Raw genomic sequence first — 115,343 nt, forward strand, 5'->3', positions numbered from 1 at the left:
TGGTAATAACACGATAAATGGTGTTGCATATTCAATGGACAAAAATAGCGGCGCAATAAGAAATATTGATACAGTTGGAATAAAATTGATGTCAGCAAAATTTGCTTCAAAAACAACTCAAACCATTGTTAATGTAAGTAATGGTGGTTCAAGTGCTAGAGTTTACCTGTATGAAAAAGACAAGAACGGCTTGTGGCAAAAAACGTTGTCAACAACTGGGCATGTTGGTCGGAATGGTATCGGAACTACGCATGAAGGATTGAGTACAACTCCTATAGGAGCTTTTAGTCTTGGCTTGGCATTTGGTAAGTATCCAAAGGCGAAGCTTAATACTAGTCTTGCGTATCGTCAGATAGATGGTAATTCATACTGGATTGAAGATCCTAAGGATGCTCAATACAATACTTGGCAAGAACGCTCATGGGCAAACTATAAAAATGAGCATTTAATTGATTATACAAAGAAAGCACCAAATAATCAGTACGAGTATGCGATTGTGATTAACTATAATACAAAGCAAATTGTGCGGAATGCGGGTTCAGGTTTCTTTCTTCATGTTGACAATGGGATCAATACAGCTGGTTGTGTATCTGTTCCTATTGCGGTGATGGAGAAATTATTTACGAAGTTAGGTAATGGTGCATACATTGTAAATGTTAATGATATTAATCAGATAAAGAATTACTAGAGTGTGAAATAATTGAATAAAAAATCTAACTATTTTTTTGAAGGGCAGAATAACAAAATTAATGTAATTTTGTTATTCTGCTTTTTAAGTTGTTAGAAAATAAAAATAGAATTTTAGCGAGTATTGTTTGTTCATTCATGGAAACAAACGTTTTAAATTGACTTTTTTTAAAACAACCGTTACATTCAATATATTGGTATATATCATTTTTACTCGAACGAATATTGGAGGATACGGCAATGAAATTAGGATTTATTGGCGCGGGACACATGGCACAAGCAATTATTAATGGCTGGCTTGATTCAGGGAAAGTCAATGGACTTGATATTTTTATTCATAGTGCGCACCGTGAAAGTTACGGTCCTTATGCACAAAAAAAGGGACTAGTAGCAGTTGAAAGTAACAATGAAGTTGTTGAAAAAACAGATATTATTTTTATTGCAGTCAAACCATTGATTTTAGGCAGTGTGCTTGCAGAAATAAAAGATAAAGTGAAAGCACAAAAAAAAGTTATTGTTTCAATGGTTAGCGGTGTTTCTCTTGCTGAGATTCAAGAAGCATTGGGCAGTGATAAGGTTGAATTACTGCGAATAATGCCAAATGTTAACGTTGAGATTAACGAAGGAATAACTGCATTGGCAAAGAACGCGCATTTGACGTCGAAAAATTATCAGGTTTGTAGAGAACTTTTTGAAGCACTAGGTAAAACAAGTGAAGTGGCTGAGAAAGATTTCAGTACATTTGTTGCTCTCGGAGGCAGTTCGCCAGCATTTGTTTATTTCTTTATAGATTCGCTTGCTAGAGCGGGTGTTAAGTATGGCTTGTCAAAAAAACAGGCAACGGAAGTAGCAGCACAAGCAGTGGTAGGAAGTGCCAAAAAGGTATTGGCCACATCGCGAACACCATGGGAACTTGTAGATGAGGTTTCATCCCCAGGTGGGACCACGGTTGCGGGTTTGCTGGCAATGGAAGAAGCTGGATTTATGACATCAATCGTAAAGGCTGTAGATGCTACGATTGCAAAAGATCGGGAGAAATAAAAAGACAAGGAGCCAAGAAAATGCTAACGGTATTGAAACACGGAACGATTTATACAGGAAGTGAAAAAATAGCAGACGGATATCTGCGCTTCAGCGATAAAATTGAAGCAGTTGGCCCGATGAGTGAATATAAAGCATTTGCTGGTGATAGGGTATTTGATGCAACGGGTAAAATAATTGTACCTGGTTTTATTGATGTCCATAGTCACGGCGGGTATGGTTTTGACTCAATGGATGGGGATCCAGAACAGATTGATAAAATGGTTAATGCAATGGTGCATGAAGGGATAACAAGTTATTTTGCAACAACAATGACACAAGCCCCTGCTGCAATTGCTAAGGCAATGAGCGGAATAAAAAAGGCTGCTGAACGGAACCCAATTATTCAAGGAATTCACTTGGAGGGACCGTTTATTTCGCCTGTGTTTAAAGGAGCGCAACCGGAGAAATATATTCAAGCACCAGATGTTAAGTTATTTGATGAATGGAACGAATTAGCAGGACACTTAATTAGACTAGTAACCTATGCGCCGGAACATCAGGCAACAGCAGCTTTTGAGGATTATTGTTTAGAACATGGCATTGTGTTGTCAATTGGTCATAGCAACGCAAAACGCGAGGAATTACTTACATCTAGGGCAAGTCATGTAACACATTTATACAATGCACAACGGGAATTTAAACATCGACAGCCGGGAGTGACAGGACATGCCTTGCTAGAGGATAACATTTACTGTGAGTTGATCGCTGATGGATTTCATGTTGTACCGGATATGCTTCGCTTAGCTTACGAGTTGAAAGGACCAGAAAAAATTGAGCTTGTGACTGACTCGATGCGTGCTAAGGGGATGCCTGAAGGGGTCTCTGAATTAGGGGGACAAAAGGTAATTGTAAAAGACAAGCAAGCACGCCTAGAGACTGGAAACTTAGCTGGTTCTGTATTGAAATATCCAGATGCCTTCAGAAATATCATGAAATTTACTGGTTGTGGAATAGCGGAAGCAGTACTGATGTCCTCCGTCAATCAGGCACGTGAATTTGATTTAAAGAATAAGGGCAGTTTGGTTGTTGGTAAGGATGCTGATTTAAATCTTTTTGATGCTGACCTACATTTGGTTGAAACGTACAGCCTTGGAAGACATTATCAAAATTAATCTAACGATGGAGGAAAAAAATGACCTCACCTATATATATTCAAATTCATAATGACATCAAACGTTCAATTGAGTCCGGCAAATGGAAAATTGGAGATCGGATTCCTTCTGAGCGCGAGTTGGCAGTTGATTTTGGTGTGAGTCGAATGACTTTGCGTCAAGCGGTACAAACGCTTGTTGATGAAGGCATATTAGAACGGCATGTTGGGTCGGGGACCTATGTGGCACGCCAAAAAGTTCAAGAAAAAATGTCAGGTGTAACTAGTTTCACTGAGCTAACCAAGGCACAGGGCAAAACTCCTTCAAGTAAAACAATTTCTTATCATGTAGCCACACCATCTTTAAGTGAACTAGAAAAGCTTAAATTAGGTGAAAAAGAACTAGTTTTACGGATGGAGCGAATACGTTATGCGGATGAAACACCTATTTGTTTCGAAGTTGCGACAGTTCCACAGGAATTGGTAAAAAGTTATAACAAAGATCAAGTGACAAGCTCGCTTTACCATGTTCTTGAAGAAAGTGGGTATGCCATCGGTCATGCTGAGCAAACGGTCTCGGCGATGCTGGCTTCGGAAAAAATAGCAGACTATCTTGAGATCAGACGTGGGGATGCTATTTTACGTCTGCGTCAGATAACAAATTTATCTAATGGACAACCCTTTGAGTATGTCAGGACACAATATGCCGGTGCTCGCTTTGAGTTTTACTTGGAAAAATAGGATTTGTTAGAAAGTCAAAAAGCTTAAGATCTTGTCGTGGTGAAATCGGCTGGTCTTAAGCTTTTACTGTTTACCGGTGGAGAAATTTAACACGCAAAATCAGCAAAAGGTACTTAGCAAAGCAAGCATCCTGCCAAAACGACTGGGTTCTTGTAAGAGACGATAAAACCATTCTAAGTGATGCTTTTGCCAAAAAAGCGGGGCACGTTTAGTAACGCCAGCTAAGACATCGAAGCTGCCGCCAACACCCATCCAAAGAGCCTGTGAACTATTTCGATAATCATTAATGAAAAACTCTTGCTTCGGAAATCCCAGTGCTACGAAAACAAAATCTGGTGCTGTTTGTTGAATCTCATGTGTGATAATTTGTTCATCCTTGAAATACCCATCATGATAGCCAGCAATCACCAACTGAGGATAATTTTGTGTGACCTTAGCAATCAGTTTGGTGATTACTTCAGGTTTAGCACCCAAAAAATAAACTCGTTTCTGTTTTTCGTTTGCAAATTCTAGAAGGGCACTGAGTGTATCGAACCCTGTGACACGTTCTGGTAAAGGCTGATTCAGAAGTTTAGCGCCCTTGATTATGCCAATTCCATCTGCGATTGTGTAATCAGCGTTATTTAAAATAGCAGCATATCTTTTATTTTTACGCGCAAAGAGAACGATTTCTGGATTTGCAGTCACTATGAAACGATTTCGGTGTAAGCAGCTATCTTTTTTTAATTGTGTCAGTAGTTCTTGATTAGTTATTTTTGTAAAATTGATACCTAAAATATTTACACGTGGATATAGATGTGACATGTCGCTTTAACCTACCTTCAAAAGATTACACTCAGTATAACAGAAAAAATGACGATATTATGAAAAAGTGATAGAATGATGCAATAGTGTAAAAACGGCAACACTTACGCTGCGCGCCTAATTAAGTAACTCAGTTGACTGCTGAGAAGGAGAATAAAAATGTTAACGAATTACCCAGATGATAGTTATGCACTGCATACAGATGAGTATCAGTTGAATATGATACAAACATACTGGTTGCAGGGCATTGACCAGAAAAAAGCAGTTTTTGAAGTGTATTTTAGAAAATTACCTTTTAAAAATGGCTATGCAATATTTGCAGGGCTTGAACGTGTGATTGAATATATTTCAAATCTGCGTTTTTCTGAGTCAGATCTAGCTTATCTGAAAGAGACAGGAAATTTTTCAGAAGAATTCCTTACTTACCTGAGTGAGTTTAAATTTACGGCAACTATCCGATCAGCGATTGAGGGGGAGGTTGTATTCAACAATGAACCGATTCTGCAAGTTGAGGGACCTCTGGCAGACTGCCAATTAGTTGAAACGGCAATACTGAATATAATTAATTACCAGACTCTGATAGCGACAAAGGCTGCAAGAATTCGTTCAGTTGTTCATAATGATGCGATTATGGAATTTGGAACAAGACGTGCTCAAGAATTTGATGCTGCTATTTGGGGAACACGAGCAGCCTATATTGGCGGTTTTGATGCAACAAGCAATGTTCGTGCAAGCAAAATTTTTGGCATTCCTACAAGTGGAACGCACGCTCATGCATTAGTCCAGGCCTACCGCAGTGATTATGAAGCATTCAAAGCTTATGCAAAAACCCATAAAGATTGCGTGTTCCTTGTTGATACATACGATACGTTACGTAGTGGGGTGCCGAATGCAATCAAGATTGCGCGTGAATTCGGAGAAGAGATAAATTTTCTGGGTGTGAGAATTGACTCTGGAGATATGGCCTATATTTCGAAAAGAGTACGTGAACAATTGGATGAAGCAGGTTTTCCTGATGCGAAAATCTATGCTTCAAATGATCTTGATGAAAAAACAATTACTAACTTGAAAATGCAAGGTGCTAAGATTGATGTTTGGGGCGTTGGAACCAAACTTATCACAGCTTTTGATCAACCAGCTTTAGGTGCTGTTTACAAAATGGTCGCAATTGAGAATAAAAGCGGCGAATTAGAGGATACCATTAAACTTTCTAGCAACGCGGAAAAGGTTTCAACTCCTGGCAAAAAACAGGTTTGGCGCATTACTAAAAAGGAGGATGGAAAATCAGAAGGTGATTATATTGCTTTATGGAATGAAGATCCGCGAAAAGAGGAGTCTTTGTACATGTTTCATCCTCAATATGTTTATATTAATAAAAATGTGACGGATTTTGATGCCCGACCATTGCTACAAGATATTTTTAAGGACGGAAAATTGGTGTATCAACTGCCCTCATTAGTTGAAATTAAGCAATATGCGCATGAACGTTTGGATAGTTTATGGGAAGAATATAAGCGCGACCTTAATCCACAAGATTATCCAGTCGACCTCTCGCAGGAATGTTATGACAATAAAATGAAAATTATAAAAGAAATCCGTGAAGATATCGGAAAAAAAGCGTAAAATTAGATTGATGACAGATAATATTACATCTGCTTAATACGGATAGTCGGGGATACTACAAAAAGAGTATTTTAAGTGGTATACCTGTGCTATTAACAACACAAGGAGTGAATAAAATGCGACAATTGCAGCAGAAAATTATTGCAGATTTAAAAGTGAGTCCAAAAATTGAACCTCAACTAGAAATCAGGCGCAGCGTTGACTTTTTGAAGGAATATCTAAAAAAGAATTCGTTTCTAAAAACTCTTGTTCTTGGTATTTCAGGTGGACAGGATTCAACTCTTACGGGTAAATTATGTCAAATGGCTATCAGTGAATTGAGGTCTGAGACAAAAGATGAGGCGTATAAGTTTGTTGCTGTTCGATTGCCATATGGAAATCAGGAGGATGAGCAGGATGCAATGGATGCAATTGCATTTATGCAGGCTGATGAGACGGTTAGAATCAACATTAAAGCTGCAACTGACGCAACGGTTGCAAGTATTGAGGAAAATAACCTCAAGGTCAGTGACTTTAATAAGGGGAATATCAAAGCTCGGCAAAGAATGATTGCTCAATATGGTGTTGCTAGTGCTGTAAAGGGGGCGGTTGTTGGAACCGATCATGCTGCTGAGGCAGTAACGGGTTTCTATACAAAGTATGGTGACGGTGGGGCAGACATTACTCCCATTTGGCGCTTGGACAAACGCCAAGGCCGTTCCTTGTTGGAACTGCTTAAGGCACCCAAACATTTGTACAAAAAAACACCAACTGCTGATTTAGAAGATAATCGGCCGGCTTTACCCGATGAAGTAGCTCTTGGGGTAACCTATGATGATATTGATAATTATCTTGAAGGATACGAAGTGAACGAAGAAGCAGCTGCTAAAATTGAATCTTGGTACTTGCGAACTCAGCATAAGCGCCATTTGCCAATCACAGTTTTTGATAAGTTTTGGAAATAAGTCAGCAATTTAATTTTAGTATTGCTGTTTTAAGTAGGCCTGTCCATTATCGTGCTATAATGGACAGGTATTTTTCACGGATTGTTAGCACTATTATTATCGGATAGGTGGAAATCTCGAAAACTTTAAAGATAGGGGACATGTGCATAATGAATATTGAGATTGAAAAAAATGTTGCTCAAAAGGTAGGAATTTCTTTCAAAAATGTGCATGCAGCTTTGGAGCTTTTGCACGCAGGAGACACGGTTCCCTTTATCGCACGTTATCGTAAAGAACGAACAGGCAGTATGGATGAAGTTGTACTGCGGGATATTCAAAGCATCTACCAAGTCAATGAAAAGTTAGCTTCTTACAAACAAAAGGTCATGAATGCTATCGCTGACCAAGGTCAGATGACAGAGAATTTACAAAAACAAATAAAAAATGCAAAGACACTTCAAGTTGTCGAGGATCTGTATCTTCCTTTTAAAAAGAAACGAAAAACACGGGCAACAGCAGCAAAAGAAGCGGGACTAATACCATTTGCTGATTGGCTATTGACCTTTCCGCAGAACGGAATAAGTGAAAGGGCTGCAAATTTCATAAATCTTGAACAGCACATTTCGAATGTCGAAGACGTTATCGCAGGTGCTCAAGATATAATTGCAGAAACAGTCAGCGAAAACGCCGTTTTTAGAGCCTATATTCGAAAAACGATTAAAAAAACTGGTTCCTTGTTGGCGAGAAGAAAAAATGCTGCAAAAGATGAAAAAGGTATTTTTAGAGATTACTACGAGTTTGAAGAAACTATAACTAAGATACCGTCGTACCGTGTTTTGGCACTTGATCGCGGGGAAAAAGCAGGTGTTTTATCTTTAAAACTAAAAAGCGACGAAGAATACATCTTGCGTTATCTGCATTCACAGTTAATCTTGCAACAGACGGGTCCTGCAGTTGATCTAATAGTAACTGCATATACGGATGGTTTTAAAAGATTGATTAAACCAGCACTGGAGCGTGAAATACGTAATCAGTTGACGGAAAAGGCGCATGAACATGCAATTGAGGTTTTTGGAGATAATTTATACCACCTTCTAATGCAAGCACCTCTTAAAGGAAAAATAACGTTGGGATTTGATCCTGCGTATCGGACAGGATGCAAATTAGCAATTGTCGATCAAACCGGAAAGTTTGTTGCGAAGCAAGTAATTTATCCGCATGCTCGAAAAAAAGGCGAAGATGCATCAGGTACGCAAAAAAAGAAAGCTGCCATTGAATTTGAGAATTTGTTAGAAAAATATCAGGTTGAAATGATTGCAATTGGCAATGGAACAGCGAGTCGAGAGTCAGAACAGTTTGTTGCACAAATAATTCAAAACTGCGCACGTCAGATTTACTATGTGATTGTCAGTGAGGCTGGAGCTTCGGTTTACTCAGCTAGTCAAATTGCACGTTCAGAATTTCCTGACTTTAATGTTGAAGAACGTTCAGCTGTTAGCATCGCTCGTCGTTTGCAAGACCCGCTAGCAGAATTAATCAAAATTGATCCACAGGCAATCGGGGTTGGTCAGTATCAGCATGATCTGCCGCAAAGTAAGCTGCAAGAACGGCTAGCTAATGTTATTGAAACGGCAGTCAATCAAGTAGGAGTAGATCTGAACACTGCAAGTATCCAATTATTACAACATGTAGCAGGGCTGAATGCAGTAACTGCTACTAATATTGTAAAATATCGTAACGAGAATGGCGCTTTTACGAGAAGAGCGGAGCTGAAGAAGGTAAGCCGTTTGGGTCCGAAGGCTTATCAGCAAGCTGCAGGCTTTTTGCGTATCCCAGATGGTAGCAATATTTTAGATAACACCGATATTCATCCTGAAAGTTATGCATTGACACGGCACTTGCTAAATTATTTGGAAATCGACTTGGCAGATATTGGTACGCGGGAAAGTGTTAAAATTATCTCTGAACAAAACAGTGTTAGTTTGGCTGAAAGGCTGCAGGCAGGACGCGAAACGATTGCGGATATTTTAAAAAGCCTGCAAAAGCCAGGCAGAGATATGCGTGAAGAATTACCAGCACCGCTTTTGAGACAAGACGTATTGAAGATGGAAGATCTAAGCGAAGGAATGAAATTGCAGGGAACAGTACGCAATGTGGTCGATTTTGGAGCCTTTGTCGATATTGGGGTCAAGCAAGACGGACTGGTTCATATTTCAAAACTAACAGATAGGTTTATAAGCAAACCGCACGAAGTTGTTTCGGTGGGGGATATTGTCACTGTCTGGATTGAAAATATTGATCTTACACGGCAACGTATACAGTTGACAATGCTTGATCCCGAGAAGAGTAAAGTACGATGAGTGATGAACAGCTTCAACAATTAGTCGGCCAAATTTCTCGTGATGTATTTAAAAGTGATTTTAAACACCAGGCCTACTTTAACAAACGTCTAAGGACGACGGGTGGCCGTTACTTATTGTCTGATCATAATATTGAGATTAACCCTAAGATGTTGACAGAACATGATTTTAACACACTGGTAGGAGTCATCAAACACGAATTATGCCACTATCACCTTCATTTGAAAGGTCGGGGTTACCGGCACAGAGATCGTGCATTTAAACAATTACTGCAACAGGTTGAAGGTTCACGTTATGCTCCGCATTCAAGAAAGCCAAGAAAAAAGCTATGTTATCGTTGTTTAGAATGTGGACAAGAATATCTTCGTCTTCGAAAAATTGATACAAAGCGTTATGTCTGTTCGCGTTGTCAAGGACATTTGATTTTAATTAGAAAAGATAAATAAATGCTTGCCTGCTACAATATGTTTTGCTATAATGAATTCTGTTGTTGCGGGTATGGCGGAATTGGCAGACGCGTCAGACTAAGGATCTGGTGGGCCTTATAGCCCGTGATGGTTCGAATCCATTTACCCGCATTGAGTAAATAAGGGGGTGGGACAAAACTTATGTTTTGTTCCATCCCCTTATTATGCATAGCTGAAAATTTAATAGGACCGGATTTCTTTATACAGGGTAGTTCTGATAAAGGTTGAGAGGTGGACTAGTTAGTGAAAAAAGCAGTAAAAATAATAGCAAGTGCGCACTATGTTCCAGAGCATATTGTTACTAATGACGACTTGAGTCAGCTTATGGAAACTTCAGATGAATGGATTCAAACACATACAGGCATCAAAACCCGTCATTTTGCAATTGGAGAGAATACTTCGGACATGTGTGTGAAGGTTGCTGATAAATTATTGAGTGAAGCACAATTATCTGCCACAGATCTTGATTTGATCATTGTGGCAACAATAACTCCCGACTCATTAACGCCGTCGACGGCTGCCAGAGTCCAGCAAAAAGTTGGCGCTGCCAAAGCTTTTTCATTTGATGTCAGCGCAGCTTGTGCAGGCTTTGTTTTTGCTTTGAGCACAGCTGAGAAATTTATACGTAATGGCAATTATAAAAGGGCTTTGGTAATAGCTGCCGAAACTAATTCGAAAATGATGGATTTTAAAGATCGAACTTCGACCGTATTTTTTGGGGATGGTGCAGGGGGAGTTCTAATTGAGGGAAGCCAAGATTCAGCAGATGAAATGTTTATAGCGGAAAAATTAGAAACGCGAGCCGATGCGGAAGTGATTCATAGTGGACGAATTCCCCCGCTTGACCGAGTTGCAGCTGAAAATTATCCTAGTATAGATGCTTTTTATCAAGATGGACATGCTGTCTTTGACTTTGTCACGGCGGTTATTCCTGAACATATTGAAAAGCTGCTGCACTCAGCTTATTTAACTCCGCAAAATTTGGACTTGCTTATTCCGCATCAGGCTAATCTACGATTAATTGAAAGAATTGCGAAACAGTTGCGGCTGCCATTATCGAAATTTGTGACTAATATTGAAAATAATGGTAATACTTCATCAGCTGGAATCCCAATTGGTCTAGATATGGTACTTAAACAGCATGGACAGCATAAACTAGTTTTGCTTACAGGATTCGGCGCAGGTTTGGCTTATGGCAGTATTTTGCTAGATTTATCCCACTTTCGAAATGAGGGTTGAGGAGTTAAAAGAGCAGTCATAAAGTTTTGAATATTGCTCACTGTTTATCCAGTTTGTTATAGCAAAACAAAGACATGATAAAAGGCAAGTAGTGATTGAACACAAAAGCTGACTGCATGAGGAGAAATATACAAATTGTTTAAAGTAAGAGAGCGTGACATAAGTCGGGAAAATTTGAGTAATAACTCGAAATTACGAACGTAGACGGAGAATTTTGGCTTATGGAACACGTTTATACGGAATAAAAAGAGGGGCTGTGCCAAAAGTTAACTTTTGGCACAGCCCTAATTTTAGACTGTAGAAGAAATGTGATTCTATAATCAGTCTGTTGATATATGTTGTTTTAAAAATCACTTTACTTAGTGAAGCTAATATTGGAGAGGATTAATTAGTTGATTTCATCTAATTTTTTTAGGTGTTTTTCAGTAATAGCCTTAACTTTTTTTACGCGACGGATATATTTTTCTTGCGCTAAAAAGTCAGTTGTCATCCAGACTTTAACAATTTCTTCCGCAATAGCAGGACCTATTATTTTACCGCCTAAGCATAAGACATTGCTGTCATTGTGCTGACGTGCTAGTTTAGCACAAAATGGGTCCTGACAAACAACTGCATCAACACCGTAGACACGGTTAGCAATCATTGCACTGCCATAGCCCACACCGTCGATAAAAATCCCACGATCAGCTTTCTTTTTGGCAATTTCCAAAGCAGCTGGATAGACGAAGTCCGATAAGTCGACAGAATCAGTCGAGTAAGGGCCAAGATCTTTAACTTCATGTCCCATGGATTCTAGAAGGGGAATGATTTCTTTTTTTAATGCAACACCTGCGTGATCACTTGCTAGAACTATTTTCAAGAGGAACGCTCCCTTTATTTTAGTTTAATATTAGAGAATTGCTCGTTGTTTGGAATAAACAATGAGTATTCACGTTGTTCATTATACAATAAAAAATTAACATGTGAATTTATTTTGTGGTCATCAAGCGTGATTAATTAGAAAACAGAGAAATACACACAATTATGGCTTCTGGGTGAGATTTGATAAAAAATGCTTCAAAAGACACGAGTTCTAAGTCAGTCCTTTGAAGCTTGAAGCATTTTCTGTTAGTAGTGTCAGCCTAGTAACCGTTTGAGTAAGACGAAGTTGAATAAGCAGGCGTGTAAGTGCTGTTGTTTGAATAACTATTGCCATCAGAATAAGACGAACCATTATCGCTTCCATTGATTGTCGAGGATGAATCGTTGTCGGAATATGAACCTCCATTCGAAGAGTAAGTGTTGTTGGAATAATTCTCATTGACCTGTCCGTAAAACTCTTCAGTGGAAGGTTTTAAATTCAGTTCGGAGCGAATTCTATCGGAAACCTTTTGTTTTTCCTTAGCAGAAACGATCTGATATGAAACACCGCTAAGCATTGCATCTGAGCCTTGGAGAACATCAGATTTCATTGAATTTGCAGCCTCTTTATAATTTGTTTCGATTGTAATCATATCATCGTATGTCATATCTGTTTGCATATTATCTTCAATTGTTGCTAATATTTTTTTATAGTTGGCAAGTGAAGCCGAAGAAGCTGCTTTGCTTGCAATAGCTTTGATGATCTGCTTTTGCCGTTTCTGCCGACCATAATCACCTTCTGGATCACTGTAACGCATACGAGAGTACGCAAGGGCTTCTTGACCATTCAGTTTGACTGTTTTGCCTTTGGTTACATCCGCATAGCTGTACTTGAAAGTCAATTGTGGTGTAACTGTAACGCCTCCTAGAGCATCCACGACTTTACGCAAACCACCCATGTTGACTAGCAAGTAAAAGTCAATGGGAACATGCAGGGTGTTTTGAACAGTTTCAACAGCAGATTTAGTTCCACCAATGGTGTATGCTGAATTTATTTTGTCATATGAATTTTCACTGTCTTTTATTTTGACTTGTGTGTCTCTAGGAATGCTCGTCAATGTTGCACGCTTAGTCTGAGGATTAACTGTTGCAAGGATAATCGTATCAGTTCGTCCTTTGTCACTCCGCCCTAAGTCACCTGTATCTGTGCCCAGTAAAAGTACAGAAAAGGGTTTTTTGTCTTTAAGTACTTGAGAGACATTACGTGATTTTTTAATATTTGTCTGTTTAAAGGTTTTGCTGATAGTATCTTTTGCAACACCCAACATGTTATATGCATAAAAGGCTGTACCATAAAATAAAATAAGGATCAAACCTAGTAAAATAGTACATGTGAGGCGTCTTTTGCCGCGTGGACTTTTCTTTCGGTGTGAAGAACCATTGTTTCTGCGCATAGGCGTGTCAATTAGCTCCTCAGAATTTTTGTCATTATTATTCATAAAAAACTCCTTAAATTCGACATTATGTATGAGTGAATTATACTACTTAGTGGCGAAATTTGTGTAGTAAAAAAAATGCTTAACGGTAAATTAAATAATTAATGTTTTTTAGTTAGATGAAAAACTGTTGATTTATAGCTAGTCTTGTAATGCATGTTACAGAATTGTGATATACTTATGAATGTTTAGTATAAGAATAATGAGAAAGAGAAGTGAAGCTATGCAAGTTTTTGAACATAGTATATCTGGAGTTTTGATCATCTTAGTCATGATCGTTCTTGGGTATGTTTTGGCAGAGCGGAAATGGTTTGATGAAAAATCAACTAAATTGATTGCAAGGATTGTGACTCAGATTTCATTGCCTTGCTATATGATCTCAACAATAATGAGCAAATTTTCCGCAGGAGATTTAGCAAGAATGATACCAGATTTGCGCTTTCCTGTCATCTCTATGATGATTTTAATGGCAATTGCATTTGCCCTTGTGCGAATTTGCAAGATACGTGATAGCCATGCTGGATTGTTCTCATCCATGTTTTTTAACTCAAATACTGTTTTTGTAGGTCTGCCAATCAACCAAGCTCTTTTTGGAAGTGAAAGCATCCCATATGTCCTTATTTATTATATGGCGAACACAACAATTTTTTGGACACTTGGAACATATCTTATCCAGCGTGATGGTGGTCAGGAAATAAAATTTGATTTGAAAAAGACACTTGGAAAAATATTTTCACCACCCTTACTAGGTTTTATCGTGGGAGTTATCTTTGTATTGCTGGGTATAAGATTACCAGATTTTGTCAATTCTGATTTGGACTATATTGGCAGTCTGACTATTCCGTTGTCGATGATTTTTATTGGCATTTCGGTTTCACATGCCGGTTTAAATAAGCTAGCCTTAAAAAAAGACAACGTGCTGATTCTGCTAGGTCGTTTTGTTTGTGCACCAATTTTGATGTCTTTACTCGTTATCCCAGCAGATATGCCCTTAATAATGAAGCAGGTATTTATCTTACAGTCAGCCATGCCAGTTATGACTAACGCACCTGTTGTTGCAAATTTGTACAATGCTGATTCGGATTATGCAGCTGTCATGGTTACTGAAACCACACTTATTTCTTTAATTGTAGTACCAATTTTAATGGTTGTAACACAAAATATAGGATAGGGAGTATCGATCGTGAAAAGGACGATAGTTTATGTTTTAATATCAACCTTGATGTTTAGCTCGATGGAGATCGCCTTGAAAGTAGCGGGAGCAACTTTTAACCCGATTCAATTGAATTTAATTCGTTTTTTTATTGGGAGTTTAGTTTTACTTCCAATTGCCAACAAATCGCTTAAACAAAATAAGCGTACACTAACAAAACAAGATTGGCTTTTATTTTTAGTGACAGGTTTCTTGTGCGTCATTGTCAGTATGTCGTTATTCCAGCTTGCTGTAGTTTCGACAAAGGCCTCAACTGTCGCCGTATTATTCAGCTGTAATCCTGTTTTTGCATTGATCTTTGCTTTTCTGATTTTACATGAACGGCTTGGCCGAGCTAATCTGATTGCCGTAGTTATTTCAATTATTGGTCTCTTGATTATTATTGACCCAGCTCATTTATCGCGGCCTACTGGGATTGTTTTGGCTCTTTTATCGGCAGTTACATTTGGCTTTTACTCAATTGTATCACGCTATGGTTCTACGAAACGTGGCTTGAATGGGATAGTGATGACTTGTTATACATTTATTGCCGGAACAGCTGAGTTGTTAGTTATTTCTTGGTTGACACATATTCCAGCGGTTGCTCTTTGGTTGGGGAAGAGCAGTTCAATGTCAAGTTTTAAGAATTTGCCTATAATTCAAAATATCACATTTTCAGCACTTCCAATGCTTCTTTACTTAGGTGTTTGTGTAACCGGAGGCGGATTTGCATTTTATTTTTTGGCGATGGAAAGATCAAATGTTTCGACCGCTTCGCTTGTATTTTTCATTAAACCAGGTCTTGCGCCAATTCTAGCAGCTATCTTGATTGGTGAAAAAATTTCGGTGTTAACAATTATTGGGATTATAGTTATTTTAATCGGTTCCGTGGTTACCTTTATCGGTAATAAAGTCAAGGAAGAAAACATTGATGCAGCATCAAAATCTTAGTTCTGCAACGACCATCTGAGATGTGAAATATTTCCCGGGTTGCTATTGAAAAATAAATAGTAACCCGGGTTTTTGTATACAATTATTTGTTTTTTAGAGTATATCCGAATGACATAGTGGTAATCAAAACTGTTATAAGATGACTTTAAGGTTACACAAGTAATATTTAGGCGATGATTTAGAATAAAACGCTAAAAACGAGTTATATATAGCTAGTTATGGCGGGGATGAGCTAGCTTTGTAACTTTAGAAATAAAAATGTAATATTTGGGACCAAAATGGTACTTAATAAGGTATTTTGTAAATATAATGTAATGCTCTTTCCCCCAGCTTAATGATAATATTATAAGCGTGGTTATTTAAAAAAATATTAATAATATTAACGATCGGTAGAGGTGTATGGTTCATGGGGAAGAATAATTTAGTGAAAGTTACAACTGCGATAGCAGCAGCATTAGTTGTTTTCAGTTTAAAAACTGGAGTTTCAGCATCAGATACGGTTAGTAAAATAAGTGATGTGAACAGGAAAATTGATCAAACGCAGTCTTTAATTTCAGATAATCAGCAAAAATTGTCCAAGCTGCAGGAAAAACAAACAGCTGATGCTCAAGAAATTCAGTCTTTAACCAAAAATATTAATGCACGCAAAGATCATTTAGCTAAGCAGGCACGTTCAGCGCAGATAAATGATGCAGGTTCGATTATTCAATTTGTAACTGATTCAAACAATCTTAGTGATGCAGTTGACCGTGTTACGACAGTTGCAACTATGGTTCATGCTAACAACCAGACTCTCTCAGACCAAAAAAAAGATAAACTAAAGGTGGCTGCTGATAAAGAAAGCATTGACCTTGCAGAAGATCAACAGAAAAAGGTAAACGCAAAACTGCAATCAGATATGGCCGATTTAGCAGTTCAGAAGACAGAGCTACAAGTACGAAAAGCTAAAGAAGATGCTGATAAGAAAAATGCAGAAAATGCTTTGGCAGCAGCTAAAAAGGCAGCTACCACGGTTAAGACTACTAAGGATTCGACTGTTGCAGTTAAAGCCTTGGCAACAGCCAATAAAGCTGCAGATAAAGCTGCTTCAAATAAGCCAGAAAGCTTGAATGCTACAACTGTTTCCTCCAGTAACAATAACGGTAGTGTTGTGACAAAATTGGCAAATACAAATAGTACAGATACTAACAGTTCCACCGACAAGACCAATGACAGCAATGATGCTGTTAGCAGTTCATCCTCAAACAATGCACCAAGTACATCAAGTGTTGATACAGGTTCAGCAGTTTCAGCAGCGTTATCTTTGACAAGAATGGGTATCCCGTATGTTTGGGGCGGCAGTTCTCTTTCTGGAATGGATTGTTCAGGATTAACGGCCTTTGTTTATGGTAAATTTGGAGTTTCTTTACCACATAATACAGCAGCTCAAGAAGGTTATGTTTCCTACGAATCCGTTGCTCAGGCGCAACCAGGGGACTTGCTTTTCTGGGGTGCAAAGGGCAGCAGCTACCATGTAGCTATTTATATTGGCGGAGGCCAATATGTTCATGCTCCACAAACTGGACAAAATGTTAAGGTGGGCAGTATTTCGACATTCGCTCCATCTTTCGCAGGTCGCTTAAAATAAGAGCGTTGAATATTTTTAATTAAACAATAGTTTTAAAAAAGAATGAATATTAATAAGTCATGATATTTTAAACTTTAAATGTGAATTATATGAATATTGCAGCTTTTAAACATGAGCAATGTACATATAAGAAGAAAAGACAAATTATCAGAAGTACGTTAACATCGATTTAGATAATACAAGATGAAAACAGGAGTTTTGGTCAAAGCATCATTTTTGATCTATTCCCTGTTTTTTTATTTGCATCGCCAGCATTATGGTATTTTAAATGACGATCTGTGTGTCAATTGGATGCATATTTTTGCAATACATGCAGTGGCTTTTTGTTTGTGTCGGCTGATTGTTGCTTTTATGATGATCTAAAATTTGGTATGATAACTAGTAAACCTTATAAAAGAAAGGTCGAGCGACTTGGTTAAATTAGTATTATTGCGTCATGGTCAAAGTCAGGCTAATCAGACTAACACCTATACGGGGTGGACAGATTCATTGTTAACTAAAGAAGGAATGCGGCAAGCTGTAAAGGCTGGCAAGCTTCTTAATAATGAAAAAATATGGTTTTCAGCCGCCCATACTTCATCTTTGGTACGTGCAATCAAAACAGCTGATATCGTTTTAGAGATGATCAGGCAGTCAAGTATCCCAATGCGAAAGAGTTGGCGCTTAAATGAGCGTCATTATGGAGCATTGCGTGGTGTTAATAAAGAATTTTCGCGTCAATTATACGGAAAACATCAAGTTGCCTTGTGGCGGCGCAGTTACGATGCCATTCCTCCGCTGATGGATAGCCTGATTTTGAGCGACGCTACAATAGATATCCGAGCACCATTATTCCATTGGGAGAAAGCCTAAAAATGGCTTCAAGACGGATTGTACCTTACTGGCTTGATAATATTGCCCCACAGTTACTGCATGGCAAAAACCAATTGATTGTTGCACATGGCAGCACACTACGCGCTTTGATTAAGTATATTGAGGGTATCAGCGATGAAGAGATTGATGGAGTAGAGGTTGCTAATGCAGTGCCAATTATTTATGAACTAGATCATAAATTAAGGATTGTTACTAAGAAGACACTCTAAGTGAATCGATATTTTCTACGTAAAATAGACAAAAAAAGAACCTTTTGCTAAATTTCAGTAAATATTAGCAGAAGGTTCTTTTTGGAAACTGTTAATAAGAAGCAGTGCATTAATTAAGCAAGAGAACCCATTGGATCCCATGGAGCAAGCACTTTAGGATCTTCTTTTAAGACTTTTTGTAGATCCGCAGAAAGATATTTTTTATTTACGACGACTTGATAACAGAACTCATTCATCCAATCGTTGCTCATAACGAAGAAACCATTAGTACCGACTTTTTTACCCCATGAATTTTCAACTTTCCATTTGGTAGGTTTGTTATCAACTAAATCAACTCCTGTTAGTACCATTGCATGTGTCATCAAACTTTCACTGTAATCAAGGCGATCAGCTTTAGACATGGTGAGATCAACATCAAACAAGTCGTTTTTATGGTAAAGAGCAGTATCCATAATACCTTTTTGACGATCAGATTCCTGTCCGACATCGCAGCCGAACCATACACTTTCACCAGCCTTTAATTGCGCAATGGCAACTTGGCGGAATGTCTCCATATTGACATTTAGATGGCGTACTTGCCGCCCATCAACGACGTTTCCAAGCATCTCAACGGTGTACATGTGATTATAAGGCTTGTCTGCCGTAGGCCCATTGATGATTGATACATAATCGTCAAGATTCCAGCCGACATACTTCTCGAAGAAAGATTGAGGTGTCAAGTTACGATCAAGGTGATATTTCTTATCAGTATCGCGGTAAGCAAAATCAAACTTGGTCGGCGGTTCGCCAAAACTGTAGGCTAACATTCGATAGGATTCATCAAGCATTTGGGCCTTTGTTTCATCGATTTGTGCAGCAGATGCTTCTGTGGCAACTAACTTACGAAGTTTGACTGCATCTTTGCGTAGTTTTAGATTAAAAGTACTGTTGAATTCGTTAGATTTTGAAGAATTATAAGTTTCAGGCATTACGGACTGCGGCACGACACCATATTTTTGGATGATAGCCACGATCATATCCCACTGGCCTCCATCTTGCTGTGGTGTTGTCATCAACCAGCTGACTTTACGGTCAGAAGTTGGCAACGATGCAGTCTTAAGGACGTTTTCGTAGAAATAGTTTGCTTTTTCAAGCTTATCCCAGAAGTATGTGTAATTTTGAGATAACTCAAAGTCTTTAGGAACATTGAATTTATTTTTGATATCGTGGCGCATTGTATTTAATGCAGCAAACATCCAGCAACGCCCAGACTGCTTCTGATTTGCAACGTCGCCCGTATCCAAATCGATTGAAAAAACCGGGTTCATCTTAACTTCAGAATGATAATCTGCAGTAGTTGCTAAGATACCATTTTTTGTTACAGCGCGCTCAATCACTGCATAATCTTGACGCTTTTCTAATGATTTTTTGAATTTAGCTAGTTGTGTTGCATCAATAGCTTTAGTCAACAAAGTCACTCTCCCTTTTTTACAATAACAATATTATATGCTAAATAAGACTACGCGTAAACTGTATTACACTGTTGTTTCAGGTGGAACTAGCGAGCTTCTAAAATTTTTGGACCATCAGGGTATCCGACGATAACCGTATTAACTAAATCTAAAAAGAGTCCGTGTTCAACGACGCCAACCTGTGCGGACAGTTCAGCAGCCAGATCATGCGGATGTTCGATCATTTTCAGATGAAGGTCAATTATCAAGTTCCCAGAATCGGTATGTTTCAATTGACCATTATTGTCTAAGCGAAATGTCGGTGCATATCCTCTTTTAGAAAAAATAGAAAACAATTTCTTACTGCCATAGGGAATAACTTCAACCGGCAGTGGGAAAGAACCAAGCTTATCTGAAAGTTTACTCTGGTCAACAATCCAAAGGTTTCGGCGTGAATTTACGGCTACAATTTTTTCAAATAAAAGAGCTGCACCACCGCCTTTAATTCCTTGAAAATCAGCACTGATCTCGTCTGCACCATCAATAGTCAGGTCTATATTGTCAACTTCATCAACGGATTTGAGTGGAATATTTAAAGCTGATGCTTGTTTAGCGGTTACGGTTGAGGTTACGACGCCTGTTATATTAAGCTGCTCTTCTTGAACACGTCTTGCGAGTGCATCAACCATAAATTTGACGGTTGAACCTGTACCTAGACCAACTGTCATACCATCATTGACCCAAGTCGCGGCTTCTTCACCAACTAACTTTTTTAGTTCATCTTGACTCATTATTTTCACCTTCATGCATCTTTATTTTGGGAAGTTAATAGATCACTATATTCAGGATGGTGTTCAAAAAAGCTGCGCGTAAAAGGGCAAAGTGGCAGTACCTTGGAACCCTTAATGCGCACCTGTTGCAAAAAATCAGCAGTGATCTTGCCAGCTAGACCACGACCGCGATATTCTGGAGGAACCAGTGTGTGCTCAACAACATATGTCTGGTTGTCATCGATCAGTTTGAATCCAATGTGCGCACAGGGGTCTGTTGCATCTTCCATGTAGTAATTAAATGAATTACTTGTCCATTCCGAACGCATTTTCATCACCTCATTTTTTACTAAATTATAGCATAGCCCTGATTTATTCGATAGTTTGCGGTATATCTGGGGCAATTTTGATGGTAGAATTAGAATAATAGTAATTAGAGAAATGAGAGTGATAATTGTGATACGAGGGTTTGAGGTAGTTAGTAAATATTCTGGAGAAAAAATTATTCTTCCAAAAAGGGCAACTAAAAATGCTGCCGGTTATGATTTTTGCGCGGCAGAAGATTTTATTGTACCTAGTGTTTGGAAAAAGAACTTTGTTAAAATACTTTGGAGTAGGTTCCACCAGAAGAAGCTGACTGCTGCTGATTATGTGGAAGCACAAGAAGAATTGCGACCATTTCTTGTACCCACTGGAATTAAGGCCTACATGCAATCAAATGAGTTTCTTTTATTAGCTAATCGTTCGAGCAATCCCCTAAAACGCAGTCTGATTCTACCTAATGGTGTAGGAATCGTTGATGCTGACTACTACGACAACGAGAGCAATGAAGGAGAAATTTTTTTCCAACTCTTAAATTTCGGGTTAAAGGATCTTGTGATTAAAAAAGGCGAAAGAATTGGACAGGGAATATTTATGCCTTTTCTATTGGCAGAGAATGAGAAAGAACCATTGGCACAGCGTGAGGGTGGATTCGGTTCATCTGGAAAATAAAATTTCTTAAAGAATCATGTAGTTTTTAAATTATTCAAATACTTGTGCTACTATCATTCTAGATAGCCGTACTTGAAGGGAGAACATAGATTGGCAAAAGTAAAAACGCAATATGTCTGTCAAAATTGTGGTTATTCTTCCCCACGCTATCTGGGACGTTGCCCTAATTGCGGTTCTTGGAATACCTTGACAGAAGAATTAAAACAACCGCAGACCACTTCAAAAAAGGCTGCACGCGTTAGCTTTGATGGTTCACGTGTCAAACCACAGCTGTTAGACAGTGTTAACACCGAAGAGAGTCCCCGTGTTAAGACACAGCTTAACGAGCTGAATCGTGTTCTAGGTGGTGGAGTGGTCCCAGGCTCATTAGTTTTGATTGGTGGTGATCCTGGAATTGGCAAGTCTACCTTACTGCTACAGGTATCGGGGCAACTTGCAGCCACAGGGAACAAAGTTTTATACGTTTCGGGTGAAGAGAGTGCGATTCAGATTAAATTAAGAGCTGAGCGCCTCAATATCGGTGGAAAAGATTTCTATTTGTATCCTGAAACGGATATGGCAAGTATTCACCAGTATATTGATAAGATGAAGCCTGATTTTGTGGTGATAGATTCGGTTCAAACCATGCAGGAGGCAGATATGTCTTCAGCTATTGGCAGTGTCTCCCAGATAAGGGAAGTTACTGCAGAACTATTGCAGATAGCTAAGACAAACGGTGTCTCTATTTTTATTGTTGGGCATGTTACTAAGGGTGGAGCAATCGCTGGCCCCAAAATACTGGAACATATGGTCGATACGGTTCTCTATTTTGAAGGTGATTTGCACCATACGTATCGTATTTTGCGTGCCGTCAAAAACCGCTTTGGATCTACAAATGAGATAGGAATTTTTGAGATGAAAGAAGGCGGGTTGGCAGAGGTTGCTAATCCATCCGAGATCTTTTTGGAGGAGCGGCTAAGAGGTGCGACTGGTTCCGCAATCGTTGTTTCATTGGAGGGGACTCGACCTATTCTTGTGGAAGTACAGGCTTTAGTGACTCCAACCGCATTTGGAAATGCTAAACGGACAACAACAGGTCTGGATCATAACCGAGTTTCTTTGATTATGGCTGTCTTGGAAAAAAGGGCTGGGCTTTTGCTGCAGAACCAAGATGCATATCTGAAAGCTGCTGGCGGGGTTAAGTTAAATGAGCCTGCTATTGATCTGGCGATAGCAATCAGTATTGCCTCAAGCTACCGTGATCTAGAAACGAATCCGTCCGATTGCTTTATTGGTGAACTAGGTTTGACCGGTGAAATAAGACGGGTCAATCGTGTAGAACAGCGGGTCGCCGAAGCAGCTAAGTTGGGTTTTAAACGAGCAATCGTACCGAAAAATAATTTAACAGGTTGGACACCACCCCCACACATAGAAGTTGTGGGCGTAGCTACTTTAAGCGAAGCTTTGCGAGTCGTTTTTAAGTAAGCAGAGAAGGGAGTAATTTGATGCGAAGAAAAATGATAAGGCTTGTACTAACTATTTTGGGTGTTGGAGCTGGATACAGCTTTATGCCTTTTTTGTGGCTTATTATCGGAATTGAAGGGAATATCTGGGTAAATAATTTTGTAACCAACATTGTTATTGGAGTGCTGGTAATGTTTCTGGTTTCTTTATTCATTACGGACCCACTTGAAAAATTTATCCAACGGATGGAGAATCGGCTAGTACATCAAAGCCCTGATATTATTATCTCCACTAGTGTGTCGGTCATCGTTGGATTGATTATCGCGGTATTGATCTCTACTTTATTCTCGCATTCGCAATTATTTATTTTAAATACGATCATCCCGATAGTTTTGATGGTTATTTTAGGCTATTTAGGTTTTATTGTTGGGCGAAATCACCTTGTTGATTTTAAGAAGTTTTTATTTGCAAGGCGTAAGACTGAAAAACAGCAAGCTAGTAGCAACTCTAACGTCTTAGACAGGAAGGCGGGAGACAATTTTCACAGAGCAAAACTGCTTGACACTAATATCTTAATAGATGGGCGAATCTATGATTTGGTAAAAACCGGTTTTATAGAAGGAACACTGATAGTACCTAATTTTGTGCTCTACGAACTACAATATATAGCCGATTCAGCCGATAGCATTAAAAGAGTTAGGGGCCGCCGTGGATTGGATATTTTAAATAAACTGCGTGAAGAAAAAAAAGTTCCTGTAGAGATGTATGAAGGGGATTTTGAAGATGTACAGGAGGTCGACAGCAAGTTGATCAAGCTGGCGAAGTTGCTTGATGCAGTGATTGTGACTAATGATTACAATCTGAATAAAGTGAGCGAATTTCAAAATGTGCAGGTTTTAAATGTGAACGCTCTAGCTAAAGCTTTAAAACCACGTGTTGTCCCCGGTGAAAGAATGAACGTGACTGTTATAAAAAATGGAACCGAGCGTCAGCAAGGTGTAGCTTATCTTGACGATGGGACTATGATAGTAGTAGAGGACGGACGCTACTATATTAATAAACCACTTGAAGTTATCGTCACGAGTGCTCTGCAAACAGATGCAGGAAGGATGATTTTTGCTAAACCGGCGCATTCTGGACGTGAGCTTAGAGAAAAAAATTAGTTAAGAATATTACCCGCAGAGAGTTTATTTTTTTATTTTTTCATTGTAAAATCAATAAAGTATGGGTCGCTGCTTTGCGTGGCAGATTAAATCAGAAAAGAAAGAAGAGACATTAAACTTGGCAGAAGAAAAAATTCGTGTGCGTTACGCACCAAGTCCTACAGGCCATCTCCATATTGGAAATGCTCGGACGGCATTATTTAACTACTTATTTGCACGGCACAATAATGGTACTTTTGTAATCAGGATCGAGGATACAGATCTTAAGAGAAATATTGCTGATGGTGAGAAAAGTCAGTTAGAAAACCTGAAGTGGTTAGGAATGGATTGGGACGAAGGCCCTGATAAGCCGGGGGAAGTCGGGCCTTACCGTCAATCGGAGCGTAAGGAGATTTACCTCCCACTTATTCAAGAATTGCTGGACAAGGGTCTAGCATACAAGTCCTACATGACTGAAGAGGAATTAATCAAGCAAAGAGAAGAACAAAAAGCGCAGGGAGAGGCACCACGTTACGTTTACGAGTATGAAGGCATGACCCCTGAAGAAATCAAGGCTAAACAAGATGAAGCTGAGGCTGCTGGATTGAAACCAGTTGTCAGAATACATGTTCCTAAAGATCAGACATACAAATTTGATGATATCGTCAAGGGACCTATTAGCTTTGAGTCTAATACGATCGGCGGCGATTTTGTCATTCAGAAGCGGGATGGGATGCCAACATATAATTTTGCGGTTGTTGTTGATGATCATTTGATGAAGATTACGCATGTTTTGCGTGGAGATGATCATATTGCGAATACGCCTAAACAGTTGGTGGTGTACGAGGCGTTTGGTTGGGAACCACCAGTTTTTGGGCACATGACACTGATTATAAACACAGAAACAGGTAAGAAATTAAGTAAGCGCGATGAGAGTGTTTTACAGTTTATTGAACAATATCGCGAATTGGGCTATCTACCTGATGCAATGTTCAATTTTATTACTTTGCTTGGCTGGTCGCCGGTAGGAGAAAAGGAAATCTTCAATCGAAAAGAACTTATTAAAATGTTTGACCCTAAACGTTTAAGTCGGTCACCAGCTTCTTTTGATGGTAAAAAACTTGAATGGGTTAACAACCAGTACGTGAAAAATGCAAAGGAAGACAATATTGTTGATTCTTCACTTAAACAATTGATTAAAGCTGGCCGTATTTCGGAGAATCCTGATTCTAAAACGATTGAATGGGCTCGGAAATTAATCAGCATGTATAAGCAACAGATGTCGTATACGGGGCAGATCGTTGAACTGGCTGATGTTTTCTTTAATGAACCACCAGTCCTTGATGAGGCTGCTAAGAAGGAACTGGCAGATGATAGTGCTCCAACTGTCTTAAGGGAGTTTGCTGAAAGAGTCAATAAGTTGCCGATTTTTGATGCAACTGAAATTCAAAATACGATCTATAGCATTCAAAAAGACACAGGTATTAGGGGACGCAAATTGTATATGCCTATTAGGATTGCAACTACTAGGGAAACACACGGACCAGAATTAGCTGCCTCAATTGAATTATTAGGACGTAAAAAGGCATTAGAGCATCTAAAAAAGACTTTGGACGAAATGGACAAATAATTAGCTATGCATTTATGCTGATAATAAAAAGAGTCTGGGATGAGTTTAAATTGGTCCTAGACTCTTTTTATAATATATAATTAGAAAAAGGGGGCTAAAAAATGATTCAACTTTACAATACACTGACAAATAAGAAAGAAGAGTTTAAGCCGCTTGCACCCAAAACGCTGAACATGTATGTCTGTGGACCTACTGTGTATAACTATATTCATATTGGCAATGCACGAAGCGCAATTGTCTTTGATACCGTTAGGCGTTATTTTGAATTTCGTGGATATAAAGTTAATTATGTTTCTAATTTTACGGATGTCGATGATAAGATCATTCGTGCTGGTCACGAATTGAAGATGACTACTAGGCAAGTAGCAGATAAATTTATCAAAGCTTTTTATGAAGATACAGATGCGCTGAATATTGAAAGGGCAACTCACAATCCGCGTGTGGTAGATATGATGGATGATATTATTGATTTTGTGAGGGTCTTGGTTGAAAAAGACTATGCATATGAGGCACAAGGTGATGTATACTACAGGGCACGTAAGTTTAAAAATTATGGTAAGCTTTCAGGTCAGTCAGTGGATGAATTAGAACAGGGTGCAAGTGCGCGCATTAATTCTGCTGAGACGCAAAGAAAAGAAGACCCCTTGGATTTTGCACTTTGGAAAAAAGCGAAAGAAGGAGAAGTCTCTTGGGATTCGCCATGGGGAAAGGGACGACCAGGTTGGCATATTGAATGTTCTGTGATGGCAACTAAGATATTAGGAAACACGATTGATATTCATGCTGGTGGACAAGATCTTGAATTTCCACATCATGAGAATGAGATTGCTCAAAGTGAAGCAAAAACGGGACAAAAGTTTGCCAATTATTGGTTGCATAATGGTTTTGTGACGATTGGTGAAAAAGATGAAAAGATGAGCAAATCGCTAGGTAATTTTATCACAGTTCATGATTTATTGAAGAAAGTTGATCCGCAAGTTATTCGCTTTTTTATGGCTACGACACAGTATCGGCGTCCAATTCGTTACAGTCAAGCTAACCTCGACGAGGCACAGACAAATCTAGCTAAAATACAAACAGCTTTTGAGAATGCGTATTATCGCTTGAAAGATGCAGAGAAAGCTGAAATTGAACCAGAACTAAAAAAGAAGATAGCAGGATATCATGATGACTTCATCAAAGCCATGGATGATGATTTCAATGCTCAGAACGGAATAGCGGTCGTGTACGAACTTGCAAAGTATACTAATGTGTATAGTTCTCAGTTTAAAGTACATCAAAGTAGTATTGTGGCCCTGAATGCAGAATTGGAGAAATTGGTGGGGGTATTTGGTATCAGACTAAAGAAACCTATTTTGCATGATGATAGGATTGAAGGGCTGATCAAGGAGCGTAATGAGGCACGTGCAAATCATGATTTTGCAAGAAGCGATGAAATCAGAGATGAGTTAAAATCACAAGGAATAACTATTGAAGATACTCCTCAAGGAACAAGGTGGAAAAGATAATGGAAGAGCAGACCTATGAACAGATGAATGGGATTGCTTTGGCATATATGGGTGATGCCATTTACGAAGTTTATATAAGAAAACATTTATTGCAAAGCGGAATTACTAAACCGACGAAACTGCACCATAGAGCGACTCATTATGTTTCTGCTAAAGCACAAGCCTTTTTGATTGATAAAATGAATGAAAAAGAAATCATGACGGAGCATGAGGCAGAATATTTTCGTCGTGGACGTAATGCGAAAAGTCACACATCAGCGAAAAATACATCAGTGTTGACTTATCGAATATCAACTGGATTCGAAGCACTTTTTGGCTATCTTTTTTTGAGCGGTCAAACAGAGCGGCTCGATCGGCTGGCTGAATGGTGTATTGAAACTGTCGAAAAGGAGAAAAAATGAGCTTTAATAATAAAAATAGTGGTGATGCGGATGAAAAAAGCGAATTTGTAATTGGAAGGCATCCAGCACTTGAAACACTTAAGAATAACCAAGATATAAATAAAGTTTTCATTCAAGATCAGCTTAAAGCTGATGCGTTACTTGAAATTGCATCCATTGCAAGAAAGAAAAAAATTATAGTTAACAAAGTTCCTAAAAGTAAATTGGACTTGCTGGCGGATAATCAAAATCACCAAGGAGTAGTTGTCGCTGTAGCTGCTTATAAATATGAAACAGTAGAAGGCTTGCTTGCTCGTACTGAAGCTGAAAATAAAGATCCGTTTTTTCTGATTTTAGATAATATTGAAGATCCACATAATCTAGGTTCAATTATACGGACAGCTGACGCGGCAGGTGTTCAGGGAATAATAATTCCTAAGAGACGGGCAGTACAGTTGACTTCAACAGTAGCTAAAACTTCTACGGGAGCGATTGAACACGTCCCAGTTGCTCGAGTAACTAATCTAGTTCAGACAGTCAAATTACTAAAGAAGAAGGGAATTTGGATTTTTGGAACAGACATGCATGGCACTGATTTTCGAAAGTGGAATGCACAAGGAGCTGTGGCATTAATAATAGGAAATGAGGGTAAAGGAATTTCACCATTGCTTAAGAAAGAATGTGATGAGATGCTGACGATTCCTATGGTTGGACATGTTCAGAGCCTGAATGCTAGTGTGGCAGCTAGTCTATTGATTTATCAAGGATTTACATCAAGAGGAAACTAGAATGAAAAAAAATATTCTTATAGTTGATGCATATAATATGATCGGTAATTGGCCCCAGCTAGACAAGATGAAGAAGGCTGGTCGTCTTGAAGATGCACGCGATATGCTTTTGCATATTTTGTCTAATTTTAAGAAACAGCGTAGTTACCAGATAATAGTAGTCTTTGATGCAATGTATGTACCTGGATTAGCCAAAAGTTACGATAAGTATGGGCTGAAAATAGTGTGGACTGCCGAAGATGAAACAGCCGACAGTTATATTGAGTCACTGGCCGGCAAACTACAAAACCGTCTGACTCAGGTAACTGTAGCTACAAGTGATCAAGCGGAACAGTGGACCATCTTTTCCCAAGGTGCGATGCGGGTTCCGGCATGGGAATTATACCAAGATATTAAACGTGCGAAAAAAGAAGTAAAGCAGCAGACGCAAAAATACCAAGACGAAGCCTCTGTTAGAAGGCTGCCATGGGATGAACGGCAATTAAAACGATTAGCCGAGTTGCGTGATGAACTGGAACATGATGATCGAGATTGACAAGCTTTAAGTTAGCGTGATAGAGTTATGTCTGATAAAGACTAAGGAGTATTGAAGATGGCTCAAAAGAAGATTGCTTTAGCCTGTACTGTTTGCGGTTCGCGAAATTATACAATTGTCGCAAATCCAAACAGGGTTGAGCGTTTAACAGTGAAGAAGTTTTGCAAATATTGTAATAAGCACACAGTGCATAGTGAAACGAGATAGCAAGGTAATTTAACTTTCTTGAACGGAGGTAAGTGATAAGTGAAGTTTTTCAGAAGTGTCATTAAGACGATGAAAGAAACCAGATGGCCAACAAGAAAAGAGGCTGTGCAGGATACAACAACGGTTATTACGACTGCAATATTTTTTGCAGTTTTCTTTGCAATAGCTGATTATGCTGTGCAAGCTGTCATAAAACTACTAGTTTGAGTATTGTTTAAGATCATTTTATTAAGTGGGCATATTATTAATTTTTATGCTATACTATCTGTGTTGAGGAAACTTCGAGTATTCGAGGTTTTTTTATTTTGATTTTTGAAATTAGGAGGGAAAAAAGTGGCTGAATCATTTGAGAAGAATTGGTATGTTTTGCATACTTATTCTGGCTATGAAAATAAGGTAAAAGCGAATCTTGAATCAAGGGCACAATCAATGGGAATGGAAGATTACATTTTCAGAGTTGTTGTTCCTGAAGAAGAGGAGCATGAAACGACCAAAACAGGTAAAGATAAAGTAGAAAGCAAGAAGACCTTTCCAGGATATGTTCTGGTTGAGATGGTGATGACTGATCAATCTTGGTATGTCGCCCGTAACACACCTGGAGTTACCGGATTTGTTGGATCACACGGTGCAGGTAGTAAACCAGCTCCACTGCTTGGTGATGAGGTTGAACTGATTTTAAGACGTCTAGGGATGAGTTCGCGGCATGAGGATTTTGATGTAGAAGTTGGGGAATCTGTTAAAATCGTTGAAGGAGCCTTTTCTGGTTTAGTGGGTAAGATTACAGAAATCGATTCTGAGAAGATGAAATTACGCGTTGATATTGATATGTTTGGACGTGAAACTGCCACTGAGCTTAATTATGATCAGGTGGATAAGATAGTTTAAAAATGAAAAATAAACATTGCATCACTTTGTTATTTTTGTTGGGATGCGGTCTTTTTTTTAGTATAATACGGCGCTACAGGTTGTTAGCACGTCCTCATAAAAAAGACGTCAAGAAAGTTATTTTTAAAGAACCAGTTTTATTCATTCACGGCTATGCGGGCAACCGTTTTTCTTTTGGACTGATGATGAGACGATTTGAGGAAAAGGGCTGGGGCGTTAAATCAGCGGTTGTTAGAGTGGGTGTTAGCGGCAAAATTACAATAATAGGAGATCCTGCGGCTACAGGAGCCATGATTCAAGTTTTATTTGACGATAATCATGCATCTGTGGTCAAACAGACGCAATGGCTGAAAAAAATTTTGCAGAAACTAGCCCAAGATTTTGCGATCAAAAAGGTCGACATTATTGCTCATTCGATGGGGGCTGTCTCTGTTTTAAGTTACTTGACTAAGTACGGGAACGAAAAAGCGATGCCGTTAGTTGCAAAATTGGTAACACTGGGAGCACCATACAATGACACCGAGCCAGGGAAAAACTCTAAAGTGATTGAACAAAGTCCTCTATCCTCTCAAGGACCGCTGCAGCCATCTGCTATTTATCGTAAATTGAAAAGATGGCGTCACAGGATTTCAACGCAAACTCTGTTCTTAAATATTATTGGAGATATTGACAACGGCAAGTCCGATGGGACAGTTTCTGTTTCATCAGCTCGTTCGTTACGTTATCTGCTTGATAAACGAGTGTATAGTGAATTGATAATAAAGGGTAAAAGAGCAACTCATCGTAAATTGCATGAAAATCATGAAATTGACATGAAAATAAAAAAATTTTTAGTGGCAAGGTGACTTGCGATTTCTTTGAGTTCATGATATATTTTTAACGTATGTTTTGCATACAAGTAGTGGGAGGTCAAATTTAACTGACCATCCGTACCACGCACGGACTTTAAGGAGGTATGTACCGTGGCTAAAAAAGTAATTAATGTTGTTAAATTGCAAATTCCTGCAGGTAAGGCAACTCCAGCACCACCAGTTGGACCAGCTTTAGGTCAAGCGGGTATCAACATCATGGGATTCACGAAGGAATTTAACGCACGTACAGCTGATCAAGCTGGAATGCTTATCCCTGTTGTTATCACAGTTTTCGAGGACCGTTCATTTGAATTTGTAACGAAAACTCCGCCAGCTGCAGTTTTGTTGAAAAAAGCTGCTGGTGTAGAACATGGTTCCGGCGAACCTAACACAAACAAGGTTGCTACTGTTAAAAAAGCACAGGTTAAGGAAATCGCTGAAACAAAAATGCAAGATCTAAACGCTGCAGATGTTGAAGCTGCAATGCGCATGATTGAAGGAACTGCACGGAGCATGGGCTTTGTTGTAGAAGATTAATTCTTCTGCACACCAATGCTTCTCAGTCGGACACTCCACGAAAGTAGATGTGTCAAGTGGGAGGTATATCCGTTACACCACATATTGCAAGGAGGAAAAAACCAAATGGCTAAAAAGGGTAAAAAATATATTGAAGCTTCAAAACAAATTGAAGCAGGTAAGGCATATGGTGCTGAAGAAGCACTTGCCTTAGTTAAAAAAGTCGATTTTGCTAAGTTTGATGCAACAGTTGAAGTTGCTTACAACTTGAACTTAGATACAAAGCAAGCTGATCAACAATTACGTGGAGCCGTTGTTTTACCAAATGGAACTGGTAAAGAACAGACTGTTATTGTTTTTGCTAAGGGTCAAAAGGCTAAGGACGCTGAAGCTGCTGGTGCAGACGTTGTTGGTGATGATGATTTAGTTGAACGTATCCAATCGGGTTGGTTAGATTTTGATGTTGCAATTGCTACACCAGACATGATGGCTCAAGTGGGACGTTTAGGTCGAGTTTTAGGACCTAAGGGTTTGATGCCCAACCCTAAGACTGGTACTGTTACGATGGATGTTACAAAGGCTGTTAAAGAATCTAAAGCCGGTAAGGTAACATATCGGACAGATAAAGCTGGCAATGTACATGTTCCAATCGGAAAAGTTTCATTTGAAGAAAAAGCACTCGTTGAGAACTTTAACACAATTAAAGATGTAATTGTAAAAGCACGTCCTGCATCGGTTAAGGGACAGTATGTGAAACATGTCTCAGTTGCTTCAACATTTGGACCAAGTGTAACACTTGATGCAACTGCTCTTTAATTAAATTCTTAAACAAGCATTGACTTTAGCTGATTTACGTGTTAAATTGGTTAAGGTCAATTTTTTATTATGATTCTACCTAAGACTCAGGTGGCTTGCGCCTTAATAATACCTGCCGAGGAGTATAAGTATTTTTACTTAGAAACTTTCTCTATGTCTTGGTGGACGTAGGGCTTTTTTATTGTAAAATATCAAAGTTCTGACACAATGACTGGGAGGTGAATCAATTTGAGTAAAGAAGTTATTGCAAAAAAAGCAGCAGCTGTTGAAGAAGTTGTTGCTAAGTTTAACGAGGCTGTTTCATGTGTCGTTGTTGATTATCGAGGCTTAACTGTAGAGCAAGTTACTGAATTGCGTAAGCAATTACGTGAGGAAAATGTTGAACTTCGGGTTATCAAAAACACATATCTGAAACGTGCAGCTGACAAAGCAGGTTATGAAGGGTTAGATGAAACATTCTCTGGTCCTACTGCAGTTGCCTTCTCTAAGGAAGATGTAGTAGCACCTGCTCGTATCTTAGCCAAGTTTGCCAAAGACGCAGAAGCTTTGGAAATCAAGGGTGGTATGATCGAAGGCAAGGTTGCTTCATTGGAACAGATCAACGAACTTGCAAAATTACCAAGTCGCGAAGGATTGCTTTCAATGTTACTTTCTGTATTGCAAGCACCAGTTCGCAATGTTGCGTATGCTGTTAAAGCTGTTGCTGACAGCAAAGATGACGATGCAGCATAGTCCCAAAATAAAGACTGAAAATTTTTTACAAATGGAGGATTTTAAAAATGGCATTAGATACAGAAAAAATTATTGCTGATTTAAAAGAAGCAAGTATTCTTGAATTAAACGATTTAGTTAAAGCTATCGAAGACGAATTTGGTGTTTCAGCTGCTGCTCCAGTTGCTGCTGCCGGTGCTGCTGGTGGAGATGCTGCTGCAGAAAAAGATTCATTTGATGTCGAATTGACTGAATCTGGTGACCAAAAGATCAAGGCCATCAAAGCTGTTCGTGAGATTACAGGGCTTGGCTTAAAAGATGCTAAGGGCTTAGTTGACAATGTTCCTTCAGTTATCAAGGAAGGCGTTGCTAAGGACGAAGCTGAAGAGCTTAAGACAAAACTTGAAGCTGTTGGTGGAGTAGTTACTCTTAAATAGTCAAGTATAATAGGCTCAAAATTTATTCTCAAGTTTGAGAATAGTAATTTGAAAGGATGGTAAGGTTTTCTAACTTATCATCCTTTTTCTTTTCTAGTCTTTAAAGGTATTAAAACTTTTGCAAAAGTAAAGATTCTGGATAATAGCTTGAATTTTTCAGCTGGTGCAAGGATAATGAGCTGGTAAAGGAATGGTAACATTAATATTTGCTGTTATCGCTGGCACTAATTCTTAGAGGAGCGACAAATGGCAGCCGTTTTTGAACGTGAAGTGGGGGTTTTATGTTAAAAATATTAAACAGATTTAAATCTTTTGTGGAGCAAAAGTTAAGTATACTTAAACTGTTATTTTTCTTCTCAATTTTAATTTTTATCTTTTTTGAAATTGGAAGAATCTTTAAGGGAATTGACTGGTTTCAAGTCAAAAATAGTTTAGCAGAACAGTCAGTGACTTCTGTAGTTTTGATGTTGGGATTGGGATTTGTTTCCATTATTCCAATGTTGATCTATGATTTTGAGATTATCTCTTTTCTTCCGGGAAAATTTTCAAAGTCTTATGTTGTAAAAAGTGGATGGATCACCAATACTTTCACTAATATTGCTGGTTTTGGTGGTTTTTTGGGTGCAACATTGCGGGCCAACTTTTATAGCAAAAATGCTTCAAAAAAACAGGTGCTGTTTGCATTATCAAAGATTGCACTATTTTTACTGGCGGGCCTTTCAATTTATTGCTGGATAGCCTTAATCAGTATTTTTGGTTTAGGAATTGGTAGAACATTTGCACAATACTGGCTCTGGCTATTTGGTGGTGGTCTTTATTTCCCAATACTGCTGTTTGTGACGCGTATCAGAAACAGTTCTTTTTTCAGTGATTTAACGTTGAAAAAAGAGAGCATACTAGTTTTAGGATCTACTTTGGAATGGGGAGCAGCTGGTGGCTTTTTCTTATTTATTGGTTGGATCATGGGCGTCAATGTTCAGATAGTGGATGTCTTCCCGCTTTACGTTATTGCTTCAATTGTAGGGATTGTCTCAATGATGCCTGGTGGTTTGGGTTCATTTGATATTTTTATGCTAGTAGGATTGACGAATTTGGGTGTATTGAATGAGACTAGTGTTGTATGGCTTTTGTTTTTCCGTCTCTTTTATTACATAGTTCCATTCATTGTTGGGATCATTTTGTTTATCCACGATACAGGAAGAAAAATTAATGCTTTTCTTGATGGCATTCCACGCTCGCTTTTGAGTAAAGTTGCCCACTTTGTTTTGACAGTGTTTTTGTATACTTCAGGAATATTGATACTGCTTGAATCAACAGTTCCTAACTTTGCTTTTAGCAATTCTTTTTTTGTGAAGCTATATCCGTATACTTTTCTTTTTCTAAGCCAGATATCAAGTATGGTTTTTGCTTTTTTACTGATTGGAATGGCACGTGGTATTGAATCGAAGGTTAAACATGCATTTTGGCCGACTCTGATTCTGCTTTCAGTGGGAATCATTAATACCTTGTGGCGCAGTTTTTCAATTGGAATGACATGTTTTTTGGCATTTGTTATGTTGAATGTCGTTTTTTCGCGGAAAGAATTATACCGTAATCATTTTCAATATTCATTTGGAAAACTTTGTTTTGATGGGGTGCTTTTTGCGGGAGTTTTTGTATTGTACGCAATCGTAGGCGCAATTAATTCAACACAGTATACAATCCATCATGCTGTCCCTGATGCATTATTATTTCCATCAGAAAAGCTCTGGTTATCAGGTTTTGTTGGGCTGGTGCTTGCGGCAGTTGCTTTGTTGCTGATGTTTAGATATTTATCGGCTGCAGAAGATAAATTTTCGAAGATAGCAGTTTTTCCTGAGGAACGAGTCAAGCAGGTAATTACCAACTTTGGGGGAAATGAAACAAGTCATTTAGCTTTTTTACGTGATAAGAACATCTATTTTTATCAAAAAGATGGTGAAGATCAATTGTTCTTCATGTACCGTAAAAAGGCAAATAAGCTGATTATTATGGGTGAACCGATCGGCAATCCGGTTTATCTCAAACAGGCTATCCTGCAGTTAATGCGTGCTGCTGATAAAGAGGGATATCAATTAACTTTTTATGAAGTAAACAGTCAATTGACACTGATCCTACATGAGTTCGGATTTGATTTTATCAAAACCGGTGAAGAAGGCTACGTTAAATTGGCCGACTTTTCATTGTCTGGCAAGAAAAAAAGAGCGCAAAGAGCATTGATGAACAAATTTGAAAGGGAAGGTTATCAATTTTCATTTGAAAAGCCGCCTTTTTCAGCAGAACAGATGGCTGAATTCAAAAAAATTTCTGACAGCTGGCTCAATGGACAAAATGAGAAGGGGTTTTCGCTAGGCTTTTTTGATGAATACTATCTTAGTCAGTCACCTATGGCCGTTATTCGTGACTCTAAGCAACGTGCTGTTGCTTTTGCAAGTATCATGCCAACAGGAGGAAAGCGAGTCTTATCTGTCGATCTGATGAGGCATTCAAAAGAAGCCCCTTCTGGCATTATGGATAAGATTTTCATTAGTTTGTTCGAATATGGACAAAAACAAGGTTATGACTACTTTAATATGGGAATGGCTCCATTATCAAATGTTGGCCGCTCTGAGTACAGTTTTATTGAAGAACGTGCGGCTCATTTGATTTACGAATATGGATATCATTTTTATGGTTTTCAAGGATTGCGTTCCTATAAAAACAAATATGTGACAGAATGGCATTCTAAATATACAGCCTATCGTAAAAGAAGTTCGGTTCTTATAACGATGTTACAATTAGCTTCAGTTGTTAACCAGAAAAACATGAGCACTCAAAAAAGGAAAAGAACACTTTTGGTTGCTAATTTCTTTAATAATTGAAACGGGTTAGTTCGTATAATGCAAAATAAAACGTACTAAGATTAAACAGTACAAAGTCAGTAATTTTAGTGCTAACGTGAAATTACGAACATAGCAAGTGGCGACCTGCTATGAGTAATTCGAGTTAGACGGAGAATTTTGACTCATGGAACACGTTTATACGGAATAAAAAGAGGAGCTGTGCCAAAAGTTAACTTTTGGCACAGCTCCTCTTAGTTATTTAAGACAAACATATTTTGCAATTGAAAATGTTCATTCAATTTTGATTTACTGAACTACTTTGTTTGTACTTTTACGTTAATGCACAGATAGCTCCAGTTGATGCTGCTTAAGTAGTACTTGGTAATTACTTAAAATCATAATCAGAATCTGTCATTGGCTCGACATTACCAAGCAGGTAACCATTGCCAACTTGTGAAAAGAAATCATGGTTCGAAGTGGAAGTTGAGATTCCATTCATAACTACCGGATCAACATCATCAGCGGTATCAGGAAAAAGAGGTTCAAGTCCAAGATTCATCAGAGCCTTGTTAGCATTATAGCGTAAGAAAACTAGTACTTTGTCTGACCATCCAACGGCATCATATAATTGATGGGTATATTTTTCCTCATTAGCATAAAGATCATAAAGTAAGTCATAGATCCATTCTTTTAAACTTTCTTGTTCAGAATCAGTCAGTTTTTTAAAACCAATTTGAAATTTGTAGCCGATATATGTTCCGTGAACAGATTCATCCCGTAGAATAAGTTTGATTATTTCACCGACATTTGCTAGTTTATTATGTCCTAGCCAGTAAAGGGGAGTATAAAAGCCAGAATAGAATAGAAAGGTTTCTAGAAAAACAGATGCAACTTTTTTCTCAAGCGGCGTACCCTTATGATAGATATTATTTATTTTTTGAGCTTTGTACTGCAAATAAGTATTGCTGTGAGTCCATTTGAAGATTGCTTCAATTTCCTTAGTTGTGTTAAGGGTTGAAAAAATAGAAGAATAACTCTTAGCATGAACAGACTCCATGAACTGAATGTTGTTTAAGACAGCCCGTTCGTGCTGGGTACGTATGTCTTTCATCAATGCATCCATTCCATCCTGAGATTGTACAGTGTCCAATAATGTGAGTCCACCAAAAACATGCTCGACGACTTTCTTATTCTCGGCAGTGAATTTGCGCCAGTCTGAAAGGTCGTTGGAAAGAGGAATACGAGTATCTAGCCAGAATTGTTCAGTTAATTTTTCCCAAGTCGCTTTGTCAATCTGATCTTCAAGTTCGTTCCAATTAATTGCTTGATAGTAATCTTCCATAAAATACCGAGCCTCTCATTTTTAAATAACGCAACTTTCGCATTCGTTTGCGCCCACTTCAGTTTGATCATCTGTAAATGTGCGGATGTAGTAAATAGATTTTATTCCCTTATGATAAGCGTAGTTTCGCAGAATTGACAGGTCACGTGTTGTCATCTTATCCGTGTGGCCATCTTTCCATTCATATAGCCCTTCAGGAATCGTTGAGCGCAGGAAAAGCGTTAAGCTCATGCCCTGATCTACGTGCTGCTGTGCTTCAGCATAAATATCAATTATTTTGCGCATGTCAGTATCATAGGCCGATTGATAATAAGGTATTGTTTCGTTGGAAAGATAAGGCGCAGGATAATAGATCTTACCTATCTTTCTTTCTTGGCGTTCTTCAATCCGATTGATGATTGGATGGAGACTCGCTGTTGTGTCATTAATATACGAAATGGAGCCGTTAGGTGCAACAGCCAGACGGTTTTGATGATATAACCCATATTGATGAACCTCTTTTTTTAGTTCATCCCAGTCGGCTTTTGTTGGTATAAAAATCTCTTTGAAGATTTCTTTAACCTCAGATGTTTTAGGGGCGAAATCATTTTGCAAATATTTGTCGAAATAACTGCATCGTAGTATTTACTCTTTTCAAATCCAGCGAAGGTTTCCTGCCGTTCTCTAGCAATTTTGTTGGAAGCTTTTAAGGTCCAATAATTTAACAACATAAAATAAACATTTGTGAAGTCAAGTGATTCTTTGGAACCATAATATAGTTTATTTTTGGCAAGAAAGGCATGCAGCCCCATTGCGCCCAGTCCAATGGTATGTGCTAGTCTGTTACCATGTTGAATGGAAGGAACAACGTCAATGTCAGAGTGATCTGTTACAAAAGTCAAAGCGCGGACCATCGTTTCAACCGATTCTCCGAAATCCGGCGAGGCCATTAAATTGACAATATTAGTTGAGCCAAGATTACAACTAATATCCGTACCGAGTTTGTCGTAAGTCTGAGTGTTATTTAATGTAGATGGCTTTTGAACTTGAAGTATTTCAGAACATAAATTACTCATAATTATTTTGCCGTCAATTGGGTTTGCACGATTAACAGTATCAATGTTGATGATATAAGGATAGCCTGATTCCTGTTGCAACTTGCTGATCTCAGTTTCCAGCTCACGAGCGCTTATTTTTTTCTTAGGAATGCGCGTATCGGCTACTAAATTATCATATTCCTTGGTAATATCAACGTAAGAGAATGGAACTCCGTAGACACGTTCAACTCCCCATGGATCGAATAGATACATATCTTGATTATTGCGGACCAACTCATAGAATTTGTCTGGGACAAGAACACCTAATGAAAGTGTTTTGACACGAATTTTTTCATCAGCATTCTCTTTTTTAGCAGATAAAAATGAGACAATATCTGGGTGGAACACGTTCAGATAAACAACTCCTGCCCCTTGACGTTGCCCAAGCTGATTGGAATAAGAGAAACTGTCCTCAAGTAGTTTCATAACGGGAACAACACCTGAAGCAGCACCTTGGATATTCTTGATAGGGGCACCAGCACCGCGCAGATTGCTGAGTGTAATACCAACGCCGCCTCCGATACGAGAGAGTTGCAATGCGGAATTGATGCCGCGCCCAATTGAATTCATATCATCGGTTATTTGAATCAGAAAGCAAGAAACGAGTTCACCACGGCGCTTGCGACCGGCATTTAGGAAGCTGGGAGTCGCTGGCTGATAGCGTTGATGAATTATTTCATCAGCGAGAGATAAGGCGAGATTTTCATCTCCATTTGCAAAGAACAGGGCATTTGCTGCAACGCGATCAATGAAACTCTCCAAGTACAAAGTATTATCATTCGTTTTGAGAGCGTACTGAGCATAAAACTTATACGCTGCCATAAAGGTTTTGAATTCAAAATGTGCATTGTCCAAAAAGTGATAAAGCTTTTCAATAAAGCTAAAGTCATATTTTTCAATAAATTCACGTTCTAGATAATCATGTGTGATAAGGTAGTTAAAGCGTTCTTTAAGGGAAGGGAAAGTCATCATGTTAGGTACAACATTTTCTCGTAAAAATGCTTCCAGAGCTTCCTTATCTTTATTTAGAGGTATTTGACCGTCCACAGGAATATTAATTTCATTGTTCAGATCATAATAAGTAACTTGATTATTATCTATTTGCTTGAGAGACAATTTTTTCACCACTTTCTTGATTTGTTGATATTAATAAAACTCGATTGTTAAAAATAGAAGGCATAAATTAACGGAACATAGCAGCCACTTGAGCAAGCTCTGACACGAAAAGTCCCAAGCCGTGATTGCCAGTTCCGATAATGTGTACTAAGTTTTCTTGCTGAACAAGAAAGTTATCAATTAGTTTGCATAGGAGCCTATGCTTTTAATCCGAAACATCTAGCTGAAAAAGAGCACTAACATCTCAAACTAGAGTAATCTTTATGAATGAATTATTGCTGAGCACATCAAAATAAAGCTCTACTGTGCGATTAAAGTTTTCAGAAGATCGGGACGAAAACCATTAATGATTGGGGCGCTATTTTTTTCAATCACCGGAACAGAGCGAAAGCCCTTTTCTTGAAGGTAGTCGATATATTGTGGTTCTTTGGTAATATTGTGTTCTTCAAAAGCAATTTGATGTTCTTTTAAAAATTTTTTCGTCATTTTACACTGAATACAGTTATTTTTTGTGAAAATTTCCAAACTCATAGTTGGCACCCCTTCTTAATATATTGTATGCTAAGTATACAGCAACTTAGAAAATAATCAAGTATTAAAGCACTATATGTAGACTTGGACAAGATTGAAATCACGAGATATAGTATTTAAAAAAATCCACGAATGTAGACGGTTTACGCAGCGTCGTTTACTAAATCATAGAAGGTTGGCATTATTGATGACAAATTACTATTATTCTAAGAATCCAGACATTAAGCACGATGAACAAACATGGGATTTTGAATTACTAGGAAACAATTTTACGTTCGTAACTGATAATGGTGTTTTTTCGAAGAGGACAGTTGATTTTGGTTCAAGATTACTAATTGAAAATTTTAAAATCAATGAGCAAATCAAAGGCGACATCCTTGATGTTGGTTGCGGCTATGGTCCGATAGGTTTAAGCATTGCCAAGAAGTATCCACAATATCATGTTGATATGGTTGATGTAAATGAACTTGCACTTGCACTTGCACAAAAAAATGCACAAAAAAATAACGTGATCAATGTAAGCATTCAGACATCAGATATCTATCAACAGGTTAAGAAAAATGATTATGCGGTAATTATTTCTAACCCGCCGATTAGAGCAGGGAAAAAAGTGGTTCATCTTATCTTGGAGGAAGCGTACACGCATCTTCAAAAAAATGGTAAAATCATAATTGTAATTCAAAAAAAACAAGGTGCCCCTTCTGCTAAGAAGAAACTTGAAGAAGTTTTCGGAAATTGCACAGTTATTGCTAAGGAAAAAGGATATTTTATACTTGAGAGTACGAAAGAATCGTAAGCAGAAAGGCTGATATAATAGTGGACCTAAGTGAAAAAGAAAAAGAATATTTCATGAAAGAGGCCATTTATGAGGGAATTCAAGCTGAAAGAATTGGAGAGGTACCAATTGGTTGTGTGATTGTTCTGAATGGTAAGATAATTGGTCGGGGTCATAATTTGCGTGAACATAGTCAAAATGCAACGATGCATGCAGAATTGTTGGCTATTCAGGAGGCAAATGCGTTTGTTTCTAGCTGGAGATTGCCTGATGCACAGATGTTTGTGACCTTGGAACCCTGCCCCATGTGTAGTGGAGCGATTATTAATTCAAGGATCAGGAAGGTCTATTATGGGGCTCCGGACCCTAAAGCAGGAACAGCTGGAACATTAATGAACTTATTGACAGATAAAAGGTTTAATCATCAGGTAGAAGTTGAAAAAGATTTGATGAAAGAACAGTGTGCCAACTTGCTCAAGAGGTTCTTCAAACGAATTAGGAAGCAAAAAAAATTAAAAAAAAATCAGAGTAAAACTAGCAATTCGAAGAAAAAACGTGTATCATAATAAGTGCCGTAAGGCCTTGAGGCAATGTCGTCCTTGTGAATCGTGTCAGGTCTGGAAGGAAGCAGCACTAAACTTGGTTCGGCATGTGTCTTAAGTTAATATGATATCGAAACTCTCGATCAATGCGGTCGGGAGATTTTTTTGAATTAGTATATATTGCAGCAAAAATAATGATTTTATGAAAAGAGGAGTAGAGAATGGGGTATCAGGCTTTATATCGTGTTTGGAGACCACAGAAGTTTGAAGATCTTGTTGGGCAGCGAATGATCACACAGACGCTGAAAAATGCAATCTCCACTGGTCAAACTAGCCATGCTTACCTCTTTACTGGGCCACGTGGGACTGGTAAAACTTCTGCAGCTAAAATCTTTGCAAAGGCGATCAATTGTCATCACCAAGAGAATGGCGAGCCCTGTAATAAATGTGAAACTTGTCGCGCAATCACTGAAGGGCGATTGAATGATGTTATTGAAATTGATGCTGCTTCTAATAACAGTGTCGATGAAGTCCGTGATATTCGCGATAAAGTTAAATATGCGCCCACTCAGGCTGACTACAAAGTATATATTATTGATGAGGTACACATGCTTTCGACGGGGGCATTTAATGCATTATTAAAGACACTCGAAGAACCGCCTGCAAACGTTGTTTTCATTTTAGCAACAACGGAGCCGCATAAAATACCGGCAACTATTATCTCACGTACGCAGCGCTTTGATTTTCGCAGGATAGATATGCATGACATTTATGAGCGCATGGTCTATATCTTAGAACAAAAAGAGCTGAGATATGATGAAAAGGCCTTGAAGGTCATCGCTAAGGCTGCCGCTGGTGGAATGCGTGACGCTTTAAGTATCTTAGATCAGGTTCTTTCTTTTGGTGACAGTGAAGTTACGCTCGAAAATGCGCTGTTAGTTACAGGAAGTGTTACGCAAGAAAAGGTAATTAATTATTTACAAAGTATCTTTGCACACAAAACAGCGCAAGCACTTGAAGAGCTGCAACTGATCTTAGAAGAAGGAAAAGATGCAAATCGCTTTATTGAAGATATTATTGATTACTATCGAACTTTATTAATATTTAAAACAGCACCTGAAATTCTAAAGGATGAAGAAACGAGTGAACTAGGGGAAGATTTTAAAAGTTTGGCTGAAAAAGCAGATACTAAGATTTTGTATGAAGCGATTGATATTCTAAATCAACAACAACAAAGCATGCGCTTTTCGACCCATACCGATGTCTACCTAGAAGTTTTGACAGTAAAATTGGCACAACTTACCATGGAGAATAATACTGTGTCTGCTGGAACTACACAGAAGATTAAACGGTTGCAGGAACAGTTACAAGATCTTCAGAAACAGATTGAGGACTTGAAGGTACATGGTGTCTCTATAGTGAATACCAAAGCATCTGGAGCATCTCAAATCAAAGGAACAGGTCAAACAAAAGCACAGAAACGTAATGCTCCAAAAGTTGATTTAAAAAAAGTTTATCCAGTTTTAACTAATGCAACACGTGATAGTCTGGTACAATTAAAGGGTGTCTGGGGAGATCTGATGACAATGCTCTCCGTTACTCAAAGAGCAATGATGAATATTACACAGCCAGTGGCAGCCAGTGAAAATGGTGTGATTGTGAGTTTTAAGTATGATTTTCTCTGTCAGAAAGCAATGGGCGACAAAGAGCTTATTCAGGCGCTAGATGATGGTTTGGAACGATTGGTTGGCGAGAGAATGACAATGGTATTCATTACTCAGACGCAGTGGCCGCAAATGAGACAAAAATATCTTGTTGAACATAAAGAAAAACTGGAAAATGGTAGCAAAGAGAGTAAGCCAAAGACTGCCCCAATTAAAAAAGATACCATTGTGGAAGAAGCTAAAAAAATGTTTGGCGAAGATATAGTTGAAGTAAAAGAAGATTAGTTTAATGAAAGGGTGTTATATCTATGATGCGTGGAATGGGAAATATGCAAGGTATGATGAAGCAGATGCAGAAAATGCAAAAGAATATGAAGGCAGATCAAGAAAAACTGGACCAAACGATTTTTACTGGGAAATCAGCTGATGATGCGGTAGTCGTGAAGTTTACTGGAAAACGTGAAATGAAGGATATAGCAATTAGTTCTGAGGCAGTTGATCCCGATGATGTTGAGATGTTGCAAGATTTGGTCATTATGGCAGTTAATGATGCAATGCAACAAATTGAAGAAGAAACACAAAAAACAATGGGCAAATATACGCGCAATGTTCCAGGCTTTTAACAAGAGTTTAGTGAGAGAGGAATCTTAGAGATGCAGTATCCAGAACCAATTGCAAAATTGATTGATAGCTATATGAAGTTGCCTGGCATCGGTGAAAAGACGGCTATTCGCTTGGCTTTTTACACAATAAGTATGGATCAAGACGATGTGGTTGAGTTTGCGAAAGCACTTGTAGCAGCTAAGAAAAACCTTCATTATTGCAGCATTTGCGGCAATATAACGGAAAATGATCCTTGTACTATTTGTGCAGATAAAAGCCGTGATCAAACTAAGGTGATTGTTGTTGAGCAATCCAAAGATGTGATGACGCTAGAGAAAATGCGCGAGTATCATGGTTTGTACCACGTTTTGCATGGGGTTTTGTCACCGATTGAAGGCAAAGGACCGGAAGATATTAATATTTCTAGCTTATTGAAACGGCTTCAGAAAAATACCGAGCTTTCAGAAGTTATTATTGCAACTAATGCTACACCAGAAGGTGAAGCGACAGCAATGTACATTTCAAGGTTGGTCAAACCGGCTGATATCAAAGTTACGCGTTTGGCACACGGATTGGCTGTAGGCAGCGATATCGAGTATGCAGACGAGATGACTCTTTACAAAGCAATTGAAGGTCGGCAGGAAATTTAATAACGAAAAGGGGCTGACAGTTTTGTTTGGCCGAAAGAAAAAGAAACTCAGAGCGATTTATGATGAACTTTTATTAGAAACAATTGATCGTGCCGCGGCTGACTGGGAAAATGCGAAGCAAACACAGCAGGCCGTGAGAGAAGTTGATGATGAATTAATAGCACAAACTGAATTGGCAGGCGCTAAGTATGAATTCCTATACTTAGAGGCACGAAGACGAAAAGTAAGAGGGCATGTCCAAGCATCCATTATTGAGCGTTGATCCAATTCAAGGAGATGTACCGTTCTTAATATGATTTAAGTGTGCAAGGCTGATTGCGAAACGAATGTTTTGTCGATCGGCCTATAATTTTGCATTCGACCAAATTGTGTTTAATCTTCAAGGTTAGACACACTGGCGCTAGTAAAGTAAAATATACTATAATAAAGTTAGTGAGGTTATTTGAAGTGAAGGGAAAGTTTGTGACATTCGAGGGGCCAGACGGTTCTGGGAAAACAAGTGTATTGCAGTCTGTTATTGCTCATCTTGAAAAAGCGGGGATAGATTATTTAGAAACACGCGAACCAGGCGGCAATCGGATCGCTGAAGCAATCCGCAAAATTATTTTGGACAAAAACCTAACGGAAATGGATGCACGAACAGAAGCTTTGCTTTACGCAGCTGCGCGGAGACAACATTTGGTTGAAACAGTTTTCCCGGCCTTAAGGAAGGGTAAGCTAGTGTTAAGTGATCGTTACGTAGATAGTTCAATCGCCTATCAAGGAGCGGGACGCAGAATAGGTGAGGAAGCAGTCGCCCAAATGAATGATTTTGCGACAGGCGGTCTAGTACCTGACCTTACTTTATATTTTGATGTTGCTCCAGAAGTTGGACTGCAGCGGATAAAAAAACATCGCTCAAACGAAATTGATCGTTTAGATATAGAGCCCTTAGCTTTTCATGAAACAGTTCATAAAGCATATTTAAAGCTGGCACAACAGGAAAGTGAGCGGATCATAAAAATTGATGCTAACCAGCCCTTAGGGAATGTGATCAATGATGCGCTCAGCCAATTAAGTGATAAATTGCCAACTTTTTTCGTTAAAGATAGTTTCTAAATGGGGGAATAAGAATGAAAATGATTATTGCAATTGTCCAAGATAAGGATAGCAATCGTCTCAGCAATTTATTTATTGAAGCTAATATACGTGCGACAAAACTTTCTACAACGGGCGGTTTTTTAAAATCAGGGAATACGACCTTTATGATTGGAATTGAGGATGAACGTGTAGATGAGGTTTTAGATGTGATAAAGGATTCTTCACGTACAAGGCAGCAGTTCATGACTCCGCCTGTAAATCTAGATGCTACGATGGATTCGACTGCTTCATATCCGGTTGAAGTTCAAGTTGGTGGAGCGACAGTTTTTGTTTTGCCAATCGATTCATTCTTACAGTTTTAGGATGTGCTAGAAGATGGAACAAATAACAGCGGCTGAATTGCAACCTAAACTAACCAAACATTTTGCTAAATTGATTAATGAAGAGCATTTAGCGCACGCTTATATTTTTGCGGGCCCACAAGGGGTTGGAAAAAAAGAATTAGCTCTGTGGATTGCTGCAGGTCTGTACTGTCCACATATTAAAAATGGCGAACCATGTCTTAAGTGCACAGAATGCAAGCGAATTATGGAAGGAAATCAGCCTGATGTAGTTTTTATTGCTCCAGAAGGTTTATCTATCAAGGTGGAACAAATCCGCTTTTTGAAAGAAGAATTCAGCAAAAGCGGTGTTGAAAGCAACCGTAAATTTTTTATTATCCAAGATGCTGAAAAGATGACAACTGGGGCTGCCAATAGCCTATTGAAGTTTCTTGAAGAGCCAAGTGGCCAGGTAACAGCAGTTCTTCTGACAACGGCAGTTAATCAATTGCTGCCGACGGTTATTTCAAGATGTCAATTGCTTGAGCTTCCGGCTTTGACCAACTCACAGATGACAGCTAGACTTGAGGCAATGAAAATCCCCAAAGAAAAAGCTTTGGTGTTAGGAAGACTGACTGACAGTGTGCAATTAGCGCAAGAGTTGGCTCAGAATGCCAATTTTGAAGAATTATGCAAAAATGTTTGCCAATGGTATCTGCAAATTCTGCAAGGGGATTGGAGATGTTTTGTGGATGTTCAAGCAAAACTTTTGCCACTATTGTCTGGGAAAAAAGATGAGCAGCTTTTGCTAGACTTGATAGTCCTTTTAGCTAAAGATCTATTGCTGCTTCATTATTCGCAAAAGAAAATATCTTTTACGGCATTTAACGAAAAGTTTGTTAAAGCACTACAACCGTTTTCAACGCAAGAACTCGTCACAGCAACTGAATTAATACTAGGAACACGGAAAAGACTGGCGGTAAATGTTTCATTTCAAAACGTTATCGAAGCATTAACGCTTGAATTATGTCGATGTTATCACGGATAGATGAAGGTGATTTTTTGAATAAGCGAGAGTTATATGACAGTTTTGAGGATATGGGTTCCGAAACAGAGAAGATGCTTGCTAGAATTGAAAAAATAAAAAAAGAAATGATGCACGTAATTGAGAAAAACGCAGAACTAGAGATAGAAAATCAGCACCTCCGTGAACATTTAAAGGAATTAGAGACACAAAAGCAAAATGACGGGCAGGGTTTATCCAAATCACGGCAAAATTTGGAAAAACTTTATGAAGAAGGATTCCATGTTTGCAATGTTGACAATATGTATGGGACTAGGCGAATTAATGATGAGCTTGTGTTTTTTGTCAGGATGTTATATATGGGGAGAGACGTTAATGACTATAAAAGCTATGAGCAGTTTTCATCATTCAGGAGCTAAAGGGTCTTTATATTTGGTGCCAACTCCGATCGGCAATCTTGCTGATATAACTTTGCGTGCTCTTGATACACTAAAAAACGTTGATTTGATCGCAGCAGAAGATACACGTAACACGCAGAAATTGCTGAATCATTTTGAAATTAAAACACCTCAAATCAGTTTTCATGAACATAACACTAAAGAACGCATTCCACTACTTGTAAAAAAACTTTTAGATGGTCAGTCATTAGCACAAGTTAGTGATGCTGGTATGCCTTCAATCAGTGACCCTGGTCATGAATTGGTCGAAGCTTGTATAGAACAAGAGATAGCTGTCGTTCCATTACCAGGAGCAAATGCAGGTATTACTGCGTTAATCGCTGCGGGTCTGGCACCACAGCCTTTTATTTTTTATGGGTTTCTTGAACGCAAAAAAAACTTTGCGAGAAAATGAGTTAGAACATTTAAATAAACACACCGAGACTATGATTTTTTATGAAGCGCCGCACCGTTTAAAAAAGACGCTGCAAGCTATGCTTAAGGTGTTTGGCGAAGAGCGAAAAATTGTTTTGTGTCGTGAGCTTACTAAACGGTATGAGGAATTTTTGCGTGGCAATCTTGCAGAGGCTATAGAGTGGACTGAAACGCAAGAAGTACGTGGGGAGTTTTGCTTAATTGTTGCAGGAAGAGAAAAAGAGCTTGCAGATGAACAGCAAGATCCAACTGAAAGATTGCCTTTAGAGGAACAAGTCAAGCTGCTCCTTACGGATGGAACAATGAGAGTAAATGATGCAATCAAACTGGTAGCTAAGAAAAATAAATTGAAAAAGCAACTAGTGTATAAAGCGTACCATCATTTGGACTCAGAATAAAAGGGAAGGTGACTAGATGTCAGGGAAAAGATATTGTGAGAAACATAAAGTACGCTTTTATGAAACTGACTGTACGCGCAACGTAACAGTTGGGATGTTAGTGAACATCATGATGTTAGCCTCACAGGATCAAAGCAATGAGTTAGGAATAACGGTAAAAAAGGTCAATGAGCTGGGGTACGGTTGGGTTATTACACAGCATATGATTGATATTAAAAGATTGCCACAAATTTACGAGAGGATCAATGTCATAACAGAGGCGGCGAGTTACAATCGCTATTTTTGTTATCGCGATTTTTGGATCACGAGCGAGGATGGCGAAGAACTTGCAAAGATGCATAGTGTGTTTGTCCTGATGGATCAAAGTAAACGCAAGATAGCGCGTATTTTACCAGAATTGATTGATCCTTATGCCTCTGAATATACTAAAAAAATCGAACGCTTACCGGAACCTGAAAAAATAGTTGCAGACGAACAGGTGAGAATTAAGAAGTATCAAGTACGTTTTATGGATATCGACTCAAATCAGCATGTAAACAACGCACACTATTTTGATTGGATGATGGATGTGTTGCCGGCAGATTTTTTAATGTCACATTCTTTGAAAAAAATGAATATAAAATATAAGCAGGAAGTCCATTATGATGATAAAGTCAAAAGTAGTGTTCATATTGAGGAAGAAGAAGTTATCAAGACAGTTCATCAAATAAAAACTGAGCAAGCTTTATGCTGCACGGCTGAATGTGAATGGAAAACAAATCATTAATTGCAAAGTTAAGGCTAACTACTTTGTATCTAATGTGCTATAATAATGGCACGTAGTTTATACGTAAATTTCGGGGTAGGGGATAGAGCGTCAAGTGCCAAAGGGACGGAATGTGTCTTTTGGACGAAGAGTGATTGAAAATCTTCTCGCGGTTCTATCTCCGCATTCGCCGCATTTTTTTGTGGCAGCTCCAGCTGGGAGATGTCTGAGTGAATAATTTAGTTACAAAGCTGACGACAAGGGATATTACCTTGCTTGGCTTACTGATTGCAATGGATGTAGTAGTTGCAAGGTTTTTGTCTTTTGGGGTTTGGTCGGTTCGAGTCAGCCTGACGTTTGTGATTGTTTTTTTTATGGCTGTCTGGTTTGGACCGCTTGTCGGCGGAATCGCAGCAGCACTTGCTGACGTCGTCGGCACCCTACTACTAGGTGGCGGACTCGGGGGGTACTTTGCTGGTTTTACGCTGTCTGCTTTCTTAGGCGCTTTTGTTTATGGAATATTTTTCTATAACAAAGAAGTAACTTTTCTTCGTATTCTGGGTGCGGTGCTTATAAATGTGCTGTTTGTGGATGCCATACTGAATACTCTTTGGATTACATGGTTGTATGACACTTCCTTCATGTCTATTTTCCCCGTCCGCATTTTAAAGGAATTGTTGATGATTCCAATCCAGATTATTTTGTTGTCAATCGTGAGCAGAAACGCAGTGTTGAATACACTTAAAAATCATGTTAAGTTGAGATAAAAAGTAAAAACGAGGCCTAGGTGAGACACAAGTCGAGCTTATGCCTTTTATTTTATAAAAATAAAGATAGTTGTTCTACAAATAGGGTTTTGGGGTCGAATCTCAGAGTAACATTAGAATGTTAGCATCCATCCACATTCCTTTTTGTAAATGTGATAACATTGTTGATGGAATTTACGATTGAAGAATTGGAGCGATATAATACGATGAAAGTTTTGGCAATTGATACTTCAAATAAGCTTTAAGTGTTGCATTGCTTGAAGAGGGGCAGTTGGTAGCAACAACGACAACTAATATAGCTAAGAACCACAGCGTTACCTTAATGCCACTGATCGAGGAGCTTTTTAAGCGTGCAAATTGGCAGCCGCAAACAGTTGATCGAGTAGTTGTCGCACAAGGCCCAGGGTCATACACGGGATTGCGTATAGGCGTGACGACCGCGAAAACATTTGCATGTACTTTAAACAAAGAATTGGTTGGAGTTTCAAGCCTGGAAATTCTGGCGGGCGCCTTTGCCCACACTGAGCAACTGATAGTTCCACTCTTTGATGCACGCCGAAACAATGTTTTTGCGGGAGGTTATTCTAATAAAAATGGTAAGCTTGAACAGGTAATTGCAGATCAGCATACCAGTTAGATAATCTGTGTGACATATTGCAGCCATACTCCAAGATTATTTTTGTGGGAAAGGATTGTGTTCTTTTTAAGGATCAGTTGCTTAAAAAGATGGGGACTTCAAAAATTTCCTTTGCTCCACAGAGTTTTGCATATCCGCAGGCTCTTGTTTTGGGGCTGCTGGGTGAAAAAAAGCCGATTGCAGAAATTAACAGTTTTGTACCACATTACTTACGCTTGACGCAGGCAGAAACGCAATGGCTAAAAAATCATCGGGAGACTGATCATGAACCGTATGTTGAAAAAATTTAGTGCTTTACTACATGCTTTCTTGGCTGAAAATCCAAAACAGACAGAGTTTTCGTTTAAAAATAGGCATGTTTTAATAAATAAAAAATCTTTTTTGGTAAGTCGCGCGATTGTACCGGATATTCCAGAGCTGCTTAAGATGCAGGAAAAAGTCTATCCAAACGATAATTCATGGAATTTTGGAGTTTTTGAGGCAGAAATAAAAAATAAAAACAATAACTTGTACTTAATAATGCGGCATGAAGATCGTTTGGTGGCCTTTATTGGTGCTTTCTTCGATCGTAGGAAAAGGGATGTACATATTACAAATGTTGCTGTTACACCAATATTTCAGCGAAAAGGGCTGGGGCGGTATCTATTAGAAGTGATGATCGATTATGCTGATGAATTAAATTACCGCTCGCTCAGTTTAGAAGTCCGCCTGAGCAATAAAACGGCACAAGCATTATATAAATCGCTTGGTTTTACGAGTTACGGTTTAAAAAAAGAATATTATGTATCTAATCGGGAAGATGCTGTTGATATGAGATATGAATTTTCAAGAAAAGGGAACGGGAAGAATGAGTAAGCGAAGAGAACTGATTTTAGCTTTTGAATCGAGCTGTGATGAAACCAGTGTGGCAGTTATAGAAGACGGGTATAAAATTCTGTCGAATATTGTGGCAACTCAAATAAACAGTCATAAACGCTTCGGCGGTGTTGTTCCAGAGGTTGCCAGTCGACATCATATTGAACAGATTACGCTGTGCCTTGAGGACGCCTTATGTGAGGCAGGAGTAGACTATAAAGATTTAAGTGCTGTTGCGGTTACGTATGGACCAGGGCTTGTCGGAGCATTACTTGTTGGGGTTGCGGCTGCCAAAGTGGTGGCATTTACACATGGTCTACCTTTGATTCCAGTTAATCATATGGCTGGACACATCTATGCAGCTCGCTTTGTTGAACCAATTGTTTTTCCTGCACTGGCACTGCTTGTATCAGGGGGACATACAGAGCTAGTTTATATGGCAGAAACAAATAGTTATGAAATTATCGGTGAGACAAGAGATGACGCTGCCGGGGAAGCATATGACAAAGTAGGGCGTGTCTTAGGAATCAATTATCCGGCTGGAAAGGAAATAGATCGACTAGCACATTTGGGAAAAGATAATTTTAATTTTCCACGGGCAATGGTTGACGAAGACAACTTTGATTTCAGCTTTAGCGGGCTTAAGAGCTCCTTTATTAATACTGTACATCATGCTGATCAAATTGGAAAAAAACTTGATCACAAAGATTTGGCAGCAAGTTTCCAGCAAAGTGTAGTCGATGTTTTAGCACAAAAAACGGTTAGGGCATTACGAAAGTACCCTGTAAAGCAGCTAATTTTAGCGGGCGGAGTTGCGGCAAACAAAGGTTTGCGTGAAAGGATCGAAAATGAAATTGAACAATTCGATGATACTTCTCTATTAATGGCTCCATTGCAATTATGTGGTGATAATGCGGCTATGATTGGTGCGGCTGGTTACGTGGCTTGGAAAGCAGGGATTAAGGCGGATATGAGTTTGAATGCTGAACCAAGCCTTGAATTCGCCTGGCTAGATTAAATGTCTTTAAGTTTTTTGAACCAGTAGGAACGCTGACAGATCTGTTGTTTTTGAATAGGAACTATTCGTGGCAAAGTAAGAATTTAGTGGTGCCGATAGGCGTTACACTTTGAGCATTAATTGCAAATTATGAACTTGAGCTGATTTGTGCTAAGAGCAATCACGTGATTTGGCACGGAAGACTAATTATTGGAACATATTAATTTGTCTATTTCAATTTAAATAGGGGGAGCTGGGTTAAAAGTAAAATTTTAACCTAGCTCCTCTATTTATTTCGTATAAACCGTGTTTCGTAAGTCAAAATTCTACGGTTAACTTGTCTTTACTGACTTATGGCGCGTTACCTTTTTTTGAAAGTTATGCTCTAATTCTTGCACTGCCTCGTGTTGTTGTCTGTATTGATGTGCGTGAATTACACTTTAGCAGCTCGCATGTTAACAAGGTTCATTGCTTTAATTTAAGTAACCGATACGCTAGTTAGTACCCTTATTTTCCAAAGCTAAACTCTTTTCTTCCCATAGCTGTTCGGCCTGCTCCAATTGCTGTGTACACTCAGTTAGCTGGACCTGGAATTCCTGCATCTTGTCTGCATTGGAAAATATTTCTGGTTGTGACATTTTTGTTTCGATCGTTATTTTTTGGGTGCTTAGCTGTTCTATTACTTCCTCTAACTTGGCTATTTCACGCTTTAGTTTGCGTTCCTCTTTTTGTGCGGTTTTGCTAACTTTGTAATCACTTTTGGCAGATGAGGCAGCAGGAGAGACGTTGAGATTCTCCTCTTTCTTTTTTTCATTAGCGATGAGCTCCTGCTCTTCTTTTTTATCAATATAATAGTCATAATCGCCTAAGAATAATTTACTGCCAGCTTGGGATATTTCCAAAACACTAGTTGCAATTTTATTGATGAAGTAGCGATCATGCGACACAAAGAGAACAGTCCCGCTGAAGTTTAGAAGTGCATCTTCTAGAACTTCCTTGCTGTCGATATCTAAGTGGTTAGTAGGTTCATCAAAAATAAGAAAATTATGGTTGTTCATAGCCAATTTTGTTAGTAATAGACGTGCCTTTTCACCACCGGAAAGATTGTGAACGATTTTTTTAACATCATCCCCAGAAAAAAGAAAACTGCCCAGAACGGAACGAATATCTTTTTCTGGAATTAATGGGTGATCGTCCCAAATCTCACTTAAAACAGTCTTTGAACCATGAACATTTTTGAGTTCCTGATCATAATAACCAACATCGACATTTGTCCCGAAACGGCAATGCCCTTTAATAAAAGGTATTTTTCCGAGGATGCTTTTAAGCAGTGTTGATTTGCCGACCCCGTTCGGTCCGACGATTGCCATAATGTTATGCTTGCGCAAGTCGATATTTATTGGTTGCGAAATAATTTCGTTATCGTGTCCTATTGCAGCACTTTCAATTACAAGAACAATGTTGCCACTCTCTTCGTTGACTTTGAATTGAAAATGAGGACCTTTTTCATGGCCTTTGGGACGTTCTAGTCGTTCTATTTTTTCGAGTTGTTTACGTCTACTCTGAGCCCGCTTAGTTGTTGAGGCGCGCGCCAAGTTGCGATCAACAAAGTCCTCCAATTTGGCTATCTCAGCTTGTTGTTTTTCGTATTTTTTCCATTGTAGACGAATGCGATCTTCTTTTTCGCGGACATAATCTGAATAATTACCTTTGTATGATTGGATAGAGTGACGTGTTAATTCATAGACCTCTGTTGCAATTTTATCTAAGAAATACCGATCATGCGATACAATCAGCAATGCACCGCTATAAGATTGGAGGTAGCTTTCTAACCAGCTTAAAGTGTCAATATCCAGATGATTTGTTGGTTCGTCCAGAATTAAGAGATCACGTTTTTCTAAAAGCAACTTAGCCAAAGCCAAGCGAGTTTTTTGACCGCTGATAATGAAGCAATTTTTCTGTGATAGTCATTTTCAAAAAAATGAAAGCCATGTAAAACGGAGCGGATTTCGGATTCATAGCCATAACCATTTTTTTCTTTGAAAGTGTGCTGTATTTTATCATACTGCTTGAGCAAATTAGCATAAACCACTTGATCTATGTGAGCAGCACTGGCTGTTTGAGCAATTTTATTTTCTAATTTGTGCATTTGTTGTTCAGTACTTTGCAAATCAGCAAAGACAGTCAGCATTTCGTCATAGATGGTATTGGACGATTCGAGACCGGTATCTTGTGCGAGATAGCCAAGCGTAAGATTTTTCTTCTTTACAATCTTTCCCTCATCAGGTTTTTGTTGGTCAGTAATCATTTTGATAAGAGTAGATTTGCCAACACCATTGCGGCCGACTAGCGCAATGCGTGATTTTTCTTGGATAGTAAGGCTTACATTTTTAAAGAGAATATCTGCTCCAAAGTAACGAGCGACATGTTGAGCTTCAAGTAAAATCATATTTACACTTCCTAATCGATTAACATGTGTTTTTTAAATTTTGAAAACTGAAAGGTTAAATTATTGCAAGCGTATCTTTTTTAGTGTAGCATAACCATGTTAAAAAAGTGGTGTACGATTCTGTTCACATGAATAAACATTATGTTGTTCTCACCTTTCAGAGTCTATGTTACAATAATAACAAGTTTAACTTTAAATTGGAAAGGAGGATTATTATGGCAACTTCAAAAATACCGCATGCAACAGCCAAAAGGCTGCCAATTTATTATCGCTATCTTCATTTTCTATCAGATGCCGGTAAGCAACGTGTTTCTTCGACAGAATTAGCTGATGCTGTAAAAGTTGATTCAGCAACAATTCGGCGAGATTTTTCGTATTTTGGTGCTTTGGGCAAACGTGGCTATGGTTATGATGTTGAAAGCTTGCTTGCTTTTTTCAAAAAGACTCTTAACCAAGATAAGTTAACGAATGTTGCACTTGTTGGTGTAGGGAATCTAGGTCATGCCTTACTAAATTACAATTTTCATCAAAGCAATAATGTGCGTATTAGTGCAGCTTTTGATGTTAAAGAAGACATCACAGGCACCATTCAGAGCAGTGTTCCAGTCTATCACATGAATGATATGAAAGAACAATTGTCAGTGCAACAGATCGAAATCGTCATTTTGACGGTCCCTTCGAAGGTTGCGCAAGAGGTAACTAACGAAGTGGTTGAAGCCGGTGTTAAAGGAATTTTAAACTTTACGCCCCTGAGGATAACGGTCCCAGATACGGTACGTGTCCAGAATGTTGACTTAACAAATGAATTGCAAACTTTGATCTATTTCTTAGACAAGTTCGGTAAACAGGACGAAAATAAACTCGGATAATTCTTTACATATCGATCATGAATTATTGTCCAAGGGATCAGATGTGTTTCGTTAAGCTGCAATGATAATTTTTATAAGAACGAGTTAAGCTGTTTCTTCTACGGAAGAGGCGGCTTTTTTGTCTGCACACCAGCTGAAGATTCAAGCGCAACAGATATAGGTGGTTAACGAGACACTGAAATTAGAGCAGACTGGAAACAACAATGACCGTGTTCATTAAGACATGAGATAGCATGGATGCTCTGAGTCTACCTGTTTTAGTGTAAATATAGCAGAACGTCAGACCCATAACAGCGTATGTGATAAAGTGACCATCTTGGTGTGCAATGCTGAATAGGGTACTTGAGGTCAGAGCTGCTCCGATGGGGCCAATCAGTGTACTAAGATTTCCATAAAGAACTTTGCGGAAGACCAGCTCTTCCATGATAGGAGCCGCTAGAATAACAAAAATAATGTAATACGGATAATGTATGAGCACGTTCAGCGTTGCTGCTGTGTTTTGAGATTCGAGAGACTGATCAAATAAGTTTGTCTCAACTAAGAAGCTAAGCCGTTGAAGTAATAGAGCTGCGAATGTTCCAACGAGCCCCCAGCCGATTGCACCTCTTGCTGTTGTTTTATTAGGAGAAGACACCTGATTGTTGAAAGGGTACTTTTTATTATTAAAGAAGAGCATACACAACATGCCTAACAAACCACATAATGTAATTGCTGAGTAATAGATATTATTGTTCTTGAAAAATGCTAAAAAAATACTTGGAAGAGACATTGACAAAAGGTAGGTCAAGGTCAGTGATAAAGAATTGTTTTTTAAGTTCATATATATATACTCCGATCTAAAAACTAAAATTCAAAGCATAGTATAGCACATTCAACCAAATTAATTAGCACTTGGAGACAAAGAGTGATAAAAAGGTTGCAATTAAACTTGAAATTGATTATAGTAATAAATGTAGTTAGCACTCGCAAATGATGAGTGCTAAAGCATAACAATATTGGAGGGATATAAAGTGCTTAAGCCTTTAGGAGATCGCGTAGTTTTAGAAGTTCAAAAAGAGGAAGAACAAACTGTTGGTGGGATTGTTCTTGCAAGTAATGCGCAAGAAAAACCACAAACAGGTAAAATAGTCGTTGTTGGTGACGGGAAAGTCCTTGACAACGGTGAAAAATTAGCTCCATCAGTCAAAACTGGAGATACAGTTTTGTTTGATAAATATGCTGGCACGGAAGTCAAATATGAAGAAAAAGCATATTTGGTTGTCCATGAAAAAGATATTGTTGCTATCGTAGATTAATAGAAAGTAATCAAGTTCATATAAGAACTCGGAAAGTATTTTAATATGGGGTGAATTTTAATGGCAAAAGAAATTAAATTTTCAGAGGATGCACGTGCGAAAATGCTTGCTGGGGTTGATAAGCTAGCAGATACAGTTAAGTCAACTATCGGACCAAAGGGAAGAAATGTCGTTCTTGAACAATCGTATGGTTCCCCAACAATTACAAATGATGGTGTAACTATTGCAAAGTCAATTGAACTTGAAGACCATTTTGAGAATATGGGTGCAAAATTAGTTGCAGAAGTTGCTTCTAAAACTAACGATATTGCTGGTGATGGAACGACAACAGCGACTGTTCTAGCACAAGCAATCGTCAACGAAGGTATGAAGAATGTGACTGCGGGTGCAAATCCAGTTGGAATTCGCAGCGGGATTGAGATTGCTACAAAAAAAGCTGTTGAAGCTTTGCATGCTATGTCTCACAAAGTCGAATCAAAGAGCGATATTGCCCAAGTCGCAGCTATCTCTTCTGCCAATGAAGAAGTCGGCAAATTGATTGCTGATGCGATGGAAAAAGTTGGCAACGATGGGGTTATCACTATTGAAGAATCTAAGGGGATTGATACTTCACTTGATGTTGTTGAAGGGATGCAATTCGATCGCGGATATCTTTCACAATATATGGTAACTGATAATGACAAGATGGAGGCAGACCTTGATAATCCATACATCTTGATTACAGATAAGAAGATTTCAAATATTCAAGAGATTTTGAATTTGCTGCAATCAATAGTTGAACAAGGCCGTCCATTACTTGTCATTGCTGATGATGTAGATGGTGAAGCATTGCCAACTCTTGTACTGAATAAGATTCGAGGAACATTCAATGTTGTGGCCGTCAAGGCTCCGGGCTTTGGTGATCGTCGCAAGGAAATGTTGCAGGATATCGCAACATTGACTGGTGCGACTGTGATTACTGATGACCTTGGTTTACAGCTCAAGGACACGAAGATTGAGCAATTAGGTTCTGCAGGTAAGGTCACAGTTACAAAAGATAAGACAACGATTGTTGAAGGCGCTGGGGATAAGTCATTGATTGCTGAAAGAGTTGAAACAATCAAGAAGCAAATCAGTGAGACTACTTCTGACTTTGATCGTGAAAAATTGCAAGAAAGGTTAGCTAAGCTTGCAGGCGGGGTTGCAGTTGTTAAGGTCGGTGCTGCAACTGAAACTGAACTTAAGGAACGCAAGTACCGGATCGAAGATGCTCTGAACGCTACGCGTGCCGCAGTTGAAGAAGGTTTTGTACCAGGTGGTGGTACAGCATTGATTGATGTTATCGATAAGGTTGCAGCAATTAAGGCTGATGGTGATGTTCAAACTGGTGTCAATATTGTTAGACGTGCATTGGAAGAACCAGTTCGCCAAATAGCTGAAAATGCTGGCCTTGAAGGTTCTGTGATTGTTGAAAAGCTGAAGGAACAAAAAGAAGGCGTTGGTTACAATGCCGCAACTAATGATTGGGTTGATATGGTTGAAGCAGGTATCGTTGATCCAACTAAGGTGACACGTTCAGCTTTGCAAAACGCGGCTAGTGTATCTGCATTGTTGCTGACCACAGAAGCCGTTGTGGCAGATCAGCCAGCTCCTGAATCTGCAGCACCAGCGGCACCAGCAGCACCAGGTGCCGGCATGGGCGGAATGATGTAAATATAGTTTTTCACTTTGAACTAATTGAGTTAGATGGGGATGGACCAAAGGATGTCTTTGGCCCATCTCTTTTTTTATCTTGCGTCCTCTGAATAACTATTCACTCATTGTGTCAGTTTTTTTTCGTTTAGGTGTGAATTAAGCATAATTAAATTTTGACTGTATTCGTAATTGGCTCGTATGCTCAAATACCTTTAGTTATTGGTGATTTTCCTTTACTTGATGTGTTATGTATCTTTAAAAAAGAGCTCTTTATATTAAAAAATGATGCATCTGCATGTAAAATGTGATAGATTAATTGGATGATGTGTGCATACAATTTGAACTAAACCAAATGGCAAGTTCCTTTTTTTATATTTAAAATGGACACGGCTTTTTTTGAAGTTTATGTCGACATATCATTTATTATCAAACGGGTGTAGAATAAACTTACTTGATTTTAAAAATTAGTTTTTAGTAAGGATATAAAAGGGGTAAGGAAAAATGTGGCGTTATTTAAAACGGCTTCTGATAGGAAAACCGTTGAAGACAACTGATGAAGGCGGGCAGTCATTGACGAAGTTTAAAGCATTGGCATTGCTCTCATCAGATGCATTATCGTCAGTTGCGTATGGGACTGAACAAATCACAGCTGTCTTGGTGGTTTTATCTGCAGCGGCTACTTGGTATGCGATCCCAGCTGCCGGAATAGTTCTTGTCTTATTATTTGCAATTACGATGTCATATCGACAGATCATCCATGCTTATCCGTCAGGTGGCGGGGCATACATGGTTGCCACGAGAAATTGGGGAACGTCTATTGGTTTGGTTGCAGGTGGTTCGTTGCTGGTTGATTATATGTTAACAGTTGCTGTATCTGTAACGTCGGGGACTGAAGCTATTACTTCTGCAATACCAGTTTTAAGAGAACACAGCGTTGCAATTTCAATTATTATCGTGTTATTCATTATGACGCTCAACTTAAGAGGTATGCGTGAATCTGCGTCTTTTCTGACAATTCCGGTCTACTTGTTTATTATCTTATTGGTTTCGATGATCTGCTGGGGACTGTTTAATATAGCCACGGGCAAACTCAGTTATTCTGCGGCTGCCCCTGTAGGAAGTTTTGTTCCAGGAATGTCACTAGTACTTTTCCTAAAGGCTTTTTCTGCCGGCTCATCATCACTGACTGGTGTTGAAGCTATTAGTAATGCGGTTCCTAATTTCAAAAAACCGAAAAGAAAGAACGCTGCTAATACGTTGGCAATTATGGCAATTGTATTGGCTGGTTTCTTCGCAGGTGTAACTTTCTTAAGCTACTATTTGGGCATTATTCCTAATTCTAAGGAAACTGTTCTTTCGCAAATTGGGATGGCCGTTTTTGGACATGGTATATTCTATTATCTATTACAGTTGTCAACGGCGATGATCTTGGCTGTTGCTGCTAATACGGGATTCTCGGCTTTTCCTATTTTGGCATATAATCTTGCAAAAGATAAATTTATGCCGCATATGTATATGGACAAGGGTGATCGTTTAGCATACTCTAACGGGATCATTTCTTTAGCAGTTGGTGCGATCGTATTGATTTTGATCTTTCATGGGCAGACCAGCTTGTTGATTCCGCTGTATGCAGTTGGGGTATTTGTTCCGTTCACACTTTCACAGTCGGGAATGATTATTCATTGGCTGCGAGAGAGAGGAAGCAAGTGGATCCTGAATTTGATGTTCAATTTCTTAGGCGCATTCATTTCCTTAGCATTAGTTATCTTCTTATTCTGGCTGCATTTTGGAAATGTTTGGCCATATCTTGTTATTATGCCTGCGTTGATATATCTATTCTATAAGATCCATGATCACTATATTACTGTTGCTGCACAATTGAGATTGCGGCAAGAGGCAGACTTACATGAATATGATGGTTCAACTGTTGTTGTTTTAGTTAGTTCGGTAACACATGTGACTACAGGAGCAATTAATTATGCTCGCTCTATCGGAGATTACGTTATAGCAATGCACGTTTCTTTTGATACCAATCCTAAGAAAGAGCATGAAACTGCCAATGAATTTAAAGAGTCATTTCCTGATGTCCGTTTTGTTGACTTGCATTCTTCTTATCGATCTGTTGCATCGCCGGTTTTGCGTTTTTGCGATGTTATTGCAAAAAACTCGGCCAAGAAAAATTATACGACAACTGTTCTGGTACCACAGTTTGTGCCACGAAAACCATGGCAAAACATTCTGCATAACCAAACGAGTTTACGTTTGCGAGCGGTTTTGAATTCACGAGAGAATATTATTGTAGCAACTTACAGTTACCATTTAAAAAAATAATTTTTGATCCTGTAAATAAATTGATTTTGTATGCTGACATACTTATCAATTAAAAAAGAGCCCCCAAAGTTAGTTTTAATTCAGCTTTGGGGGCTCCTTACGTATAATTTTTATTGGGAAGTTATTTTGAAACTTGGATTTGAAGTATATTTTCAATAGAATGTTCTTGGAACATGTTTTCTAACTTGTCTTTACTTTTACTTTGATCGTCACGGATGGTGTATTCGAAAGCTTGTCCTTTTATTGTATATGAAGGAACTGGGGCAAAACGAGGCGTATCTCAAAAGTTAAATTTCACGTTAGTACTCAAATTTTAACGACTTATGTCACACTTACTTGTAGAATCGTAATTTTGTGGCATTAAATATTATGGGCGAGCATCTAGTCTATATTTTTTGCACAATAAATGAATTAAGTTTATTAATGTTTGCATAAATGGATGGGCATATATGCTATAATAGGCTTCAGCTAGTCCAAGAGCAATTTTTAATATTGATTATGAGTTCTTTTTTGGATGATTATAAAAGAAAGAGGACGGCATATGTATTTGATTATGGTATCTTTATTTGCGACGGCTTTGTTGTCTTTGATATTAACGCCGTTGATACGCAGACTGGCCTTTAAAGTGGGAGCCGTTGATAATCCCAATACGAGACGTGTTAATAAGATTCCGATGCCCACAATGGGTGGGCTGGCAATTTTTATTGCATTTAATGCTTCAAATTTTCTTCTGCTACGTAAACAATATCCGACAAATCAAGTTTGGATATTGTTTGTTGCTGAATGCGTAATCGTTGCAACAGGAATTATTGATGATATTTATGAATTAAAACCAAAACAAAAAATTATAGGAATTACTTTAGCAGCCTTGATCGTGTATTTCTTTGCACATGTCAGAATGACTACCTTGACTGTACCTTTCTTTGGAACTTTGAATTTGGGCTGGCTTAGCCTCCCAATCACAGTAATATGGATTTTGGCAATTACAAACGCGATTAACCTTATAGATGGTCTAGATGGTTTAGCGACGGGTGTTTCGATCATCGCTCTTTTTACGAGTGGCTTAACAGGTTTTTTCTTTTTGAATGTGACAAGCACCTTTGTCTCTATCATGATGTTTACGTTAGTGGCTGCATTGATTGGCTTTCTACCGTTTAACTTTCATCCTGCAAAGATTTATCTGGGAGATACAGGAGCTTTATTCATTGGTTTTATGATTTCCGTCTTTTCACTTTATGGCTTAAAAAATGCGACATTTATTACAATCGTTATCCCTGTAATTATTTTGGGTGTTCCCATAACCGATACTGTTTATGCGATTTTGCGAAGAGTTTTGAATAAGAAACCAATATCGCAGGCTGATAAACACCACCTGCATCACCGCTTGATGGAGATGGGGCTATCGCATACGCAAACAGTGTTGGTTATCTATGGGATTGCATTAATTTTTTCGTTTATTTCTTTATTGTATCCAATCTCAAATGTTGTTGGATCGATTTTGCTGACGGTTGCTACCTTGTTTGGCCTGGAATTGTTTGTTGAATCGATCGGTTTGGTTGGAAGCCAAAGACGACCATTATTGAAATGGATTGGAAGAGTAATGAAAAAAGAGAGCAGAATATCGACTCATTTGAGTAAAAAAAGCAAAAAAAAAGATAAGGACCAATGAAAATTGCTTTTTCAAGGCACATTATACCTTTTTTTGTTCCTGTCAAATTTGCTTGTTCAACATGGAAGTATGATATAAGTTGACTAAATTTTAGTATTGACTCGAAACTGCTACCGAAATTTTGACTTAGGGAGTACGTTTAGACAAAGTAAACAATAATCTAATAATTAGTTCTGAAGTTAAACGTCGAGAAATTAACTTCAGGGCTTTTTTTACAATAAAAGTGAGGTCAAGGCCAGTCAACTATAATCTCATGGAACACGTTTATACGGAATAAAAAGAGGGGCTGTGCCAAAAGTTAACTTTTGGCACAGCTCCTTACTATTTGTTATACATATTATCATGTTGCGGTGGTTTTCTGGTTTAAGAACTAACTAGTCATAATCAACCTCAACATAACGTTCAGGACCTTCTTTGAAGGTGACACGCGCATTCAGAAAATCAATCACACTTTCTTTAAAAGCTATTGTTTCTGTGGAAGCGACAGAGACTTGTAGAGTAACTACTGCAGCAAAGTCTGCTTTTATGAGAGTGATGTTATTTTGTTCCAAAAAAATCTTTAAACGGTTATGCTGCGAATAACTGACTTCAAGATAAATAATTTTTTGAAGAACACATTTGACTATACCAATAGCGGTAATCGTAGATACTGTTGACTGGGTGTAGGCACGAATCAGGCCACCGGTTCCTAGTTTGATTCCTCCGAAGAACCGGGTTACTACAGCAGTAACATCTTTTAGGTCATTCTTTTTCAAGACTTCAAGGATAGGCACACCAGCTGTTCCTGAGGGCTCCCCATTATCACTTTCGCGTTGGATCTCGTTATGTTCACCAATAACATAAGCAAAACAATTGTGATTTGCTTTGGGATAGACAGCCTTTGTTTTAGCAATGAATGTCCGCGCCTCATCTTCATTTTTAGTGCGCGCAATGCTACATATGAAAACAGACTTCTTGATACTGATCTCAGAGTGTCCAGCTTTTTTTATAGTTAAATATGAATTGATCATTTAGTATAACACACCTCCAAATGCGTATTTTTTAATTAAGGGAAGGTGGCGATAACTGATGGACAAGAGTGAGGCATTCGGCAGATTATGCAGTGTTAAAAAAATTTTTTGCACCAAATGAACTTAGATGAAGGAAATATAATACCTGCGATTCAAGTTGAAACAGCAGATGTCATCTGCTATCGTTGCGGCCAAAAGACCACCAAAAAACGTGCAGCACTTCCCAATAATCAGTATTTCTGTCCTCAATGTATCATCATGGCAGAATCAGTACACTAGACATATTATACACTATACCTGAACCAAATAATTTTATTGTGACACCACAGCCTTTGACTTGGAAAGGAAAACTGTCTCCAGCTCAATTAAAATGTTCACAAAAATTAAAAAAGGTTATTCAGCAAAGAAGGGATCACCTCTTATGGGCTGTTACTGGTGCTGGGAAAACAGAAATGCTGTTTGAAGCCCTCGCATATGCAATTCAAAAAAAGCTGCGCGTGTGTTTAGCGACTCCACGTATTGATGTTTGTAATGAGCTGTTTCCACGGCTACAGATGGCTTTTAAAAACGTGGACATACTACTACTGCATGGAGGACAGCAGCAAAGGTATCGTTACACACAACTGATAGTATGTACTACTCACCAATTATTGAACTTTAGAGGGGCTTTCGATGTTTTAGTAATTGACGAAGCGGATGCTTTTCCTTTTGTAAATAATAAATTGTTACAACATGCGGTAGAAAACGCTCGTAAAAAAATAAGTTCTTTGATCTTGCTGACAGCTACACCAACTAGGAAGTTATTGAAAGAGACAAAAAAAGGAAAAATGACCTTCAGCTATTTACCACTGCGTTATCATGGCAATAGTCTTCCCTTGCCTAAAACTAGAATAACCTATGGATGGGAGGCAAAGTTAAAAAATAAAAAGCTACCATATCAAATGAAAAAAATTATTGAAAAATGGGTTAGAGAAAATTTTCCTTTTCTAATTTTCGTTCCGAAAATTTCATTGTTGAATTTGACTTATGAAGCTGTTAAAAAGATTTTGAATTCAAATATTCACGGGGCTGCTGTTCATGCTGCTGATCCTGAACGGCTTGAAAAAGTAGCAAAATTGCGAGAAGGTAAGCTGAGATTTCTAGTTACAACAACTATTCTTGAACGCGGAGTCACATTTCCAAACTTGAATGTGCTTGTATTAGGTGCTGAGGAACGTATTTTTAATAAAGCTGCGTTGGTACAAATTGCCGGTAGGGTTGGACGTAGTGCCCAACGACCAGATGGAGATGTTTTTTTCTTGTGCCAGACGACAACAAGGCAAATAACGGGAGCAGTCAAACAGATTACTTTTCTTAATAGAAGGGGGAGGCAACTGCAGAAATGGAAAAATGTCTAGTTTGTCAGCATATAATGCGTGAAGAGCTGAGTTTTTCGTGGCTTTTCTCTCTTAAAAAATTACAGGAAAAATATATTTGTGCGGCTTGTTATAAAAGTTTCGTTTTGATTCAGGATAAAAAGTGCTGTTGCGGCTGTGGACGGAGTCAAATGCAAGAAACGTTGTGTTATGATTGCATTCGTTGGAAGAAAAATGGACAAATGCCGCTTTTGAAGAACCGCGCTCTTTTTGTTTATAATGAAGCCATGCAGAACTTTATGGAAGAGTATAAATTTAAGGGTGATTATTATTGGCGCTTTATATTTCAAGATTTTTTTGAGAAAAGTATTAGTCGTTATTACAATAGCGCTTGGTTTTACGTTCCTATCCCAGTAGACAAACCGACTTTGACTGATAGGGGCTTTAATCAGGTGACAGGATTGTTGCGGAAGCTGCCTTACGAGGAAATACTGAAGATGAAGGAGCTTTCTGAAAGAACTAAGCAATCACATAAAAATCGCAGAGAAAGATTAGCGACTAAGCAACCATTTGAGTATACTGGCAACAAAAATATTGTCGGTAAAAAAATATTACTGCTTGACGATATTTACACAACAGGACGAACGCTTTACTATGCAAAAGAAATTTTAATAAAAGAGGGTGCACGAGAAGTCCGCTCATTTACCTTGGCACGCTGAAATTAGTATAATTTGGAAAGATATTGTTTGTTAAATACAACGTTTTCTTTTATAATGGAGATAGCATAGATGAGTGAGAACCAGTAGCACTTGTTGCGCATGAAAATGCGGTGCGTAGTTGTGAAAGGAGAGGTTTCATATGCTAAAGTATAATATTCGTGGAGAAAACATCGAGGTAACAGCTGCTATTCGAGAATATGTTCAGAAAAAATTGAATAAACTTGAAAAGTACTTCGAGGATACATCCAATTCGACAGCCCATGTAAATTTAAAAGTTTATTCAGACAAAACTTCAAAAGTTGAAGTTACTATCCCATTACCGTATCTGGTATTGCGGGCTGAAGAAACCTCACCTGATATGTATGCTAGTGTCGATCTGGTCACAGATAAACTGGAACGGCAAATTAGAAAATATAAAACAAAGATCAACAGAAAGTCACGTGAAAAGGGATTTAAAGAATTTCAATTTACCGATGCGGCAGACAACAATACCGACAATGAAGATAAAAAGTTTGATATTGTTCGTACAAAAAGAGTGTCTTTGAAACCGATGGATAGTGAAGAAGCGGTCTTGCAGATGGATATGCTTGGACACAACTTCTTTATTTATGAAGATGCAGAAACAAGTGGGATCGATATCGTTTACCGTCGCAAGGATGGCCGCTATGGTTTGATTGAGGCGAGCGAGAATTAAGTAACAGCAAACAGAGATAGTTTCACTGAATAGGTAAGTAATTGGTCTGAGAAGATATCTTGGCAGCCCGATACTTACTTATTTTTTTCGTTGTTTAATTGAGTTAGTTTAAAATATAGCTGCATGTTTAAAATCTAATTAAAAAATGCTAGAATAAAGAACGATACTAACTTTTAAACAACTGTTTGTTGTAATTGAGTGAAAATGAGCGTTTTTAGAAAGGAATTATGACATGGTTAATGTCCTTAAAAAATGGGTTGAGAGTGATAAAAGAGAAATTAAGCGATTAAGCAAAATTGCAGATAAAGTCGAGGCATATGCCGACGCTATGGCTGCGTTAAGTGATGAAGAGTTAAAAGCCAAAACACCAGAGTTAAAAAATCGTTACAAAGAAGGGGAAACGTTGGACGATTTGCTGCCAGAGGCTTTTGCGACTATTCGTGAGGCCGCAAAACGGGTACTGGGGCTTTATCCTTTCAGAGTGCAGATCTATGGTGGAATTGTGCTTCATGAAGGCAACATTGCCGAAATGAAAACTGGTGAAGGTAAAACACTGACAGCCACAATGCCTGTTTATTTAAATTCTTTGGCGGGTAAAGGGGTTCATGTAGTAACTGTTAATGAGTATTTAGCTTCTCGTGATGCAACTGAGATGGGCGAATTGTATACGTGGTTGGGCCTGAAGGTTGGCTTGAATGTTTCGAATAAGACACCAGATGAAAAACGAGAGGCTTACAATAGTGATATTACCTATTCGACAAATAGTGAGCTCGGTTTCGATTATTTGCGTGATAATATGGTCGTCTATCGTGAAGATATGGTGCAAAGACCGCTGAATTTTGTTATTGTCGATGAAGTAGACTCGATTTTAATTGATGAGGCGCGGACACCATTGATTATTTCAGGGCAGGCTGAAAAATCAACGACGCTTTATACACGTACAGATCGTTTTGCTAAAACTTTGACAGAAAAAAGCGACTATAAGATTGATTTGGAGTCTAAGACAGTTTCTTTGACAGAAGAAGGAATTCAGAAGGCCGAGAAATATTTTGGCCTTGAAAATCTTTATGATCCTGACAATACAGCATTAACGCATCATTTGGATAATGCTTTGAGGGCTAATTTCATCATGTTACGGGATAAGGATTACGTGGTTTCAGATGGCGAAGTTTTGATAGTTGACCAATTTACGGGACGTATTATGGAAGGTCGACGTTACTCAGATGGCCTGCATCAAGCGATAGAAGCAAAAGAGCATGTTGATATCCAGCAAGAGACAAAAACAATGGCGAATATTACGTACCAAAACTTCTTCCGGATGTATAGCAAAATTGCTGGAATGACAGGTACTGCCAAAACAGAGCAAGAAGAATTTCGTGAAATATACAATATGGAAGTAATTTCAATTCCAACTAATAAGCCTGTACTGCGTGAAGATCGCCCAGATTTGCTGTACCCGACTTTGAAGAGCAAATTCAAGGCGGTGGTAGAAGACATCAAGGAGAGACATGAAAAAGGCCAGCCCATTCTAGTCGGAACAGTGGCTGTTGAAACATCAGAACTGCTCGCACATTTACTTGATAAAGAAGGAATTCCGCATGCTGTTTTGAATGCTAAGAATCATGCTAAAGAAGCGGAAATCATTATGAATGCAGGGCAACGTGGTGCAGTTACGATAGCCACTAATATGGCTGGACGTGGAACTGATATCAAACTAGGGGCAGGAGTCAAAGAACTTGGCGGTCTTGCTGTTATTGGGACGGAACGCATGAATCTCGGCGAATTGATAATCAGCTGCGTGGTCGTTCTGGTCGTCAAGGAGATCCAGGTTTGACTCAATTTTATCTTTCATTAGAAGATGATTTGATGCTACGGTTTGGTTCAGAAAGAGTCAAGGCAATACTTGAGAAGTTTAAAGTTGATGATGACGATGTGCTTATTCAGAGTAAAATGATTTCGCGTCAGGTTGAAGCTGCCCAAAAACGAGTTGAAGGTAATAACTATGATACACGTAAACAGGTTTTGCAGTATGATGATGTTATGCGTGAACAACGTGAAGTCATCTATGCTCAAAGGCAGCAGGTAATAATGGAAGACAAAGCACTCAAACCTGTGATCATGCAGATGATTCGCCGTACGGTTGAACATTTTGTTCAAATTCATACCCAAAAAGAGCAAAAAGATTGGAATTTGCAAGCAATTTTAGACTTTGCCATTGCAGCAATGATCAATGAAGACAGTATTTCAATCAGTGATCTTGAAGGTAAGAAACCAGATGAAATCATTGATTATTTGATGGACCGCGCTGAAGCAAATTATGCACTCAAAGAAAAACAGCTTTATGATGCAAGTCAAATGCTGGAGTTTGAAAAAGTTGTTATTTTGCGGGTAGTTGATTCGAAATGGACGGATCATATTGATCAAATGGATCAACTGCGACAATCAATTGGCTTGCGTGGCTATGGGCAGTTAAATCCGTTAGTTGAGTACCAAACAGATGGTTTTAGAATGTTCGAACAAATGGTGGGAGACATTGAATATGATGTGACTCGCTTATTCTTAAAAGCTGAGATTCGGCAAGATGTTAAACGATAATATTAATGTTGAGTTGGCCAGGTTTTAGTATTAACTTGAATTGCGAACAAGGTTAATTTTTTGCCACGAGTAATTCATAGCAGGCGAAAAACATTGACTTATAAGACGCGTTTATACGAATTAACGAGGGGACTGGATCAAGAGTTAGCTTTTGACCTGCCCTCTTTTTTGGAGGAGAAAGTAAAATGGAACTTAGTGAATATAGGCATGAAATAAAAAAAATAGAAAAACAAGTCGCAGACTTTAGGGGGTCTCTTTGACTTAGATGATCTTAATGAACGGATTTCTGAGAATGAGATAAAGATGGCTGACCCTGATTTTTGGAACGACCAAGTCACAGCCCAACAGGTAATTGAAGCAAATAATGAACTGAAGGGGAAATTTGACAACTTTAATAACTTGGCAGAAGCTGCCGAAGAATTAGCAGTTCTACTTGAGCTTTTGCAGTCTGAGCCCAGTGACAAAGATCTATTGGAGGAGTTAGAACAAAAGTTAACAAAAACACAAAAAAAATTACAGAAATATCAACTTGAACTTTTGCTTAGTGGCAAATATGACCATAGCAATGCGATTGTTGAGATACATCCGGGTGCTGGTGGAACCGAATCACAAGATTGGGGGTCTATGCTGCTGCGAATGTATAGTCGCTGGGCCCAGCAGCATGGCTTTGAAGTTGAAACTATAGACTATCTTGCGGGTGATGAAGCAGGAATAAAAAGTGTCACTTTACTAGTCAAGGGGAATAATGCTTACGGATATCTGCGTAGTGAAAAAGGGGTGCATCGTTTAGTACGCATATCCCCCTTTGATGCGGCAGGCAGACGGCATACATCTTTTGCGTCAGTAAATATCATGCCAGAATTAGACGACAATGTCGATATTGAACTTCGACCCGAAGATATAAAAATGGAAGTCTTTAGATCAAGTGGAGCCGGTGGGCAACATATTAATAAAACTTCGTCTGCGGTGCGTCTGATTCATATACCGACTGGAATTGTTGTTTCAAGTCAAGCACAGCGGTCACAATTTCAAAATCGAGCTACCGCTGAAAGTATGTTGCGATCGAAATTATATCAGCTTAAATTGGAAGAGCAAGCGAAGAAAAAAGCAGAGATCCAAGGACAGCAATTAGATATTGGCTGGGGATCACAAATCCGCTCATATGTTTTTCATCCTTATTCGATGGTCAAAGATCATCGCACAGGTTATGAAACAGGAAATGTGCAAGCTGTAATGGACGGTGAGTTGGATGAGTTTATCAACTCTTATCTGCAATATAAACTTCAAGAAAAAAATCCTAGCTAAAAAATTGAAATTTATTTGTAATCTTTTTGAAATATTATGCCCCCTATAAATGATATAATACTTGGGTGTGTATCAGAAAATAAGGGGGAGCTTCCTTTTGATTGAGTTTAAACATGTCTTTAAAGAGTATGATAATAAGGTTATTGCGGCCAATGATCTTAACATTGTTATTGATCAAGGCGAATTTGTCTATGTTGTTGGGCCTAGTGGTGCGGGAAAATCAACTTTTATTAAAATGATGTATCGTGAAGAAGTACCAACATCTGGTCAGATAAAAATAAATGAATTTGAGCTTGAAAAAATCAAAAATAGGGAGGTCCCCTTTCTTAGGCGTGAATTGGGAGTAGTCTTTCAGGATTTTAAGTTGCTACCTAAACTGACCGTATTTGAAAATGTTGCTTATGCCCTACAGGTAATCGAAAAAGAACCGGTTGAGGTTAAGAAACGTGTCGAACATGTTTTGAGTTTAGTCGGTCTTGCTGATAAAGCGGATGTCTTCCCTAATGAGCTTTCGGGTGGCGAACAGCAGCGAATTGCGATTGCACGGGCAATTGCGAACGAACCTCGTATACTGATTGCTGATGAACCGACTGGGAACCTTGATCCCAAGACAGCTAATGATATTATGGAAATCATTGAACGTATCAACAAGCAGGGAACAACGATCGTCATGGCTACGCACAATAGTTCTATTGTAAACGAGCGTAAACACCGTGTGATCGAAATTGATGATGGAAGAGTCATTCGTGACCAAAAGAAAGGAGGCTACAAGGATGAAAGCAATAACCTTTAAGCGACATTTGGTAGAAAGTTGCAAGAGTTTGAAACGTAATGGCTGGATGTCGGTTGCTGCTTTTAGTGCAGTGACGGTAACACTGCTCCTTGTTGGCGTCTTGCTGTCGATCATAATGAACGTTAACAAAATTGCTTCTGATATTGAGAACGATGTGCAAGTCCGTGTGTTGATTGATCGTGGGACCTCACAGACACAGCAAGCGGCTTTGAGAAAAAAACTGGCGGGGCTTGATAGTGTTCGTAGTATAAAGTTCTCAAGCAAAGAACGGGAATTGAAAAATGTCGTTGGCAGTTATGGTGATGAATTTAAACTTTTTGGCGGTGATGATAATCCGTTGAACGATGTTTTTGTTGTTAAAACAAAAAACCCATCGCAAACAGTGGCTGTTGCTAAAAAGGCGCGTGGAATGAAGGATGTATATGATGCAAAGTATGGTGGTGCATCTGCTAAAAAGCTATTTAAGGTAGTGGGTGGAATCCAAAAATGGGGTACAGGTATTAGTTTGCTACTGCTTTTTGTTGCCGTGTTCTTGATATCAAATACGATAAAAATAACAATTTTATCACGGCGTAACGAAATTTCTATTATGCGTCTTGTTGGTGCAACCAATGGATTTATTCGATGGCCTTTCATTCTCGAAGGGGCATGGACAGGTCTATTTGGGGCGATATTGCCGATTATAGTTGTTGACATTGGCTACGTCTGGGTTCATGGAATACTTTCGGCTTCTTTGGCAAGTACGGATTATAGTTTGCTCTCGCCAGGAGTATTTTTGTTTCAGATAGATGCTTTGATGATCCTAATTGGTATTATTATTGGCGCTATTGGTTCGGGACTATCCATGCGGAAGTTTTTGAAAATTTAATAATTTTAAACATATCATTATCTCAATTGTCAATTTTGTGAATAATGGTATGTTTTTTTGCTTAATTTTGAGATTTTTGTACTTGAAGATATAAATTGCTATACTGTGATTAAGAGCTATCTTGGGAGGGTGAAACTTAGATGTGGATCTTCAAATTGCTTTTGCATTTTTTGATGCAACCAGCTTTATGGGTATGTATTTTAGTTACATTTGGTATGTACCAACACAGAATAAAAAATGAACGAAAACATTTTAGAATAGCAATTAACCGTGATTTTTACGAGGGAAGGCACCTTGTGAAGAATGGGCTTTTTTTAGGAGCAGTAGGTTCTGCGCTTACGCTTATTGTTGGACTAACTGTTCCTATGCAGTGGGCCGTAACATATGAGGTTTTGCTTTGTCTCGGGCTATTGCTGCTTCTTGTGGTTGATAGTGGGGTACTGGGGTTAATAATGAGTTTACCGCTTTTGTTTTTGTTTCAACAAACGGGACTTAGTAAACAATTTTTCTTCAAGGCAGTTGATATTGATGGCTGGCTGCTCTTGGATAGTGGCAGCTCAATTTTTGCCCTATGTGCCCTTTTTTTTCTATTCAGATACTTTATGTTGAGGCGTGTTGATCAATTTACTTTAACACCAAGCATACATAATGGGAAAAGAGGTCGCAGACTTATCCAGTACACATGGCACGAAGCAGCACTTGTCCCGTTACTTGTTCTGATTCCAGGCAATTTATTTCATAGCATGTTCAGTTTTTGGCCATTTCTGTCAATACATGGTCAAACTTTTGAATTGTTTATTCTGCCATTTGGGGTCACGGCTGCAGTTAAATTTTGGCGCCGTCCACTGCAAACGGCCATAAAAAAAGTACAACAGCAGACACTGTTTCTGGCAATCTGCAGTTTTGTTTTTGGAATTATTTCTTTTTTTTGGTCACAATTGACAATTGTCGGATTAATGATCCTGCTTTTTTTGGCTGGAGCACAGGTGTTTTCGCGCACAAAGAAAGAAAAGCGTGCCGGTCGTTGGTATGCGGAAACAAATAGCGGAGTGCGGGTCATTGCGATTCAGCCACATACGCCAGCTGCAAAAATGAACTTAAGTATAGGTGATGTGATTGTGTCTTGTAATGGTGTTAGTGTTGCAAACGAGAATGAGTTGTATGCAGCCTTGAAACTTGATTCGACTTATTGCCGTTTTAGGGTCCAAACTTATCAGGGAGATCTGAAATTAGCAGAAAGTGCTATTTTTGCAGATTCGCCGCATGAACTAGGTCTGATTATATTTCACTAATTTTGGAGGGAATGTCGTGAAGAAAGTATTAGTGGTGGATGATGAAAACGCAATTGTTACATTGTTGAAATATAACCTTGAGAAAGCCGGTTATCAGGTTGAAACGGCAATGGATGGAGAAACGGCTTTAAAAAAGGGAATTACACGGAGCTTTGATTTTATTTTGTTAGATCTGATGCTGCCGCAGATGGATGGCCTAGAAGTCACACGGCGTTTAAGACAGGAGAAAATAAAAACACCTATCATGATATTGACAGCTAAAGGAGAAGAGTATGACAAAGTGATCGGACTGGAATTAGGGGCAGATGATTACCTTACTAAACCTTTTTCACCTAGAGAAGTACTAGCGCGAATTAAAGCAATCGGCAGAAGAACTAGTGAAACCAGTCAAAAAAACAACCAAGATGAACAAACTGAAGATGAGGATGAACGGGTTAGCTTTGACAATATAATAGTTGATTTGACCAATTATACGGTAAAAAAAGATGATAGAAAGATAAAATTAACACCTAAAGAATTTGAATTGCTGGCGTACTTCATAAAAAGACAGCATCGGGTTTTGAGTAGGGAGAAATTATTAAATGGTGTTTGGGGATACGATTATGTTGGCCAAACGCGAATGGTAGACATGCATGTTAGTCATTTGCGTGAAAAAATTGAAAAAGATCCTAAAAATCCAAAGTATATCGAAACAGTCAGGGGTTTTGGTTATCGATTTGAAGGTGGAGACAATAAAGACTTTTAGAGTTTTAACAATAAACTTTTTAGTGAGCCTTGTTTGCTTGACAGTAATTTCATTTTTTTCCGGAGAATGGTATCACAAATCGGCTGCTATTCTTTTAGGGGATAAGCAGGTTCTGCCCTTAGTTTTGGGTTCGTTGTTTTTGGCGGGCATTTTGACCGCTATTCAGTCAGTAAACTATCGGCGTCAAAAAAATAAAATCAAGTTGTTAAGTGCAAAGTTGCATGATGTTATCAAAGGTGAAGAACCGGGGCATTTGCTGCTTGAACCGAGTGATCCATATTATGAACTGGCGCGAGCAATTAATGGCGTTCAAAGTATGCAGCGCGACATTTCGAAAGATTTTATAACACAACAGAGAGGGTACTTTTCGTTGATGGAATATTTGACTATCGGAGTGCTGGTCTTGGATCAAGATCAAAAAATATCTTTGAGCAACCATGCAATGAGTGAGTTGATGGGACGCGAGATGAACGTAAAAGGACAACTTTATGTAAATGAAGTACGGACCTATGAATTGAGCCGCCTGATTGAGAAGACTTTTCAGACACATCAGGATCAACACCAAGAGATTAAGATAGATGCGACTAACAAAAACGTAGATGCTCATGTCGTGTACGTTCCGGTTAGTTCGCGTCATTTTTTGGTGATGGCGCTGCTGTATGATATTACAGAACTAAAGGAAATCGAGCGGATGCAGATGGACTTCGTTGGCAATGTCAGTCATGAATTGAAGACGCCGATTACAGCAATTACAGGATTTATTGAAACACTTCTTCAGGGAGCAATGGATGATGAACAAACACGTGTGGAGTTTTTGAAAATTGTTTATCAAGAAAGTCTGAAACTAACTGAATTAGTAGAAGACATTTTGTCACTTGCCCGAATAGATTCTAAACCGCAGCTTAACATTATCCAGCTTGATCTGCGTGATTTCATTACAGACATTTTGACAACTTTTAAACCAGAATTGGAAAAGAAAACAATAAAAGTTCATCTTCAAATACCGGTGGGGTGTCGAGTCAATGTGGATAAGGGCAAATTGCAACATGTTATCAATAACCTTGTTCAAAACAGTATCAAGTATAACCATGTAGATGGTCAAATATGGATTGATGGCAAGATCAGAAAAGAAGATTGGTATTTGAGTATAAGGGATACTGGTTACGGTATCGCTAAAGATGAACAAGAACGAATCTTCGAACGGTTTTATCGAATTGATACTTCGCGTTCAAGGCAAAACGGTGGAACAGGTTTAGGCTTGTCAGTGGTAAAGGAATATGTAGAAGCTTTGGCTGGAAAAATCGAAGTAAAAAGCCAGGTCGGAGTGGGGTCTACATTTACAGTAACATTTCCGCTAGAAATAAAAGATAGATTGAGATAGGTAGGAGAGTATGTCCAGTAGAAAATTAAAATTGTTTTTTTTCGTACTGACTATGTTGACTCTTTTGACGGCTTGTCGTCCTTTAGTAAAGAGCTCACTTACGCTTGCTGGATCAACTGCATTTCAACCAATAGTTGAGATGGCGGCCGACAGCTACAACCAGCAGCATCCAGAAGCTGCCGTTAATGTTCAAGGCGGTGGTTCGGGGACTGGAATTAGTCAGGTAGAAGAAGGTGCAATTGATGTTGGGAATTCAGATGTGTTTGCTTCTGAACAAAAAGGTATCGAATCCACTAGATTGCAGGATCATCAGGTTGCTGTTACTGGAATTGCCCCAATTGTAAACCCGGAAGCAGGGGTCAAAGATGTGTCTCATAGTCAATTGGTAGCGATTTTTACGGGTAAAATAAGAAATTGGCAAAGTTTGGGCGGTAGAAATTTAAAAATCATTGTCATTAACCGTTCGATTGGAAGTGGTACACGCAAAAACTTTGAAAAATGGGGTTTGGACGGACAGAAAAGCATGGTTGCGCAAGAGCAAAGTTCGACGGGAACAGTACGGAAAATTGTTGCGGCAACTCCCGGAGCAATTTCTTACATTGCTTTCCCCTATATTAATGACAACATTCAGCCTTTGAGCATTGACGGGGTCGCGCCTTCAAGCAATAATGTTAGAAACAATAGATGGAAGATCTGGTCGTACGAACATATGTATACCCTTAAGAAAACCAATAAAAACACGCGTTCGTTTCTGAAATATATGATGTCTGATTATGTTCAAAGAAAGGTAATTCCACGTCTGGGATATATTTCTGTTTCGTCGATGAAGACTGGACGTTCTGCCAATGAGGGATTGGACAAAGAGCCAAAGAGGTGAGAAAGATATTGTTGAATTCTGTACAGACAGATTTAAAGAAACGATCTATAGCTAGTAAAAAGGAAAAAAGAGGCAAGTGTCTAACTTTTTTGTGTGTTGGCATAAGTGTTGTTATCATGGCTGCATTAATATTCCTTATTACATACAAGGGACTTCTTCTTTTTTTGCAAGATAAAGTTTCACTACCTGCTTTTTTGAGTGGGATAAAATGGGATCCGGAAAATGGGCATTTTGGTGCGCTAGCAATGATCTGCGGCTCTATTTTTGTGACTACTTTGGCTGTACTGCTGGCATTTCCATTTTCTTTTGGAACGGCCATTTTTATTTCTGAGATTAAACCTGCCAGAGGGAAAAAATATTTACGACTTGCAATTGAATTGCTGATAGGAATTCCAGCGGTCGTATATGGATTTGTCGGAATTTCGATTGTCGTTCCCTTACTGCGATTTATTTTTGGGGGAACGGGTTTTGGCTTGTTGGCTGGTGCAATTGTGCTGGCAATTATGGTACTGCCGACGATGTCGACTTTATGTGTTGATGCCTTTAAGAGCGTTCCCGAATCCTATCGCAAAACATCGCGTGCGTTGGGGGCTACACAATGGCAAACTTTACAAAGAATTGTTTTGCCAATTGCACTGCCGCAGATTATTGTCGCCGTTCTGTTTGCATTGGCCCAAGCATTTGGAGAAGCAATCGCAGTTCAAATGGTGCTTGGAAATGCAATTTTACTTCCTAAACATTTGATGAGTCCCGCAGCTACATTAACAAGTGTTATCACAAGCGGGATGGGTGACTCTATTAGAGGATCTGTTGAAAATGATGCTTTATGGTCTTTAGCGCTGTTACTGTTATTAATATCTTTACTATTTAATTTGGCTGCGCACTTTGCAATGAGAAGGAGGAGTTGAGATGATGAATGACAAGCTAAATCCACGCTTCGTTGATAAAACATTTAAGAGTATTGTATATGTAATCGTGGCAATAGTAATTATCTTTCTCTGTGCTTTGCTGGGTTATATTATAATAGGCGGGGTGCCATATCTATCATGGCATTTTTTAACAACCAGCTCTAATTATATTTATGCAGGCGGTGGTATAGGTATTCAGTTGTTTAATTCCATTTATTTAACATTCATTACCTTGTTGATTTCATTGCCGTTATCATTTGGTGCGGGGATCTGGTTGTCCGAGTATGCGCCGGATAATTGGTTGACCTTCATAATCAGACTTCACTTGAGGTTTTAAGCTCGCTGCCATCAATTGTTGTTGGTCTATTTGGATTTCTGCTATTTGTTATCAAGTTTCGCTTAGGTTTTTCGATACTTGCAGGTGGTTTAACCTTGGCATTCTTTAATTTGCCTTTATTGATACGATCAACGGAAATTGCAATTCGCAATGTTTCTAGAGAGCAAATGAATGCTGGGCTAGCCTTAGGCATATCACGTTGGGAAGTTGTTAAGAAAATCATTGTACCGGATGCTCTTCCAGAAATAGTGACAGGGATTATTTTAGGAACAGGGCGAATAATTGGGGAAACTGCAGCTGTGATATATACTGCTGGTCAGAGTGCATCGCTAGTTGATTTTAGTGATTGGAATCCATTAAGTATAACCAGCATTGTGTCCCTTGAGACCAGCTGAAACGGTAGCAGTGCACATTTGGAAGATTAATACAGAGGGGACGATTCCAGACGCAGCTGCAATATCGGCCGGTTCAGCAGCTGTTTTATTATTCATGGTGTTGTTCTTTGATATTGTTGCACGTTGCCAAATAAGTAAAAGACGTAAAAAAATGGGAACCGAATGAAAAAACCTTGGGCAAGGGCAGGATGATGTTGATGAGTTTAGCTAAGAATGAGAAGGCAGGGCCCGAAGAAGAAATTTTGGTGACTAAAAATTTGAGGGTCTTTATTGAGCAGCAAGAAGTGGTACGCGGAATCAATGTAGGTTTCAAAAAACATACGATACTGCGTTGATTGGACCTCTGGAGCTGGGAAGACAACTTTTTTACACGCTTTGAATAGATTGAACGAGCGTGAAAACATAGTTAAAGGTGAAATATTGTACCATGGAATCAATATAAATGATGGGGATGTTGATATATACACCTTGAGGACACACATCGGAATGTTATTTCAGAAGGCGCATATTTTTTCGATGTCGATTTATGATAATATTACGTTCTCCTTGAAGTGCCATGGCCTAAAAAACACAGCTAAATTAGACAAAATAGTGGAAACTAGTCTGAAGGAAGCTGGCTTATGGGAAGAAGTTAAAAATAAACTAAGTCAAAATGCACGGTTACTTTCAAAGAGTCAGGCACAACAACTGTGTTTGGCCCGTGCGTTGGCGTTGAGACCTGAAGTGCTGCTGTTAGATGAAGCAACCAGTTTGCTTGATCCAGTGGCAACCAATGCTGTTGAAAACTCTTTGCGGCAGTTGAAAAATAAAACGACAATTATTCTTGTAACGCATAATTTGGCGCAAGCTGCACGTATTTCTGATGATACTGTTTTTTTTAATAAGGGAATGCTTATCGAAAAGGGGAAAACGGAAGACCTTTTTACCTACCCACAGTCGTCAGAAACTGACAACTATTTGTCACATAATTTAAGAAGATGAGGCTGCATAATGATAACAAAAAAATAGTGCTAAAAAGGAAACAATGTATAGTTCAAGCCATGCAATGTTTAGTTTGTTTGCTTGCTCTGAGGTAAAAGTATACAATCATACTTATTAATAACTTAAGACGCAATTCACAGGTGCATGAGGTGAGGTTAGAAATGGGGGGACGAATTGTATGCGCGATACCTTTGATAAAGAATTGAATAAGCTCCACGTTCTTTTTGCGGAAATGGGGATGATGGTTAATGAAGCGATTCTTCATTCCGTCAAAGCATTTTCCGACCATGATAACAAACTTGCACGCAAAGTTATTGTACAAGATAAAAGAATAAATGAATGTGAGAATGAACTTGAAAAATTGACACTTGAATTGATTGCATTGTATCAGCCAGTTACAAGCGATCTACGCGATGTGATTACAGTTCTGAAAGCCAGTTCTGATATTGAGCGGATTGGAGACCATGCTGTCAGCATCTCACGGGCAACGATCAATATGAAAGGGACGCACAGAATACCTGAAATTGAGGTTGAAATTGCTAAGATGGGCATATGGCCTGCACAATGGTCGAAAATGTTTTGGATGCATATATTAAAAATGATGAGGAAAAAGCATATCGTATAGCTGCTGCTGATCAAAAATTGGATGATGCTCTGGAAAATATTAGAAAAAAATGTATTGAGACTATGCAAAAAGATCCTAAAACGGTCATCAGCGGGTCACATTATACGCTGGTTGCAACTTACCTTGAACGAATCGGTGACTATGTTACGAATGTTTGTGAATGGGTTGTCTTTCTAAAAAGGGGCAAGATAGTAGAGTTGAATCCTGGTAACAAGGAAGAAAGATAAAAAATGTTTAATTTTTATAAAATTACGCTTAAATAAGATTGCCGATTTGCGTAACAAAAAACAACCATGTAGAATCTGTAGTAGGTATAAAAAAACAGGAGGGGTATGCTTTGGATAAAAATAAAAAAATGCGACGTTCACGCAATCGGCTTATAGCTGGAGTATGTGCGGGGATTGCAGAATACTTTAAGATCAATCCTTGGATTATACGCGGTTTGTTCATTATCTTACTGTTGATCCCGCATATTCAATTTTTGGCTGTTTGTATCTATGTCGTTTTGGTAGCTATTATGCCGGGACCAAAAGACAGCTTTTTTTCAAATTTTCGTGCTTCCTTCGGGGAAACCAGAGATAGTGATATCTCAAAAAGCAAGCGTGCCTCTGGCAACAGACGCATAATAAAGGACGCACACGAACGAGATATTCATTGATAAAAATAGTAAGGATTAAACAAGTATTTATGGAGGAATTGATATGTCATTTTTGCAGCGCACTGTAATAAATGCAGTTGTTTTTATGGCAACTGCTGGATTTTTTCCCCAATATTTTCAAGTTTCAAGTATCTGGGTTTCATTCATTGCAGCTGCGGTTTTAGGTGTTTTAAATATGTTTGTGAAGCCTTTTTTTGTGATACTCTCTTTGCCGATTACGCTTATGACACTCGGCTTTTTCTATCTTGTGATCAATGCTTTCATGCTTGAATTAACTTCGATATTAATTGGTGACACGTTCAGGTTTGCAAATTTCGGAGCAGCATTCATGGTAGCACTTGTGTTAAGCGGGGTTAATTTAGTCATAACCAGTCACAGAAGTGCAGCTTGACAGACTGTATCATAAAGAATAATTGCGCTAATTTTTATCAATAATGGGTTGAGCGCATACTTGATAGGGGGAGTTGGCAATTGAGTAACAATGTAAATGTGGAAAGTTTAGCCAAGGCTGCAGGAATGTCTGTATATACGGGGGCAACTGTTTTAAAAAAGAAAATGATATCAACAAGTGATATCTCACGACCTGGTTTGGAACTGACGGGGTATTTTGATTATTATCCCGCAGAGCGAATTCAACTTCTAGGAATGACTGAAATTTCATATGCGCGTAAAATGACAGCCGAAGATCGTGTGAATGTTATGGAAAAACTTTGCGCAGATCCTACAACTCCTTGTTTTGTGATTTCACGTTATCTACCAGTTCCTGAGGAGCTTGAAAGAGCTGCTAAAAAGAATGAGATTCCTATTTTAAGATCTAAACTTTCAACGACTCGTGTGTTATCGAAAATGACAGATTTTTTGGAGTCGCAATTAGCAGAACGAAAATCTATGCATGGGGTTTTGGTTGATATTTATGGGCTAGGGGTCTTGATAACGGGCGATTCAGGTGTTGGGAAATCCGAAACAGCTTGGATTTAATCAAAAGAGGGCATCGTCTGATCGCTGATGATCGAGTGGAGGTCTATCAAAAAGATGAACAAACGATTGTAGGAGAAGCTCCTAAGATCTTAAATCATTTATTGGAAATTAGAGGTATCGGAATAATTGACGTGATGAATCTTTTTGGGGCAGGGGCTGTGCGGGCTGAAACTGATATTTCATTGATTGTCCATTTAGAGAATTGGAGTCCAGACAAACAGTTTGAACGTTTGGGGACTGGCGAACAAAAAGTGCGCCTTTTTGATGTAGATATACCGAAAATAACAATTCCAGTTAAAATTGGACGCAACCTTGCAATTATTATTGAAGCGGCTGCGATGAATTATCGAGCGAGGACAATGGGCTACGACGCAACTGAAGCTTTTGAAAATAATCTAAACAATTTGATCAAGAATAATTCTAATTGATGATAGAGAAAGAGTGACGCAAGTGAAGTCTTTTTTGGGGGCATTGAACCCGATCGCATTTACTTTAGGACCAATTGAGGTTCATTGGTATGGTATTATCATTGCTAGTGCAGTTGTATTGGCAGTCATCCTTTCTGTTAAAGAAGGAAGGAAACGAGGGATCATAGAGGATGATATCTACGACATGCTTCTCTGGGCACTTCCGTTTTCTATCATCTCTGCCCGTATTTATTATGTGATTTTTCAGTGGAGCTACTATGCAAACCATCTAGGCGAGATTTATCGCATTTGGGACGGCGGAATAGCGATTTATGGAGCGTTGATTGGGGCGTTGATTACAGTGATTGTCTTTTGCCGTAAACGCAATATTCCAGTCTGGTTAATGTTGGATGTTGTGGCACCTACAGTTATTATGGCTCAAGGCATCGGTCGCTGGGGAAATTTCATGAACCAAGAGGCTTATGGGGCAGTGACTTCACTGTCCTTCCTGCAAAAACTGCATTTACCGGCATTTATTATTCAGCAGATGAATATTCAAGGTGCCTATCGGCAGCCGACATTTTTATATGAATCACTTTGGGATATTATCGGATTCGTGTTACTGATCTGTCTCAGAAGACGTAGTAACTTATTTAAACGCGGTGAGGTATTTTTCAGCTATGTTATCTGGTACTCTTTCGGAAGATTCTTCATTGAACAAATGCGGACAGACAGTCTTATGCTAGGAGCCTTGCGTGTTTCGCAATGGTTATCAGTAATTTTGTTTGTGGGAGCAGTCACAGGCTGGATTTTACGTCGCTATTGGGAACCGCTTGAGCCGTGGTATGCTGATGGAATAACGAATTTGGATAGGAAATAGGAGTGGTTTTAGTGTCTAAAGTAGCAGTTATTGGAGCAGGATCATGGGGCAGTGTCTTAGCCAATATTTTGGTAATGAATGGACACAAGGTATACATATGGTCACGAAGAAAAGAACAGGTTGATGAATTAAATAAGCAGCATACAAATCGTCATTATTTGGCGAATTTTACTTATGACAAAAGATTGGTTGCTTCAGTTGAACTTGAAAAAGTTCTTGATGATGCAACCATGGTTTTGTTTGCTATACCAACAAAGGCAATGCGTACAGTTACTGCTGACGTAGCAAGTATTTTGAATGCTAAAGGCTTAAGCCAACAATTGTTCACGCCAGTAAAGGATTGGAGTTAGGGACGCATAAGCGAATATCAGAAATAATCGGTGAAGAGATTGCTGAAGAAAACCGTGAGGGGATTGTTGCTCTTTCAGGCCCAAGCCACGCTGAGGAAGTTGCAAAAAGGGATATAACACTTGTGACAGCAGCCTCCACAGAACTAAAAAGTGCGAAAAACGTACAGCGGATGTTTATGAATAATTATTTCCGTGTTTATACTAATACGGATATTATCGGGGTTGAACTTGGAGCTGCCTTTAAAAATATCATTGCTCTAGGCGCAGGTGCATTACATGGACTTGGTTATGGCGATGATGCAAAGGCTGCTCTGATGACGCGCGGCCTTGCCGAGATAGCTCGTTTAGGGATAGCACTTGGAGCAGATCCGATGACTTTTATTGGTTTATCAGGTGTTGGCGACTTGATAGTTACCTGTACCAGTGTTCATTCACGAAATTGGCGCGCGGGAGATCAGCTAGGGCGTGGTGAAGAGCTGCAAAATGTTATTGAAAACATGGGAATGGTGATTGAGGGACTCAGCACTACTAAAGCGGCCTACGAATTAGCCTTACAAAAGAAAATTGATATGCCAATTACAACTGCTATTTATCAGGTGCTATATGAAGGCAAAAACATCAAAAGAGCCATCTCAGATCTGATGCAGCGTGAAGGCAGGTCTGAATAAATAAGATACCAACCAATTAATCTTTGAAGATAACAAACAAATAATTAGCTTGCTTACATAAAGTAAGCTATAATATGAAGCATTGAAGTCATATTTGAGGGAAAGAGGGTTTTACACAAGTGGCAAAAAATTACGATGTGATTGTCATCGGAGCTGGTCCCGGAGGATGACGGCTGCACTATACGCTTCTCGGGCGAATTTGTCTGTTTTGATGCTAGATCGCGGCATTTACGGTGGCCAAATGAATAACACGGCTGAAGTCGAAAATTATCCTGGATTTAAATCAATTTTAGGCCCCGATCTTGCAAAAGAAATGTATGAAAGTTCAACGCAGTTTGATGCAGAGTATGCTTATGGAAATGTTGAAAGAATAACAGTTACTGCTGATAATACAAAAATAATTAAAACTGACAGCAATGAATACACAACCAAAGCTCTTATTATTGCAACGGGATCACAGTATAAAAAACTAGGCGTTCCAGGAGAAGAAGAATACAGCGGACGTGGTGTCTCCTATTGTGCGGTCTGTGATGGAGCTTTTTTCCGTAATCGCGAAGTTGTAGTTGTTGGTGGTGGTGATTCAGCAATTGAAGAAGGCTCATATTTAACTCAACTAGTTGAGAAGGTAGATGTGGTGCATCGACGCGACAAACTACGGGCACAGAAAATACTTCAGGATCGGGCATTTGCTAATTCAAAGATAGACTTTGTTTGGGATACGATTGTTACTGAAATTGAAGGTGATGGACAAAAGGTCACCGGAGTGATGACACACAATAAGAAAACTGGCAAAGACAAAGTATTACCGATCGGTGGTGTTTTCATCTATGTCGGAGTTGAGCCAATGACTGAACCCTTCCGTGAACTCGGAATTACTGATGAAGAGGGTTGGATTGAAACAAACGAAAAGATGGAAACTGCGGTTCCAGGAATTTTTGCGATTGGAGATGTTCGTAAAAAGGAATTGCGCCAGATTACAACTGCCGTTGGGGATGGAAGTATTGCTGGGCAAGGGGTTTTCAGTTATATTGAATCATTAAAGGATTGAAAAACTTAATAGCAGTTTATACGTACAAAAATGCAAAGCGGGCATTTCAAGCTTACTAACCTACTATAGTCTTGAATGCTGGCTTTTTTGATGTTTTATGGGTGGGGTAACAGATACCACTCTTAGGGTTCAGAAGTATGATATATTGATTCGATTAACGAACACAGCTTTCCAACTTGCAAAAATTTTATCATTTTGTGCATAAAAACGGTTTATTTTATAGTATACTGGGTGTAGAGAAAATTTGGGAGTGATCATGTGAGTTGGGAAAAAACATATAAAACATGGGCTGATTATCAAAATCTTGAAGAATCATTAAAACAGGAGCTGGGTCAGCTTGAAGGCAATGAAGAAGAACTTGAAGATGCTTTTTATGCACCTTTAGAGTTTGGAACGGCGGGTATGCGCGGTGTGCTTGGAGTCGGTATTAACAGGATGAACATCTATACCGTTAGGCAAGCAACTGAAGGGCTCGCTTTGTTCATGGACACGCTGGATGATGAGACCAAAAAGCGTGGGGTAGCAATCAGTTTTGATTCGCGACATCATTCGAAAGATTTTGCTCATGAAGCAGCAAAAGTTTTAGGCGCGCATGGAATACCAAGCTATGTCTTTGAAGGGTTACGACCAACGCCGGAGCTGTCATTTACTGTTCGTCATTTACACACTTATGCTGGTATCATGATAACAGCAAGTCATAATCCAAAACAATACAACGGTTATAAAATATATGGTGAAGATGGTGGACAAATGCCACCTGAAGAATCAAATATGATTACGAAATTTGTTAGGCAAGCCAGTGATTTGTTCAGTATAAAGGTTGCTGATGAGGAGAAGCTTGCAGAAAATAAGCAATTGAAAATCATTGGTTCGGAAGTAGATAATGCTTATTTAGCTGAGGTAAAAAAAGTCACGATTAATCAGCAGCTTGTTGCAAAAGAAGGCAAAACGATGAAATTGATTTTTTCACCGTTGCACGGAACAGGCGCAATGCTTGGAGAAAAAGCCTTAAAACAGGCAGGCTTTGCTAATTTTACGATGGTTCCAGAACAAGCAAAGGCTGATCCTGAATTCTCAACTGTTACAAAACCTAATCCAGAAGATCCAGCAGCATTCGACCTCTCAATTGCGTTGGGCAAAAAAGAAGATGCTGATGTTTTGATTGCGGTCGATCCAGATGCTGACCGTTTGGGTGCGGCTGTACGTCAACCAACAGGCGAATACCAACTATTAACAGGAAACCAGATTGCCGCGCTGATGTTGGATTATATCCTAACAGCAAGGCAAAAGAGCAATCAGCTGCCAGAAAATGCAGCAGTCGTGAAGTCGATCGTTTCAAGCGAATTTGCAACAGCGATTGCCAAAAACTATGGCATACAAATGATTAATGTATTGACCGGTTTTAAATTTATTGCCGAGCAAATAAAGCATTTTGAAGAAACAAATGAGCATACTTTTGTTTTTGGATTTGAGGAAAGCTACGGCTACTTGGTCCGGCCTTTTGTACGTGACAAAGATGCCATCCAGTCACTTGTAATGTTGGCCGAAGTTGCAGCTTATTACAAAGAACAAGGTAAAAATCTATATGATGGTTTGCAGGATTTGTTTAGGAAATACGGTTATTATGCAGAAAAGACGATCGCGTTGACTTTTGATGGCGTTGAAGGCGCACAGGAGATTAAGAATTTGATGACTAAGTTCCGTCAGAGTGCACCTGCAAGTTTTGCAGATGTTGAAGTTGCAGCAATGGAAGACTTCTCGAATTCTGAAAAACATTTTAAAAATGGTAAAACAGAGAAGATTGATTTACCTAAGTCAAATGTCCTCAAGTACCTGCTAACAGATGGATCATGGATTGCTGTTCGTCCTTCAGGAACAGAGCCTAAGATTAAGTTTTATATTGGAACACAAGCGGCTTCGCAAGATGAATCATATGCTAAGAGGCAGTCTTTTGAAGATGCAATTAGTGCATTTATTAAAAAATAAGCAGCTGGCTTAAGTTATGCCTAGAAGAGGAAAACGAAGTAAGATTCGCATTTCCTCTTTTTGTGTATATTTGAAAAACTGCAGGAAAGGGAGTTAGTCAATGAATACTATTAAGAGAAGAGCAGCGATCAAAGATGAGCTGCAGAATCAAAAATTGATTAGCGCAAATCAATTAGCACGAAAATATGGTGTTAGTCGCCAAACAGTAGTTGGTGATATAGCACTTTTGCGTGCGCAGGGAGAACCGATTATTTCAACAGTAAACGGATATAAATACCAAGAAGAAAGCACCTCTTATCACGGCGTCGTAGTATGCCAGCATACATTTGAACAGATAGGGAGGAATTGGAAAACATTATCTCTCTAGGGGGTGAGGTTGTAGATGTCCTAATTGAACACAGTGTTTATGGGCAAATTGTTGGAACCTTAGGATTAGCAAATCAGTCAGATATTAATGATTTTATGAGTCGTGTAAAAAATGAAAATCATAAACTATTAGCAAGCCTTACCAACGGGATTCACTTACACAATATTAGCTGCAAAGATGAGGCAGCTTTCAATAAAATTCAACAACGCTTAGATGAGCTGGGTTTTCTGTATCATGACAAAACTTGACAAGGATTGAACATAGGTATAATTTGTAATTAATTAATGTCTTGACACCCTTGATGTGAGTGTGTTTATTGGAGGAAACTGATGAAAACAAGAAATTTGTCCTTACTGCTTGATCTGTACGAACTAACAATGGCTAATGGCTTTTTTAGGAAACAGCCCCAAAAAATTGGCTATTTTGATTTGTATTTTCGTAAAATTCCAGATAAAGGCGGTTTAGTAGTATATGCGGGCTTAGCACAGGTTATTAGATATTTAGATGAGCTCCATTTTAGTGCTTCAGATATTGAATACTTAAGAGAATTACATATTTTTGATAATGCTTTTCTTGAATATTTGCGTGATTTTAGATTTGAGTGTGATGTTTGGTCTGTTGAAGAGGGAACCCCTGTTTTTCCAAATGAACCACTCCTGACAGTTAAGGGGCCCTTGGTACAAGTTCAATTACTTGAAACTATGCTGCTTAACATTGTAAATCATGAGTCATTGATTGCAACAAAAGCACGTCGGATATGTATGGTGGCTCGGAATCGTCCAGTAATGGAATTTGGATCGCGCCGGGCTCAGGGGGCCGATGCTGCCACTTATGGCGCTCGCGCCGCTGTTATCGGTGGTTGTTCAGGAACGGCGAATGTTTTGAGTGCCAAACTATTTGGTTTAAAGCCGTTAGGAACAATGGCACATAGCTGGATACAATCATTTCCGAGTGAGCAGGCAGCTTTTGAGGCTTGGATGGAAGTTTACCCGCATAATTGTCTATTGCTAGTGGATACGTATGATGTTTTAAAATCAGGTGTGCCTAACGCTATCCGAATTTTTAAGAAATTAAAGAAAATGGGAATAAATGATCATCTTGGGGTACGTATTGATTCGGGTGATATTACAGTACTAACACAACAAACACGTAAGATGCTTGATGATGCAGGTTTTAAAGATGCAACGATTACTGTTTCGAATGCATTAGACGAGGAAGTTATTCAAAACGTTTTGGAAGAAGGCGCTGCAATTGATAGCTTTGGTGTTGGCGAAAAATTGATTACAGCAGCTTCAGACCCTGTTTTAAGCGGCGTTTATAAACTAGTAGCGACGCAGGAAGATAATGTAGTAACACCTAAAATAAAACTAAGCAATACTGTTGAAAAAACAACTATTCCCGGGTTTAAGCGTTTATATCGTTTGTATGATGCAGAAGGCAAGTCACATGGTGATTTATTGTGTCTCGATTCTGAGAAAGTGGAAAAAAGCAGTGAAATATATAATTCTGATCCTAATAAGACACAGCATGTGAGACAATTACAAGCATGGCATTTAAAACCCTTGCAAGTGCAGATTTTTAAAAAAGGAACTTTATTATATCATGTACCCGAAACGATGGAAATCCAAGCTTTTTCGAAGAAAAGAATCGCCGAATTGCCTATGGCGTGTTTGCGTTTGAAAAACCCAGACATTTATGATGTTTACTGGACAAGTCAATTAAAGACCCTTCGTCAGAAAATGATTGAGGAATATACCTATTAAAAAAATACGCGATGCGTGCGAAAGTATGTTCGCTGTGTTAAAATAAGTGAGCGAATGAATAGACCGTGGCAGTCAATTGTCGTGGTCTTTTTGTAATTAAAAAGAGCACGGAGGCCAGAGATGTGATAGAAAAACAGATGGATCGAAGGTTCGATTTAGTTTCAGCGTATCAGCCAACTGGTGATCAGCCACAGGCTATAGAAAAACTGTCAAGGGGTATAAAAGAAGGACGTAAAGCACAGATTTTACTGGGTGCAACTGGAACTGGAAAAACATTTACAATTTCAAATGTGATAAAGGATGTTAATAAGCCAACGCTTGTCTTAGCACATAATAAAACATTGGCGGGGCAGCTTTACGGTGAATTTAAAGAATTTTTTCCAAACAATGCGGTTGAATACTTTGTTAGTTATTATGATTACTATCAACCTGAGGCCTATGTACCTTCAAGTGATACTTATATAGAAAAAGACTCAAGTATCAATGATGAGATAGATAAATTACGGCATTCAGCAACTAGCTCGCTTTTGGAACGAAATGATGTAATTGTAGTTGCGTCTGTTTCGTCGATCTTTGGATTAGGTGATCCTCATGAATATCAGGAGCATACACTTTCACTGCGCGTTGGACAGACATTGGAGCGCGACGCCTTATTGCGTCAGTTGGTCGACATTCAATTTGAACGTAACGACATTGATTTTCAACGCGGGCGTTTTCGAGTGCATGGTGATGTAGTTGAAATTTTTCCGGCCTCGCGCGACGAACGTGCATTGCGAATTGAGTTTTTTGGTGATGAAATTGATCGTATTCGAGAATTTGATTCGCTTACAGGGGAGATCATCGGCGACCGCAGTCACGTATCTATTTTTCCTGCGACGCATTTTATGACGAATGATAATATCATGGATAAGGCGATTGCTGGGATTCAGTCTGAACTGGATAAGCAATTGAAGAAACTTAAGAATGCCAATAAATTATTAGAAGCACAACGCTTGGAACAGCGTACGACCTATGACATTGAAATGCTGCGCGAAATGGGATACTGTTCTGGGATAGAGAACTATTCGCGACATATGGATGGCAGAAAAGAAGGTGAGCCGCCTTATACATTACTAGACTTCTTTCCCAAAGATTTCTTGATTGTAGTTGACGAATCGCATGTCACGATGCCTCAGGTTCGCGGAATGTATAATGGTGATCGTGCACGCAAACAGATGCTTGTTGATTATGGTTTTAGATTGCCAAGTGCACTTGATAACAGACCATTGACACTTGCTGAATTTGAAAAACATGTCAATCAGATAGTCTATATGTCTGCTACGCCAGGTCCTTATGAGCAGGAACAGACGAATGAAATAGTCCAGCAGATTATTCGGCCGACAGGGTTGTTGGATCCGATAATTGAAGTTCGACCGATTATGGGACAGATGGATGATCTGGTAGGTGAGATCAACAAGCGGGTCGAACGCAATGAACGTGTTTTTATAACGACACTTACTAAGAAAATGTCAGAGGATCTGACAGATTATTTGAAGGAATTACGTATCAAGGTTAAGTATCTGCACTCAGATATTAAAACATTGGAGAGAACTAAGATCGTTCGTGATTTGCGTCTTGGAAAATTTGATGTACTGGTAGGAATAAATTTGCTGCGTGAGGGAATTGATGTCCCAGAGGTTTCACTGGTAGCAATTCTAGATGCTGACAAAGAGGGATTTTTACGCAGTGAACGTTCACTTGTTCAAACTATTGGGCGTGCAGCACGTAATGAAAATGGTCGAGTGATTATGTATGCTGATAGTGTCACGGATTCAATGAAAGCAGCGATTGAAGAGACTAAGCGCCGGCGTGGTATTCAGGAAAAATATAACGAAGAGCATCATATTGTACCGAAAACGATCAAAAAGAAGATTCGTGATTTAATCTCGATAACAAAACCGGCTAAAGATAGCGGGAAGAAAGCATCATTTACGGAACTAGAATTTAATGATTTGGAACTTGATGATCAAAAAGAAATGATAGGCAAGTTGGAAGATCAAATGAGGGCGGCAGCTAAAAAACTTGATTTTGAAGAGGCTGCAACTTTGCGTGATACAATTATGGAATTAAAGGCGCAAATCGAATAGACATTGCGATGGATGAAGGAAGGAAATGAAGAGTGGGACAGAATAAAATTGTGATCCATGGGGCTCGTGCACATAATTTGAAAAATATTGATGTTACAATTCCTAAAAATAAGCTGGTTGTAATGACTGGTTTATCAGGTTCGGGCAAAAGTTCATTAGCATTTGACACGCTCTACGCCGAAGGTCAGCGCAGGTACGTTGAGAGTTTATCCGCTTACGCCCGGCAATTTCTTGGGCAAATGGATAAACCAGATGTTGATTCGATTGATGGACTGTCACCAGCAATTTCGATCGATCAGAAAACAACGTCGAAAAATCCAAGGTCGACAGTTGGAACTGTTACCGAGATAAATGATTATTTGCGCCTTTTATGGGCTAGAGTGGGAACTCCAATCTGTCCTAATGACGGACATGAAATTACAAGTCAGTCTCCTGAACAAATGGTCGATCGTATTCTACAACTGCCAGAAAAAACTAAAATACAGATTCTATCACCTATTATTAGGCAAAAAAAGGGACAGCATAAAAAAATTTTTGAGAAAATAAAAACGCGAAGGGTTTGTGCGAGTTCGTGTTGATGGCGAGATTCATGATATTGAAGAAAAGTTTGAAATGGATAAGAACAAAAAACATTCGATCGAAGTTGTAGTCGATAGGATAGTTGTTAAAAATGGCATCCGTTCAAGGCTTTTCGATTCTTTTGAAGCTGCTTTACGTCTTTCTGATGGGTATGCTAGTGCTGATGTTATTGGTGGCGAGCTGCTTCAGTTTTCAGAAAATTTTGCATGTCCATATTGCGGCTTTACAATCGGTGAACTGGAACCGCGTTTGTTTTCTTTCAATGCACCATTTGGCGCGTGTCCAGATTGTGATGGATTGGGTGTAAAACTTGAGGTGGACAAAGATTTAGTTATTCCCAATCCTGATAAAACTTTAAATGAAGGTGTAATTGAACCTTGGAATCCGATAAGTTCTAAGTATTATCCAACTTTACTCAAACAAATGTGTACAGCTTTTGAAATAGATATGGACATACCTTTTTCAAAATTAACTCCTGCCGAGCAGAAAACTATTCTATATGGTGCCGGTGACAGAATTTTTCACTTCCACTATGAAAATGATTTTGGCGGTGTGCGGGATGTTGATGTTCCCTTTGAAGGTGTTATTCCGAATATTAAAAGACGTTATCATGAAACTAATAGTGATTTTACCCGTGACGTGATGCGCAAATATATGACAAGTCTAACTTGTCAGACTTGTCATGGCTATCGTCTCAACCGAAAAGCACTGGCTGTCAAGATTGGCGGCCGGCACATCGGTGAGGTTTCAGATGACAACATTGCAGCAGCATTGCACTTTTTTGAAAAGATTACTTTTAATGAACAAGATACGACGATTGCACATCCAATTTTAAAGGAGATAAAAGATCGGCTCACATTTTTAATCAATGTTGGGCTTGAATATTTGACTTTAAGCCGTTCAGCGCGGACTTTGTCTGGCGGAGAGGCTCAACGAATAAGATTAGCTACGCAAATTGGCTCTAATTTATCGGGCGTGCTGTATATTCTGGATGAACCATCAATCGGATTACATCAAAGAGATAATGATCGCTTGATTTCTTCTTTGAAAAAAATGCGTGATCTAGGTAATACGTTGATCGTAGTTGAACACGATGAAGATACAATGAGAGCGGCGGATTATGTAATAGATATTGGCCCAGGAGCCGGGAGTAATGGTGGGAAAGTTATGGCTGCTGGTACTCCAAAACAGGTCGCACGTTCCCGCAAATCAATTACTGGACAGTACTTGTCAGGAAAAAGGTTTATTGCAGTACCAAGTGAGCGACGACCAGGGAATGGAAAATTTTTGCGAATTAAGGGTGCTGCTGAAAATAATTTGAAGAAGATCGATGTTGATTTTCCTTTAGGCGAATTTATAGCTGTTACTGGAGTTTCAGGTTCAGGTAAATCGACGCTTGTCAACATGATCTTAAAACGTGCTTTAGCACAAAAATTAAATGGTAATTCAGATAAGCCTGGTAAATTCAAAAAAATTGAAGGTGTAAAAAGTCTGGAGAAAGTAATTGATATTGACCAAAGCCCAATAGGGCGGACACCAAGAAGCAACCCAGCTACTTATACGAGTGTATTTGATGATGTTCGTGCTTTGTTTGCGCAAACAAATGCCGCGAAGATGCGTGGTTATGGTAAAGGGCGCTTTAGTTTCAATGTCAAGGGCGGACGCTGTGAAGCCTGCAAAGGCGATGGCATAATAAAAATCGAAATGAATTTTTTGCCTGATGTGTATGTACCATGTGAGATTTGCCATGGGGCACGCTATAATTCGGAAACATTGGAGATTGAGTACAAAGGGAAAAATATCGCACAGGTTTTAGATATGACGGTTGCTGAAGCGTTAGATTTCTTTGCGGCTATTCCAAAGATCAGACGCAAATTGCAGACTATTGTAGATGTTGGGTTAGGCTACGTTAAGTTGGGGCAGCCCGCGACGACTTTATCGGGTGGAGAGGCCCAGAGGATGAAACTTGCGTCTGAACTGCATCGAAAATCCAATGGAAAAACTTTTTATATTTTAGATGAACCAACCACCGGTTTGCACACCGACGATATCAAAAATTTGCTGAGTGTTTTGCAGCGGCTTGTTGATAAAGGCAACACAGTTTTAGTGATTGAACATAATTTAGACGTTATAAAAACTGCAGATCATTTGATAGATCTAGGACCGGAAGGCGGTGACGGCGGTGGAACCATTGTTGCCACCGGAACGCCTGAAGAGGTTGAACATGTTAAAGAAAGTTATACAGGGAAATATTTGCATGCGGCGCTTGAACGTGCGCGTGAGCAAAAACATAGTTGAGTACTTGATTTTTTACCTAATTGTGCTTACAGTATAGTAATGATGTAGAATAGAATGGAGTGGATAGTGAATGGCAAAGGTTGAAAGTTTTACTTTGGATCATACGGCAGTTAAGGCCCCGTATGTACGCCTTATCACAATTGAAGAAGGGAACAAGGGCGATAAGATATCTAATTATGATTTACGTTTAGTTCAACCGAACGAGAATGCGATCCCGACTGCGGGGTTACACACAATTGAACATATGCTTGCGGGCTACTTGCGTGATCGATTAGATGGTGTTATTGATTGTTCACCTTTTGGCTGCCGTACAGGATTCCATTTGATTACATGGGGTGAGCATGATACTGTTGAGGTTGCTCGAGCTTTGAAGGGTGCATTGCAAGATATTGAGAATTCAACTTGGGAGGATGTTCAGGGAACTGACATTAAGAGTTGCGGTAATTACCGTGATCACTCATTATTTTCAGCTAAAGAATGGTGTCACAAGATCCTAGACGAGGGAGTTTCTTCAGATCCTTTTGTTCGCAAGGTAGTTGAATAAAAAAATCTTTTTTGTAATAATTTTTTGGAATTTTTACAAATCAAAGGCCAAAGCAAAGGTTTGTTTTCATTTTGCTTTGGCCTTTATTTTGTAAAATGTGAGGGTGCAAAAGTATTGTGAAACACCCGGTGTGTTATAATGTTAAAAGAGTGTAAATTGGAGGAATTGTAATGAAAGAACCGTTAAAATTAGTCGTGATTACCGGGATGAGCGGAGCTGGTAAGACTGTGGCAGTTCAAAGTTTTGAGGATTTAGGTTATTTTTGCATTGACAATATGCCACCAACACTTTTGCCGAAGTTTTGGGAATTGGTCCGTGAATCTGGAAAAGTTAATAAAGTAGCATTGGTGATTGATTTACGTTCCCGCGCTTTTTATGACGAAATTATTGAGATGTTGAATGATCTCGGCAGCGACAACTTTATTGATGCTAAAATCCTATTTTTGGATGCATCTGACGCTGAACTTGTCGCTAGATACAAAGAAACAAGACGTTCACACCCGTTAGCGATGGAGGCAGGCTGATGGATGGGATCAAGTTAGAACGTGATTTACTTTCAGATATACGTTCTAAGGCTCAACTGGTAGTGGATACAAGCAAATTAACTCCAAGGCAGCTGCGTGAAGAGATTTTTCATAATTTTGAAACAAGTGAATCGACAGCTTTTCATGTTGAGGTTTTGTCTTTTGGTTTTAAATATGGCTTGCCAATTGATGCAGATATTGTGATGGATGTTAGGTTTTTACCGAACCCATACTATGTGCCAGAGCTTAAAAAGAAAACAGGATTGGATGAACCAGTGTATGAATATGTGATGAACTCTGATAAAACAGAATCATTTTATCAGCAGTTCATCACACTTTTAAAAAATATAATTCCTGGCTATAAAAATGAAGGCAAATCAAGTGTAACGATTGCGATAGGGTGCACCGGTGGCCAACACCGGTCAGTTGCTCTAGCGAAGAGAATAGGCGATAGTCTGGCGGCAATTTATCCGGTAAGGACGTCTCACCGGGACATCAAACGGCGAAAGGAGTCTATTAATCGGTCATGATAAATAATCTAACTAGTAGGCGGCGACAAAGGCCGCATATTGTTGTCATAGGAGGCGGAACTGGGTTACCGGTTATTTTGCATGCGCTACGCAGAAAAAATGCTGATATCACTGCGATTGTTACTGTTGCTGATGATGGTGGGTCTTCAGGCATTATTCGCAATTATATCAATGTTGTCCCGCCAGGAGATATTCGCAATGTGCTAGTTGCTTTGTCAAATACACCTGAGATTTACAAAAAAATCTTCCAGTATCGTTTCAAGTCAAGTGATCAGTTTTTCTCAGGGCATGCTATCGGCAATTTAATTATCGCAGCATTATCAGAGATGAATGGTGATGGAATCTTCAATGCAGTTCAGGAACTATCGCAGTTGATGATGATTGACGGGCATGTCTACCCTGCCGCAAATGATCCATTGATCTTGAACGCTGAATTCACAGATGGGACAGTTCTTGCTGGCGAATCGGAGATATCGGCTGCCGATAAGACAATCAAACGCGTCTGGGTGACAGGCGTTGATGGCGAAGAGCCGCATGCTGTTCGAGAAGTGGTGGACGCTATTATGGAAGCCGATCAAATAGTTTTGGGACCGGGGAGTCTTTTTACAAGTATTTTACCTAATTTAATGATTTCGAATGTCGGTAAAGCAGTTTGTGAAACTAGTGCCGAGGTTATTTATATTTGTAATATCATGACACAGAAGGGTGAGACCGAACATTTTTCCGATGCTGATCACGTGCGGGTTCTTAATCATCATCTGGGCCAAAAAATTATTGACACTGTTTTAGTAAACACACAGCCTGTTCCTGATAATTATATGGATCATCAAAAGTATGATGAGTATTTGTTTCAAGTCAAACATGATTTTAATGGCCTGCGTCAAGAGGGTTGCCGTGTTATCTCAGATAATTTTCTTGAACTGCGCGATCGCGGAGTATTTCATAATGGAAGTCAAGTTGTTGAAGAGTTGATGCGGCTAACAAGTCGTCCTTTATCATGGAACGAGAATGAATTCAACTAAGTAGAGGGGTGCTGTCGATTGTCTTATGCAAGCGAAGTAAAGAAAGAATTAACAACACTTGATGTTCACTTTGCGAATGCCAAAGCAGAATTAATGGCGCTTATTCGTATGAATGGCTCACTAAGTATTGCCCAGCATCATTTTATTTTGAACGTTCAGACTGAAAACCCAGCAATTGCTAGAAGAATTTATACGCTTTTAAAAAAATTCTATGAAGTTGAAAGTGAACTGCTGGTTAGGCGCAAAATGAAATTAAAAAAGAATAATCTCTATATTGTACGTTTGAAAAAAGGCAGCGAACTTGTGTTGAATGATCTCGATATTCTTGAGGGCCTGCACATTAAGAACAGTGTTCCACTAAATTTTCTAAACGATGACGCTAAAGTGCGTTCGTATTTGCGAGGAGCATTTTTAGCAACCGGATCTGTTAATAATCCTGAAAAAAGCCGCTACCACCTTGAAATCTACTCGCTCTATGAAGAACAAAACGATATGATTTGCAATCTGATAAACCGTTATCAATTAAATGCGCGTAAGACTGAAAGGAGAAGTGGTTATATAACCTATCTGAAGGAAGCTGAAAAAATTGCCGATTTTTTGTCCTTGATAGGAGCAACCAATGCAATGTTAAAGTTTGAGGATATTCGGATTATTCGTGATATGCGCAACTCGGTGAATAGGATCGTTAACTGTGAAAATGCAAATATGAATAAGGTAGCAGATGCGGCCAAAAGACAAATTGAAAATATTCAATATATTGAAGAAACAGTTGGCATTAACAAATTACCGCCTAAGTTGCAGAGTGTGGCTAATACGCGAGTTGCAAATCCAGAGGTCAGTTTGAAAGAACTCGGTGAAATAGTGCCAGGCGGACCGATCTCCAAGTCTGGCATCAATCATCGTTTGCGCAAAATAAACGAACTTGCACAGCAACTACGTGAAGGTGCCAGTATCTAGATGGTCAAGGGCATAGCATGTGCAGCAATGAAAATATTAACTTGAGAACTTATCTGGCATGCGACGAATTCAATAATTTTAAAGCGATAGCAAAAAAATAGGAGCTAGGTCAAAATTAAATTTTAACCTAGCTCCTATTTTTTTCGTATAAACGTGCTCCATAAGTCAAAACTCTCCATCTAAAAACCACTTGCTATGTGTGTAGTTTCGCGATAGTACTCGATACTGACTTAGGTACACTCGCTTGTTTTTAGCAATTTTGAGTTATATTTCAAACTCATTTGCAACAACTATTTTATTTTCTTCTTGTTTTTCATGATACCATCAATCAAGCCGTAATCGACAGCCTCTTGTGCCGACATGAAGTTATCGCGTTCTGTATCACGATTAATAACTTCCATATCCTGACCAGAACCATCGGCCAAGATCTTATTGATTAATTTACGTGTTTTAAGGATATGTTGAGCAGCAATCCCAATTTCAGTTGCTTGCCCTTGGGCTCCGCCAAGAGGTTGATGGATCATTACCTCGGAATTAGGCAGCGCGAAACGTTTTCCCTTTGTGCCAGCAGTTGCCAACACACTGGCCATAGAAGCTGCCATACCCATTACGATTGTTTGAACATCAGCGTTGACAAAGTTCATTGTATCGTAGATAGCTAAACCGGCAGTAACGCTTCCGCCAGGAGAATTGATATAAATATAGATATCTTTTTCAGAATCTTGTGCGTCAAGGAAAAGTAATTGCGCTATGATGGCGTTGGCCATATCATCGTTAACTTCACCTGAAAGCATGATGATTCGATCTTTCAAAAGGCGGGAGTAGATATCATAGGCACGCTCACCCCTTGAAGATTGTTCAATAACTGTAGGAACTAAATTCATCTGTAGTACCTCCTAACTAATTTTAACGCCATTAATTTTAGCATTCATAAGGCTATGTTGCTAGTTTAAACTATTGGTCAAAAAAGGTCAAATAAACTGCAACATATTTTAAATGATTCTATAGTAACGTTACTTTCGACTAACTAGGTAGTTTAATGTTAAAATGTAAATTGGAATTGTGAAGTATAACACAGCGGTTATCCGTAGGGGATAAGGTGTTGCTGAAAATCAATTGTGATTGTATATGAAAAAGGCTGAGTCAGCAGTATTACGACTCAGCCTTGAGATCAGTAGCATCAGATATTGGTTTTAAAAATGCGCCACGTGGGAGTCGAACCCACATTACAAGAACCGGAATCTTGCGTGCGATCCATTACACTAGCGGCGCAACACTCTTACTATTCTAACGGAAACATAGCTAATTGACAAGTAAAAAAAGTCAGGTGAAATAAAAAATGCCTCTTGAACAAATATATGGTCAGGAACAACAGCAAGTTCAAAAGCTTGCGATGACGCAACAAATGCAACAATCTATTCAGATTTTGAGATACAGTATTGAAGATCTGCATGACTTTTTAGCACAGCAGCAATTGGATAATCCTTTTATAAAAATCAATGACCGCATGAGCTACACAGGCAGTTCGGCTAGCTCTGGTGATAACGCGGACAAGAAGGATGATTGGATTTCGCAGACGGCTGAACACAAACAGCAATCGCTGTACGATTATCTTTTGTCGCAAGTACATTTAACAATGAGAAAAACAGTTCTGAGGGCTGGGTCGTTTTCCTCATTGATCATTTAGACACTAATGGATACCTGAGGATTGATCTTACTGAAATTCTGCAAAAAACTCATGTGGATCAAACTACATTACTTGATGCGTTAACTTTGCTGCAACAGCTTGATCCACCAGGAATAGGTGCACGAAATTTGAAGGAATGTCTTTTATTGCAAATTGAAAATAGTGATAATGCGCCCAAGTACGCATACGAAATCATTGATGAAAGTTTTGTTCAATTTGCTGATCGCAAGTGGTCTGCGGTAGCACAACATTTTGGAATTTCATTAGAGGAAGTTCAAAATGTTTTCGATTATGTACGCACTCTGTCCCCAGCACCTGGGGCGGTTTTTGGACAAGATGATATTGGCTATGTATATCCAGACCTCCTAGTGGAGATTGACAGAAAGAATCAAAGCGTAAAACTCGATGTTACAAAACAGAGCAGGCCTCTAGTAGTGTTTAAAAAAGATTACTTTGATGAATTTTCGCAAATGCCGGACGCAGAAGTGAAAAAATATTTAAGAGAAAAAAAGGCAGATTATCTTAATATTGTGCGAAATATAGAGCGGCGCGGTGCTACTATTGAGCGCGTTGGTCAGGCAATTGTCAATCACCAAGCGGGTTTTTTTCTTAAAGATGAACACCCTCTCAATCCATTATTGTTAAGAGATGTTGCACATGAGTTACATCTCCACGAGTCGACCGTTAGTCGGGCGGTCAATGGTAAATATTTAAAATGCGATTTTGGTGTGTTTGAATTAAGACACTTTTTCACTAAAAGGGTCAATAATAGTAAGGAAGATGAAGAATTAACGGCAGACGCAGTTCAATCACAGATAAAAGCTCTAGTGGATGCGGAAAATAAGGCGAAACCACTCTCAGATAGTAGGCTGGTAGAACATCTTGCTCAAAATGGGGTCAAAATTTCGCGTAGAACTGTAGCTAAATACCGTGACATGATGGGAATAGTTTCTTCAAGTAAACGTAAACGTTTTGGCGAAAAAAGATAAAAATAATTTTGAAGTAAAAGGCGAGAAACTAAACACAAAAAATCATTGTTCGCCATTATTAAGAAAAAAGGTAGATTTAAAGTAAATCATTCGCAAAAATGTAAACTTTAGAAATAATAATAATAATTGAATACGGATTTTCGAGGGCTTTGATGTTTTATGTCCACTGCTTGCAATAGATAAGGATTATTGCTATAATTCAGGTTGTGATGAGGTATAGGAACAGTTTAAGATAATAGAATTGTTGTTGTGCTTTGTTTTTTTTAGCTTGATGGGTCGCTTTGTGACACCGATGGACGAAAGCAGTCCCGCTAGGAAGGGTCGTAAAATGCACCAGGAATTAGAGTGGATAGAAAAGATCGCACCTGACATGGTAGAGACCATGGTGCAGAGGTTTATGATAATGCGCCATATATACTGGTCGGGGCCTATCGGGAGAAGGCTGTTGGCACAGGAAATGGGAGTGACAGAACGGGTTTTACGGACTGAAACTGATTTTCTTAAGCGCCAAGGGTTGATCACTTCGACTAAATCGGGAATGGTAATAACAGAGGAAGGCAAGGCAGTTATTCACAAGCTACGCGGATTGATGGATCAGTTGGCTGGAATTCAACGGCGCGAAAAAAGGCTTAGTGAGTTTCTGGGAATTGATCGGTGTCTAATTGTTTCAGGCGACTGTGATGAGCAAGTCAAGGTCATTGAGACGATGGGTAAACTTGTCAATGATACTCTGCAAACCTTGTTGCCTGAAGGCAGAAATGTAATCGCAGTTATGGGCGGTACAACAATGGCAAGGATTGCCGCACGATTGACACCAAGAATTGCTGAAAAAAGAGAGTTGCTCTTTGTTCCAGCACGAGGTGGTGTCGGCGAGGCTGTTGATATTCAGGCTAACAGTGTGAGCGCTCAAATGGCATTGCGTACAGGTGGGAAGCATCGTACCTTATATGTGCCAGAGCAGCTCAGCGAGAAAGCTTATGCTCCTTTGATGCAAGAACCAAGTATTCTGGAAGTTGTGCAGCTTATTCGCAATAGCAATGCTGTGATTCATAGCATCGGCGAGGCTATTACGATGGCAAAGCGGCGTGACATGTCAAAGGCAAGCATAGCTGAACTTAAGCGGGAGCATGCCGTGGGTGAGGCGTTCGGCTACTTTTTTGATGAGGAAGGCCGAGTTGTTTATAAGATTCCACGAGTGGGCTTGCAACTTGAGGATCTCGCTAATATGAAAAGTGTAATCGCGGTTGCGGGAGGTACTTCTAAGGCCAAAGCAATCGTTGCTTACATGAAATTGGCTCCTAAGCAAACCTGTTTGATAACAGATGAGGGAGCAGCTAAGGTGATTTTAAAAGAGTAGTGTTTAACCGACACCGCTTTTTAAAATAAATTTTTTATTTCCTAAAGGAGGAAATTTTAGTATGACTACTAAAGTAGGTATTAATGGTTTTGGCCGCATTGGTCGTTTAGCATTCCGTCGTATTGCTGAAACTTCAGAAAGTTTGGAAGTTGTTGCTATCAACGATTTAACTTCCCCAGCTATGTTGGCACATTTATTGAAATACGATACAGCTCATGGCCAATTTGACGCTGAAATCTCTGCTACGGATAACGCTCTTGTTGTTAATGGCAAGACAATCCCTGTTTACGCAGAAGCAGATGCACGTAATATTCCTTGGGTTAAAAATGATGGTGTTGAATTAGTTCTTGAATCAACTGGTTTCTACACATCAAAAGAAAAAGCTTCAGCACATATCGAAGCAGGCGCAAAGCGCGTTTTGATTTCTGCTCCAGCTGGCGATGTTCGTACAATCGTTTACAGTGTTAACGATGACACATTGGCTCCAGAAGATAAAATCGTTTCTGCTGCTTCATGTACAACAAACTGCTTGGCACCACTTGCAAAAGCTGTTAACGATGCATTTGGTATCAAAGCTGGTACAATGACAACAATCCATGCTTACACAGCTACACAAAAATTACAAGATGGTCCAGATCGTGGTGGCAATGTTCGTAATGCACGTGCTGCTGCACAAAACACTATTCCTCATTCAACAGGTGCTGCTAAAGCAATTGGCTTAGTTGTTCCAGAATTGAAGGGTAAATTGGACGGACATGCACAACGTGTACCAGTTATCACAGGTTCATTGACAGAATTAGTTACAACTCTTGACAAAGAAGTTACAGCTGACGAAGTTAATGCAGCAGTTAAGAAAGTTACAGAAGGAAACTCATCATTCGGTTACAACAATGATGGCATCGTTTCTTCAGACGTTATCGGTACAACATTCGGTTCTGTCTTTGATCCTACACAAACACAGGTTGTTGGTAAGGGTGAAGGCCAAGTTGTTAAGACTGTTGCATGGTATGATAACGAATCAGGCTTTACTGCTCAAATGATCCGTACATTGGAAAAATTTGCTAGTTTGCTTTAAGATTTAGCTTTTAGCGCTAAGTTGATGAACTGAACTAATTGCAAGTCATCGAGCGGGGGGAGGCAATACTCTCTTCGCCTTTTGTTTTTAAATTATAAATTGGAGGATTGCTTTTTATGGCTAAATTAATTGTTTCTGATTTAGATGTTAAGGATAAAAAAGTTTTGATCCGTGTTGATTTCAATGTTCCTATCAAAAATGGTGTTATTGGAAATGATAACAGGATTGTTGCTGCTTTACCTACTATCAAGTATGTTGTTGAAAATGGCGGCAAAGCTATTCTCTTCTCACATCTTGGTCGTGTAAAGAAAGAAGAAGATAAGAAAGAACTTTCACTACGTCCTGTTGCTGAACGTCTCGCAGATTTAATCAAAAAACCTGTAACCTTTGTTCCTGCAACTCGCGGAGCTCAACTTGAAGAAGCCATTGACAAATTAAATGATGGTGATATCTTGCTTGTTGAAAATACACGTTTTGAGGATTTGGATGGCAAAAAGGAATCTGGAAATGATCCTGAACTTGGCAAATACTGGGCATCTCTTGGTGATGTTTATGTGAATGATGCTTTTGGTACAGCTCATCGTTCACACGCATCAAACGTGGGTATTGCAAGTAATATGGATAAAGCAGCAGCTGGTTTCTTACTTGAAAAAGAAATTAAGTTCTTAGGTAATGCTGTTGACAATCCTAAACATCCATTTGTAGCAATTCTTGGTGGTGCAAAAGTTTCTGATAAGATCGGTGTTATTGATCATCTATTAGGAAAAGCTGATAAGGTTATTATCGGTGGTGGTATGACTTACACATTTTATGCTGCTAAGGGCATTAAGATTGGCAATTCTTTAGTTGAAAAAGATAAAATTGAATTGGCTAAGACGATTATCGAAAAGGCTGGCGACAAACTTGTTTTACCAACAGATTCAGTTGTTGCTGAAAAATTTGATAATGATGTTCCTAATAAGGTTGTTGATGGTGACATTCCTGATGGCTACATGGCTCTTGATATCGGACCAAAATCTGTAGCTTTATTCAAGGACGTTTTAAAAGATGCTAAAACAGTTGTATGGAACGGACCAATGGGTGTCTTTGAAATGAGCAACTATGCCAAAGGTACACTTGAAGTTGGTGAATTCTTGGGAACCTTGACAGATGCAACAACTATCGTCGGTGGTGGAGATTCGACAGCAGCTGTTCAACAATTGGGTGTTGCTGATAAGCTTACTCATATTTCAACTGGTGGCGGTGCATCACTTGAATATCTTGAAGGAAAGACATTGCCAGGAATTGCAGCAGTTTCTGATAAATAATCTTTATTGTTAGGACAAAAGGGATTATTAATAAACTGTGTGAGCATTATTTGCTAAATCGAGATTTGAAAGGATGATATACGTGCGTACACCAATTATCGCAGGAAACTGGAAGATGAATATGAATCCAGAACAAACTGCTGAATTTGTAAAAGCTGTTAAAGATAAATTGCCAGCAAGTACAAAAGTTGAAGCTGTTATCGCAGCTCCTGCTGTTGACTTGCCTGCATTACTTGAAAATGCTAAGGGTTCTGAATTAAAAGTTGCTGCTGAAAACAGCTATTTTGAAGATGAAGGTGCCTTTACTGGTGAAACTTCACCTAAGGTCTTGAAAGAAATGGGCGTTGACTATGTGATCATTGGTCACTCAGAACGTCGCGATTACTTCCACGAAACTGATGAAGACATCAACAAAAAAGCACATGCTATTTTCAAAAACGGCTTGTTGCCAATCATCTGCTGTGGTGAATCACTCGAAACTCGTGAAGCTGGCAAAGCTGAAGAGTGGGTTGAAGGTCAAGTAACAGCTGCTCTTAAGGGCCTTTCCGCAGAACAAGTTTCAAGTTTGGTTATTGCTTATGAACCAATCTGGGCTATCGGGACAGGCAAGACTGCTTCTTCTGATCAAGCAGAAGAAATCTGTGCTGTTGTACGTAAAACTGTTGCCAAGTTGTATGACCAAACGGTTGCTGACAAAGTGCGTATTCAGTACGGTGGTTCTGTTAAACCAGCTAATGTCAAAGAATTAATGGCAAAAGAAAACATCGATGGTGGTTTAGTTGGTGGAGCTTCATTAGTTCCAGATTCATACTTGCAACTTGTTAATTACAAAGACTAATAAAATTTTGTAGCATAAGTGATTGAAACTGGCTGTCAAAACCTTTAAAATATGGTTGAGGTAAAAACTCAAGCCAAACAAACTCAAAGGAGAGTGTATTATGTCTAGTATTACAGAAATCTATGCACGCGAAGTCTTAGATTCACGTGGTAACCCAACAGTTGAAGCAGAAGTTTACACAGAAGCAGGTGCTTTTGGACGTGGGATCGTTCCATCAGGTGCTTCTACTGGTGAACATGAAGCTGTTGAATTACGTGATGGCGACAAATCTCGTTTCTTGGGTAAGGGTGTTACAAAAGCTGTTGCTAACGTTAACGATGTTATTGCAAAAGAAATCGTTGGCTATGAAGTAACAGATCAAGTTGCTATTGATAAGGCAATGATTGCTTTAGATGGTACACCTAACAAAGGCAAATTAGGTGCAAATGCTATTTTAGCTGTTTCAATTGCAGCTGCACGTGCAGCCGCAGATGAATTACAAGTGCCTTTATACAACTACTTGGGTGGTTTCAATGCACACGTACTGCCTACACCAATGATGAATGTCATCAATGGTGGTGCACATTCTGACAACAAGGTTGACTTCCAAGAATTTATGATCATGCCTGTTGGTGCTTCTTCAGTTAAAGAAGCAATTCGTATGGGTGCTGAAACATTCCATAACTTGAAGAAGTTATTGTCAGATGCTGGTAAGGTAACTTCAGTTGGTGATGAGGGTGGTTTTGCTCCTGACTTCGCAAACAATGAAGAACCTTTGAAGTTCTTGATCGATGCTATTGAAGCAGCTGGTTACAAACCAGGTAAAGACATTGCAATTGCAATTGATGTTGCTTCGTCAGAACTTTGGGATAACGAAACAAGCAAGTATAAGTTACGTTGGTCAACAGGCGAAGAATTCTCAACAGATGAATTTGTTGACTACCTTGAAGGCTTGACAGCTAAATACCCAATTATTTCAATCGAAGATCCTATCGATGAAAACAACTGGGATGATTGGAAAGTGATCACAGACCGCTTGGGCAAGAAAGTTCAGTTGGTTGGGGATGACTTCTTTGTAACAAACACACAATACTTGGAAAAAGGTATTAAGCTGGGTGCTGCAAACTCAATTCTGATCAAAGTTAACCAAATCGGTACATTGACAGAAACAGTTGAAGCAATTGAAATGGCTAAGGAAGCTGGTTACACAGCTATCGTGTCACATCGTTCTGGTGAAACAGAAGATACAACAATTGCTGACTTAGTTGTTGCAACTAATGCTGGACAAATCAAGACAGGTTCTATGAGCCGTACTGATCGTATTGCTAAGTACAACCAATTGATGAGAATTGAAGATCAATTAGGGAAGAATGTAGCACAGTACAAGGGTATCCAATCCTTCTACAACTTGAGTGCACAAGCTCGCGAAGAAATCGAAAGCAAGTAAGCACGCTTCTTTGATGATTTGAGTTACGAAATATATTATTAAGGCTCTTCGTCGATTGTTATCGACGAATCCGAATATTAGAGTTCTAATTCACTTTGTGATTAGAGCTCTTTTTGTATAGAGTCTAAAACAGCAAGTACCAAATTCATAAATCTAAAGCAATTATAATTACGATGGTCAAAGATAGTACATTTAATTACTTGGATTTTAGCATTGAAGCTCTCAATGGAGCTGTTTGAATACTGAGTGATAAAGGTATTATGGATTTCATCATGATGAGTTCGAAGTATTTCAATAGTGTTGCTTATTTATTTAGAAAAATCTGCAGTACTTCGGGAAGAAACCATCCTCAATTTTTTGTATATGGCATTTTCTATGCCTGGCAGCAATTGGCGATATAATCATATATGAGTGTATTTTTCTTTCTCTAAAAGTTCTTCATGGCAGGAATAGTCGTTTTTTTGTAGCAACAGATTGCTCACAATAGATTGCAATTACGTATGTAGTTCTGAACTTAGACGAAGATCTTTGATTTATGAAACATGTATATCAAGAGTAAAAAGGGAAGCTTGAGCAAGATTTATTGCCCCATTCTTGTAATTATTCTTGCTTTTTTTAACAACGAAACTCTTTCATATGTAGGTTATTCGAAACGGTTTTTTTGACGCAGTTGTGGTATCGGAAAATGAAACTGGAAAAACAATTGAATTTATGCTAAATTATAGAAGATGTAGGTTGCCAAAATGGCAAGGAGGTATAAGCTTGTATAATTTACTCTTAACTTTGTTAATGATTGATTCAGTGCTGATAATAATTGCTGTGATGATGCAGCCTGCCAAGACTGATAATGCATCAACCGCACTCTCTGGAGGAGCAGCTGATCTTTTTAGCAAACAAAAGCCGCGTGGCTTTGAAGCATTCATGCAAAAAGTGACTGTTGTATTAGGTGTCATCTTTTTTGCACTTTCGTTGGCTTTGGTTTACATTTCATCGCATTGATCAAAAGTAAGACCTCCTGCGGATATAATTAGGGGGTCTTTTATTTGTTTTTGTGCAGTTATCAGCTGAAATGTGTTACGCTTAAGTCATTAATCAATCAATCGATCGGATGAGGAATAGATGGAAAAAAATAAAATTAAAGATAGCTTATTAGAGATTTTAAAAGAAACACCAGATCAAGCTTTTACAGTCCAAGAATTGGCCGAATCAATTAAGATGACAAATGCTGGGAAATTTAAGTTTGTGGTTCAAGCACTTGCACAACTAGAACATGACAAAGTAGTTACTTTAAATCAAAATGGAACCTTCACAATTGCTAAGGATGACAGTTTACCTGTTTTAGAGGGTGTCTTTCATGCCAATGATCATGGCTATGGATTTGTGACTGTAGATCCGGAAACTCCTGATTTCTTTATTAATCCCACCCAAACTTTGTCCGCTTTGAATGGAGACGAGGTTGAATTGGTGATGCTCCACCCTGCTGATAAAGTAACAGGCAGAGGCCCAGAGGGGAAAATAACTGGGATAGCACATCACTCATTAGAACAGGTTGTCGGAGAGTTTCAGGTTGATGAAGCTGAAAACTATCCACAAGGAATTATTGGAAAAATAAAATTAAAAGATCGTAAATTAGCGAATTACCGTTTTCTAGTAGAAGACAAGGGGCTTAAACCAGTACCGGGTGAAGTTGTTTTAGCAGATATTACGGCTTATCCTGATGCTCATCTGCCAGGTATCTTGAAAGGTGTAGTTAAGAAAGTTATTGGAAATGTTAACGATCCAGGAATGGATATCTTGCAGGTCGTTTATCAGCACGATATTCCAACCAAGTTTCCAGACGACGTGATGGAGGAAGTAGCGAATATTCCTGATCATGTTACAGAAGCAGAAAAGGTGGGACGAAAAGATTTAACTGCTCAAGATCTTGTTACGATAGATAGCATTGAATCTAAGGATCTTGACGATGCTGTAACTGCTTGGAAGCTTGATAATGGAAATTATCATCTTGGTGTTCATATCGCTGATGTTTCGCATTATGTGGTTCCAGGGACTGCATTGAATGCCGAGGCATATGAACGTGGGACTTCTGTTTATTTAACGGATCGTGTCATTCCGATGCTGCCACATAAGTTATCAAATGGTATTTGCTCGTTAAATCCACGTGTTGAAAGATTGGCAATGAGTTGTGAGATGGAAATTGATCCAACAGGGCAGGTCGTTAAGCATCGTATTTTTCCAAGTGTGATCAAAACAACAGAGCGCATGACTTATGTTGCCATCAATAAGATATTGGAATCGCATGATGAAAAGACAATGAAACGTTATGCTAACTTGGTTCCTATGTTCCAGACCATGGGAGAATTGCATAAAATTCTACTAAAAATGCGTAAACGCCGTGGCGCAATTGAATTTGAAGATACGGAAGCGAAGATTATCGTTGATGAGAAAGGTCATCCGATTGATATCCAATTACGGGAGCGTGGAATAAGCGAGCGTATCGTTGAATCGTTTATGTTAGCCGCTAATGAAACAGTAGCCGCTCATTTTAATAATTTGGAAGTTCCATTTATCTATCGTATTCACGAGAAACCCAAGGCCGAAAAGATGCTCTCTTTCTTTGAAGCTTTGTCAGGATTGGGAATTGAAGCTGCGGGTAAAAGTAGTGATGTCAAACCTAAAATGCTGCAGAATATCTTAAAGAAGGCTGCAGGAAAACCAGAAGAAGCAATGGTGTCTACTATGCTGCTACGTTCAATGCAACAAGCTAAGTATGCGGATCAGCCTTTAGGACACTTTGGACTGGGAGCTGATGACTATACACACTTTACTTCTCCGATTCGACGTTATCCAGACTTGCTGGTTCACCGTTTGATCCGTTTTTACGAAGAAAATGGAATCACTGCTGAGTCTAAAGAAAAGTACAAAGATGAGATCCCAGAAATTGCAACACACAGTTCACAGATGGAACGACGAGCTATTGACGCTGAACGTGACACTGACGCAATGAAGAAAGCAGAGTACATGGCTGATCATGTAGGTGAAGAATTTGAAGCGGTAGTTAGTTCCGTTACTAAGTTCGGCATGTTTGTATCTTTGCAGAATACGGTCGAAGGCTTGATTCACATCAGTGAGATGAAAGACGACTATTACGAGTACCTTGAGAAGCAGATGCTTTGGTCGGTCGCCATACAAAACGGACGTATCGAATTGGACAGCCTATTCGGGTCAAAGTTATCAATGTTAATGTTGATCAAAAAGAGATTGATTTTACGCTTTTGAATCCAGAGAACACACCTAAAACTGATTTGTTAAAGAACAATGGCGGTTTTAGCCGTGAGCGTAATGGAAAAAAACAGACACGTGGTAACAAGAGATATGGCAAGTCAACAAATCATAACAATAGCTATAAAAAATTTCATGGAAATCGTCCCTTTAAGGATAAGCTTAAACGACATAAATAATACGTGAGCAGTAAATGCAGGAGGTGTTTATAATTGACCAAGGGAAAGCATAATGAGCGACCGTTAGCTCAAAATAGGAAAGCTAGCCATGATTATTCGATTATAGATACTATTGAAGCAGGTGTTGTTTTAACGGGAACTGAGATTAAGTCAATCCGTAATCGGCGAATTAACTTAAAAGATGGATTTGCTCAGGTTCGCAATGGAGAAGTTTGGTTGATGAATGTCCATATTTCCCCTTATGATCAAGGCAATCAATTTAATCATGATCCCTTGCGAAACCGAAAGTTGTTGTTGCATAAGAAGCAGATACAGCGTCTTATGAACGAATCAAGCAATAAGGGAATTACGCTTGTTCCATTGAAGGTTTATTTAAAGGGTGGGTTTGCTAAGGTCTTACTCGGAATAGGTAAGGGCAAACGTGCTTATGATAAACGTGAAACGATTAAACGAAAAGATCAGGAACGGCAAATACAGCGAACATTGAAGAATTATGGTTAACTTCTTTAACATTCATTTTGCTTGTCAACTTTGAATTACGAAATAGACCTGATTTGACGATTGAAAAATGTTAACTCATATATTTCAGCTTGAACCAAATGGGGCTAGGTCAAAATAACTTTTGACCTAGCCCCATTTGGTTCAATTAATAAAGACTGCTAAATTTTCAGTTGCATATGATGATACTGATGCTGGCTGATAACAGTTGTTGCTACTTTTTGATAACCAACACGCCGATAGAGTTTTTCGGCAAGAGGATTTGCAAAATCGACACTCAAGCCGATACATGTATTACCACTTTTCGATGCCACTTCTGGTAACGAATTTAGTAACTTTGTTCCAACACCTTTTCCTTGAAAGGCGGGTGAAACAGCTATTGAATCTAAGTACCATTCGTTAGGTAAAGTTTCATCATCCGAAAAAAGCTCTGTGCTTTCAGGAAGATCACTCAAGGAGACAGCTTTTTGCCAGACATTGTTGACCTTTTCTTCAAGTTCGTCAGAATAGCCAAAAGCAAATCCTGCAACTTTGCCATCTATTTCAGCAACGAGCGTCTTTCCAATGTTAAAGCGCAAGTCATCAGATTCGAATGCATACTGGATAAGCTGATCCAATTTCTTCTCAGGTATTATCTTCAGTGCTGGAAGCTCCATTTCATGAAGAATAATTTTGAATAATGGAACAATTTGTGCTGCATCCTTTTTTTGAGCTGTTCGAATTAACAAGATAATATTTCCTTTCTTTCCAAACAAAGATTAATCATATTTTACGCGCAGATTATACAGATGAGCGTGTTTTTTCGAAATGGAGCGAAGAAGGTGATCTAGAATAGCGACAATACACACACACAAAGCCTCATCTTCTTCGTTATCAATTGTAAGCTCAAGGTAATCCCCGTTTTCAAACGGGAGGGTCACCTCTTGCAGTGTCATGATAGTACGCCGACCATGAAATATACGATAGTGAGAAGTATATAAATCACCAACAATGAACCAGTTTAGTCCTCGGACGATCAGAATATCTTTTCTTCCGAAATGATAGCGCCTCAAAGACCCGACTCGTTTGTTATCTTTGAATAGATCAAAATGAGGTAAAAGCCCAAAGCCATGTTGCTTGATTTCAGCTAAAAGAGCTCCCGAGATTGCATAAACCGAAAGGACGTCCTGGTGACGCCCCCACTTACCAACAATCAAGTAAAGTTTCTTCCTGTTTTTATCGCTTATCGTTGAAGCACCTTGTTCTGCAAGTCGTCCCTTACGGACGTATAGCTTACGCAATCTGATCCCTCCTTCAAACTAATGGCCTATCAATGAATATATAACGCTCAGTCTTCGTTTAAAAGTTCATCAATTGCTTTTCCTACACCATCTTCGGTATTAGATGCTGTTAGCCGTGCGGCAAGCTGTTTAACTTCTGTAATTGCGTTTCCCATGGCGTAGCTGATACCGGCAACTTTAAGCATCGAAATATCATTATTATTGTCCCCGATAGCCATAACATTATCCATTGGAACGTTAAGTTTATCGGCATAAGCTTGCAATGCGGAACCCTTTTGTGCATTAATATGATTTATTTCGATATTAGAACTTGAAGAAGAGGTGACTATCAAATTTTCATATTGCTGGATTTCCTCTTTGATCGGATCCAAGACTTTGTGTCCCTCATTACTGAATGCAACGATTTTAAAAATACTGATATGATCATCATCAATCAGTTTTTGATAGTTATCAATGTAGTTAATATTCATTAACTCCATTCGTGCGGCGGCCATAGTAACTGCAAGTTTATAAGGTGTTTCTGGGCTTACATTAGTTAGAAGCTCGGCAAAGTTCTCAATGCGTTTTGCTTTATTATCTGAGAATATTCCCCGCGAAGTAACTACTTCAAAGTAGAGTTTCTTCTTCTTCAAATAATGAATGATCTTGCTGGAAAGTTGATCGTGGATAGGGGAAGAGCTTAAAATTCGCCCATTCTCATCAAAAATTTGTGCTCCGTTCAAAGTTATCAGAGGGCAATTGATTCCCGCATCCTCAATGAGTGGTTTAATCTCAGTGTACCCTCTTCCAGTAGAAACGATGAATTTCACACCCACTTTTTGGGCACGTTTGATAGCATCGGCATTCCCTTTGGAAATAACCATTTTGTCGTTTAATAATGTTCCATCCATATCCGAAGCGATAATTTGAATCATAACGTTTACCTCACTTAATTACACATATTTACCTGTATTCTACCATGAAAAAGTTATTTTTTTAGTAAGTCGACTGACTAAGTAAGGAAGATTTTTCGTTAATTACAGATAATTGTAAAAAGAATAAGCAAAATATGTTAAAATATGAGCGAGGTGTCGATAATGAAAACGCTTATTAAAAATGATTGGCAAGATGTTTTAGGACCTGAATTTGAAAAAGCATACTATTTGAAGCTTCATGATTTTTTAAAGAGGGAATATGCAACCCAGATTATTCATCCTGATATGTATCATATATTCGAAGCTTTCGAATGGACTCCATTTTCAGAAGTTAAAGTATGTATTTTAGGACAAGATCCCTATCATGGACCGAATCAAGCTCACGGCTGCAGCTTTTCAGTATTGCCAGGTGTCAGAATACCGCCTTCGCTTGTAAATATTTACAAAGAATTACAAAGTGATTTAGGAATCAAACCTGTTAATCATGGTTACTTGGAAAAGTGGGCCAAGCAAGGGGTACTTTTACTAAACACAGTTTTGACAGTAAGAAATGGGCAGACATTTTCACATCGAGGCAAAGGATGGGAGCAGCTAACGGATGCTGCAATTAAGAAACTATCTGACGTCCGCGTCCTGTTGTTTTTATTCTTTGGGGTAGATCGGCACAGGACAAGATAAAGCTGATTGACACAACGAAAAACATAGTTTTGCAATCTGCCCATCCCAGTCCATTATCAGCCAACCGCGGTTTTTCGGGTCGAAGCCTTTTTCTAAGACTAATGCGGCATTAGAGGCTATGGGTGAGGAACCGATTGATTGGCAGTTACCAGAAAAAATTGATGTTAAATCATAGAAAAATGTTGGAGGCGAGAAGTATGGATTTATTTGAAAGTTTAATTTTTAAGATTAAGGGACAAAATAAGAAAATTGTTTTTCCAGAGGGTGACGATGAACGAGTAGTTGGGGCTGCCATTAGATTGGCAAATGATGGTTTAGTAAAACCAATCGTCCTTGGGAAAGCAGCTGAAATTAAAGAAGCGGTAAAGAAAAGTGGACGGAAGATGCCGGAAACAGTGACTATCATTGATCCAGAGAAATATCCAATAGAAAAATTTCAGGAGATGGTCAAGTCTTTTCTTGCGAGACGGAAGGGCAAGAATACTGAAGAACAGGCTCAAAAAATGTTAAAAGATGTTAACTATTTTGGGACGATGCTTGTTTATATGGACATTGCCGATGGACTCGTTTCAGGCGCGGTACACCCGACTGGTGATACTGTAAGACCAGCTTTGCAGATAATAAAAACTAAACCGGGCATCAGTCGAACGAGCGGAGCTTTTGTAATGACGCGAAAGAATGAGCGTTATTTATTTGCTGATTGTGCGATTAATATTAATCCAAATGCACAGGAACTGGCAGAGATTGCAGTTGCAAGTACAAAAACAGCGCGTCTTTTTGATATTGATCCTAAAGTGGCGATGCTCAGCTTTTCTACAAAAGGCTCTGCTAAATCAGATGAGGTAAAAAAAGTTGCAGAGGCAACTAAAATCGCACAAGAATTGGCGCCAGATGAAGAAATTGATGGAGAGTTGCAGTTTGATGCCGCATTCGTTCCCTCAGTTGGGCAGCATAAGGCTCCAGGATCAAAGGTCGCTGGGCATAGTAACGTCTTTGTTTTCCCAGAGTTGGAGGCAGGAAATATAGGATATAAGATTGCACAGCGGTTGGGGAATTTTGAGGCTATTGGTCCGATTCTCCAGGGTTTGAACAAGCCGGTTTCTGATTTGTCACGCGGTGCCAATGAGGAAGATGTGTACAAAGTTGCAATTATTACAGCTTTACAGGCGCTTGATTAAGACAGAGAGATAGTTTCTAGTGAAGATGGGAAAAACGCTGCATGGTTGTCGGATAGTTAAAATGTCTTTGGGACGACCTTTAATGCGAACTCATCTTTTTTTGCGCACTTTTTAAACAAAATGCTGTATAATAGTGCGCAGAGATTTTGGCGCTGATAAAAGGGGTGATTGAATGAAAATTGTAGTCAGTACAGCTGGTGAAACAAAGCAGGTCGCGCAAATAATGGCTGCTTATGTTGAACCCAATGATGTCATTTTGCTTGATGGTGATCTAGGAGCTGGGAAAACGACTTTTACAAAAGGCTTAGCATTAGGATTGGGGATCAAACACAATGTTAAAAGCCCAACCTTTAATTTAATCAAGGAATATCATCAAGGAAGAATCCCGCTCTTTCACATGGATGTTTATCGGCTTGAGGGAGTGGGCGGTAGCGACTTAGGGCTTGAAGAGTATTTTAATGGTGGCGGTGTTAGTGTGATCGAGTGGGCACAATATATTGGTGATGAACTGCCGCCAGAATACCTACGAATTCAAATTGTTAAGGACGAGCGAGATGACCAACGACGCACATTAAGTTTCAAGGCAAAAGGAGATCATTACAGCAAACTTATTTCCTTGTTGGAAGAAAAATGGAGTAGTTTTAGATAGAAATGAATATAGCATAGGTTAATAAAAGAAGGGGCTAACTGAGAATCAGCCTTCCTTACAATTAGTAGTCGTTAATGCACCTTTATTCAGAAGTTATTAGCTTAATTTAAATTCGACAGTACACGAATTACCAGACATGGTTGCGTAACTCGCACTCATAGTTTGAATAACTGACAGCTCTAACAATTTTTTATAAAAAAGTATCCCGTAAGTGGAAGCAAACTTCAGTGCTTTTTCCTCGAAGAAGTTAGTTCAAAAGTCTGACTTTTGAAGGTCAATTCAAGCACACCATCCATTACGGGGTACTATTTTTTAGTGTAATTTTAATTAATTGGAGCGTGCCATTCATATTGAGCACGTTCGCCACCGACTAGTTTTGGACGGCTGCGCAAGAACGTAGTGTGGGCACTGCCTATTTCTTTGATTGATGTTCGCACGGGGATTTGCACGAATTTAACATGCATCCCGATCGCTGTATCACCAATATCCATACCTGCTTGTGCTACGACGTGTTCGATTTCAACAGGTTCATCAAAAGCTTCAAAGGCGGCAATTTGAGCTGCACCTCCAGCGTGAAGAGATGGGAAGACAGTAACACGCTCAAAACCGTTTTGCTTGGCGACCGAACGCTCAATTACGAGTGCACGGTTGAGATGTTCGCATCCTTGAACAGCAAGATGTAATTGTAGAGGTTTTAAAATTGAAAGAGCGGCTTTGATGACGGTTCTTCCAATATCTAGGTTCGAATGTTTGCCAATCTTTTCGCCCTGAATTTCACTTGTGCTGCAACCAAGGACAACGATATCCCCCGCTTCGAGGTTAGCAACCTGGAGCAGCTCGTTTAAGCCGCTATTAACACGTTGTGCGACTTCATTTAAATTTACGGTCACTAATTTCACCTTCTTTTTGATTAGAATGTTTTAATTATAACGCAACTGGATGAAACTACAATACGAAATGAATGAGTCACACCACATATAGGTAAAAAAAGAATTTGATTAAAAAGGGCAAAAAAATTTTTGGGGGATAAAAGTGGCATAAAGACTGGCTTTTTGATCGGTAAGTTTTACACA

The 115,343-nt window shown here is 38.9% G+C and carries 98 protein-coding genes, 2 tRNA genes, 1 other RNA gene, 17 pseudogenes, 1 riboswitch and 1 other annotated feature; of the genes and pseudogenes, 99 read left to right on the forward strand and 19 right to left on the reverse strand.

Annotated elements, in window-relative coordinates; translation table 11 throughout:
* The 4 genes from JCM15457_RS03205 to JCM15457_RS03220 all read left to right on the forward strand — a co-directional run.
* Nucleotides 1–688 (forward strand): L,D-transpeptidase family protein (locus JCM15457_RS03205; RefSeq protein WP_152537262.1); only part of this gene is annotated, 688 nt, incomplete at its 5' end.
* A gap of 239 nt (nt 689–927) precedes the next feature.
* Nucleotides 928–1,728 (forward strand): pyrroline-5-carboxylate reductase, encoded by an 801-nt coding sequence (gene proC, locus JCM15457_RS03210; RefSeq protein ID WP_034987616.1) that lies wholly within the window; start codon nt 928–930, stop codon nt 1,726–1,728.
* A gap of 20 nt (nt 1,729–1,748) precedes the next feature.
* On the forward strand, nt 1,749–2,882 hold the full coding sequence (gene nagA, locus JCM15457_RS03215) for an N-acetylglucosamine-6-phosphate deacetylase (RefSeq protein ID WP_034987618.1): 1,134 nt from the start codon (nt 1,749–1,751) through the stop codon (nt 2,880–2,882).
* 20 nt (nt 2,883–2,902) lie between these two features.
* Nucleotides 2,903–3,601, forward strand: a complete 699-nt coding sequence (locus JCM15457_RS03220) for a GntR family transcriptional regulator (RefSeq protein ID WP_034987620.1) — start codon at nt 2,903–2,905, stop codon at nt 3,599–3,601.
* A 70-nt stretch (nt 3,602–3,671) separates the two neighbouring features.
* Here the strand turns inward: JCM15457_RS03220 and JCM15457_RS03225 are convergent.
* A pseudogene (locus JCM15457_RS03225) lies at nt 3,672–4,405 on the reverse strand (WecB/TagA/CpsF family glycosyltransferase).
* A 159-nt stretch (nt 4,406–4,564) separates the two neighbouring features.
* On the opposite strand from JCM15457_RS03225, the gene JCM15457_RS03230 reads away from it, so the two are divergent.
* The 6 genes from JCM15457_RS03230 (at nt 4,565) to JCM15457_RS03255 (ending at nt 11,017) form a co-directional block, all read left to right on the forward strand.
* Nucleotides 4,565–6,028: a nicotinate phosphoribosyltransferase gene (locus JCM15457_RS03230; RefSeq protein WP_034987622.1), complete on the forward strand. Its 1,464-nt coding sequence runs from the start codon at nt 4,565–4,567 to the stop codon at nt 6,026–6,028.
* A 116-nt stretch (nt 6,029–6,144) separates the two neighbouring features.
* Nucleotides 6,145–6,972: an NAD(+) synthase gene (gene nadE / locus JCM15457_RS03235; protein ID WP_034987625.1), complete on the forward strand. Its 828-nt coding sequence runs from the start codon at nt 6,145–6,147 to the stop codon at nt 6,970–6,972.
* A 140-nt stretch (nt 6,973–7,112) separates the two neighbouring features.
* Nucleotides 7,113–9,311, forward strand: coding sequence for a helix-hairpin-helix domain-containing protein (locus JCM15457_RS03240; RefSeq protein ID WP_187325788.1), 2,199 nt, complete (start codon nt 7,113–7,115; stop codon nt 9,309–9,311).
* Nucleotides 9,308–9,757 (forward strand): SprT family protein, encoded by a 450-nt coding sequence (locus tag JCM15457_RS03245; RefSeq protein ID WP_034987630.1) that lies wholly within the window; start codon nt 9,308–9,310, stop codon nt 9,755–9,757. The genes JCM15457_RS03240 and JCM15457_RS03245 overlap by 4 nt, the downstream gene beginning before the upstream one ends.
* Nucleotides 9,758–9,803: 46 nt before the next feature.
* A tRNA-Leu gene (locus JCM15457_RS03250) sits at nt 9,804–9,889 on the forward strand.
* 132 nt (nt 9,890–10,021) lie between these two features.
* Complete coding sequence (locus JCM15457_RS03255; RefSeq protein WP_034987632.1) at nt 10,022–11,017, forward strand: beta-ketoacyl-ACP synthase III; 996 nt, start codon at nt 10,022–10,024, stop codon at nt 11,015–11,017.
* A gap of 388 nt (nt 11,018–11,405) precedes the next feature.
* Here the strand turns inward: JCM15457_RS03255 and JCM15457_RS03260 are convergent, their stop codons facing one another.
* Together JCM15457_RS03260 and JCM15457_RS03265 are read right to left on the reverse strand one after the other, a co-directional pair.
* Nucleotides 11,406–11,876, reverse strand: coding sequence for an RpiB/LacA/LacB family sugar-phosphate isomerase (locus JCM15457_RS03260; protein ID WP_034987634.1), 471 nt, complete (start codon nt 11,874–11,876; stop codon nt 11,406–11,408).
* Between the two features lie 262 nt (nt 11,877–12,138).
* Nucleotides 12,139–13,356, reverse strand: a complete 1,218-nt coding sequence (locus JCM15457_RS03265) for an LCP family glycopolymer transferase (protein WP_034987636.1) — start codon at nt 13,354–13,356, stop codon at nt 12,139–12,141.
* Nucleotides 13,357–13,576: 220 nt separating this feature from the next.
* Here JCM15457_RS03265 and JCM15457_RS03270 point away from each other — a divergent pair, with 220 nt between their 5' ends.
* From JCM15457_RS03270 to JCM15457_RS03290, 4 genes and pseudogenes are all read left to right on the forward strand, one after another.
* Entirely contained in the window at nt 13,577–14,524 is a 948-nt protein-coding gene (locus JCM15457_RS03270; RefSeq protein ID WP_034987639.1) for an AEC family transporter, read from the forward strand.
* 12 nt (nt 14,525–14,536) lie between these two features.
* Nucleotides 14,537–15,496 (forward strand): DMT family transporter, encoded by a 960-nt coding sequence (locus tag JCM15457_RS03275; RefSeq protein WP_034987642.1) that lies wholly within the window; start codon nt 14,537–14,539, stop codon nt 15,494–15,496.
* Nucleotides 15,497–15,902: 406 nt separating this feature from the next.
* Nucleotides 15,903–17,123, forward strand: a complete 1,221-nt coding sequence (locus JCM15457_RS03280; protein ID WP_034987644.1) for a C40 family peptidase — start codon at nt 15,903–15,905, stop codon at nt 17,121–17,123.
* Nucleotides 17,124–17,534: 411 nt separating this feature from the next.
* Nucleotides 17,535–18,205 (forward strand): annotated as a pseudogene (locus tag JCM15457_RS03290) (2,3-bisphosphoglycerate-dependent phosphoglycerate mutase).
* 113 nt (nt 18,206–18,318) lie between these two features.
* On the opposite strand, the gene JCM15457_RS03295 reads toward JCM15457_RS03290, so the two are convergent.
* From JCM15457_RS03295 to JCM15457_RS03305, 3 genes are all read right to left on the reverse strand, one after another.
* Complete coding sequence (locus JCM15457_RS03295; RefSeq protein ID WP_034988313.1) at nt 18,319–19,653, reverse strand: C1 family peptidase; 1,335 nt, start codon at nt 19,651–19,653, stop codon at nt 18,319–18,321.
* An 89-nt stretch (nt 19,654–19,742) separates the two neighbouring features.
* A complete protein-coding gene (rpiA, locus tag JCM15457_RS03300) occupies nt 19,743–20,426 on the reverse strand; it encodes a ribose-5-phosphate isomerase RpiA (RefSeq protein WP_034987649.1) in 684 nt (227 codons plus the stop codon).
* Between the two features lie 11 nt (nt 20,427–20,437).
* A complete protein-coding gene (locus tag JCM15457_RS03305; protein WP_034987651.1) occupies nt 20,438–20,734 on the reverse strand; it encodes a GNAT family N-acetyltransferase in 297 nt (98 codons plus the stop codon).
* 127 nt (nt 20,735–20,861) lie between these two features.
* Between JCM15457_RS03305 and JCM15457_RS03310 the strand changes: the two genes are divergently transcribed.
* The 17 genes from JCM15457_RS03310 to mprF all read left to right on the forward strand — a co-directional run bounded on the left by JCM15457_RS03310 (nt 20,862) and on the right by mprF (nt 36,126).
* The gene (locus JCM15457_RS03310) at nt 20,862–21,398 is read left to right on the forward strand and encodes a dCTP deaminase/dUTPase family protein (protein ID WP_034988314.1); all 537 of its coding nucleotides are present in this window, start codon (nt 20,862–20,864) and stop codon (nt 21,396–21,398) included.
* A 90-nt stretch (nt 21,399–21,488) separates the two neighbouring features.
* Nucleotides 21,489–22,862: a DNA repair protein RadA gene (gene radA, locus JCM15457_RS03315; protein ID WP_034987653.1), complete on the forward strand. Its 1,374-nt coding sequence runs from the start codon at nt 21,489–21,491 to the stop codon at nt 22,860–22,862.
* Between the two features lie 20 nt (nt 22,863–22,882).
* On the forward strand, nt 22,883–24,004 hold the full coding sequence (locus tag JCM15457_RS03320) for a PIN/TRAM domain-containing protein (protein WP_034987656.1): 1,122 nt from the start codon (nt 22,883–22,885) through the stop codon (nt 24,002–24,004).
* Between the two features lie 118 nt (nt 24,005–24,122).
* Nucleotides 24,123–25,613, forward strand: coding sequence for a glutamate--tRNA ligase (gene gltX, locus JCM15457_RS03325; RefSeq protein WP_034987658.1), 1,491 nt, complete (start codon nt 24,123–24,125; stop codon nt 25,611–25,613).
* A 101-nt stretch (nt 25,614–25,714) separates the two neighbouring features.
* A complete protein-coding gene (gene cysS, locus JCM15457_RS03330) occupies nt 25,715–27,121 on the forward strand; it encodes a cysteine--tRNA ligase (protein ID WP_034987659.1) in 1,407 nt (468 codons plus the stop codon).
* Nucleotides 27,121–27,522, forward strand: coding sequence for a Mini-ribonuclease 3 (locus JCM15457_RS03335; RefSeq protein ID WP_034987661.1), 402 nt, complete (start codon nt 27,121–27,123; stop codon nt 27,520–27,522). Before cysS ends, JCM15457_RS03335 begins: the two co-directional genes overlap by 1 nt.
* On the forward strand, nt 27,519–28,289 hold the full coding sequence (gene rlmB / locus JCM15457_RS03340) for a 23S rRNA (guanosine(2251)-2'-O)-methyltransferase RlmB (protein WP_051993274.1): 771 nt from the start codon (nt 27,519–27,521) through the stop codon (nt 28,287–28,289). Before JCM15457_RS03335 ends, rlmB begins: the two co-directional genes overlap by 4 nt.
* A gap of 1 nt (nt 28,290) precedes the next feature.
* Nucleotides 28,291–28,824 (forward strand): NYN domain-containing protein, encoded by a 534-nt coding sequence (locus JCM15457_RS03345; RefSeq protein ID WP_034987663.1) that lies wholly within the window; start codon nt 28,291–28,293, stop codon nt 28,822–28,824.
* 57 nt (nt 28,825–28,881) lie between these two features.
* Complete coding sequence (gene rpmG / locus JCM15457_RS03350; protein ID WP_034987664.1) at nt 28,882–29,031, forward strand: 50S ribosomal protein L33; 150 nt, start codon at nt 28,882–28,884, stop codon at nt 29,029–29,031.
* A gap of 39 nt (nt 29,032–29,070) precedes the next feature.
* The gene (secE, locus tag JCM15457_RS03355) at nt 29,071–29,238 is read left to right on the forward strand and encodes a preprotein translocase subunit SecE (RefSeq protein ID WP_034987666.1); all 168 of its coding nucleotides are present in this window, start codon (nt 29,071–29,073) and stop codon (nt 29,236–29,238) included.
* A gap of 126 nt (nt 29,239–29,364) precedes the next feature.
* The gene (gene nusG, locus JCM15457_RS03360) at nt 29,365–29,916 is read left to right on the forward strand and encodes a transcription termination/antitermination protein NusG (RefSeq protein WP_034987667.1); all 552 of its coding nucleotides are present in this window, start codon (nt 29,365–29,367) and stop codon (nt 29,914–29,916) included.
* 2 nt (nt 29,917–29,918) lie between these two features.
* On the forward strand, nt 29,919–30,761 hold the full coding sequence (locus JCM15457_RS03365; RefSeq protein WP_051993275.1) for an alpha/beta hydrolase: 843 nt from the start codon (nt 29,919–29,921) through the stop codon (nt 30,759–30,761).
* A 117-nt stretch (nt 30,762–30,878) separates the two neighbouring features.
* Complete coding sequence (rplK, locus tag JCM15457_RS03370) at nt 30,879–31,304, forward strand: 50S ribosomal protein L11 (RefSeq protein WP_034987669.1); 426 nt, start codon at nt 30,879–30,881, stop codon at nt 31,302–31,304.
* A 105-nt stretch (nt 31,305–31,409) separates the two neighbouring features.
* A complete protein-coding gene (gene rplA, locus JCM15457_RS03375; protein WP_034987672.1) occupies nt 31,410–32,099 on the forward strand; it encodes a 50S ribosomal protein L1 in 690 nt (229 codons plus the stop codon).
* A 60-nt stretch (nt 32,100–32,159) separates the two neighbouring features.
* Nucleotides 32,160–32,288, forward strand: a sequence feature (ribosomal protein L10 leader region).
* 39 nt (nt 32,289–32,327) lie between these two features.
* Nucleotides 32,328–32,831: a 50S ribosomal protein L10 gene (gene rplJ / locus JCM15457_RS03380; RefSeq protein ID WP_034987675.1), complete on the forward strand. Its 504-nt coding sequence runs from the start codon at nt 32,328–32,330 to the stop codon at nt 32,829–32,831.
* Between the two features lie 47 nt (nt 32,832–32,878).
* Nucleotides 32,879–33,247 carry a 50S ribosomal protein L7/L12 gene (gene rplL / locus JCM15457_RS03385; protein ID WP_034987679.1) on the forward strand — a complete coding sequence of 123 codons (369 nt, stop codon included), beginning with the start codon at nt 32,879–32,881 and terminating at the stop codon, nt 33,245–33,247.
* Between the two features lie 281 nt (nt 33,248–33,528).
* Nucleotides 33,529–36,126, forward strand: coding sequence for a bifunctional lysylphosphatidylglycerol flippase/synthetase MprF (gene mprF, locus JCM15457_RS03390; RefSeq protein WP_034987681.1), 2,598 nt, complete (start codon nt 33,529–33,531; stop codon nt 36,124–36,126).
* A 346-nt stretch (nt 36,127–36,472) separates the two neighbouring features.
* Here the strand turns inward: mprF and nrdF are convergent, their stop codons facing one another.
* From nrdF to nrdH, 3 genes and pseudogenes are all read right to left on the reverse strand, one after another.
* Nucleotides 36,473–37,429 carry a class 1b ribonucleoside-diphosphate reductase subunit beta gene (gene nrdF / locus JCM15457_RS03395; RefSeq protein ID WP_034987683.1) on the reverse strand — a complete coding sequence of 319 codons (957 nt, stop codon included), beginning with the start codon at nt 37,427–37,429 and terminating at the stop codon, nt 36,473–36,475.
* A 21-nt stretch (nt 37,430–37,450) separates the two neighbouring features.
* Nucleotides 37,451–39,621, reverse strand: a pseudogene (gene nrdE, locus JCM15457_RS03400) (class 1b ribonucleoside-diphosphate reductase subunit alpha).
* A 300-nt stretch (nt 39,622–39,921) separates the two neighbouring features.
* Complete coding sequence (gene nrdH, locus JCM15457_RS03405; protein ID WP_034987685.1) at nt 39,922–40,152, reverse strand: glutaredoxin-like protein NrdH; 231 nt, start codon at nt 40,150–40,152, stop codon at nt 39,922–39,924.
* Nucleotides 40,153–40,339: 187 nt separating this feature from the next.
* Here nrdH and JCM15457_RS03410 point away from each other — a divergent pair, with 187 nt between their 5' ends.
* The 17 genes and pseudogenes from JCM15457_RS03410 (at nt 40,340) to tsaD (ending at nt 52,102) form a co-directional block, all read left to right on the forward strand.
* Nucleotides 40,340–40,948 carry a class I SAM-dependent methyltransferase gene (locus JCM15457_RS03410; RefSeq protein WP_034988317.1) on the forward strand — a complete coding sequence of 203 codons (609 nt, stop codon included), beginning with the start codon at nt 40,340–40,342 and terminating at the stop codon, nt 40,946–40,948.
* A 17-nt stretch (nt 40,949–40,965) separates the two neighbouring features.
* Complete coding sequence (gene tadA / locus JCM15457_RS03415; protein ID WP_420836010.1) at nt 40,966–41,493, forward strand: tRNA adenosine(34) deaminase TadA; 528 nt, start codon at nt 40,966–40,968, stop codon at nt 41,491–41,493.
* A gap of 13 nt (nt 41,494–41,506) precedes the next feature.
* An RNA gene (gene ffs / locus JCM15457_RS11875) (signal recognition particle sRNA small type) lies at nt 41,507–41,593 on the forward strand.
* A 97-nt stretch (nt 41,594–41,690) separates the two neighbouring features.
* Nucleotides 41,691–43,418, forward strand: coding sequence for a DNA polymerase III subunit gamma/tau (dnaX, locus tag JCM15457_RS03420; protein WP_034987689.1), 1,728 nt, complete (start codon nt 41,691–41,693; stop codon nt 43,416–43,418).
* 23 nt (nt 43,419–43,441) lie between these two features.
* Entirely contained in the window at nt 43,442–43,756 is a 315-nt protein-coding gene (locus JCM15457_RS03425; protein ID WP_034987690.1) for a YbaB/EbfC family nucleoid-associated protein, read from the forward strand.
* A 30-nt stretch (nt 43,757–43,786) separates the two neighbouring features.
* Nucleotides 43,787–44,386 (forward strand): recombination mediator RecR, encoded by a 600-nt coding sequence (recR, locus tag JCM15457_RS03430; protein ID WP_034987692.1) that lies wholly within the window; start codon nt 43,787–43,789, stop codon nt 44,384–44,386.
* Nucleotides 44,387–44,408: 22 nt separating this feature from the next.
* The gene (locus JCM15457_RS03435) at nt 44,409–44,648 is read left to right on the forward strand and encodes a YaaL family protein (RefSeq protein ID WP_152537263.1); all 240 of its coding nucleotides are present in this window, start codon (nt 44,409–44,411) and stop codon (nt 44,646–44,648) included.
* Between the two features lie 185 nt (nt 44,649–44,833).
* A complete protein-coding gene (tmk, locus tag JCM15457_RS03440) occupies nt 44,834–45,484 on the forward strand; it encodes a dTMP kinase (protein ID WP_034987694.1) in 651 nt (216 codons plus the stop codon).
* A gap of 14 nt (nt 45,485–45,498) precedes the next feature.
* Entirely contained in the window at nt 45,499–45,828 is a 330-nt protein-coding gene (gene darA / locus JCM15457_RS03445; protein WP_034987697.1) for a cyclic di-AMP receptor DarA, read from the forward strand.
* A gap of 13 nt (nt 45,829–45,841) precedes the next feature.
* A complete protein-coding gene (gene holB, locus JCM15457_RS03450) occupies nt 45,842–46,834 on the forward strand; it encodes a DNA polymerase III subunit delta' (protein ID WP_034987700.1) in 993 nt (330 codons plus the stop codon).
* A 14-nt stretch (nt 46,835–46,848) separates the two neighbouring features.
* Nucleotides 46,849–47,186 (forward strand): annotated as a pseudogene (locus JCM15457_RS03455) (DNA replication initiation control protein YabA).
* Nucleotides 47,186–48,080 (forward strand): annotated as a pseudogene (gene rsmI / locus JCM15457_RS03460) (16S rRNA (cytidine(1402)-2'-O)-methyltransferase). Before JCM15457_RS03455 ends, rsmI begins: the two co-directional pseudogenes overlap by 1 nt.
* 16 nt (nt 48,081–48,096) lie before the next feature.
* Nucleotides 48,097–48,846 (forward strand): acyl-[acyl-carrier-protein] thioesterase, encoded by a 750-nt coding sequence (locus JCM15457_RS03465; RefSeq protein ID WP_034987703.1) that lies wholly within the window; start codon nt 48,097–48,099, stop codon nt 48,844–48,846.
* Nucleotides 48,847–48,915: 69 nt separating this feature from the next.
* A riboswitch (THF riboswitch) is annotated at nt 48,916–49,020 on the forward strand.
* 35 nt (nt 49,021–49,055) lie between these two features.
* Nucleotides 49,056–49,592, forward strand: coding sequence for a folate family ECF transporter S component (locus tag JCM15457_RS03470; protein WP_034987706.1), 537 nt, complete (start codon nt 49,056–49,058; stop codon nt 49,590–49,592).
* Nucleotides 49,593–49,798: 206 nt separating this feature from the next.
* Nucleotides 49,799–50,519, forward strand: a pseudogene (gene tsaB / locus JCM15457_RS11615) (tRNA (adenosine(37)-N6)-threonylcarbamoyltransferase complex dimerization subunit type 1 TsaB).
* Complete coding sequence (gene rimI / locus JCM15457_RS03485; protein ID WP_051993276.1) at nt 50,494–51,084, forward strand: ribosomal protein S18-alanine N-acetyltransferase; 591 nt, start codon at nt 50,494–50,496, stop codon at nt 51,082–51,084. Before tsaB ends, rimI begins: the two are co-directional and overlap by 26 nt.
* On the forward strand, nt 51,077–52,102 hold the full coding sequence (gene tsaD, locus JCM15457_RS03490; protein WP_034987714.1) for a tRNA (adenosine(37)-N6)-threonylcarbamoyltransferase complex transferase subunit TsaD: 1,026 nt from the start codon (nt 51,077–51,079) through the stop codon (nt 52,100–52,102). The genes rimI and tsaD overlap by 8 nt, the downstream gene beginning before the upstream one ends.
* Nucleotides 52,103–52,575: 473 nt before the next feature.
* Here tsaD and JCM15457_RS03495 read toward each other — a convergent pair.
* Nucleotides 52,576–54,530: pseudogene (locus tag JCM15457_RS03495) on the reverse strand (ABC-F family ATP-binding cassette domain-containing protein).
* 215 nt (nt 54,531–54,745) lie between these two features.
* Between JCM15457_RS03495 and JCM15457_RS03500 the strand changes: the two are divergent.
* The gene (locus JCM15457_RS03500; protein WP_034987716.1) at nt 54,746–55,399 is read left to right on the forward strand and encodes a redox-sensing transcriptional repressor Rex; all 654 of its coding nucleotides are present in this window, start codon (nt 54,746–54,748) and stop codon (nt 55,397–55,399) included.
* Between the two features lie 181 nt (nt 55,400–55,580).
* On the opposite strand, the gene JCM15457_RS03505 is transcribed toward JCM15457_RS03500, so the two are convergent.
* A complete protein-coding gene (locus tag JCM15457_RS03505; RefSeq protein ID WP_034987718.1) occupies nt 55,581–56,219 on the reverse strand; it encodes a CPBP family intramembrane glutamic endopeptidase in 639 nt (212 codons plus the stop codon).
* Nucleotides 56,220–56,409: 190 nt separating this feature from the next.
* Between JCM15457_RS03505 and groES the strand changes: the two genes are divergently transcribed.
* The 4 genes from groES to JCM15457_RS03525 all read left to right on the forward strand — a co-directional run bounded on the left by groES (nt 56,410) and on the right by JCM15457_RS03525 (nt 62,368).
* The gene (gene groES, locus JCM15457_RS03510) at nt 56,410–56,694 is read left to right on the forward strand and encodes a co-chaperone GroES (RefSeq protein WP_034987720.1); all 285 of its coding nucleotides are present in this window, start codon (nt 56,410–56,412) and stop codon (nt 56,692–56,694) included.
* Nucleotides 56,695–56,754: 60 nt separating this feature from the next.
* Nucleotides 56,755–58,386: a chaperonin GroEL gene (gene groL, locus JCM15457_RS03515; RefSeq protein ID WP_034987721.1), complete on the forward strand. Its 1,632-nt coding sequence runs from the start codon at nt 56,755–56,757 to the stop codon at nt 58,384–58,386.
* A gap of 483 nt (nt 58,387–58,869) precedes the next feature.
* On the forward strand, nt 58,870–60,699 hold the full coding sequence (kimA, locus tag JCM15457_RS03520; RefSeq protein WP_034987722.1) for a potassium transporter KimA: 1,830 nt from the start codon (nt 58,870–58,872) through the stop codon (nt 60,697–60,699).
* Nucleotides 60,700–61,240: 541 nt separating this feature from the next.
* A complete protein-coding gene (locus JCM15457_RS03525) occupies nt 61,241–62,368 on the forward strand; it encodes a glycosyltransferase family 4 protein (RefSeq protein ID WP_034987724.1) in 1,128 nt (375 codons plus the stop codon).
* Nucleotides 62,369–62,742: 374 nt separating this feature from the next.
* Here the strand turns inward: JCM15457_RS03525 and JCM15457_RS03530 are convergent, their stop codons facing one another.
* Nucleotides 62,743–63,378 (reverse strand): YigZ family protein, encoded by a 636-nt coding sequence (locus JCM15457_RS03530; protein WP_034987725.1) that lies wholly within the window; start codon nt 63,376–63,378, stop codon nt 62,743–62,745.
* Nucleotides 63,379–63,710: 332 nt separating this feature from the next.
* Here JCM15457_RS03530 and JCM15457_RS03535 point away from each other — a divergent pair, with 332 nt between their 5' ends.
* From JCM15457_RS03535 to whiA, 33 genes and pseudogenes are all read left to right on the forward strand, one after another.
* Nucleotides 63,711–64,775, forward strand: a complete 1,065-nt coding sequence (locus tag JCM15457_RS03535) for an ATP-dependent helicase ComFA (RefSeq protein WP_235725552.1) — start codon at nt 63,711–63,713, stop codon at nt 64,773–64,775.
* Nucleotides 64,760–65,452 (forward strand): ComF family protein, encoded by a 693-nt coding sequence (locus JCM15457_RS03540; protein ID WP_034987726.1) that lies wholly within the window; start codon nt 64,760–64,762, stop codon nt 65,450–65,452. Before JCM15457_RS03535 ends, JCM15457_RS03540 begins: the two co-directional genes overlap by 16 nt.
* 139 nt (nt 65,453–65,591) lie before the next feature.
* A complete protein-coding gene (hpf, locus tag JCM15457_RS03545) occupies nt 65,592–66,146 on the forward strand; it encodes a ribosome hibernation-promoting factor, HPF/YfiA family (protein WP_034987727.1) in 555 nt (184 codons plus the stop codon).
* A gap of 232 nt (nt 66,147–66,378) precedes the next feature.
* Nucleotides 66,379–68,741, forward strand: a pseudogene (gene secA, locus JCM15457_RS03550) (preprotein translocase subunit SecA).
* 185 nt (nt 68,742–68,926) lie between these two features.
* Nucleotides 68,927–70,046, forward strand: a protein-coding gene (gene prfB / locus JCM15457_RS03555; protein ID WP_152537264.1) for a peptide chain release factor 2 whose coding sequence is annotated in 2 segments (ribosomal slippage) — nt 68,927–68,998 and nt 69,000–70,046 — 1,119 coding nt in all. Because the reading frame shifts where the segments join, the coding sequence is not laid out codon by codon here.
* A 97-nt stretch (nt 70,047–70,143) separates the two neighbouring features.
* A complete protein-coding gene (ftsE, locus tag JCM15457_RS03560; protein ID WP_034987730.1) occupies nt 70,144–70,839 on the forward strand; it encodes a cell division ATP-binding protein FtsE in 696 nt (231 codons plus the stop codon).
* Nucleotides 70,820–71,707: a permease-like cell division protein FtsX gene (gene ftsX, locus JCM15457_RS03565; RefSeq protein WP_034987731.1), complete on the forward strand. Its 888-nt coding sequence runs from the start codon at nt 70,820–70,822 to the stop codon at nt 71,705–71,707. The genes ftsE and ftsX overlap by 20 nt, the downstream gene beginning before the upstream one ends.
* Before the next feature lie 140 nt (nt 71,708–71,847).
* Nucleotides 71,848–72,999 carry a PDZ domain-containing protein gene (locus JCM15457_RS03570; protein ID WP_034987733.1) on the forward strand — a complete coding sequence of 384 codons (1,152 nt, stop codon included), beginning with the start codon at nt 71,848–71,850 and terminating at the stop codon, nt 72,997–72,999.
* A 16-nt stretch (nt 73,000–73,015) separates the two neighbouring features.
* Nucleotides 73,016–73,744 carry a response regulator transcription factor gene (locus JCM15457_RS03575; protein ID WP_034987734.1) on the forward strand — a complete coding sequence of 243 codons (729 nt, stop codon included), beginning with the start codon at nt 73,016–73,018 and terminating at the stop codon, nt 73,742–73,744.
* Nucleotides 73,745–73,781: 37 nt separating this feature from the next.
* Nucleotides 73,782–75,125, forward strand: a complete 1,344-nt coding sequence (gene pnpS / locus JCM15457_RS03580; RefSeq protein WP_235725555.1) for a two-component system histidine kinase PnpS — start codon at nt 73,782–73,784, stop codon at nt 75,123–75,125.
* Between the two features lie 10 nt (nt 75,126–75,135).
* Nucleotides 75,136–76,002, forward strand: coding sequence for a phosphate ABC transporter substrate-binding protein (locus JCM15457_RS03585; RefSeq protein WP_034987738.1), 867 nt, complete (start codon nt 75,136–75,138; stop codon nt 76,000–76,002).
* Nucleotides 76,003–76,013: 11 nt separating this feature from the next.
* On the forward strand, nt 76,014–76,910 hold the full coding sequence (pstC, locus tag JCM15457_RS03590; RefSeq protein WP_034988321.1) for a phosphate ABC transporter permease subunit PstC: 897 nt from the start codon (nt 76,014–76,016) through the stop codon (nt 76,908–76,910).
* Between the two features lie 4 nt (nt 76,911–76,914).
* Nucleotides 76,915–77,808: pseudogene (gene pstA, locus JCM15457_RS03595) on the forward strand (phosphate ABC transporter permease PstA).
* Between the two features lie 31 nt (nt 77,809–77,839).
* Nucleotides 77,840–77,977 carry a hypothetical protein gene (locus tag JCM15457_RS12130; RefSeq protein ID WP_161633657.1) on the forward strand — a complete coding sequence of 46 codons (138 nt, stop codon included), beginning with the start codon at nt 77,840–77,842 and terminating at the stop codon, nt 77,975–77,977.
* Between the two features lie 49 nt (nt 77,978–78,026).
* A complete protein-coding gene (locus tag JCM15457_RS03600; RefSeq protein WP_051993277.1) occupies nt 78,027–78,623 on the forward strand; it encodes a phosphate ABC transporter ATP-binding protein in 597 nt (198 codons plus the stop codon).
* A 178-nt stretch (nt 78,624–78,801) separates the two neighbouring features.
* Nucleotides 78,802–79,475: pseudogene (gene phoU, locus JCM15457_RS03605) on the forward strand (phosphate signaling complex protein PhoU).
* Nucleotides 79,476–79,585: 110 nt separating this feature from the next.
* Nucleotides 79,586–79,906 carry a PspC domain-containing protein gene (locus JCM15457_RS03610; RefSeq protein ID WP_152537267.1) on the forward strand — a complete coding sequence of 107 codons (321 nt, stop codon included), beginning with the start codon at nt 79,586–79,588 and terminating at the stop codon, nt 79,904–79,906.
* Between the two features lie 43 nt (nt 79,907–79,949).
* The gene (locus tag JCM15457_RS03615; protein ID WP_034987739.1) at nt 79,950–80,297 is read left to right on the forward strand and encodes a phage holin family protein; all 348 of its coding nucleotides are present in this window, start codon (nt 79,950–79,952) and stop codon (nt 80,295–80,297) included.
* Nucleotides 80,298–80,377: 80 nt separating this feature from the next.
* A pseudogene (gene hprK, locus JCM15457_RS03620) lies at nt 80,378–81,312 on the forward strand (HPr(Ser) kinase/phosphatase).
* 22 nt (nt 81,313–81,334) lie between these two features.
* On the forward strand, nt 81,335–82,171 hold the full coding sequence (gene lgt / locus JCM15457_RS03625; protein WP_152537268.1) for a prolipoprotein diacylglyceryl transferase: 837 nt from the start codon (nt 81,335–81,337) through the stop codon (nt 82,169–82,171).
* Between the two features lie 11 nt (nt 82,172–82,182).
* Nucleotides 82,183–83,189, forward strand: a pseudogene (locus JCM15457_RS03630) (NAD(P)H-dependent glycerol-3-phosphate dehydrogenase).
* Between the two features lie 119 nt (nt 83,190–83,308).
* A pseudogene (trxB, locus tag JCM15457_RS03635) lies at nt 83,309–84,237 on the forward strand (thioredoxin-disulfide reductase).
* Between the two features lie 258 nt (nt 84,238–84,495).
* Nucleotides 84,496–86,223 (forward strand): phospho-sugar mutase, encoded by a 1,728-nt coding sequence (locus JCM15457_RS03640; RefSeq protein ID WP_034987744.1) that lies wholly within the window; start codon nt 84,496–84,498, stop codon nt 86,221–86,223.
* Nucleotides 86,224–86,323: 100 nt separating this feature from the next.
* Nucleotides 86,324–86,590 (forward strand): HTH domain-containing protein, encoded by a 267-nt coding sequence (locus JCM15457_RS12325; RefSeq protein WP_235725557.1) that lies wholly within the window; start codon nt 86,324–86,326, stop codon nt 86,588–86,590.
* Entirely contained in the window at nt 86,569–86,838 is a 270-nt protein-coding gene (locus tag JCM15457_RS12330; RefSeq protein WP_235725559.1) for a 3H domain-containing protein, read from the forward strand. The genes JCM15457_RS12325 and JCM15457_RS12330 overlap by 22 nt, the downstream gene beginning before the upstream one ends.
* An 81-nt stretch (nt 86,839–86,919) precedes the next feature.
* Nucleotides 86,920–88,353, forward strand: a complete 1,434-nt coding sequence (locus tag JCM15457_RS03650; RefSeq protein WP_034987746.1) for a nicotinate phosphoribosyltransferase — start codon at nt 86,920–86,922, stop codon at nt 88,351–88,353.
* Nucleotides 88,354–88,490: 137 nt separating this feature from the next.
* Nucleotides 88,491–90,479, forward strand: coding sequence for an excinuclease ABC subunit UvrB (uvrB, locus tag JCM15457_RS03655; RefSeq protein WP_187325789.1), 1,989 nt, complete (start codon nt 88,491–88,493; stop codon nt 90,477–90,479).
* A 32-nt stretch (nt 90,480–90,511) separates the two neighbouring features.
* A pseudogene (gene uvrA / locus JCM15457_RS03660) lies at nt 90,512–93,356 on the forward strand (excinuclease ABC subunit UvrA).
* Nucleotides 93,357–93,426: 70 nt separating this feature from the next.
* Complete coding sequence (locus JCM15457_RS03665) at nt 93,427–93,900, forward strand: S-ribosylhomocysteine lyase (protein ID WP_034987749.1); 474 nt, start codon at nt 93,427–93,429, stop codon at nt 93,898–93,900.
* A gap of 206 nt (nt 93,901–94,106) precedes the next feature.
* Nucleotides 94,107–94,489 (forward strand): annotated as a pseudogene (locus tag JCM15457_RS12715) (RNase adapter RapZ); the annotation flags it as partial.
* Between the two features lie 138 nt (nt 94,490–94,627).
* Complete coding sequence (locus JCM15457_RS12720) at nt 94,628–94,954, forward strand: RapZ C-terminal domain-containing protein (protein WP_439645837.1); 327 nt, start codon at nt 94,628–94,630, stop codon at nt 94,952–94,954.
* Nucleotides 94,951–95,976, forward strand: a complete 1,026-nt coding sequence (mgfK, locus tag JCM15457_RS03675; RefSeq protein ID WP_034987751.1) for a gluconeogenesis morphogenetic factor MgfK — start codon at nt 94,951–94,953, stop codon at nt 95,974–95,976. Before JCM15457_RS12720 ends, mgfK begins: the two co-directional genes overlap by 4 nt.
* A gap of 18 nt (nt 95,977–95,994) precedes the next feature.
* Nucleotides 95,995–96,933, forward strand: a complete 939-nt coding sequence (whiA, locus tag JCM15457_RS03680; RefSeq protein WP_034987753.1) for a DNA-binding protein WhiA — start codon at nt 95,995–95,997, stop codon at nt 96,931–96,933.
* A gap of 290 nt (nt 96,934–97,223) precedes the next feature.
* Here whiA and clpP read toward each other — a convergent pair whose 3' ends face one another.
* Complete coding sequence (gene clpP, locus JCM15457_RS03685) at nt 97,224–97,817, reverse strand: ATP-dependent Clp endopeptidase proteolytic subunit ClpP (protein WP_034987755.1); 594 nt, start codon at nt 97,815–97,817, stop codon at nt 97,224–97,226.
* Between the two features lie 316 nt (nt 97,818–98,133).
* A tRNA-Arg gene (locus JCM15457_RS03690) sits at nt 98,134–98,205 on the reverse strand.
* A 67-nt stretch (nt 98,206–98,272) separates the two neighbouring features.
* On the opposite strand from JCM15457_RS03690, the gene JCM15457_RS12585 reads away from it, so the two are divergent.
* The 7 genes from JCM15457_RS12585 to eno all read left to right on the forward strand — a co-directional run bounded on the left by JCM15457_RS12585 (nt 98,273) and on the right by eno (nt 105,612).
* Nucleotides 98,273–98,620 carry an RNA polymerase factor sigma-54 gene (locus tag JCM15457_RS12585; RefSeq protein WP_369384603.1) on the forward strand — a complete coding sequence of 116 codons (348 nt, stop codon included), beginning with the start codon at nt 98,273–98,275 and terminating at the stop codon, nt 98,618–98,620.
* Nucleotides 98,608–99,609 carry an RNA polymerase factor sigma-54 gene (rpoN, locus tag JCM15457_RS03695; RefSeq protein ID WP_369384613.1) on the forward strand — a complete coding sequence of 334 codons (1,002 nt, stop codon included), beginning with the start codon at nt 98,608–98,610 and terminating at the stop codon, nt 99,607–99,609. Before JCM15457_RS12585 ends, rpoN begins: the two co-directional genes overlap by 13 nt.
* A 328-nt stretch (nt 99,610–99,937) precedes the next feature.
* Nucleotides 99,938–100,966: a sugar-binding transcriptional regulator gene (locus JCM15457_RS03700; RefSeq protein WP_034987756.1), complete on the forward strand. Its 1,029-nt coding sequence runs from the start codon at nt 99,938–99,940 to the stop codon at nt 100,964–100,966.
* A gap of 61 nt (nt 100,967–101,027) precedes the next feature.
* Entirely contained in the window at nt 101,028–102,041 is a 1,014-nt protein-coding gene (gap, locus tag JCM15457_RS03705; protein WP_034987759.1) for a type I glyceraldehyde-3-phosphate dehydrogenase, read from the forward strand.
* Between the two features lie 116 nt (nt 102,042–102,157).
* A complete protein-coding gene (locus JCM15457_RS03710; protein ID WP_034987760.1) occupies nt 102,158–103,348 on the forward strand; it encodes a phosphoglycerate kinase in 1,191 nt (396 codons plus the stop codon).
* An 82-nt stretch (nt 103,349–103,430) separates the two neighbouring features.
* A complete protein-coding gene (gene tpiA, locus JCM15457_RS03715; protein ID WP_034987763.1) occupies nt 103,431–104,186 on the forward strand; it encodes a triose-phosphate isomerase in 756 nt (251 codons plus the stop codon).
* Between the two features lie 100 nt (nt 104,187–104,286).
* The gene (gene eno / locus JCM15457_RS03720; protein ID WP_034987764.1) at nt 104,287–105,612 is read left to right on the forward strand and encodes a phosphopyruvate hydratase; all 1,326 of its coding nucleotides are present in this window, start codon (nt 104,287–104,289) and stop codon (nt 105,610–105,612) included.
* 101 nt (nt 105,613–105,713) lie between these two features.
* On the opposite strand, the gene JCM15457_RS12590 is transcribed toward eno, so the two are convergent.
* The gene (locus JCM15457_RS12590) at nt 105,714–105,920 is read right to left on the reverse strand and encodes a transposase (RefSeq protein ID WP_081778197.1); all 207 of its coding nucleotides are present in this window, start codon (nt 105,918–105,920) and stop codon (nt 105,714–105,716) included.
* A gap of 454 nt (nt 105,921–106,374) precedes the next feature.
* Here JCM15457_RS12590 and secG point away from each other — a divergent pair, with 454 nt between their 5' ends.
* From secG to smpB, 3 genes and pseudogenes are all read left to right on the forward strand, one after another.
* Entirely contained in the window at nt 106,375–106,611 is a 237-nt protein-coding gene (gene secG, locus JCM15457_RS03725; protein ID WP_034987765.1) for a preprotein translocase subunit SecG, read from the forward strand.
* A 120-nt stretch (nt 106,612–106,731) separates the two neighbouring features.
* Nucleotides 106,732–109,073, forward strand: a pseudogene (gene rnr, locus JCM15457_RS03730) (ribonuclease R).
* A 33-nt stretch (nt 109,074–109,106) separates the two neighbouring features.
* Entirely contained in the window at nt 109,107–109,574 is a 468-nt protein-coding gene (gene smpB, locus JCM15457_RS03735; RefSeq protein WP_034987768.1) for an SsrA-binding protein SmpB, read from the forward strand.
* 158 nt (nt 109,575–109,732) lie between these two features.
* Here smpB and JCM15457_RS03740 read toward each other — a convergent pair whose 3' ends face one another.
* Genes JCM15457_RS03740 through JCM15457_RS03750 form a run of 3 tightly spaced genes read right to left on the reverse strand, consistent with a single transcriptional unit; the run spans nt 109,733 to nt 111,765 of the window.
* The gene (locus JCM15457_RS03740; protein ID WP_034987769.1) at nt 109,733–110,299 is read right to left on the reverse strand and encodes a GNAT family N-acetyltransferase; all 567 of its coding nucleotides are present in this window, start codon (nt 110,297–110,299) and stop codon (nt 109,733–109,735) included.
* 30 nt (nt 110,300–110,329) lie between these two features.
* On the reverse strand, nt 110,330–110,851 hold the full coding sequence (locus tag JCM15457_RS03745; protein ID WP_034987772.1) for an LURP-one-related/scramblase family protein: 522 nt from the start codon (nt 110,849–110,851) through the stop codon (nt 110,330–110,332).
* Nucleotides 110,852–110,898: 47 nt separating this feature from the next.
* Nucleotides 110,899–111,765 (reverse strand): Cof-type HAD-IIB family hydrolase, encoded by an 867-nt coding sequence (locus JCM15457_RS03750; RefSeq protein WP_034987773.1) that lies wholly within the window; start codon nt 111,763–111,765, stop codon nt 110,899–110,901.
* Between the two features lie 162 nt (nt 111,766–111,927).
* Here JCM15457_RS03750 and JCM15457_RS03755 point away from each other — a divergent pair.
* From JCM15457_RS03755 to tsaE, 3 genes and pseudogenes are all read left to right on the forward strand, one after another.
* Nucleotides 111,928–112,618 (forward strand): annotated as a pseudogene (locus JCM15457_RS03755) (uracil-DNA glycosylase).
* A gap of 22 nt (nt 112,619–112,640) precedes the next feature.
* Nucleotides 112,641–113,621 carry a phosphate acetyltransferase gene (gene pta, locus JCM15457_RS03760; protein ID WP_034987775.1) on the forward strand — a complete coding sequence of 327 codons (981 nt, stop codon included), beginning with the start codon at nt 112,641–112,643 and terminating at the stop codon, nt 113,619–113,621.
* A 172-nt stretch (nt 113,622–113,793) separates the two neighbouring features.
* Nucleotides 113,794–114,270, forward strand: coding sequence for a tRNA (adenosine(37)-N6)-threonylcarbamoyltransferase complex ATPase subunit type 1 TsaE (gene tsaE, locus JCM15457_RS03765; RefSeq protein WP_034987777.1), 477 nt, complete (start codon nt 113,794–113,796; stop codon nt 114,268–114,270).
* 323 nt (nt 114,271–114,593) lie between these two features.
* On the opposite strand, the gene JCM15457_RS03770 is transcribed toward tsaE, so the two are convergent.
* Nucleotides 114,594–115,160 (reverse strand): TIGR01440 family protein, encoded by a 567-nt coding sequence (locus JCM15457_RS03770; protein WP_034987779.1) that lies wholly within the window; start codon nt 115,158–115,160, stop codon nt 114,594–114,596.
* Nucleotides 115,161–115,343: the final 183 nt, after the last annotated feature.

The organism is Liquorilactobacillus sucicola DSM 21376 = JCM 15457 (assembly GCF_000612445.1).
In the GTDB taxonomy this organism is placed as follows: domain Bacteria; phylum Bacillota; class Bacilli; order Lactobacillales; family Lactobacillaceae; genus Liquorilactobacillus; species Liquorilactobacillus sucicola.

Excerpts from the sequence above, each read along its gene's own strand:
- proC (WP_034987616.1), top strand. The coding sequence starts at position 928 with ATGAAATTAGGATTTATTGGCGCGGGACACATGGCACAAGCAATTATT.
- nagA (WP_034987618.1), top strand. The coding sequence starts at position 1,749 with ATGCTAACGGTATTGAAACACGGAACGATTTATACAGGAAGTGAAAAA.
- JCM15457_RS03220 (WP_034987620.1), top strand. The coding sequence starts at position 2,903 with ATGACCTCACCTATATATATTCAAATTCATAATGACATCAAACGTTCA.
- JCM15457_RS03230 (WP_034987622.1), top strand. The coding sequence starts at position 4,565 with ATGTTAACGAATTACCCAGATGATAGTTATGCACTGCATACAGATGAG.
- nadE (WP_034987625.1), top strand. The coding sequence starts at position 6,145 with ATGCGACAATTGCAGCAGAAAATTATTGCAGATTTAAAAGTGAGTCCA.
- JCM15457_RS03240 (WP_187325788.1), top strand. The coding sequence starts at position 7,113 with ATGTGCATAATGAATATTGAGATTGAAAAAAATGTTGCTCAAAAGGTA.
- JCM15457_RS03245 (WP_034987630.1), top strand. The coding sequence starts at position 9,308 with ATGAGTGATGAACAGCTTCAACAATTAGTCGGCCAAATTTCTCGTGAT.
- JCM15457_RS03265 (WP_034987636.1), bottom strand. The coding sequence starts at position 13,356 with ATGAATAATAATGACAAAAATTCTGAGGAGCTAATTGACACGCCTATG.
- JCM15457_RS03270 (WP_034987639.1), top strand. The coding sequence starts at position 13,577 with ATGCAAGTTTTTGAACATAGTATATCTGGAGTTTTGATCATCTTAGTC.
- JCM15457_RS03280 (WP_034987644.1), top strand. The coding sequence starts at position 15,903 with ATGGGGAAGAATAATTTAGTGAAAGTTACAACTGCGATAGCAGCAGCA.
- rpiA (WP_034987649.1), bottom strand. The coding sequence starts at position 20,426 with ATGAGTCAAGATGAACTAAAAAAGTTAGTTGGTGAAGAAGCCGCGACT.
- JCM15457_RS03305 (WP_034987651.1), bottom strand. The coding sequence starts at position 20,734 with ATGCGTTCGGAATGGACAAGTAATTCATTTAATTACTACATGGAAGAT.
- JCM15457_RS03320 (WP_034987656.1), top strand. The coding sequence starts at position 22,883 with ATGCGAAGAAAAATGATAAGGCTTGTACTAACTATTTTGGGTGTTGGA.
- cysS (WP_034987659.1), top strand. The coding sequence starts at position 25,715 with ATGATTCAACTTTACAATACACTGACAAATAAGAAAGAAGAGTTTAAG.
- JCM15457_RS03335 (WP_034987661.1), top strand. The coding sequence starts at position 27,121 with ATGGAAGAGCAGACCTATGAACAGATGAATGGGATTGCTTTGGCATAT.
- rlmB (WP_051993274.1), top strand. The coding sequence starts at position 27,519 with ATGAGCTTTAATAATAAAAATAGTGGTGATGCGGATGAAAAAAGCGAA.
- JCM15457_RS03345 (WP_034987663.1), top strand. The coding sequence starts at position 28,291 with ATGAAAAAAAATATTCTTATAGTTGATGCATATAATATGATCGGTAAT.
- rpmG (WP_034987664.1), top strand. The coding sequence starts at position 28,882 with ATGGCTCAAAAGAAGATTGCTTTAGCCTGTACTGTTTGCGGTTCGCGA.
- JCM15457_RS03365 (WP_051993275.1), top strand. The coding sequence starts at position 29,919 with ATGAAAAATAAACATTGCATCACTTTGTTATTTTTGTTGGGATGCGGT.
- rplA (WP_034987672.1), top strand. The coding sequence starts at position 31,410 with ATGGCTAAAAAGGGTAAAAAATATATTGAAGCTTCAAAACAAATTGAA.
- rplL (WP_034987679.1), top strand. The coding sequence starts at position 32,879 with ATGGCATTAGATACAGAAAAAATTATTGCTGATTTAAAAGAAGCAAGT.
- mprF (WP_034987681.1), top strand. The coding sequence starts at position 33,529 with ATGTTAAAAATATTAAACAGATTTAAATCTTTTGTGGAGCAAAAGTTA.
- nrdF (WP_034987683.1), bottom strand. The coding sequence starts at position 37,429 with ATGGAAGATTACTATCAAGCAATTAATTGGAACGAACTTGAAGATCAG.
- nrdH (WP_034987685.1), bottom strand. The coding sequence starts at position 40,152 with ATGAGTTTGGAAATTTTCACAAAAAATAACTGTATTCAGTGTAAAATG.
- JCM15457_RS03410 (WP_034988317.1), top strand. The coding sequence starts at position 40,340 with ATGACAAATTACTATTATTCTAAGAATCCAGACATTAAGCACGATGAA.
- dnaX (WP_034987689.1), top strand. The coding sequence starts at position 41,691 with ATGGGGTATCAGGCTTTATATCGTGTTTGGAGACCACAGAAGTTTGAA.
- JCM15457_RS03425 (WP_034987690.1), top strand. The coding sequence starts at position 43,442 with ATGATGCGTGGAATGGGAAATATGCAAGGTATGATGAAGCAGATGCAG.
- recR (WP_034987692.1), top strand. The coding sequence starts at position 43,787 with ATGCAGTATCCAGAACCAATTGCAAAATTGATTGATAGCTATATGAAG.
- darA (WP_034987697.1), top strand. The coding sequence starts at position 45,499 with ATGAAAATGATTATTGCAATTGTCCAAGATAAGGATAGCAATCGTCTC.
- holB (WP_034987700.1), top strand. The coding sequence starts at position 45,842 with ATGGAACAAATAACAGCGGCTGAATTGCAACCTAAACTAACCAAACAT.
- JCM15457_RS03465 (WP_034987703.1), top strand. The coding sequence starts at position 48,097 with ATGTCAGGGAAAAGATATTGTGAGAAACATAAAGTACGCTTTTATGAA.
- rimI (WP_051993276.1), top strand. The coding sequence starts at position 50,494 with ATGAACCGTATGTTGAAAAAATTTAGTGCTTTACTACATGCTTTCTTG.
- tsaD (WP_034987714.1), top strand. The coding sequence starts at position 51,077 with ATGAGTAAGCGAAGAGAACTGATTTTAGCTTTTGAATCGAGCTGTGAT.
- JCM15457_RS03500 (WP_034987716.1), top strand. The coding sequence starts at position 54,746 with ATGGCAACTTCAAAAATACCGCATGCAACAGCCAAAAGGCTGCCAATT.
- JCM15457_RS03505 (WP_034987718.1), bottom strand. The coding sequence starts at position 56,219 with ATGAACTTAAAAAACAATTCTTTATCACTGACCTTGACCTACCTTTTG.
- groL (WP_034987721.1), top strand. The coding sequence starts at position 56,755 with ATGGCAAAAGAAATTAAATTTTCAGAGGATGCACGTGCGAAAATGCTT.
- kimA (WP_034987722.1), top strand. The coding sequence starts at position 58,870 with ATGTGGCGTTATTTAAAACGGCTTCTGATAGGAAAACCGTTGAAGACA.
- JCM15457_RS03525 (WP_034987724.1), top strand. The coding sequence starts at position 61,241 with ATGTATTTGATTATGGTATCTTTATTTGCGACGGCTTTGTTGTCTTTG.
- JCM15457_RS03530 (WP_034987725.1), bottom strand. The coding sequence starts at position 63,378 with ATGATCAATTCATATTTAACTATAAAAAAAGCTGGACACTCTGAGATC.
- JCM15457_RS03540 (WP_034987726.1), top strand. The coding sequence starts at position 64,760 with ATGGAAAAATGTCTAGTTTGTCAGCATATAATGCGTGAAGAGCTGAGT.
- hpf (WP_034987727.1), top strand. The coding sequence starts at position 65,592 with ATGCTAAAGTATAATATTCGTGGAGAAAACATCGAGGTAACAGCTGCT.
- ftsX (WP_034987731.1), top strand. The coding sequence starts at position 70,820 with ATGAAAGCAATAACCTTTAAGCGACATTTGGTAGAAAGTTGCAAGAGT.
- JCM15457_RS03570 (WP_034987733.1), top strand. The coding sequence starts at position 71,848 with ATGTGGATCTTCAAATTGCTTTTGCATTTTTTGATGCAACCAGCTTTA.
- JCM15457_RS03585 (WP_034987738.1), top strand. The coding sequence starts at position 75,136 with ATGTCCAGTAGAAAATTAAAATTGTTTTTTTTCGTACTGACTATGTTG.
- JCM15457_RS12130 (WP_161633657.1), top strand. The coding sequence starts at position 77,840 with ATGAGTTTAGCTAAGAATGAGAAGGCAGGGCCCGAAGAAGAAATTTTG.
- JCM15457_RS03615 (WP_034987739.1), top strand. The coding sequence starts at position 79,950 with ATGTCATTTTTGCAGCGCACTGTAATAAATGCAGTTGTTTTTATGGCA.
- JCM15457_RS12325 (WP_235725557.1), top strand. The coding sequence starts at position 86,324 with ATGAATACTATTAAGAGAAGAGCAGCGATCAAAGATGAGCTGCAGAAT.
- JCM15457_RS03650 (WP_034987746.1), top strand. The coding sequence starts at position 86,920 with ATGAAAACAAGAAATTTGTCCTTACTGCTTGATCTGTACGAACTAACA.
- uvrB (WP_187325789.1), top strand. The coding sequence starts at position 88,491 with ATGGATCGAAGGTTCGATTTAGTTTCAGCGTATCAGCCAACTGGTGAT.
- JCM15457_RS03665 (WP_034987749.1), top strand. The coding sequence starts at position 93,427 with ATGGCAAAGGTTGAAAGTTTTACTTTGGATCATACGGCAGTTAAGGCC.
- JCM15457_RS12720 (WP_439645837.1), top strand. The coding sequence starts at position 94,628 with ATGGATGTTAGGTTTTTACCGAACCCATACTATGTGCCAGAGCTTAAA.
- mgfK (WP_034987751.1), top strand. The coding sequence starts at position 94,951 with ATGATAAATAATCTAACTAGTAGGCGGCGACAAAGGCCGCATATTGTT.
- clpP (WP_034987755.1), bottom strand. The coding sequence starts at position 97,817 with ATGAATTTAGTTCCTACAGTTATTGAACAATCTTCAAGGGGTGAGCGT.
- JCM15457_RS12585 (WP_369384603.1), top strand. The coding sequence starts at position 98,273 with ATGCCTCTTGAACAAATATATGGTCAGGAACAACAGCAAGTTCAAAAG.
- JCM15457_RS03700 (WP_034987756.1), top strand. The coding sequence starts at position 99,938 with ATGCACCAGGAATTAGAGTGGATAGAAAAGATCGCACCTGACATGGTA.
- gap (WP_034987759.1), top strand. The coding sequence starts at position 101,028 with ATGACTACTAAAGTAGGTATTAATGGTTTTGGCCGCATTGGTCGTTTA.
- JCM15457_RS03710 (WP_034987760.1), top strand. The coding sequence starts at position 102,158 with ATGGCTAAATTAATTGTTTCTGATTTAGATGTTAAGGATAAAAAAGTT.
- eno (WP_034987764.1), top strand. The coding sequence starts at position 104,287 with ATGTCTAGTATTACAGAAATCTATGCACGCGAAGTCTTAGATTCACGT.
- JCM15457_RS03750 (WP_034987773.1), bottom strand. The coding sequence starts at position 111,765 with ATGATTCAAATTATCGCTTCGGATATGGATGGAACATTATTAAACGAC.
- pta (WP_034987775.1), top strand. The coding sequence starts at position 112,641 with ATGGATTTATTTGAAAGTTTAATTTTTAAGATTAAGGGACAAAATAAG.
- tsaE (WP_034987777.1), top strand. The coding sequence starts at position 113,794 with ATGAAAATTGTAGTCAGTACAGCTGGTGAAACAAAGCAGGTCGCGCAA.